Here is a 115,343-nt window from a genome sequence, read left to right as displayed (position 1 = left end):
AAATAGGTAAGTTAATACAATATGATAAAGAAAATGACAGTGATCTTGTCAAAACGCTCTTTTATTACTTGACTTCTAATGGAAGTCTAAAGGAAACAGCAAATCAATTATATATTCATCGTAACTCAGTAAAATATCGCATTGATAGAATAAAAGAAATAGCAGATATTAAATTAGATACTTTCCAAGAGAAGGTTTTATACTATTGTTGTATATTCTTTCATAACTTTAAGGGTTCCTAAAACAGAGGGGTCTATTGTACTCGGAGCACAATAGCCCCCTCTGTTTTTTGTTTTTTTAGGACATTGTGACAAAAAGACAGAAAAGTTAAAATATAAATATTCAGAAAATTTAAATTTGAGGAGTGGGGATATGATTGGTGTCATTCGTGTTTTTACAACGGAGAATAAAGCAGTCTTGGACCATCATGGCAAAATAATTACAGAATTATATGGATTGCCAACCGTAAATCACTGTATACCAGATCAAGCGTTAGGTATTTATGATAATGCTTCAGAAAAAGAAGCAATCCCAAAAATCGTAGAGTTAGGAAAAAAGATGGAAAGGGAAGGAGCAAGGATACTTGTTATTAGCTGTGCAGCAGACCCTGGGATTGAAGAACTAAGAAAAGCAGTATCTATACCAGTAATAGGAGCGGGAAGTGCTGCTGCATTAACAGCTTTTTCTTTAGGAAAACCTGTAGGGATATTAGGGATAACCCAGGATGTTCCAGAAGTTATGAAGAAGATTTTAGGGGAGCTGTTGGTAGGCTTCAAAGTTCCAGAAGGTGTAGAAAATACGACCGATTTACTGAAAGAGGAAGGGAAGGAAAAGGGGCTGAAGGCTGCTAAAGATCTGTTAGATCAAGGAGCCAAGGTAATTGTGTTTGCTTGCACAGGTTTTTCAACAATTGGACTGGCAGACCAATTGCGTAATGAATTGAAAGTTCCTGTTATTGATGCAGTCGAAGCAGAAGGACAGTTTGCAGCACAGTTATACTGACGTTGTCATATGGACAACCAACTAGTTGATAAAAATTTTTCTTTTCATCGTATGACAATCGTTTTGATTTTCTTTGTTACTAAATAAGAGTAACGAAATAATTGGACTTATTTTTAATATTCTTTATTCACTGGCTTGCAATATCAACAACATCGAATGTACCACTTATTTTAGTATGACTCCACTCTTTAATATCAAAATGCTATTTAAAAATAATTTGGAGGCTAGTCTATGAAACAAGTAGAACCAGTAAAAAAACACCCTCGTTTATTTGAACCTGTTTCCCTTATATTTACCATTATTACTGCAGTATTTGGTGCTATTATCGGGATGCAAATTATCGTCTCTTTAGGAGTAACACCCAATACATCTATTATAGGAGCGCTTCTAGCAATGTTGATTGCTAGAATTCCTATTACTATCTTCAAGAAATATAAGTCTATACATAGACAGAATTTAGTACAGACTTCTATATCAGCTGCAACTTTTGGGGCTGCAAATAGTTTGTTAATCCCAATCGGCATTCCCTTTCTAATTGGGGAACCAGATTTAATTATTCCGATGCTCATCGGAGCAGCATTGGCCATGTTTGCAGATGCTGCCATTTTATATAAACTATTTGATTCGAAGCTGTTTCCTGCATCAGGTACATGGGCACCAGGAGTAGCAACAGCACAAGCTATCGTTGCTGGTGATAAGGGAGGAAAACGGGCAGGGCTTCTTGGAATTGGAACACTTATTGGTGTTATCGGCTCGATTTTGCATATTCCGATGTCTGCCTTTGGGGTTGCTTTTATCGGTAACATATGGGCTTTAACTATGTTTGGAATTGGCTTACTATTCCGACAATATTCTATTCCTGTTTTTGGTGTAGATGTAAACGCCCTTTACATCCCACATGGCATTATGATTGGTGCAGGAATTGTGGCGTTAGTCCAAGTTACGCTATTAATCTTTGGAAAAGATAAAAGAAAGCAAAAGGGAAAAAATCAAGAGGTAGCTGCAGCTATGGAAAATGATGTAGACGACTCGAATTATACAACACCTATTTCAGTAGCAAGAAAGACTTTAGGAATTGGCTTTATTGTTTATATTGCGATTGCTTTAATTATTGCTTTAACAGGCGGACTTATTACAGATATGTCATTTGGTATGTTGATTGGATTTCTTATTTTTGCTGCATTTGCCGCATTTGTTCATGAGTTAATCGTTGGTATTGCTGCCATGCATTCAGGGTGGTTTCCAGCCTTTGCGGTTGCCTTTATTACCCTCCTTATCGGTATGATGATTGGTTTTCCGCCTTTAGCACTTGCTTTACTTGCAGGATTCAGTGCCGCGACAGGACCGGCTTTTGCAGATATGGGCTATGACTTTAAAACAGGTCATATTCTACGGGGAAAAGGCGCTGACAAAGAATATGAAATAGATGGAAGAAAACAACAATATATGACGTCATTAGTTGCCTTTGGAGTCGCATTGCTAACAGTGCTAGTCACTTATAAAGGATATTTTGCCAATAATCTTGTTCCACCAATAGATGCTGTCTATGTTTCTACGATTCAGGCAGGCACTTCTATGGAAGTCGCTCGGCAATTATTAATATGGGCTATTCCAGGGGCTATCCTACAAATACTTGGTGGTTCAAGTAGACAGCTAGGAGTAATGTTTGCAACAGGTTTGTTAATTTTAACTCCATATGCAGGCGTTGCAGTATTGGTAGGAATTGCGATTCGTTTAATGTGGGTGAAGAAAAAAGGAAAAGAAGCAGAGACGCCAATGAGTATTTTAGCTGCAGGGTTTATTGCTGGGGATGCACTGTATAGTTTCTTTAACTCTGTATTTAAATTAGGGAAATGAGGAGATGAAACGTGACAATAAAGTTAGATGAACAGATTGTAGAATTTGCTGTATATGGTGGTGCCATACTAGGAGGCGGCGGAGGAGGAAAAATAGAAGATGGACTTCAGATAGGACGCCTTGCTTTAGAGGTTGGTCAGCCTGTCTTAAAAACAGCAGAGGAAATGGCGGATGAAGACTTACTTGTAACGGTTTCGCTAGTTGGTGCTCCAGCAGCTAAAGGGCAGTATGTAAAGCCGGTTCATTATGTCAAAGCAATGGAGCTATTGGCAAGTAAGCTAGATAGACCAATTCAAGGAATTATTACCAATGAAAATGGAGCTGGTACTACAGTAAATGGCTGGTTTCAATCTGCTATGACAGGGTTACCAGTAGTAGATCTGCCTTGTAATGGAAGAGCTCATCCAACTGGCACAATGGGATCATTAAATTTAACAGAGATGCCTACTTATATTTCTCATCAAGCAGCCGTTGGCGGGAAAGGAGATAAGTATGTAGAAATGCTTATCACTGGTTCTCTTGATATAACAGCAAAAGCAGTTCGCCAATTGTCTATTGATGCTGGCGGGTTAGTAGCAGTGGCAAGAAATCCTATCACAGTGGGATACGCAAAGAAAAACGGAGCGAAGGGAGCCATTTCGCAAGCAATTACAGTAGGCAAAGCCTTGCTGTCTAATAAAGGGGAATCTGCTATCGAAGCAGTTGTGTCTGAATTAGGCGGATCTATAGTCACAGAAGGAACAGTAACGGCATGTACTTTAGAAACAATAGGAGGTTTCGATGTAGGAAAAATAACTATTGAAGACTGCTATGATATGACCTTTTGGAACGAGTATATGACAATTGAAAAAAATGGAGTGCGTTTTGGAACCTTTCCAGACCTTATTATGACATTGGATACAAAAACAGCTAGACCTATTGTAACCGCGGAAATGGCAAAAGGTCAGCAAGTAGCTGTTATAACCGTTCCCAAGGAAAAATTACGCTTAAGTAGTACGATGAGTAACCAAAAGTTAATCCAACCAATTGAAAAAATAATAAACAAAAAAATTCTAACTTATCTTTAAAAAGGAGAGATTGATAGAATGGTTTTAAAACAAACTTTAGTAGCATTAGAAACGTTAGATAATGCATTTGTAACAGGAGAAATTGTTGCTGATTTATTTAAAGAATATCCAAATGTACAAACAGATGTTGTAAAAGTAACAGGGGAAAAAGGAAGCACAGATTTTATTAAGATTACCATACCGGGAGCAAAAGGGAAATCTTCTGGTGGAACTGTTCCGACATTAGGTATTATTGGAAGATTAGGGGGCATTGGTGCACGACCAAGCAGAATTGGGTTAGTATCTGATGCTGATGGTGCCGTTGCGGCAATTGCTTCTGCTTTGAAACTAGCAGATATGCAGGTAAAGGGAGATGTACTTGCTGGAGATGTGATTGTTTCCACACATATTTGCCCAGATGCACCAACAAGACCACATGAACCTGTTGACTTTATGGATTCTCCAGTCGATATTTTAACAATGAATAAACATGAAGTAATTCCAGAAATGGACAGTATTATTTCAATTGATACTACAAAAGGAAATAGAGTGATCAATCATAAAGGAATTGCTCTTTCTCCAACAGTAAAAGAAGGCTACATTCTTCGAGTTAGTGAGGACTTACTAAGAATTATGGAAATGACGACAGGGAAATTTCCAGTCACCTTCCCTGTCACTTCACAAGATATAACACCATATGGAAATGATTTATACCATATCAATTCCATTTTGCAGCCATCTGTTGCGACAGACGCACCAGTTATTGGCTTGGCAATAACAGCTCAATCAATCGTCCCAGGGTGTGGCACGGGGGGTAGTCACGAAACAGATATTGCGGATGCCGTTCGTTTTTCTATAGAGGTTGCAAAGGAAATAGCTAATGGAACTTGCGAATTTTATGATAAAGATGAATTTAATAGAATGACAACCTTATATGGTTCCATGAAAGTCCTGCAAACAATGGGGAAAGCTGTTTCTCCTCAGTCTTAACCAAGTAAGAAAAGAGAGGGGGGCATTGCTTCCTCTCTTTCCTTATAGTAGAGGAGAGAATGACTTATAAAAAGGAGTTGTTTATATGAAAAAGCTTGGAATGATTACAATTGGTCAAGCTCCAAGAACGGATGTTGCCCCAATTGTAGAGAAGTGTGTAAACAAAGCGGAACTTATCCAAGTTGGAGTATTAGATGGGATGTCGAAAGATTATATTGAGACAAATCTATATCCTGAAGAAGGCGATTATGTTTTAACCTCCAGACTAGTAACAAATGAGTCGGTAGTTATGTCTCGCGAAAAAATAAAGCCAATTTTACAGGAGAAAATCTATTATTTAGAGAATATGGGAATAAACCAAATATTGCTGTTGTGCACTGGTGTTTTTCCAGGGCTGCAAACAAGGAAAGCTTATTTAATTGAACCTGATCATATCATTCCCCCCACCATTCACGCATTAGTAGGAAATAGAAGACTGGGTGTAATTGTTCCACTTAAGGAACAAATAAAGACGTCTCTTCCTAAATATGCCCCCTTAGGGTTAAAACCTATTTTTAGTGTGGCATCACCATATAATATGAGTATAGAAACTTTTAAGAATGCAGCTAAAGAATTAAAGAAGGAAGCAGATATAATTTTGTTGGATTGTATGGGATATACAGAGAATGCCAGAGAGATGGTAGCAGAAATAGCTAATAAACCAGTCATTCTCTCCAATGCAATCATGGCAAAATTAGTATCAGAAATGATATAGGGAGAGGATAAAAATGAACGAAAAAATGATAGAAACAAGCAAAAATGTTCTTGCTAACTGTTTAGGCATAAAAGAAGGAGAGTTATTTCTCGTTGTCACAGATGAAGCAAAGAAGGAAATAGCTGAATCCATATATGAAGCTGGTAAAGCGTTACACGCTGAAACGATGCTTATTGTTATGCAGGACAGAGAAAAGTCGGGACAAGAGCCACCAGCAACTGTTGCAGCGGCCATGAAAGCAGCAGATGTGGCTGTTTGTGTAACGGCACATTCCTTAACCCATACACAAGCTAGAAAAGAAGCAGTAGAGACAGGAACAAGGCTTGCGACCATGCCAGGAATAACAAAGGATATGTTCTTAGAAGGAGCCATTTCTGCGGATTATGAACAAGTGAGAATTCTTACGGAAGAAATAACGGAGCAGCTTACAAAGGGAAAGCAGGTCAAAATTGAAAAAGACGGTTATTGTTTAGCATTTGATATGACAGAAAGGCAGGGCATCCCAAGTACGGGAATGTACTTACACCCCGGGGAATCGGGTAATCTGCCGTCTGGAGAAGCATATATTGCACCAGTAGAAGGAACTGCAGCTGGTACCATTGTAGTGGATGGCTCTGTGGCTGGAATAGGAAAGCTAAGTACTCCGCTTAAGCTTAAGATAGAAGAAGGTCGCTTAGTGGAGGCAGAAGGAGAAGAAGGAGAGCAATTATTAAAGATATTAGGCAATGGGGAAGGCAGAATGCTCGCAGAATTTGGGATAGGAACAAATGATAAGGCAAGGATCACAGGTGTGGTATTAGAGGATGAAAAAGTATACGGGACCATTCATATAGCTTTTGGTAGCAATGACACGTTTGGTGGAACAGTTTCAGCAGGCGTTCATATAGATGGAGTTGTCACCCAACCTACCGTTTATATAGATGATGCATTATTGATGGAGAAAGGCGTACTGATAAAATAGCAAGGTGGTGACTTGAGTGAGGGAATATTCGAAACGGGAAACGAGAATTGAGTTAGAAGGCTTATCAAAAGAGGAGCATTTACTTAATGAAACGATTGAGGTACTTACTGCTCATGAGTCAGTAAGGGCTTTTCAATCAAAAGATATTCCGGCAAACATTCTTCAAACGATTATAACTGCAGCTAGAAGTGCACCAACCTCTTCAAACTTGCAGGCGTATAGCATTATTGTAATAAAGGATGAAAAAAGGAAATCACGGTTAGCTACCCTTTCTGGCGAACAGTCATTTATCCATGAGGCACCTGTGTTTCTAGTCTTCTGTGCAGATATTTACCGTTTGAAATACGTGACAGAATCACAAGGATATTCTTTTCTAGCCAATACGCTAGAAATGTTTCTTCTTTCCTCAATGGACGCCACCCTTGCTCTGCAAAATGCAGTAGTGGCTGCGGAAGCGTTAGGATTAGGTTGTGTACCTGTTGGTTCTATTCGAAACCATCCCGATGCGGTTGCAGAGGAGCTCGGCCTACCCGCAGGCGTATTTGCTGTTTCGGGATTATCGATAGGCATTGAAAAAGAAGGAACAAGACGAGGCGTAAAGCCGAGATTACCAGAAAAAGTAATGGTTCATCAGGAAAAATATTCAATAGAAAATCTTGACGAGTCATTAGAACAATACGATCATACGATGATTTCTCGTAAAACCTACGATGGCCGTAGAGTCTCCTTAGCTGGAGAACCAGAAAAGCAGGGGAAGGACTACGGATGGAAAGAACATACTGCTAGAAGATGCACAAGGCCAGAAACAATCGCTGCCTCAGCAAGCTTAAGAGAAAATTTGAAGAACGTATTAGAAAGTAGAGGCTTTTCTTTTTAAGGGAGGAATGGATATTGGATGTATTGGAGGCAATAAAAACAAGAAGAAGTTTACGCTCATTTGCAGAACGAGGCGGATTACCTATAGAAGTAGTCGATTCAATTGAACAAAGTATTTTACATAGTCCGTCAGGGAGCAATGCTCAAGAATCTCACTTCCTCATAGTCCAGAACAAAGAGCAGATAAAAAGAATAAAAAGATTTTCCCCAGGTCTATCAGGAGATCCGGCGGCTGTTATTGTGTTGTGCTCCAACCCTGCAGAAGCTCTCCATAAAGGCGGAAAAGATTCGGAAGAAGTATTGCGTTTTGTTAATTTAGGAATAGTCGCTGCCTATATTCTTTTATCTACCCATTCATTAGGTATCGGAAATTGCCCAGTTAGATCCTTTCATAAAAAAGCCATCAAGGAATTGTTGGCGCTTCCACATGAGATGGAGCCAGAGCTTCTCATCAGTTTAGGCTATTCAAAAGAATCTCCAAGAAAGAAAAAAAACAGGGCAAAAGAGGAGGTAATTTCTTTTGACAGATATGGAAACATACAAAAATGAGAAGCTAGTAGAACTTGTTAGAGATTATAGCGGCTATATTCTTACAAGTGCAAAAGGGCTGTATCGAGAGCCTGCTCATTATGGACCACTAAGAATGGTTGGCGCATTGGAACGTACCTTAGTCTTGTTAACAGAACTTGGAATAGAGGATAAGGAAATGGAAGAAGTATTATCCTTCATACGAAAAGAGGGGTGGCGTGCTTTATCAGATCCTTTGGGATATGAGAAAGCATTAGACAAATCGATTGATCAGCTAGTTGAGCTTACCGTGCAAAGTAAGGAGTAGAAGTACTTAAAAAGTGTTTTTGGAGTTTGCAGATAATAGAGACTAGGAAAACGTTATTCAACCGAAGACAAACCCAGCCAATGATACCAAAAATATTATTGGCTGGGTTTTAATTCATTTAAAAAGAAAGATTGTTGTAATTACAGAGAGCCTGAATACAATGTTTTACTTTCGATGAAGCGGTCGCTTCCTTTTCCCCCATTATAGTTTGTTTATTTCCAGCTACTTTTTTAACTCTAATATTGGAATATATTTCTATGTTTTATTTTGTGAATTCAATCACAAAATACTTGCATTAAGAAATATTCGATGTATAATAAAGATGTGAACAGAATGTGAATTCTATCACAATATATGTGATTTTTTTCACTAATCAAGTGAAGGATTTCACATTCAATCTATTACAAAAGGAGTTTTTATACATGAAAGTAGTTGTAATTGGATGTACACATGCTGGGACAGCGGCAGTAAAAACATTAGCAAATGTAAATAAAAATATAGATATAACTGTTTATGAAAAAAATAATAATGTTTCCTTTTTATCTTGTGGAATTGCTTTATATGTTGGCGGTGTTGCCAAAGATGCGAGTCAGTTATTTTATTCTTCACCAGAAGAGTTAAAAGCGCTTGGCGCAACGATGCATATGGAGCATGAAGTCCTAGAAATTGATACAGAAAACAAGCAAGTACGTGTGAAAGACTTACAAACAGGAGAAGAAAAGATTGATCCATATGATAAGTTAGTAATGACTACTGGCTCATGGCCAATAATTCCACCAATTGATGGAATTAATCTGGATAATATTTTGCTTTCTAAAAACTATAATCAAGCAAATGAAATAATTGAGCGCTCTAAGAATGTAAGAAATGTTACCGTAATTGGGGCGGGATATATTGGTGTTGAGTTAGTGGAAGCATTTGCGTTAAATGGAAAAAACGTGACGTTAATTGATAGTGAGGACAGAATTCTAAATAAATATTTAGATAAAGAGTTTACAGATGTGGTTGAGGCAGAATTTGCGGAGCGTAACATTCACTTAGCTTTACAACAAACAGTAACAAAATTTGCAGGTGATGAACGAGGAAAAGTAACAAAGGTTTATACCACAAAAGGAGAATATGAAACAGATTTAGTTATCTTATGTGTGGGCTTTAGACCAAACACAAATCTGTTAAAAGGTAAAGTAGACCTGCTTCCTAATGGTGCTATTAAAATTAATGAATATATGCAGTCAAGTAATCCAGATATTTATGCAGCAGGTGACAGCTGTGCTGTTAATTATAATCCAACTGGAGAAAAAATGTATATCCCCCTTGCAACAAATGCTGTTCGAATGGGAACACTTGTCGGCTATAATATTGCTGGACGACCATTGAAATATATGGGAACACAAGGAACTTCTGGATTGCATATTTTTGGCTTAAATATGGCATCTACCGGATTAACAGAAGTTACGGCTAAATTAAATAATATCCCTTATGAAGTAACAGAAGTAATCGATAATGATCGTCCAGAATTTATGCCGACATTTCATGAAATTCGTTTAAAAGTACTTTTCCATCAAGAGACAAGAGAAATTTTGGGGGCACAATTAATTTCAAAAGCAGATGTGACACAAATGATGAATACATTATCTGTATGTATTCAAACTAAAATGACGATTGATGAATTAGGATTTATCGATTTCTTCTTTCAACCGCATTTTAACAAACCGTGGAATACATTAAATCAAGCTGGATTAGCAGCTATAGCGAAACAAAAAGAACTTGTTAAGCAATAAGCACTAGGTGAAAAGAATCATCTCTTTTTATAAAGGGATGATTCTTTCTTTTTTGGGGGAAAGAAACGTATACTAGAAGAAATATAATAGGAGAGAGAGACGATGATTGATTATATAAACCAGTCAACAGAAGAAATAGCACAAGTACTTTTAGGAAAAAAACTTATTCATAAAACGCCGGCATATACGTATAGTGGTTATATTGTAGAGACGGAAGCCTATGTTGGGATAGAAGATATGGCTTGTCATAGCTATGCAGGAAGACGCACGCCTCGATTGGAATCGATGTATAAGTCAGGTGGAACAATCTATATTTATACGATGCATACCCACCATATGTTAAATATTGTTACAAAAGAAGAGGGAAATCCCCAGGCTGTTCTTATCCGAGCGATTGAACCTTTTGAAGGAATAGAAGGGATGGAAAAGAATCGACAAGCAAATGGAGTAAATGTATGTAATGGACCTGGGAAGCTTACAAAAGCAATGGAAATCACCAAAGCTTTAAATGGTATCTTAATAAATGAAGAATCTTTACGGATTGTAGATGGGAAAGTACCATCCCAAATAATTGAGTCTCCGAGAATTGGGATTCCAAATAAAGAGGAATGGACGCTAAAACCTTTACGATATTATGTAAAAGGGCACCCCTGCGTATCAGGAATGAAAAAAGGCGAGATGCTTTCTGCTGCAGATTATTGGCATTATGGATAATGGATAATTTGTTTAGAAACCGCTTTCTAATAAAAGGCTGATAAGATATGATGGATATAACTATCATAGAAGGGAATTGGTTAAAAGGAGTGAGTGAAATTGTTACCAATAAGACAACAAAAGATACTGCATCAGCTTATGCAGTCAAAGTCTCCGCTTTCCAGTGATTACTTAGCAAATGCCCTGGATGTAACCACGCGAACAATTAGAAGTGATATGAAGGCATTGATTGATACATTAAAAGATAATGGAGCAGAAATAGTACTGACAAGAGGGAAGGGATATGAATTAGTTATTGGAAATTATCATTATTTTAAACCATTTTTAACAAAAATAATGAATGAAAATAACGTAAGTACACCCCTTCCAACGGAACCTGAGGAAAGAGTCGACTATATTCTAAAACGTCTATTATTGGCGGAAGAATACTTAAAAATCGAACAATTTGCTGAGGAGCTTTTTGTAAGTGAATCCTCTATTAAAAATGATCTGAAAGAAGTAAGAAGATTATTAAAAGACTTTAATTTAAATCTAGATAAGAAGCCAAACTATGGTTTGAAAATCAAGGGGCAAGAAGCTAAACTGCGTTATTGTCTTGCGGCATATGTGTTTGACCAGGATCAAACAGATTGGATACTTCCGAATAAAAAACTAGAAGAAATAAGAAACATTATTATCGAACAAGCAGAAAAGGCATCTATTTTTCTATCAGATATTGGCGTAAATAATTTAGCAACGCATATTGCGATTGCCTGTATTCGCATACAAAATGATAATTATGTTTCCATGCCTTTAAAAGAAATGGAGCCTCTTAAAGAAAAAAGAGAATTTACGATTGCCAAAAAGATTGTCTTTTTTCTAGAAAAAACGTTACATGTTACTTTTCCTGAATCAGAAATAGCCTACATAACTATTCATTTATTAGGTGCGAAAATGGTAGTTTACCAGTCTGATAGCAGAGAGAATATGTTAGAAATGATAGAGGAAGACATTTTAGCATTAACAAAAGCGATGCTCCACGAAGTGGAGCAAGAATTGGATCTAGAAATAGCCTATGATGAAGAATTAATTTACGGGTTATGTCTGCACTTAAAGCCTGCTATCAATAGATATAAATACGATTTAACCATAAAGAATCCCCTTCTTGCTGAAATCAAGAAAAATTATCAAATGTCCTTTGATGCTGCTGTTATTATGGGGAAATACTTAAGTAGACATAAGGGATTGGACATTAATGAAGATGAAATAGGTTATTTAGCATTACATATTGGCGCAGCGCTTGAGCGAAAGAAAGCAAAAAACAATGTGAAAAGATGCTTGATTGTCTGTGCTACAGGGGTGGCAAGTGCTCAATTACTGTATCACAAGCTTCAGTCCACCTTTGGCAATAAACTTGAAATTGTAGGAACTGCTAATATGTTTACCATCGATAACTATGATCTAAGTACATTAGACTTCATTGTTAGTACCATTCCTATTAAAAGGGAATTAACCATACCTGTTATTGATGTACATACTATTTTAAGAGAGGAAGACATTAGTAAATTAGAGCATATGGTTGTAGATAGAGTTGAAACTACCTTGCAATATTTTTATCCTGACCTTGGATTTTTTCAACAAGAGTATCAAACGAAAGAGGAAGTATTAGCATTTTTAGCAAGAGAAATTATACAGAAGGGGATTGCGCCAGATCATTTCTTTGAGTTAATCATGGAACGAGAAGAGATTGCTCCAACAAGTTATGGAAACGCCATAGCCATTCCTCATCCTCTAAAACCAATCACCGACAGTACTTTTTTATCTATTTGCACATTAAAAAAACCAATTCAATGGGGCGAAAATAAAGTGCAGCTTATTTTCTTATTAAGTGTACAAAAAAAGTACAAGAAAGATATTCAAAAGCTATATCAGCTGCTAGTCAAAATATCAGGAAATGCCTATATGGTGAATCAGCTATTAAAGGTAAAGTCCTTTGACGAATTCAAAGAATGTATTTTAGCTATTGGACAATAGGAATTTATAGAAGGGAAGGAACTCCGGACTAGAGTTCCTTTTTTTTGAGTCAGCCATTTCCAGTTTAAGGTGGAAAATAAGTGTATGTAAATGTAAGCGCTTATCCAATAGAATGGAAAACAAGAAATGAAACATATCATTTCCATTTAAATTAGGAATGGAGGTTAATCAATGAGTTTTAAAGACAAAGCTACCGAGACCCTTGGAAATGTTGCTTACAAAATAACAAATCAGAAATATATTATGGCCATAAAAAAAGCTTTTGTGACGTTAATGCCTGTCATTATAACAGGGGCGTTTGCCGTTTTAATCGCGAATATGGTGATGGGAACAGAGAGTGGTTTAGCCCATTTTAAAGCATTTGCCTTTTTGGCTGATTACCAGCCAATTATGAAGGCGATCCAATATGCTACCTTGAACTTCCTTACAATTGGGGCCGTTTTTCTTATTGGGATAGAGCTCGGACGGATCAATGGCCATCAGTCGTTATTCCCTGGAATATTAGCATTAATGTCCTATGTTTCTGTTGTTCCAACAACGCTAGAACTGCTTGTTAATGAGAAGAGCCAATTAGTGGTTGATGTTTTAGCAAGGCAGTTTTCTGATCCAAAAAGTTTATTCCTCGGAATGATTATCGCCATTGTATCGGTTGAAATTTATTGCAAGTTATCGAAAGTAGATAAGCTGCAAATTAAGATGCCTGATAGTGTTCCGTCAAATGTTGCGACTTCGTTTTCAGCACTAATTCCTTCTATTTTAACTGTAACGATTGTTGCTACTTTTGGATTTCTTTTTTTCAAAGTTACAGGGATTTATTTATATGAAGCAGTATATAACATTGTACAAAGACCGTTAGAAAGTGTCATGCAAGGACTGCCAGGAATTCTGATTCTTATGTTTGTGGCCCAATTTTTCTGGGTGATTGGTATTCATGGAAATCAAATGGTAAAACCGATAAGAGAACCACTGCTGCTGGCATCTATTACTGTTAATATGACGGCATTCCAAGAGGGAAAGGAAATTCCTAATATTATCACGATGCCGTTTTGGGATGTGTATATGAATATTGGTGGTTCAGGGGTAACCATTGGTTTATTAATAGCAATTTTTATAGTATCTAAACGAGAAGAAATGAGAAGTATTGCAAAACTATCCGCAGGACCTGGTGTGTTCAATATAAATGAGCCAGTTATATTTGGATTACCAGTCATGTTAAATCCAGTTATGGCTATTCCCTTTATTATTACCCCGCTGATTACAGGGACAATCGGTTATATTGCTACAGTAACTGGATTTGCTGCTAAGGCTGTCGTCATGGTTCCTTGGACGACCCCGCCCATTATTAATGCATACCTATCCACGGCCGGAAGTATTGGAGCGGTTATTACCCAGATTATTTGTATTATCGTATCTGTTCTAATTTATTTGCCATTTGTATTGATTGCTAATAAGGCTCCTGCTGTTCCAGAAGACGAGTAATTTAATACGGGAAGGGAGGAAGAGATAAATTTGACAATCGGATTGTATAGGATAGACGCTGTGATTCCTCATTTCTCCTATCCGGCCAATACTTGTGAGATGGTCTATGATGGATTATTAGGAATCATGAATTTAATAGTTATTTGTGAAGAGTAAGGAGGAGAAATAATGGAACAAATGAAAGTTAGTATTCCAGATCATTTTATTTTAGGAGCAGCATCATCTGCGTGGCAAACAGAAGGATGGGCTGGAAAGAAGGACTCTCAAGACTCCTATATGGATATCTGGTATAAAAATAATAAAAATGTTTGGCACAATGGCTACGGACCAGGAATCGCTACAGATTTTTACCATCGATATAAAGAAGATATCAGCATAATGCAGGAAATAGGGTTAACGCATTACCGGACATCGATCAATTGGTCTCGTTTCTTGGTGGATTATGAAAACGCAGTGGTAGATGAGGATTATGCTGGATATGTCGATAATGTTATTAATGAGCTGATAGATAAAGGTGTAGAACCAATGATTTGCTTAGAGCATTATGAATTACCGGCTGCTCTTTTTGAGAAATATGGCGGATGGAACGACAGACATGTTGTGGACTTATTCGTCAAATATGCAGAAAAAGTATTCGAGCGTTACGGGCGTAAAGTGAAGCACTGGTTTACTTTTAATGAACCAATTGTTGTGCAGACCCGTGTATATTTAGATGCAATACGTTATCCATTTGAGCAGAATACCCAAAAGTGGATGCAGTGGAATTATCATAAAGCACTTGCCACTGCTAAGGTTGTTGCCTTGTTTAAAGAAAAGCAGCTGCATGGACAAGGGGCTAAAATTGGGGTTATTTTAAATCCAGAGGTAACATATGCGAGATCTTCGGCTCCGCATGACCAAGATGCCGCCCGTATTTATGATTTATTCTTTAACCGAGTATTTCTAGATCCATCGATTAAAGGAGAATATCCAGCAGAATTAATGGATCTTTTACACAAACACAATATTTTATTTGAACATACAGAAGAAGACTTAACGGTAATAAGAAATAATACCGTTGATTATGTGGGGATTAACTTATATTATCCTCATCGCGTAAAGGCTAGAACAACGGCATGGAACGAAAATACCCCTTTTCATCCAGCTTATTATTATGAAATGTTCGATATGCCAGGCAAAAAAATGAATCCATTCCGAGGCTGGGAAATCTATCCGCAGATTATGTTTGATATGGCAACTCGCTTGAAAGAGGATTATGGCAATATTGAGTGGTTTGTGGCCGAGAATGGAATGGGTGTGGAAAATGAGTTTAAGTATAAAGACGAAAGTGAAGTAATCCAAGATGATTATCGCATTGAGTTTATTAGTGAACATCTTAAATGGTTATTAAAAGCAGTCGAACAGGGAGCAAACTGTAAAGGATATATGCTCTGGGCATTTACGGACAATGTTTCGCCCATGAATGCTTTTAAAAATAGATATGGACTAGTTGAAATTAATTTAGAAGAAAATCGAAACCGAAAATTGAAAAAGTCAGCTTTTTGGTATAAGGAAATCATTAAAGCTCGAGAAATCACCGTAAAAAATGATGATTTTATTAAATAACAGGAGGAATGAAGGATGAAAAGAATAATATTAGCTTGTGCAGCAGGTATGTCTACTTCCATTGTAGTATCAAAAATGAAGGCAGCTATTAAGGCAAGAGGCGAAGAAATTGATGTTTATGCCATTCCAGAAGGAGCAATTGCTGATGAATTAGCAACCTCAAGCGAAGGGGTAATGGCCATTCTTCTAGGACCGCAAGTACGATTTATGAAACAGGCGGCAGAAAGTGCTGCGAAACCATATGGAATTCCAGTGGATGTCATTGATACAAGATTGTACGGTACAGCTAATGGAGAGAAAATACTAGACCATGCATTATCATTAGCTAAAAATTAACCAAGAGAATAGAGGTGGTGAAATTGAATACTTTAGAGGAAATGCAGACAGCAGCTTTTCAAATTATTTCATTTGCTGGGGAAGCAAGAAGTTGTTATGTAGAAGCTATTCAGATTGCAAGAAATGGAAAAATGGACGAAGCGAAGCAAAAAATAGAAGAAGGTGTTCAATTTTACAATCAAATTCATCAAGTCCATGCTTCTCTTATCCAAAGAGAAGCTGCTGGAGAACAACTGCCATTCTCCCTTATTCTCATGCATGCAGAAGATCAAATGCTCACAACCGAAACATTAAAGATTATGGCAAGTGAGATGATAGAAATGTGTGCCATGATTATAGAGAAAAAATCATAAAAATCAACACGAAGCAGACAACATAGATTTTTATAGGGTTAGCGAGCAGAAGAAGTCAAAACCTCAAAGGCTATGTTGCGGCGACCGAAAGTCAGCCGCTTGGAAAGTGAAATGTATTTTAGTCTGCGGGTAATACCTACAAACTATTAAAAACCCAAACGATTGATAAGGAAAATATTAGTAGTATTTTCTTATCAGTCGTTTGGGATTATCCTCTGTTAGAATACTTAGAACCACCTCTTGATTTTCAAATGAATTAAGAAATTTTCCCTTCCTTTATTTTCCCTACTACAGGCTTTTCATAGACTAATTTAATAAAGTATCCATATAAAGCTGCTAGAATTTGTTGGAATAGCATACCAATCACAACGGGAACTGCTACTGCTGGAGGGAAAAAGCTCACAGCGAGAACTGCTCCTGCACTAATATTTCTCATCCCGCCAGAATAGATCATTGCTATTGTTTCTTCTTTGCTTCGTTTTGTAACTACCCCTAATATCCAGGCAAAAAAGTATCCGGATAATGCTATTACAAAAACAGTAAGTGCTACTTGGAGAAACTTTTTATCAATATTTCGTAAGTAAGGGGCTACTACAGAACTATTAATACTAACAACTAGTGCTAACCCAATTTTAGAAAAAGGGGATAGTGTATGATTCCACTTTTTCGCCTTTTCCACTGAAAACTGATTAACCATCATGCCGAAAATAGATGGCAGAACAATCATTCCAAGCAGCCCCTTCATCATCCCCCAAACCTCAAGCTGTACCGTTTCTCCTACAAAAAGGCTCATGCTTAATGGAACAAGGAACGGAGACAGCAAGGTATCGAGCAAGATAATCGCAAGAGTAAGTGCAATGTTTCCTTTATAGAGGCTAACCCAGATAACACTTGTGATTCCAGTTGGAATAACCACAGCTAACGTAAGCCCTGTAATCGTGTAAGGGTCATTTTGGAAAAATAAGTGACCAATCCCAAATGCCCACAAAGGAGTAAGAATATGTAGAATAGCCAGTGTCAAAAGCAAAGAAAGTGGATGGGTGATTGTATATTTCACTGATTTTAAATTAGATGTCAAGCTCCCTATAAAAGTCATCATTGCAAAAATCCACGGAACTAAGAAAGAGACATGATGAAGGATATCTGATAGCAATACCCCAATTAGGACACTAATCGGGGTTAAAAGGGGCATCCACTTCCCAAGAAAAGCATTCATTTTTTCTAACATATACAGGACTCCAGTTCTTGTAAAAATATAAGTTCATTTTAACATAGAAATGCTGGTGGATAAGCTGTAGTCGTGAAAATTTTCAGAATATTGATTTCGGAATAGTCTCCTGTAAAGCCATCATTTATTCGATTGAACTTTTTTCTATAATAATTACCCATTCGCCTAATTTTACATATAGTATAGCAAGAGCAAATTTAGAAGCATGGCATATTCATTGGCAATAGGGAGTTTTAAAGGCTGTTGATCACTTTTTTCTCCATTACAAGAGACCATGTGAAGGGAACGATAAATCAGCTGATTATAACAGGAACGAGAAATTGGTCTATAAAAAATCTATTAAAAATATGAATATTTTAGAACGGAGGGCTGTAATTGTATAAATTAGAGGTTAAGGACAGTAGTAAGGTTTTTCGAAAAAATGGCAAGGAGTTTTTCGCATTAAAGGATACAAATTTGCAGATTCCAGAAGGGAAATTTGTCAGTATTATCGGCCCAAGTGGATGTGGAAAATCAACACTATTTAATATAATTGCAGGATTAATAACACCATCAACAGGTCATGTCTTGTTAGACGGAAGGGACATTGTTGGAAAGAGTGGGCATGTTGGCTATATGCTTCAAAAAGACTTGCTTCTTCCGTGGAGAAATATTCTTCATAATGTGATTTTAGGATTGGAGGTAAAGGGTGTTCCTAAAAAAGAGGCGATCCAAAGAGCATTACCTTTATTAGAGAGATATGGATTGGAAGGGTTTGAAAAGCATTTTCCGGAAGAACTTTCTGGAGGAATGAGGCAGCGTGCGGCTTTGTTGCGAACATTGCTTTATGACCAAGATGTTATTTTACTGGATGAACCTTTTGGCGCCTTAGATGCACAAACACGCTTATTTATGCAGGAATGGCTTTTGCAAATATGGGGAGATTTTAAGAAAACTATTTTGTTTATCACCCATGATATAGATGAAGCCATTTTTTTATCAGATGATATATATATTTTGACGCCAAGACCAGGCACCATTAAGGAGAAGGTATCAATCCAATTACCAAGACCAAGAAATGAACAAACACTACTAGACTCTAAATTTATTCAATTAAAAGAATATGTACTACAAGCACTAAAATCAACAGAAGAAACAAAATAGGGAGGGAGGAATGGAGAGATGGAATCAAAGGATAAAACGAAGGTTCTTTATATAGAGGATGATGAGGTCATTGCCCGAAGAAAAAGGAAATTTACTCGCATTGGGCAATGGAGCTTTGGAATTATATTTCTCCTTGCGTGGGAGCTGCTTTCCAAGTGGAAACTAATTGATTCGTATTATTGGAGCAGTCCATCAACAATATGGAAGACGGGTTATATAGCTTGGACAGAAGGATCTTTATGGAGTGATTTATTATATACCTCTGGTGCGACTATCTTTGGTTTTGGACTAGGAACCTTCTTTGGCGCCCTATTAGGACTTTCCTTTTGGTGGTCTTACTATTATGCACGTATTTCAGAACCTTATTTAATTGCCTTTAATGCAGTACCGAAGCTGGCTCTTGCACCAGTTCTTGTTATTTTATTTGGAATAGGATTTAGCTCCAAGGTAGTTCTTGCCTTTATGATGACTATTATTACAACAGCTCTTGCTGCTTACAGTGGAGTGAAGGCAGTAGATAAAGATTTAGAAAAATTAATGTATTCCCTTGGTGCAAAGAAATGGCATGTTTTCACTAAAGTTGTCATACCAACGACAATGCCGTGGATTGTAAGCAGTTTGAAAATTAACATAGCATTAGCATTGGCTGGTACAATTGTCGGGGAATTTATCAGCTCTAGACAAGGGATTGGCCGAATGATCCTATATGCTGGGCAGATTATGAATATCAATCTTGTCTGGGTGGGCGTAGCTGTGCTGTCTATTCTTTCGATTGTGATGTACTTTGCTACAGTATGGATAGAAAAGCTTCTTTTGCGAGGAAGAAATGCGGAATAAAATATTTTCCCCTTTGAAAAGAACATAAAGAGAAAAATGTTCCATATATATGAAATAGAATATGTATTTCCATTATCCGCAATATACTTCTGGTTCATCTTCATTTTCTTATCTACTACTAAATTTCCCATTCTATTCATATATGAAAAAGGGGGCTTTGCCTTGAAAAAGTGGAGGCTTTTTCTGCTTATGTGTCTTAGTTTTGTCTTAATCCTTGCAGGATGTTCTTCAAAAGAAGAAAAGGGAACGAAGGATGGATTGAGGAAGATTGTTATTTCAGAGCCAGTTCATTTGATCGGCTATCTTCCACTGTATGTTGCCATAGAAGAAGGTTATTTTAAAGAAGAGGGATTGGAAGTAGAAGTCATTACAGCAACAGGAGGTGCCCACGTTACATCCGTTGTTAGTGGTGATGCCTGGGGCGTTATGGGCGGACCAGATTCTGTGCAAATGGCCAATTTAGGAAGCTCTGATCCGATTCAGTCAGTAGTAAACGTCGTTAACCGCGCTAATGTTTATTTGATGGGAAACTCAGAGGAAACGATTGATAGTACAAACGATGAAGAGCTGGCAGCTTACTTAAAAGGAAAAGTTATTGCAGCTGGGCGCTATGGTGGTAGTCCCAATCTTTTAACTAGATGGCTGTTAATGGAGCTAGGTTTAGATCCGGAAAAAGATGTGAAGTTAGAAGAACCAGCTGATGCCAGTGCAGTAGTTTCCCTTGTAGAATCCGGAAATGCCGATATTGCTAATGGTGGAGAACCGCAAATCACAGAAGGAATGAAAAAGGGAGCATGGAAAGAGCCATTCTACAGTTTTGCCAGTTTGGGAGACTATCCTTATTCTGTTGTCAGTGTAAAAAAATCCACAATTGAGAAAGAGCCGGAAGTTGTGGAAAGCTTTGTAAAAGCTGTTTTAAAAGGACTCAAGAAAGTGGAAAAAGACCCGAAACTATCCATGAAAGTGTTAAAAGCAGAATTTCCATCTACATCAGATGAGATTTTACAAGCATCTTTGGATCGTGCTTATGCTGATGAATTATGGAGCAAGGACGGTTACATCTCAGAGGAAGCTGTTGCAAAACCAATGGATGTTGTCGAGAAAACGGGTGTCTATACGGAAGGCTATAAATACGAAGAATTAATCGATATGCAGTTTGTGGATAAATTGTCCAAGAAACAATAAGAATAATTCTTTGCGTCCTAAATGAAATAAGTTAAAATGAAGGTATAAGCATATATGGACTACTAGGGGTGCCAGTTGGTGGCTGAGAGAAAAACAAATTCGTTTTTTAACCCTAACGACCTGATCTGGATCATACCAGCGTAGGGAAGTAGCGGATTCACTCTATTTCTTTTGACTTTAGCAGTCAGGTCTATTTAGATCTGGCTTTTTTAGTTTGTGAAAAGCCGTCGTTTAATAGCCCTGTAAGCCTTTTGGGTCTAGTCAATAGAAGGTTTGCTTAGTCTCCATGCTTAAAACTATTTTGAGTGGAGGAAATAATTACGATGAAAAGAATTAAATTATTGGTGATTATGGCCATGTTTACGGCAATTGGGACATATGGCTCAACCTTAGTATGGTTTCCGGCAGGTATTGCCAAGGCATATCCTGTTCAGCATGCTTTAAATGTAATAGCGGGAGCAATACTTGGACCGGTTCCAGCAGTTATCATTGCTTTTGCTACTTCCTTGTTAAGAAACCTATTAGGAACGGGATCCTTATTAGCATTTCCGGGAAGTATGATAGGTGCACTTTTGGCAGGCTATCTATTTCATAAAACAGCTAAGCCAATCTTTGCAGCTTTAGGTGAATTTATTGGAACAGGCGTCATCGCCTCCTTAGTGGCAGTACCATATGCATCGTTTTTCTTAGGGACAAAAACGGGTGCTCTATTTTATTTGCCATCCTTTGCTGTTAGCAGTTTTGCAGGATCCATCATTGGTGTCATCTTAGTAAGTCGTTTAGTAAAAATAAAATCAATTCAAATGTTAACTCAAAATTAGCAGCATAATAGATGAAGGACCGGTTAGAACATACTTATGGGATAACCGGTCTTTTTGTGGATAAATATATTGATTTTGTGGATGGTATGTGGATAACATAGCTATTTTTTATTGTATTTGTGGAAAACTAAGTAGGAATCAGGTGGTATTTTAGTGGAAGAAAAGATGTTCTGTGGATTTATTGTGGAAAACTAAGCGAGGGAGAAGGCTGGGAAAGGGAAGTTAGAATGAAGAGAATAGAGGAAAAACAGTTGGAACAAAAAAGGATATTTGTTATTACAAATATCCTTTTGATTGCATTCTTCAATAATTCCGCTCAATAACAAAGTGTGCTCTGTCTCCTCGGAAAATAGTTTTGGAATATTCAATGGCAGTTTCATCTTCTGCATAAGCAAAGGTTTCAAGTAGAAAGCAAGGGGATCCTGCAGGAATTTCCAATTTCTTAGAAATAGTGTCATCTGCTAAAACTAATTCTAAGTGCTCTATTGTTTTGCGGATTTTTATATTATACTTCGTTTCCAGCATCTTGTATAAAGACTTTTCGCAAGCAGCGCTATCTAATCCTGGTGCCTTGTGCCAAGGCAGATAAGAGATTTCATATTGTAGTGGAGCATCATTTACATAACGCATGCGTTCTAAGCAGTTAACGGGATCCCCTATATTTTGATTGAATTGCTTGGCTAGAAAATCGGTCGCTTCAATAACCTTCAGCTGAAGCACCTTGATAGACGGGGCTTTCCCTTGCAAAGTAATTTGTTCAGAGAATTGCTCTACTGTACTAGTTAAAGATTGTTTGATTTTATTTTCGGCTACAAAGGTACCTTTCCCTTGTACTCGATAAACATAGCCCTCAACTGTTAGTTGTTGAAGGGCTGTGCGAATCGTTGTTCTGCTGACACCGAATGTGTTACAAAATTCAGCTTCGGTTGGTAATTTAGTATTTGGTTGATATTCGCCGCTTTTAATCATGTCGATAATGGACTCTTTTACAATCGAGTGTAGCGCAGCATCTTTGTTCATTTCTTCCACAATCGTTTCCCTCCATATTGTCCCTGAATATAGAATATCTTTTCTATTCATAATAAGCAAATAAATAACAAATTTGTAATAACAAATAAATTTGTATTGAAACATGTCGTATTTGTTATTACAATATAAATATAAGATGTTACTACTTTCCTAAGAAGGGTGGCTGATAAAAAGACGTACGAAAGGAAACATTTTTTAGAATAAAATATCGGAATAATCTATCAATTAAAAGGGGATGGAATAGTGAATATTTTACTATGTTGTTCAGCCGGAATGTCTACAAGTTTATTAGTTTCAAAGATGGAGCAAAGTGCCAGAAACCAAGGGATAGACTGCAAGATTTGGGCAATAGCAGCCTCAGAAGTGAACAACGAGATAGAGAAAGCTGATGTTATTTTGTTAGGTCCTCAAGTACGATTTCTATTACCACAAGTAAAAAAGGCCGGCGACCAAAGAGGAATTCCAGTTGCAACAATTAATCCACAGGACTATGGATTATGTAATGGTGAAAAAGTGTTAGAACATGCCACAGCTTTAATAAAGGGGGAATAAAGAGATGATGGGATTTATTGAAAAATATATTATGCCTTTTGCATTAAAGCTTGGTAATCAAAGACATTTGCTTGCTATCAGGGATACGTTAATTGGTATGATTGCTATTACCATTGTAGGTTCATTTGCTGTACTTTTTAATAATCTCGGTCAAATTATTCCCCCTTATGGAAAAATGATGGAAGCAATATTCGGAGCTAACTGGTCGACTTTGGGCGGGGACATATGGTTTGGAACATTTGCTTTTCTTTCTGTATTTGCAGTCTTTGGGATTTCCTATAAATTAGCTAGATCCTATGGGGATGAAGGGTTTGAAGCAATGCTTATTTCTGCTGCATGTTTCTTTTTACTTTTGCCCCAAACAGCAAGTGTCACGTTACCAATAGATGAAGCCGCTACTGAAACAGTTGCAGGAGGAGTCTGGGGGCTAGTATCTGTCAATTACTTCAATGCCACTGCCCTTTTTACTGCTATTATCGTAGCGATAATCGCTACAGAAATTTTCTTGCGCTTATCGAAAATCAAGGCTTTAATCATTAAAATGCCAGATGGAGTACCGCCGGCTGTTTCAAAATCCTTTGCTAAATTAGTACCAGGTATGGGAACTATTTTTCTAGTTGGCGTGTTTGGCGTTATCTTCAGAATGATAACAGATGGAAAAGTTCTAAATGATTGGTTAAATACGGTTATTGTCTCTCCATTAACAAATGCAGTTGATTCCCTTCCATTTGCAGTATTAATTGTTTTATTAGTGCATTTATTCTGGATGGTTGGACTTCATGGTCCAAACATATTAGGTGGGATTACGACACCATTATTTGAAAAAACAGGAGCAGAAAACATTGATTTAGCTCAATCAGGAATTCAAGCATTAGGAGAATATCATATTTTAGCTGGATCCTTCCTAGATGCATTTGTTTACTTGGGCGGATCAGGTGCTACTTTAGGATTAATTATTGCGATGATAATTGCAGGGAGAAAACGGTATAAACAAATCATTGGTCTTGGCGGGGCGCCTGGGGTATTCCAAATTAATGAACCAATCCTTTTTGGTTTGCCAATCGTCTTAAACCCTATTTGGTTTATTCCATTTGTAATTGGGCCAGTTATTACAACTGTCATTTCTTATCTTGCTGTGCAGTATGGCATCGTTCCACCGGTAACGGCTAAGATTCCATGGGTTACACCACCGATAATTGGCGGGTACTTAGCGACGGGGGGAAGCTTTTGGGGAGCTGGTTTGGCAGCATTAAATTTACTGATATCAACAGTTGTTTATTTACCATTTGTTTATGCACAAGTAAAAATTGATTCCAAAAATAAAACAGAGCTTACGAAAGATTCGGATTCAGTTAGTCTCTAAAGGAAAGAAGGGTGCAAACATGAATAAGGAAGAATTATACCAACTCTCCTTTCAGCTGATATTACATAGTGGAAATGCGAGAAGCTTTGCGATGGAAGCAATTCAAGACGCGAAAAAAAAGGATTTTGCTGAAGCCAAAAAGAAGATAACAGAGTCGGAAGCAGAACTATCGGAGGCTCATAAAATCCAGACCAAATTACTCCATCTTGAAGCCGGCGGAGATCAATTTATGATTCCAATTATTCTTATTCATGCACAGGATCACTTAATGAATGCAATGACATTGAAGGATCTTGCGGTTGAAATAATTGATTTACGGCAGGAGTGTATGCAACAGACAACGAGAAAGGGGTCGGTAGAATGAGTCGCGGTTTAAAAATTGTAACTATTGGAGGTGGCTCAAGCTATACACCGGAACTAATAGAAGGCTTTATTAAATATCATAACGAGTTACCAGTTAAAGAAATTTGGCTGGTAGATATTGAGGAAGGAAAGGAAAAGTTAGAAATTGTTGGGGAGCTTGCGCGTAGAATGGTAAAGAAAGCGGGAGTTTCTATTGATATTCTTCTTACGCTGGATCGAAAAAAGGCTCTGGAGGGAGCGGATTTTGTTACAACACAATTACGAGTCGGTCAGCTCGCTGCAAGAGCACTTGATGAAAAAATCCCTTTGAAGTATGGAGTCATCGGACAGGAAACAAATGGACCTGGGGGGTTATTTAAAGCTTTTCGAACTATTCCGGTTATTTTAGAAATAGCGAAAGAAATGGAGGAGCTTTGTCCGAATGCCTGGCTCATAAATTTTACAAATCCAGCTGGAATGGTAACAGAAGCAGTTCTTCGCCACAGTCGTATCACAAAAGTTGCTGGCTTGTGTAATGTGCCAATCGGGATGGAACGGGGGGTTGCTGATTTATTAGCAGTTGATCCTGCCAGAGTAAGAATTGATTTTGCAGGGTTAAATCATATGGTTTACGGCCTAGACGTTTATATAGATGGTAAAAGTGTAAAGGAACAGGTCATTAAGTTAATCACAGATCCGGAAAAGGCTATTACGATGCAAAATATTCACGCGATGGGCTGGGAACCCTCGTTTTTAAGAGGATTGAATTTATTTCCTTGCCCTTATCACAACTATTATTATAAAACAGGAGATGTGCTCGCCCAGGAATTAAAGGAAGCAGAAAAGGGGAAAACGCGAGCAGAGGTTGTACAGAAGTTAGAAGAGGGGTTGTTTGAATTATATAAAGACCCAGAATTAGCGATTAAACCCCCTCAGTTAGAAAAGCGCGGAGGAGCTTACTATAGTGACGCTGCTGTACGTTTAATTTGCTCCATTTATACAGATAAATGTGATATTCAAGCGGTGAATACTGCTAATCATGGTGCCATTACAGGAATTCCATATGAATCAGCGGTAGAAGTAAGCTGTATAATTACCAAGGATGGTCCCAAGCCAATAGCAGTTGGAGAACTTCCAGTAGCAGTTCAAGGATTAGTAACCCAAATCAAGTCCTTTGAAAGGGTAGCGATAGAAGCAGCTATTTCCGGTGACTATGATAAAGCATTGCTTGCTATGACCATTAATCCCCTTGTCCCAAGCGATCGAATTGCTAAACTGATCCTAGATGAGATGCTTGAAGCACATAAGGAATATTTACCACAGTTTTTCACGGAAAAGGAAAGTATTCGTATGTAAAAGCGGAGTTATGCTGAATGAAACACATGACTAGCTTTAAAGGAGACGAATCCATGACAAAAATAATCATTAATGCAGATGATTTTGGTTTTAGCCGAGGAGTCAATTATGGAATTGTTGATTCCCATCTTAAGGGAATTGTTACTTCCACAACCATGATGATGAATGCAAAAGCGACAAAGCATGCCATCACTTTAGCAAAGGATACACCTTCTTTAAAGGTTGGCGTCCATCTTGTATTAACATGGGGAAGGCCACTTTTACATGATGTTCCAACACTTGTAGATGAAGCAGGTAATTTTAAAAAGCAGACATTGGTATATGGTGATCCAGAATCTATAAGCTTAGATGATTTAGAAAGAGAATGGACAGCACAAATTGAAAAATACCTTGCTGCCAATCTTACTCCTTCTCATTTAGATAGTCATCATCATGTGCACGGAATAAAAGAATTCTATCCAGTGATAAAAAGGTTATCAGATAAGTATGAGATACCTGTGAGAAATGCAGGTTCTCATTTTACGGATATTCAAATATTAACCGATATTTTTTTTGATGATTTCTATGGTGATGGAATTACAGAGAATTATTTTGAAAAATTAGGAGAGCGTGTGGAACTTGGAAAAAGCATTGAAGTAATGACACATCCCGCTTATATAGATGAGACATTAATGCAAGAATCATCTTATAATATGCAAAGGATAAAAGAAACAAAGATATTAATGGAAACAAGCCTAATAAACGGCTAATTTAATCCTGCATGACAGACCTTTCAAAGGAGTAAATTCTTTTGAGAGGTTTTTTGTTGGGGGAAAGATAAAAGGGAAACAACCTCTAATGCTTTTTACTAGAGAGAACAAGCAAACGAGAAGTGACACTGTTTTGGCCGAAAGAATATAATCTTCTAAAGATTCTTATTGTTGAAAGCGTTATAAACGAGATAAAATAAAGATATAACAAGATTGAACGATTTTAGTAAGCGTTTTGGAGAGGAGTAGATGGATGACAGCTGAGCCGCGAAACCCGTTTAGAAGGGATATGTATGATTCCCTTGAAAGTTTTGTAGATCATGTTAGTGAATTATTAGGATGTCCGATTACGTTGGAGGATCCTCATCATCGTGTGCTAGTATACAGCAGTCATGACGAAGAAACGGATATGGTCAGAATCTCTACCATAATTAGCCGCAGGGTTCCGGAGAGAGTAATCAATCGTTTATGGAAGGATGGAGTGATTCCGCAGCTTCTTCAAAGTAAAAAGCCAATCCGAATTAAAGAGAAAAAGGAAATCGGCCTTGGAAATCGGGTGGCAGTTTCCATTTGGAGAGGGGAGGAGGTAATCGGATATATTTGGGCCATTGAAATGGGTACCCCTCTAACAGAGGAAAAGATGGGGTTTTTAGAGAACGCGGCGTCAGTAGCGCGTCATTTATTGTCACGCTTTGCTAGAAGCAAAACTCCTACTTTACAGGACAATCAAGAATTTTTTTGGAGAATGTTAACTGGGTATGTGAAAGAGACAGATATAGACGAAAAATTAAAGGAAATGGGAATGCCTGCAGCAGCTTGCTTTACGGTGATGATTTTTCCGTTTTCTAAAATGATTACAAAGGAAATAGAAAAGCATATCCTCTATCTATTGAAGGTATCCCAAGATGTAAAAATTTCTTTCTCCACTATTGAAGATAACGAATTAATTATTTTGGCAACTCCCCTTGAGGATAACGGGGATTCTATTGCTTGTTATAAAAAATTTATTAGTAGTTTTCAACAAAACCTAGAAGAAAGATTTTCTATTAAAGAAGTAAGGGGGTCCTTTGGAGGAATTTACAAACAGTATCGAGATATACCAAAGAGTTTCAGAGAAGCGAGGACTGTTTTAGAGGTACGTGAGAAATTCCCTCAGGAAGCAGGGGCATTCGTTCACTACCAAGAGTTAGGTATCTATCAGTTTTTAGATATCCTCTTAGAAAAACGAAGACAAGATGGATCGGAAAATGTTGCCATTCGAAATCTAAAAAAATATGATTCAACCCATCATACAGAATTATTAGCAACCTTAGAAGCTTACTTAGATGAAAGTGAAAATATTCAAAAGACAGCTGCACGTTTGCACATCCATCCTAATACGCTTACTTATCGTTTAAAGCGGATGGTAGAAATCATGGAAGTGGATTTGTCGGTGCCTAGTCAAAAATTTATGATCTACTTAGATTTAAAATTAATGCATTGGCAGAAAGAATAGAAATAGGATTAGAAACCTTTCCTCTTTTCCCTTTGTGTTTTTTCACAAATGAGCGATTTTTGTTTCATTAATTTTAACAAAGATAATTTTCTGAATTCGTCCTATTATAATATTAAGACAACTAACAATTAGTGTTAGTTTTTATAACAAGGGGGAATTCTCATGATTATTGGTATTCCAAAGGAAATTAAAAACAATGAAAATAGGGTCGCAATTACTCCTTCCGGTGTGTCTTATTTAAAGAATGGCGGCCACGAAATTTTAGTAGAACAAAATGCAGGAATCGGCAGTGGCTTTACAGATGTAGAATATGCGGCGGCGGGTGCGCAGATAATTGACTCAGCTGCTCAAGTATGGAATACAGCAGAAATGATTATAAAAGTAAAAGAACCGCTCGCTTCAGAATACCAATATTTCCGCAAAGGACTTATTTTATTTACGTACTTACATTTAGCGGCAGAACAGGAACTAGCAAAGGCGTTAACGGAGAATGGCGTGACTGGAATCGCTTATGAAACAATTGAAGTAAATGGTAAATTACCATTATTGACACCAATGAGTGAGGTTGCAGGAAGAATGGCTGTTCAAATTGGTGCTCAGTTCTTAGAAAAGCCTCATGGAGGAAAGGGAATCTTATTAGCTGGTGTCCCTGGTGTCAAAAAAGGGAATGTAACCATCATTGGCGGTGGAGTTGTGGGAATGAATGCAGCGAAAATCGCCATTGGCTTAGGGGCGAATGTAACGCTGTTAGACTTAAATCCAGAAAGATTAAGAGAGTTAGATAATCAATTTGGTGCAAGCCTAAGTACTGTTATTTCTAACCCAGCAAACATTGAAGAAGCTGTAGTGAATGCAGATTTGGTGATTGGTGCTGTATTAATTCCAGGTGCAAAGGCACCGAAGCTAGTAACAGAAGCGATGGTGAAGAAGATGGCTCCAGGTTCTGTTATTGTGGATGTGGCAATTGATCAAGGTGGGATTTTTGAAACAGTAGATCATATCACTACCCATGATAATCCTACCTATGTGAAGCATGGAGTTGTGCATTATGCTGTAGCAAATATGCCTGGTGCTGTTCCGAGAACATCTACGATTGCCTTAACAAATGTAACAATGCCATATGCACTTCAAATTGCTAATCTAGGCGCAGTAACAGCAATTGAAACGAATTACGCTATTAAACAAGGTGTAAATACTTTTGCTGGACAAATCACCTCTGCTCCAGTAGCGAAAGATCTTGGTTATGAGTATAAATCAGTTCAAGAACTTATTAACAATTTATCAACAACCACTGTTTAATAATTCTATAAGAATAGCCACAACCGTTCCCTCTGAATAAATCAAAGGCGAGCGGTTTTTTTATTTGTTTTTCCTAAGAGTTATAGCAAATTTGGCCTGCTCTCACTAGAAAAAACATGTAATCAGCCAGTCTGTTGTCATATTGGAGAAAAAAATTTCCAAAAAAGTTTATTTAATTGAAACTTTTTTGGAAAAAAATCGTATTAGTATACGGAAAGTGAAGGAATACATCTTGTGGGTAGAGGGAACTACTTTAGAGCAATTATATAGAAGGGAGAAAAAAATGAGCTTAAATGCATTAGAAGTCACAAATCTCACTAAGAGAATTAAAGGCAGGAACATTGTTGATAATGTTAGTTTTTCTGTGGAAAAAGGGGAGATATTTGGGTTATTAGGTCCAAACGGAGCGGGGAAAACAACGATTATCCGCATGATTGTTAATCTAATAAATAGAACGAATGGAAAAGTGGTCATAGATAGCTATAACGTGGATGAGAATTTTTCAGAAGCGATGAGCAGTTTAGGTGCGATCGTAGAAAATCCTGAGTTCTATAAATATATGAGTGGATATAAGAATTTAAAGCATTATGCAAGAATGGCTAAAGAGCCAATTTCGGAAGAACGCTTTAATGAAGTAATTAAACTAGTAGGATTAGAAAATGCCATTCATCAAAAAGTGAAGACCTATTCACTTGGTATGAGACAGCGCCTTGGGGTTGCGCAGGCGTTATTACATAAACCAGCTCTTCTTATTCTAGATGAACCTACAAATGGTTTAGACCCCCAAGGGATTCGCGAATTTCGTGATTATTTGCATTTATTGGCGAGCGAAGGGATTTCTGTTTTAGTATCTTCTCACCTTTTATCGGAAATGCAATTAATGTGTCATCGATTTGCGATTATTGAAAAGGGAAAATTAATTCATATCTCCAATATGGATGAAACGGTTTCGGAAGAAGAAGTAAGTGTAAGGGAAGTAACGTTTGAATTAGACTCGCCGGAAAAAGCGGTTGAACTCCTTCGTAATAGTGAATATGAAGTCGAAGAAAGCTCCGTAAAAGGCAGCGAGTTGATGGCGAAGCTGCCTAAAGATTCAATTCCTCTTGTTAATAAGCTGTTTGTCGAGAACGATGTTGCCGTATACGGCATTTATGTTGTAAAAGCTACATTAGAGGATCGCTTCTTAGAAATAACCAATCAGAAGAGAGAGGAGGAAACAAAATGATTGGATTAGTACAAAATGAACTTATAAAGATTTGGGAAAAGAAAAACAGCTGGATATTTCCGATCATTCTCTTATTTGCCCTTATTGGCGGAAGTTTCTTGGAAACGAAGATAACTCCCCAATATAAAGGAGATGACTGGCGTGCGAAAGTGCAAGCGGAAATAACCGAGCTGGAACAGAAGCTGCCTACAGCTAAGACAGAGGATAGTTTAATAGAAAGTGGAAAAGATTTTGATTGGGATGATACGAAAGAATCGATTGAAATGAAAATCCAAGATTATCAAAATAATTTAAAGCAGGATGTCAGTCCATATTCAACTACTTGGTCCAATATGAATGGAATGGTTATTGGCATGAAGTCTCTAGTAACTTTATTTGTGGTAATTATATGCGCGGGCAGCGTTTCCTCGGAATTCTCTGATGGAACCATTAAGCAATTGCTGATTCGACCGTATAAACGTTGGGCAATCCTTTTATCTAAATATATTGCTTTATTGATATATACTGCCATTTTAGTTGCATTTTTAATGATTGTTGGCTATTTAGTAAGTATTGTTTTCTTTGGAGTAGGAAATTTTGAAGATAAAGTGCTTGTTTTTGGGACAGTTGACCAGATTGTAGCAAGTGGTGGACCGTTCTTTTTGAAAAGCATCCTATATTATTTACCGGGATTATTGTTTGTATTAACTTTATCCTTTATGCTATCGACATTATTTAAAAATCAGGCAATTGCAGTGGGTGCTGGGGTATTTATATTGTTTGTATCCTCAACAATTGGCCAAATTATTCAATCATTAGCTGAAAAGTATGCATGGCTAAAATTGTTAGTGTTCCCACATTTAGACCAAACGATTTTCTTGTTTGAAGATAAAATAATCGAAACAGTAACCATGCCGATGTCTTTAGGTATCTTATTTGTTTACTATGCAATAATCATGATCATCACTTTTTGGTTTTTCAAAAAGAAGGATGTTAGTATTTAATGAATCATCACCCTCTGTTAGTTCCCCATTTTAATGGGTAACTAACAGAGGGTTTTTTTTTTATTATAAAAAATAGACAATCACTTGCGATTGTAGGTAAATTCTTATAAAATGATGTTAGGTTTATTAACAATTAGGTGACATGATTTGTTTCTTTGAAAATAAATGAATGATAGAATTGCTGTTTATAAACATAAAGGGGAATCCATCAATCAATTTTGATTGGGAATTCCTCTATATAACAACATGAATTGTAAAGGTTATACAGTTTGTTTAGCTATTCTGAACAATTCGAAGAAGTTCATGGGCGTGTTCACCCGCAACTTCTGCTAAGTGTTCCCAAATCTCGTCTCTCAAAAGATCAAGTTCCACAATCTTTTTAGCTAAATCGACTGCTTCTTTGGTTATCATCTAAGAAGGCTCCTCTCCATTTACAAAAAATAATACCGATTACCTATTCCTTGGCTGAAAATTAAAAAATATCGTTTATACATTTAGCATTTTAACGGAAAATATAGAAAAAATCATTGAAAATGTAAGGAAATCTTACCTATTTTTTTAATTTTGTGTTAGGAAATATAACAAAAGGTATTTTTCTTTATCTGAAAAGTATTATAATTAAGATAAATGAGAATACTACTTTACTTCATGAGGTGAGATGTAATGGATCATGAACCATCCTATAAGAAAAGAAAGGTCATTACTATTGGTGTTGTAAGTGAACTAACTGGATTAACGGAAAGACAAATTCGATATTATGAACAGCGAAAATTAATTTTTCCGGAGAGACCAGAAAGAGGAAATAGAAAATATTCATTCTCTGATGTAGAAAGACTAATTGAGATTGCTAATAAACGAGAAGAAGGCGTTCGGACACATGAAATTAGACAAGAGATTATGAAAAAAAACAAGGAAGAAGAAGAGCGGAAAGTCAAAAAGCAAATGCTCCGTGGTCAAATCAATGCGAGATTTGGCATCCAGAACGATTAATAAAAAACACTATATGTTATTTTTTTAGTCCATTTGATGTCATAATGGACTTTTTATTTTGGAAAAAATTTTTTTCACTCTTCTGTTTTGTTAATAAAAATTCCTCTATTTTATTTTCCCTTCAATTATTGATAAAATAGCCATATTTCATATAAACTGTAATTTGTTGCTTATGATAAAAATAGCTTTTTAAAATGATTAATAAAGAATGCTAAAAGTACTGATGAGATGAAGCGTCTAATGGAGGATCTTAAGAGTACCTATACTGTTTTAGTTGGAGAGATAGTATGACATATATATCAGTGGAAAAAACATATGACATTATGGAGATCTGCATATTAGCAGGAAGTATTATGCTCCAAAATGGAGCGGAGACCCATCGAGTAGAAGATACAATGACAAGAATAGCAACTGCATATGGCGTGACCGATTCTGACTGCTTTGTAACCCCAACAGGCATTATTTTATCGTTAGAAGGGGTAGAACCGACAAAGACGAAATTAAATCGGATTATTGAGCGGACGACTAATTTAGAAAAGGTAGCTCGAGTAAATGATATTTCACGTAAAATAAGCACAGGAACAGTGAGTATGAAGGAAGCGTACCATTTATTGAAAGATGTGGAAGATGAAAAATGTACGTATTCTGATTCCTTTCAAGTCATCGCAGCTGCCATTGCAAGTGGCTGTTTTTTAATTATGTTTGATGGAGTTTGGGGCGATTTTATCCCTGCATTGCTAGCTGGTGGTTTAGGCTTTTTGTGTTCCTTGTATTTTCATAAGGCTTTGCAAATAAAGTTTTTTGCAGAGCTCTCGGCAGCATTTGTTATTGGACTAGTAGCTTTTTTCTCTGTTTCCATTGGTTTTGGTCAAGAGGTAGATAAGATTATTATCGGCTCTGTAATGCCGCTTGTACCAGGTTTGCTTATTACGAACGCGGTGCGGGATCTAATAGCAGGTCATTTAGTATCTGGTATTTCAAAAGGGGCAGAGGCCTTTTTAACAGCTACAGCAATTGGTTCAGGGATTGCCGTTGCATTTTTTGTTTTTTAAGGAGAGGAATAAGTAATGAATGAATTTTTAGCACAGGCAATAACTAGCTTTGTTGCAACGTTTGGCTTTGGAATTATTTTTCATATTCCTCGGAAATTATTAATTCAATGCGGATTTGTAGGAACAATTGGATGGATGGCATATTGGACAATTGTTCATTTTCATCAAAATGAAGTAATTGCGGCCTTGTCAGGCTCCTTTCTTGTCGCCGTCATAAGTCAAGTGTTCGCCCGAATATATAAATCACCAGTTATTATATTTAGTGTCGCAGGAATCATTCCTTTAGTTCCGGGGGGAACTGCTTATAATGCGATGCGTAATTTTGTCGAGAATAATTATTATGTAGCGGTAAGCTTAGCAGCAAAGGTCTGCTTAATTTCAGGATCTATTGCAATGGGTTTAATGTTTTCGGAAGTAATTAATCAATTAATATTTCGGGCAAACGCTCGGAAAAAGTCACTTGATAAAGGGTAAAGCCCCTTTATCAAGTTTTTTTTAAGCAATAAAGCAAAGTAATTCTATTGTTCTTTTCTAAAAGGGAGGCAGAATCCTTGTGAAACAACACGTTTCTCTTTTGGAACACGTTCCATTATGTGTGAAAAAGTCCTAATTCCCAGCATCCTATTTACTCGGGTCTAGTTAGACGTTAAGGTTGTAAGTGAAGAGACATTCATTTAATCGGTAATTTTGTAAGGGATTGCAGAAATAAGTAGAAAAGGAAGGCGATCTATTATGGGAAAAGGGATTAAAATTGTTACTATCGGCGGTGGGTCAAGCTACACACCTGAATTAGTGGAAGGGTTTATTAAGAGATATGATTCATTACCTGTGCGGGAACTATGGTTAGTAGATATTCCTGAAGGAGAAGAAAAGCTTAATATTGTTGGAAATCTAGCGAAGAGAATGGTGAAGAAAGCGGGTTTACCAATTGAAATTCACTTAACTCTAGACCGAAGAGAAGCGCTTAAGGATGCAGATTTTGTTACAACTCAATTTCGAGTTGGCCTACTAGCTGCACGTGCTAAAGATGAAAGAATCCCTCTAAAGTATAATGTGATTGGGCAAGAAACGAATGGTCCAGGAGGGCTGTTTAAAGGATTAAGAACCATTCCTATCATTTTAGATATTGTAAAGGATATGGAAGAGCTGTGTCCAAACGCTTGGCTCATTAACTTTACAAACCCAGCTGGAATGGTAACAGAAGCTGTTCTTCGTCATAGTAATTGGAAGAAGATTGTCGGGCTATGTAATGTACCGATTTCTATTCAAATGGGTATCGCTAAGCTGTTAGAAGTAGAATCTAGTCGTGTGCATGTTGACTTTGCTGGCTTGAACCATATGGTATTTGGGTTAAATGTATATTTAGATGGGAAGAACATTACGCCAGACTTTTTAGAGAAAATGTCGAAGCATAAAAGTGATACGATGAGGAATATTGCTGCTATTGACTGGGAGCCAGACTTTATTAAAGCATTAGGAGTTATTCCTTGTGGATATCACCGTTATTATTATAAGCAAGCAGAAATGCTGCAAAATGAGTTGGAGGAAGCAGCAGAACAAGGTACACGTGCTGAAGTCGTTCAGCAATTAGAAAAAGAGCTGTTTGAACTTTATAAGGATGAAAACTTAGATAAAAAACCGCCGCAGCTAGAAAAAAGAGGTGGTGCTTATTATAGTGATGCAGCTTGCAGCTTAATTGATTCTATGTACAATGACAGAAGAGATATTCAGCCTGTCAATACAATAAATAATGGAGCTATTGCAAGCATTCCAAATGAATCAGCTGTAGAAATTAGCAGTATTATCACAAAAGACGGACCAAAACCGATTGCGATCGGTGATCTGCCTGTTGCAGTTCGCGGACTTGTTCAACAAATTAAGTCCTTTGAAAGAGTGGCGGCAGAAGCGGCAGTTACAGGAAGTTATCATACCGCATTATTAGCTATGACGATTAATCCGTTGTTGCCGTCAGACAAAGTGGCAAAACAAATTTTGGATGAAATGCTAGAAGCACATAAAGAGCACTTACCGCAATTTTTCAAAGAAGAAGTAATATCTTCATAAGATAAGATTAAATGGCTATGTATTCGGGAATCCCGTAATACATAGCCATTTTTTTATTCCGCTATAGCGGATAGTATTTTGGAAGAATAAGAATTGTCTCCTCGTAAAAACTAAAGAAACTGGCTTGACTAAAAGAAAGAAGGGAAAAAGATGACCAAAATTCTTGATTGCATTATTATAGGCGGTGGCATAGCGGGATTGCAGGCAGCGATTCAATTAGGAAGATATAATCATGATGTGCTGATTATTGATGCAGAGGATGGTCGATCTACGATATGTAAAAGCTACCATAATATTTTAGGATATCCTAATGGAATCAGGGGCTCAGAATTGCGGAGTTTAGGAAGGAAACAGGCAGAAAGCCTTGGGGTAGAGTTTCTTAAGAGTACCGTTACTTCTTTAAAAAAGGAAGAGGGGCATTTTACGGCAGCAACTGAAAAGGGTCTGTTTCAATCTCGGAAAATTCTCCTTGCAACAGGTGTTATGGATAATATTCCCCCATTTGCCGAATTGTACCCTTGTCTGGGAATCAGCGTATACTTATGTCCGGATTGTGATGGATATGAAGTAAAGGATAAAAAAACAATAGTGATTGGAAATGGAAATGTTGGGGCAAATATGGCCCTTACTTTGTTGTATTGGACAAGCGATATTACGTATATTAATCATGGTGGAGAGACTACTTGCGAAAAGCTGGCTAGACAATTAAGTGATAGTGGAATTTCCGTTTATACAGAGAGAATAGATCGAGTATTAGCAGATGATTCCCAAATCAAAGGGTATGTATTGGAAAATGGAAAGATGCTCGAGACAAAGCATAGTTTTATTGCATTTGGCGGGAATAAAGTAAAGTCAGATTTAGCAGTGCCTTTAGGAGTCGAGATAATGGAGAATAATCATATTATCGTGAATGCGCGTACGAAAATGACTAATATAGATGGCGTCTGGGCAGCAGGTGATGTTGTGGCTCATTCGGAACAGGTTACAATCGCAATGGGAGAAGGATCGCAAGCAGCTATATGGATTCATAAAGCTTTACTAAAGGACAGCTGAAAATAATAAAAAGAGGTTTCTCAAATGGAGGCTAATCCACTGAGAGCCTCTTTTTTTACAAACTAGCTCTATATACTCGGTAGCCGATTATATCCCCGTAAGTATAAAGAATATAGGAATGGTCCATCAATTTACCTTCTAATTGGACATTCGTTGGTACGGTTCTATCAATTGCTTCATCTTCCTTTTCCATTCCCGTCATCATATGGGAAAAAACAGAGTGTCCAAGTTTTATTTCTACTTTGGGAAAACCCGCTTCCTTCATTAAATCTATCCATTCTTTTTCTGTATAGACCTTTTCAATGCCATAAACTTCACACATATTCTGATGTTCTATTGCATGGAGACTTCTTTCCGCAGTCATTTCTAATAACAGTAGGATGCCGCCTGGCTTGAGCACTCTTTTAATTTCGGCAAGGGAATTTCTGCAATTAGTGAAAATTAGTACAGATTCTATTAAAATGATGTCAAAGCTGTTGGAAGGAAAGGGCATCTTTTCTAGGCTTCCTTGCACTAATTGAATCGACAGATTTTCTTTTTTAAATCGTTCTTTTGCTCTTTGCACCATTGTAGGATGATAGTCAATACTTGTGACAGCACAGGGGTAGTTCTTTTTTATATAAGCTGAAGTTTGGCCAGTGCCGCAGCCGCCATCAAGTAATGTTGTATGGGTCGTAATTTTTTCTTGTTCCAATAAGAACTTTGTTAATGTTAAGCCACCTGGATGTGCACCGCTCACCCCGAAATAGGCAAGGGCATCTTGATAGGTCGGTTTCATTTTATTCCTCCCAGCAAGTCGATTTCTACTTTCCATACTATATGAAGAATATGGGGCTTTGGTTCTGAAATAATTAATATTCATTTTGGGTAACGATATGATATGGTTTAATTAGAGAAAAATTACCAGTGTTAGGAAAGGAAGTGTATATAGCTATGGCTATTACCAAAACAAATGCAATGCGCATTTTGGATGCCGAAAAGATTTCCTACAGTGTACATACCTATGAAAATAAAGATGGGAAAATGGACGGTATATCCGTTGCGGGTAAGATTGGTAAAGAAATCGAAATGGTGTATAAAACACTTGTGGTGAAAGATACGGGGAATGGAATTTATGTATTTGTTATCCCTGTTGAAGCAGAGCTTGATTTAAAAAAGGCAGCAAAAGTAGTCAATGCAAAAAAGCTAGAAATGATTGCCGTAAAGGATATTCAAAAAACAACTGGTTATATTCGGGGTGGGTGTTCACCAATCGGCATGAAGAAAAAGTATGAGACAATCTTGGATGAGAGTGTGAACAAGCAATCCACGATTATTGTTAGTGGAGGGAAGATTGGTGTTCAAATTGAATTGGCAGTTAACAATTTGATCCAAGTTACAGAAGCAAGAGTAGAAGATGTAATTCATTAAATTTTTAAGAGCAGGGCAGGCCGTTCAACATGTCTTAGTAAAGAGCTATCCTCAAAGGCTCTTTTGCGAAAAGGTAACAGAGGAAGAACCGAAACAAATAAAACATTAAGGCGGCCTTCTTTAATGAAGACTCGCCTATTATCGGATTCATTCTGGATGATCTAATGCATATAATTGCTGGTAGCGGCTGCTTGTAGCTAGCAGTTCTTGATGGCTTCCTCTCAGAACGATCTCTCCTTGATCCATAAAGATAATTTCATCCATCTCTTCTACACCTACAAGATGATGGGTAATCCAGATCATTGTTTTTCCTTCCAATGTTGTAAAGATTGTTTTAAGTAATGCTTTTTCTGTTTTTGGGTCAAGACTGGCATTTGGTTCATCCATAATAACAATAGGAGTCTTTTGGAGCAATATTCTGGCTAGTGCTACTCTTTGTCTCTCTCCGCCAGAAAAACGTTGGCCTGTTTCCTCCATAAAAGTATCCAACCCATTTGGCAAGGATGAAACTAACTCCTCTAATTGAGCCGATTTAATCGCTTTTATTAGTTCTTTATCCGATGCTTCTTCTACCCCTAGTAAAATATTATTTCGTAACGTTGTTGCAAAGAGGTGAGGTGTTTGATTGAGCACAGATATAATCGAAGAAGTGTCTGCATGAAACGAAGCCGATGTCTCTCCATTATAGGTGACTCTTCCTGTTGTTGGCTGGATTACTCCTTGAATCAATTTCAGTAAGGTTGATTTACCAGCACCGCTACGACCGATGATGGCAATTTTTTTCCCTTGTGGAATATCTAAACTAACATTAGATAGGGATGAGGTTTGTTCTTTCTCATACTGATAAGTAATTTGATCAACTTGAATATCGACTATATCGGTGTCTATGATTGGACGAACTCTTTCGTTTTTCTGTTCAGGAACATTCAGTTTATTAAGTCTATCCAACGAGTCTTGGTAGGCTGGCAGCTTTTCAAATGCATCAGAAACGACTAGAAAAGCGTCCAGGATTGGCAAGGCAACTAGAATAATAGCAGCAATTAATGTAACAGGAATAGCGCCATCGATATATTGCTTACTAGACCAGAAAATGAGAGAAAGGATAATCAATGCCGCAACTGCTTGGGAAGCAAAGTTGCGCCAACGAGTAAATTGAACAAGCTTATAGTTGAGTTGCGCAACAATCGCTTCCTCTTTTTCATATTCCTCTATAAAGCCTTTCGACCGACCGCTGATAACCCAGTCGCTAATGCCTAAAATACTATCCGTTAATTTTTGATATAGCCCGTTTCTTCTTTGTTTAAATTCTCTTTGGTTTTTGCGCATGAGCACTAAAGAAAGAATAGGAAAGACGAATAATAATAGACCTAAATAAATTGCCATGAGAATGGCGAAAGGAATATCCAATATTCCAATAGCACATACCACTATAATATATAAAACAGAGGTTGCAAAGGTTGGGAAAATGGTCCGTAAATATATATTTTGCAGTTTTTCAATGTCATCAGAAAGAATCCCTAGCATATCGCCAACTTTAAATCTGCTTTTTAAAAACAAAGCTTGTGGTTCTAAAATTTGATATAGCTTCATCCGCATTTTCGATAAAATGCGCAGAACTGTATGATGACCAGCTAATTTTTCCAAATAGCTAAATACAGCCCGGCTGATACCAAAGGTTCTTACGCCAACAATTGGTACATAAACCATTAATATATTTTCGACTGGAATGGCTGATTTAGAAATAAGAAAGCCAGAAGTAAAGGTGAGCATCGCAGCTGTAAGTAAAGCTAGGACACTCAAGAAAAGAATTAAGACAATTCGGCCACTATTTGCTTTCAGAAATGGAGAAATCCATTTGTTTTCATTCATTTTTAGAGTCATCCTCCTTACTGTTGTAATAGCTTATAATAAAAGCCCTTTGCTGCGACTAGCTCTTCATGTGTGCCTGATTCTACAATAGTGCCTTGATCCATGACGATAATTGAATCCATCTCTTTCATCCAATGAAGACGATGGGTTGCAAGGAATACTAGTTTCTCATTAAATAAAGGTAGCATCGTTTCTTTTAATTCGAACTCCGTTTCAATATCTAAATGAGAGGTTGGCTCATCTAACAGCATGATTTTTCGATTGGTTAAGAATGCTCGTGCCAAAGCAATTCTTTGTTCCTGCCCGCCACTTAAGTTTCTTCCTCCATCTCCTAATAATTCATCTAGACCATTAGGAAAAGTAGTAAAAATGTCGTATAGACCAGTTGCTTTTAATGCTTGGATAATTTCCTCGTCGGCAGCATCTGGCTGGTAAAAGGAGATATTTTCTCGTAATGTCATGCTAAAGATATAAGGAGATTGCGGAATATACGTAGTCAGCTGTCTCCATTCCTCTGTCATAAGGCTAGGTAAAGACACACTATTTACAGAAATGCTCCCCGCACAATGTTGAGAAAAACCGCTTAGGAGGTCAATAAGCGTAGACTTCCCCGCGCCACTTTCACCGACAATGCCAATTTTTTTATAGCCATCAATCATAAAGGAAAGGTCCTTTAAGGTTGCTTTTTCCTCGGGATGATGCTGAAAGGTAACATGGTCAAACGTTAAGGAAGGCTTTGTACCTAAAGAAATAGACTGTCCAGTCATTTTGGCAGATTTTTGGGTTTGGATAATCGTTTGGATTGCATCCCCAGCTTCTTTTCCGTCTAATGTTGCGTGATAATCAGCTCCGACCATTCGAACAGGCAGGAAAAATTCTGGTGCCAAAATAAGAATCATCAAGGCAGGTAATAAAACTAAATCACCATTTATTAAGCGTAATCCTAAGTTTACTGCCACCACTGCAACGGAAAGAGAGGTAAAGAAGTCTAAAGAAAAGGAGGATAAGAAGGCTAATCGCAATGTTTTCATCGTTGCCCCGCGATATTGTTCACTTACCTTTTCGATATTTCCGCTATGCTGTTTGCTTCTACCTAGAAACTTCAGTGTGTCTAGTCCTCTTAAAGAATCCAAAAAGTGATTAGATAAGATTTTGTAGGTGGCAAGCTGTCGATTCATTTGGCTGCTAGCTGCCATGCCCACAAGTATTAGAAATCCGATTAAAATCGGCATTGTAACTGTTAAGATTACACCTGATAGCCAATCATTCCAAAATACATATAGAATAATCATGCCTGGAACTATTCCTGTAGCCAGCATTCTTGGTAGAAAAAGCTCTAAATATGTTCTATATTGACTAATCCCTTCAAGGACAAGTGTAGCAATGTTTCCGCTTCCTTGTTTCTTGGTGTACTTAGGACCTAATTCAAATAGTTTTTGCATTAACTGAAGACGAAGCTCTTTACTCGTTTTTTCAGCAAATGCTGCAGCGATATTTTGTTGGATAGTGTGTAAAAAATGCCTCCCTAAAAAAGCTAATAAGAACAATATGATCTTTACATATTGCTCTTGATAGTTTTCTCCGTTATATAAAGAGGCTATTATTTCTGCAAGCCATTTGGCCTGCAGAATAATAGCAGCTCCTTCCACAATGGTTAATATTCCTATAGTTGCGAGAATCGGCTTGATCCCAGTAAGTTTTAAAAGATTTTTATCCATTAGTATTCTAAATGAGACTTCTCAGTAATACGTTTCCGGAACACAATATAGCTCCAAATCTGATAGCCAAGAACAAATGGCAGAAGCGTTAGGGCTACAATTGTCATCACTTTTAAAGAATAGTGACCGGAAGCTGCATTTTGAATGGTTAAACTATATGCATCACTTATTGAGCTAACCATTACTCTAGGGAATAAGCCGATGAAAATGGAAGCAAAAGATAAGGCGATAATGGCACCAGTCATCCCGAAAGCCCATCCATCCATTTTTCGAGAGATAAAGAATCCCCCAACAACAAAGGCAATAACCCCTAATGAGAAGATAAAGGAAAGGATTAAGCCACGTTCTTGGAAAATATCTGTTTTAATATAAGTTAATTCGGAAAATAACGATAATAAGATACCTAATAAAGGCAAAAGCTTTTGTGCTAAATTTCTTGCTCTTTCTCGTAAGTCTCCAACGGTACGTAAGGTAGTAAATACTAGTCCATGCACAAGGCAAAGGACTAATACTGTAAGCCCGCCGGTTAATGTATAATAGTTTACAACATCAAAGAAGCCAGCCTTTAATTCCATATTTTTATCAATTGGCAGTCCTTGCATAAAACAAGCAAAAACAACGCCAAATAATAAAGGAGGAAGGAAGCTTCCTAAGAAAATACACAGATCCCATGCCTTTTTCCATGCAGGGTGGCTATCTTTTGCACGGAATTCAAATCCTGTTGCCCGAACGATTAACGCTAATAAAACAACTACAAGCGGTGTATAAAATCCGCTGAACATTGTAGCATACCAATGAGGGAAAGCGGCGAACATGGCGCCCCCTGCAGTAATTAACCACACTTCATTTGCATCCCAGTAAGGACCAATAGAATTAATGAGTATTCGTTTTTCCATATCATTTCTTGCTAAAAGCTTTGTTGACATTCCAACTCCAAAATCAAAACCTTCTAAAAAGAAGAATCCAATAAACAAAACAGCGACTAAGATAAACCAAAGAACATTTAACTCAAGCATGGAAACCCTCCTTCGCAAACGGGTCATTCGTTACTTTTGTATCTTCTTTTTCCATCAAATATGGCCCTTTTTTAATAACTTTTACATATAAATAAACCATGATAGCACCTAATATCGCGTAGATGGTACAAAATGCAATAATAGAGAATAATACTTGCCCAGCTGAAACACTTGGGGAAATACTATCTTCTGTTGTCATTAATCCAAAAACAGTCCATGGCTGTCTGCCAATCTCTGTCATAATCCATCCAGAGGTATTAGCGATAAATGGTAAGGAAATTCCTGCAATCATGAAACGGTAGAACCATTTATTAGGTTTAGCAACTAATTTCTTCTTCCAAGCCAGAAATACGCCATATATTCCAAGGAGAATCATTGCTACTCCTGCTGCAACCATGATGCGGAAACTCCAGAAAGTTGTTTTAACTGGAGGGATATAATTGCCATCTCCATATTTCTGCACATACTCTGCTTGCAGATCATTCATTCCTTTTACGCTGCCATCTAAAGTGTTGTAAGATAGGATGCTTAGTAGATAAGGAATTTTTACTTCTCCGCTATTTTGTTTGTTTTCTACATCAATATTGGCAAACACGGTCCATGGTGCTGGATCTTCACTTTCATCCCATAATCCTTCACTAGCAGCCATTTTCATTGGCTGTGTTTCTACTAAAAATTGTGCTTGGGCATGACCGGCAACAAGCGTTAGAAACGTAGCGCTTAATGCAACGGTAATCCCGATTTGAAAGGATTTTTTAAAGAAATCAACATCTTTTTTGCCTAACAATTTAATAGCACTAATTCCACATACTAAAAATGCGCCAGTAGCTAGTGCTCCAAACACAGTATGAGGAAACTCAACAAGAACTTGGCCGTTTGTAATAAGTGCAAAGAAATCATTCATTTCAGCGCGGCCATTATTAATTTCAAATCCCACTGGGCGCTGCATAAAGCTGTTTGCTGCTAAAATCCAGAAGGCAGAAATCGTTGTTCCAAATGCAGTCAACCAAATACATGCTAAATGTACTTTTTTTGATAAACGGTCCCAGCCGAATATCCAAAGTCCAATAAAGGTGCTTTCCATAAAGAAAGCGAGCAATGCCTCAATTGCAAGTGGTGCTCCGAATACATCACCAACAAAGCGAGAATAGTTAGACCAGTTCATACCAAACTGGAATTCTTGAAGAATTCCTGTAACAATACCAATAACAAAATTGATTAAAAATAATTTGCCCCAAAACTTTGCCATTTTTTTGTATTCTTCATTCCCTGTTTTCACATAAAAAGATTCCATGATTGCGATAATAAATACTAAACCAATAGAAATGGGAACAAATAAAAAGTGGAATATGGTCGTTGAAGCAAATTGCAAACGCGATAGAAAAATCATATCCATGAGTTTCTCCTCCTTTTTGTATTTTGAACAGATTTGTGAATCTTCCAGTTCGATAAAGCGATAAAAATCATTGCATAAGATGAAATTCAATTAGATTTAATTGAGGCAGTAGGATAAAAAAACTTGTTAAAAGTGCTTTTCCGTGATGTTCATCCTATGTAATTTAATGTTGGAAAAAGTCGATAAACATTGATATAAAAGGTTTTTAACAAAGTTGATTTTTCCGATCGTCTCCTTTTGGTAAATGATAGGTATATCATAATGAAATTTCGTCAGTTTGCGGTAAAGTTCACTCATTGTTTGAAAAATGTTCACATATCCGTTCACAGAAAAGACAAAATAGAAGATGGTTTAGAAAGAAGGCAGAGAAGGGAAAGAGGACAGCGAAGATAGTTCATTATGGGTTGGTGAAGGTATTAGATAGAAGAGTCGCAAGTAAAAGTCAAAATCCGCAAGTAAGGGCATTCCTATTTCTAACCGGTGTGCCTGCTTATAAAGCAAACAGATAAAATAATTTACAAAAAGACAAGCATCTCTTAAAGTTCTCTTCCTTTTGCTGCTTGTTCTTTCATGTTATGATGATAAAGGAATTAGAAAATTATTGATGAAGCTGAATAAATTATTGAGGGTGTTTAGATGATTAAATGCATAGCAATTGATATGGATGGGACGTTATTAACATCCACACAAGAAATCACGAAAGAAAATCGAGAAGCAATTAAAGAAGCACAAGATAAAGGAGTAGAGGTAGTAATCGCTACTGGACGTGCTTATGAAGAAGCAGGAGACCTTTTAAAAGAGGCAGGGGTTATTACACCGATGATTTGTGCAAATGGAGCAGAAATTAGGACGAATGAGCATATCATCGTCGATACAAATCCATTAAGTAAAGATCTAGCCAGACAAATGGCTGAAATTTTACATAAATATCAAGTATATTATGAAGTCTATACTAATAGAGGAACGTATACACTTGATAAAACAGTAGCACGATCACTGATTATGGATATTTTTACTGTAAGTGGCCATGCGAAGGATATGGAAGAGATTAAAAAAGCGGCCGAGGAAAGACTGAAGGAAATTCATCAATTAGATAGTTATGAAGAATTATTTCAAGATGACGACCAGGTTATTTATAAATTATTAGCATTCCATTTTGATCCGATCGTTTTAGGTAATGTTAGAGAGGAGTTGACTAAACTGGAAGGAGCAGCAATTAGTGCTTCCGGTAAGGAGAACTTAGAAATTACTTCTATTCATGCTCAAAAAGGGATTGCGCTTGAGAAATTTGTGAAGGATCGCAACATTTCTCTTTCTGACACGATGGCAATTGGAGATAATTATAATGATGTTTCCATGTTTCAAATGGCTGGCAGAGCAGTTGCGATGGGGAATGCGGTGGAAGATATTCAACGTCAATGCCACTTTGTGACAGGAACAAATGAAGAAAGTGGAGTGGCTCAAGCAATTAGAAAAGCATTAGAGGAATAAGATGGTCAAAAAAGGTAGATGAACGCGAATAAGTTCATCTACCTTTTTTATTATTATTCCCGAGGTTTTAATCCATAAAGAATAAACTGGATGGTTCGTTCAATTTCTTCATCATCATCCCACTTTATATCAGGAAGAAGGAGGTAACGAGCGATAAAATAACCAAAAATTGATGATACTGTTAGGCGAACGGAGCTAAAAGGAGGAATAGAAATAATCTCTCCTTTTTCTTTATAATTTCCCATAATTTCTTGAAGGCGTTTAAAAATGTTCATAGAGATTTGATTTTTAAATGTCTCTCGTAGATCATCATGAAAAGGGATTTCTTGTATTAAAATTTTAAATAACGCAATATTGTGTTGTAAAAACTCCATTCTGTTTTTTACTACAGCTCGAAGGAAATCTTCAAAGCTATCATGAGAAGCATTTAATACTTTATCAAAATCCTTTATGACTCGTGGTGCAATCAACGTACTTAACAACGGAGAGAGAAGGGTTAATAGTAAATCCTTTTTGGTTTTGTAGTGTCGAAAGATAGTACCTTCTGCAACGCCTGCCATTCTAGCAATTTCACTAGTAGAGGTTGCGGCATAGCCCTTTTCGGAAAATGCTTCAATGGCTGCCATCAGTATTTTTTTCTGTTTATCTGTTATTGACTGTTCTTCTTTTAAAATTAACTCTAATATATTGTCACTATTGTTCATTTATAGGAAACTCCTTATCCATCCAATCTAATTTAATTATAAAGGATTATGGAGAAAAATATAATATCTTAGATACTGCGATATTTTTTCAATACAAAGATATTAATAATCATAAAGATGATGGAATAGCCTAAAAGGATACTAAGAGGTTCTATTATATCCTTGAAACCGTGACCACGAATCATTACCTCACATAAGGCATCTGCTGCGTAATATAACGGAGTCAAGTAAGAAATCCAGCTAATTACCGGAGAAATTGTATCTAAGTTAAAAAGCCCAGAGAAGAAAACTTGTGGGACAATGACAATTGGGATAAATTGAAACATTTGCAATTCATTATGGGCAAAAGAAGATAAGAGTATGCCTAATGTAAGGGCTACTAATGCTAATAATAGCGTAATGAATAATACATATAAAATAGAACCATAATTTTCCATTTTGAGAACATAGACAGAATAAACGACAATAATGACCGATTGCACCATTGTAAATAATCCAAAACCGATAATATAAGCAAGAACTAGCTCCCATCTTCTAATAGGACTAGAAAGTAATCGCTCCAACGTTCCTGAAGTTCTTTCCCTTAAAAAAGATACGCCAGCTACTAGAAAAACAAAAAAGAAGGCAAAAATTCCAAGTAAACTAGGCCCAAATGAATCAAATTGTTTCATATCAATAGAACCGTAAAGTAAATCTACATCCAGTACTGCTTTATGAGAAGAAAGATTTTGTATGGCACCTTGTGCTTTTGTAATCGTTGCTTTGGTAATAGAAGGGTCACTTCCTTCTAACATTAATTTTGTTTGGTTGTTTTCACCAAGAAAATAAGCATCAATTTTTCTATCTTTTAATGCAGCTTTTGCCGCAGCCTCGCTATTGTAGATAGATGTTTTCAATTCTTCTTTTTCAAAGGCCGTGCCTATGGAGTCAGGTGTGTCAATTAATCCTATTTTTATTTCATAGTCATCGCCATTAAAAACTAGATGGACTAATGTTTAAATGAGAATAGGAGCTAATATCATTAGCGCTAGTGTTCTTTTATCACGATAAAATTGTTTTAATATGCGTAATACTAAGGCGTTAATTCTCATTTGCTAAACCTCCATAATATAAGAATGCTTCCTCCATTGTTTGGGCATTGCAGCGGTTCATCAAGTTTTTCGGTGTATCAAGAGCAATAAGTTGACCGTTTCTTATCATTCCAAGACGATCACATTTTTCTGCTTCATCCATTACATGAGTAGTTACAATGATGGATGTTCCATTATCTTTAAGCTGGTTAAAAGTCTGCCAAATTGCTTTTCGGAGAATAGGATCAATCCCAACTGTAGGTTCATCTAAAATTAGCAGCTTTGGAGTGTTTAAAAGAGCAATACAGATAGATAGCCTTCTCTTCATTCCTCCAGAATACTGGGATACTGGCTTGGAAAGATGATCTGATAATTCTACTAAATTAGCAACACTATCTATTCTAGATTTTTTCTCTGTTCCTTTTAATCCATACAAGCTAGCGAAAAAATCGAGATTTTCCTTAGCTGTTAAATCTTGATATAATGCATCTGCCTGTGCCATGTAACCGATTTTCCCCATTATAGTTAGATTTGGCATTTCCACATCTAATACAGAAATAGAACCACTATCAGGTAAATCTAATCCAATAATTTCTTTCACAAGTGATGTCTTTCCAGCTCCGGACGGACCAAGTAATCCTAAGATTTCTCCGGGATAAACACTTAAGTCAATTTGGGTTAAAATTTGTTTCTCTCCAAATGCTTTGGAAATATTCTTAACAGAAACAATGGATGGTGTCCCCATATTAAAAACCACCTTTCGAATAAATGAGTGATTACTCACTTTTATCTTATGAAAAAAGTTACACTTTGTAAAGTGAGTAATCACTCATTTTTATAGTTCGCTAGAAATCAATTATTCAATTTGCTATTTATTCGCTATAATAGAAATGAAAAACCTAAAAAGATAGATTCTATTGAGGTGGAAAAATGGCAGATTTTAATGCGAGTGTTATTATTTGTGAGCCCATTGAAGAAGTTTTTGCTTATTTTGCGGACATGGCAAATGCTTCAGAATATATGAATAAAGTGGTATCAACAGAAAAGTTGACAAATGAGCCGATTGGAGTTGGCACAAAATATAAAGAGATAAGAAATGTTCGTGGAAATACAGTACCTGCAGAAATAGAATATCTCACTTTTGATAAAAATATAGGATTTTTGCGTAGAAGTAGTTCAAATGGATTAATAGTTGATTATGCTTATCGCTTTTCGGAGATTCCTGAAGGCACCCAAGTAGAGTTTGAAGGCACTGTACATGTTAAGGGACTAAAAATGCTGCTTATGCGAAAGTTTCTTGTCAAAATGGTGAAATCTGAAGATAATGATCATGTGCAGAATGCGAAAGAAGTATTAGAAGAAAGAGTAGAAAATTTATAAAATATATCTTTTTGATGAAATGCTGAGGAAAAAGACTTTTCCTCAGCATTTTTAATAAAAAATAAATTGACTTTGAATGGGAAAGTTGGTATTGTAAAATTAAATTGTGCGAAATTTAATTTACGAGCAGCAGATAAAACTAACTACTTGTACTCCTTATGTAAAGGAACAGAAAACATAGGAGTAAAAAATTTTAATTCAATAAGTTGTGCGCAATTAAATTTTAAGAAATCAAAAGGGGTAATTTGCTATGAATAACAAAAATCACATTGTATTAGAAGAAGCGGCTAAAAAATTTACAGAAGACACAGCTAATCCACCATATTTATTTGATTTGGAGCCAGCAGAAGGTAGAGTAGCAGTAGATGAAGTACAATCTAGTGAGATAGATAAATTACCAGTGGAGGAAAATGAATTTTTTATTAAAGGTGGACCGGCCAATCAAGTATCAATTAAAATTGTTCGTCCAGAGAACAGCTCTACAACTAAATTGCCAGTGATTTTATATACACATGGTGCAGGATGGGTATTCGGTAATGCACATACACATGATCGCTTAATTCGTGAATTAGCAGTAGGTTCCAACGCTGCCGTTGTATTCACCAATTATAGCCTTTCTCCAGAAGCAAGATATCCGGTTGCGATTGAAGAAATATATACGGTGCTAGAATGGATTGCAGCAAAAGGAGAAGAGTATGCCTTTGATATTAATAAAATTTCTGTAGCAGGTGACAGTGTGGGCGGAAATATGTCCGCAGCGATCACATTAATGGCGAAAGAACGCAAAGGCCCTGCTATTCAAAAACAGCTACTATTTTACCCTGTTACAGACGCATCCTTTGAAACAGATTCTTATAACCAATTTGCAGAAGGGTACTTTTTAAGAAGAGATGGCATGAAATGGTTCTGGGATCAATATACTATTGATCCAAAAGAAAGAGCAGAAATTACAGCATCTCCTTTAAGAGCAACAAAAGATCAATTAGTTGGGCTGCCAGAAGCTTTAATCATTACGGCTGAGGCAGATGTGCTAAGAGATGAAGGAGAAGCTTATGCGAATAAACTTCGTGAAGCGGGAGTAAAGGTAACCTCTGCTCGTTTTGGTGGAATCATTCATGATTTTGTTATGCTAAATGCATTGGCGCATACTGAGGCAGCAAAAGGAGCGCTTTTACTTGCAAATGCTTGGCTGAAAGCTTAATTTAGGCGATTATTCTTTAATAAAAACATACAGGGACAAAACAAAATAGATAATGGGAATAGATGAACAATTTCTAATATAGCGATTTAATAACGATTGCTTTCACCATTTTGGGTATTTATGTAAATAAAAGCCCGAGAGGCGAAAGCAATTTGTTCTATTACTCTACAGACAAACAAGGTACTGGGGAAAAAGAAGAGGGCTATGGCATCTCTATTTCTCGCATAAACAGGTGTTTACCACAAACCTTTTTATAATCGCAAGACGTATGTCTCAATCTTTTTCCCTGTTTTTTCCAAAATTAAAATTTATATGTCCAGTATTTTTCCGTATACAATCGAGCTAAAACTTCTGGGTCCTGATTCTTTATTCCTTCTTGCAGGACTGCTACATATTGTTGTGTTTGAGAAAGGTGGGCTGCGATTGTTTTGATTTTCTGTTCTGCAAAATTTTCCACATCAATTTCAATATCGGGCTGTCCAAGGTCTTCCTCTGTGTTCTTGGAAAATGCTACACAGTAAAGTTTTGGTCGTTTAGAAGCTTCTCTCTTTTCGATGGCCTTTACAACAGCAGCTCCTGTAGCATCGTGGTCCGGATGCACAGAATAACCTGGATAAAAAGTAATCACTAAAGAAGGATTTAATTCATCTAGTAATGCTGTAAACTCATCGACTAATACTTCCTCTTTTAGGAATTCGATTGTTTTATCACGATAGCCGAGCATACGGAGATCTTCTAGACCCATTGCTCTAGCTGCTTCCTTTAATTCATTTCTGCGAATTTCTGGTAAGGATTCTCTTGTTGCAAATGGTGGATTTCCTAAGTTTCTTCCCATTTGTCCAAGGGTTAAGCAAGCGTAAGTAACTGGAACCCCTTCGTGTAAAAATTTTGAAATGGTTCCAGATACACCAAATGCCTCATCATCGGGATGAGGAAAAATAACTAATACTTGTTTTTCTGTTTCCATCTGAGTTCCTCCTTTCATGTAATGAAAAAAGCATGTTCCATTAATTGTTTATTCAAATGGTGTTTCGCTTATTTCTAAGGCTACTGCTAATTTTCCGGTAAAGTCTAAGCCTGCCAATAACAATCTATTTTTATCGTCAATTTCATAGTGGGTGATACCTTCAGCATAAATCCAGCCTATTGCTGTTTTTAAGCCAATTCGATAGGGGCCGTTTCCCGTAATTTTGCCATATTCATAGGCTAGCTGGGCATTGCGGATATAGGCGCCTGAATTGAAGAAGGTTTCATCATTATGGTTGGCATAAGCGCCATTTGTTGTTTCTAAGTGAATATAGATTTTCTTTCCACTAAAACGATCGATTTCGTTTTGCACTTTTTCCATTTGTACAAATTCCACAGAATATCCCTCCTTGCTAATAGTTTATTTAAATAATAAAAAATGGTAAGGGCATACTCTCCTTTTATAATGGCATGGTAAAAGGAGAATATATTGAACTGCTGTTTTTATTTCGCACTAAGCTTTTCTTTTTCGTTACGATATGCTCCATGCATAGTTGGTCCTACATACTCGTTTAATTTAAATCCATTGCTGATAGCTGCTGTAATAAAATCTTTTGCTGTTTGAACAGCTTCTTCTACGGTAGCACCTTTAGCTAGTTCAGCTGTAATAGCAGCAGAGTTTGTGCAGCCTGCCCCATGAGTATACGTTGTATCTATTAGTTCGCTCTCAAAGATAGTAAATTCTTTTCCATCGTATAGAAGATCAATTGCTTTTTCATGTCCTAACTTACTGCCGCCTTTGATGAGAACATATTTAGGTCCAAGTTCGTGAATTTTTGCGGCCGCTTCTTTTAAATCTTCTACTGTTTTAATTGGTTTATCAGTTTGGGCAAGCTGCCAAGCTTCAAAAAGGTTTGGTGTTACCACAGTTGCTCTTGGAACAAGCAATTCACGTAGGGCATCAGCTGTTTCTGGATGAAGAACTTCATCTTCGCCCTTACAAATCATGACAGGATCAATCACAACATTTTTGATATTATTTTCATCAATTAGCTTTGCCGCTGCTTCAATGATTTCGACAGATCCAAGCATTCCTGTTTTCATAGCATCAATTCCCACAGATAACACGGTTTCTAATTGCGCGTTAACTGTATTAATATCCTGGGGAAATACGTTATGGTGCCAATGATTTTTAGGGTCCATTGTTACAATCGTTGTTAAAGCAGTCATACCATAAACACCTAATTCTTGGAATGTCTTTAAATCTGCTTGAATACCTGCACCGCCGCTTGTGTCAGAGCCTGCTAAAGTTAATACTTTCTTCATTTGTTATGCCTCCTATGTAATGGCTATTATTTCAGCGAAAAGTAATTTTGTTTGATTGAATAATTGTAGACCATTTTAATTAATCATACAACTTTTCCGCACCCTTTGCTTAGTCTGCTTTACAAGATGATTTTGCATACCAACGATAAAAAATATGGAAAAGAGCGAAGAGTAGTAAGAGAATTCTGTCTTTGTTTATGGTAACCTTTAAATATAATCTTTACGTTTGAAAGAAAAATGAAAAATCGATATGGAAAAAAGATGAGAGTAGATCGAGAAAGGAATTTATATGAAATTTGAAATAACGGACCGTCCAATTAATTTGCAAGAAGTTATTGATAAGGTTGTAAGAAGAAACGCGGGTGCGATTACTACTTTTATTGGTACGGTAAGGGAAATGACTGCCGGAAAAAAAACATTGTTTTTAACATATGAGGCATATGTGCCAATGGCTGCGAAAAAACTTGCGCAAATAGGGGAAGAGGTAAAGGAGAAGTGGGGAGACATTGATATTGCGATTACCCATCGAATCGGCAAGCTGGAAATCAGTGATGTAGCAGTAGTGATAGCAGTTTCGACTCCACATCGAAAGGATGCCTATACGGCAAATCAATATGCGATAGAAAGAATAAAAGAAATCGTGCCAATTTGGAAGAGGGAACATTGGGAATCTGGTGAAGAGTGGATTGGGAACCAGAATGGTACGAAAAGGTATGAAGATGGCAGACCAAGTGAGGAGGAATTAAATTGATCCAATTACTATTCTTTGCTGGAGTAAAAGAAACGATAGGAAAAGAGGCAATGGAATTGGAATGGCAAGGGCAGACGATTGCACAGGTTAAGGAATATTTATTAAGTGCCTTCCCTTCGCTGTCTCTTCAAGGAGTAATGGTTGCGGTAAACGAGGAATTTGCAATGGATGAAGATACAGTGGAAGAAAACGATACAATTGCCTTTATTCCACCTGTTAGCGGGGGATGAGGAAGGAGTAGGTACAAATGGATCAAAGCAGATATTCACGCCAAGTTTTGTTTTCCCCCATTGGAGCAGAAGGGCAGAGAATAATTGGCAGGAAGCATGTGTTAATTATTGGTGCAGGTGCATTAGGGTCTTCTGTTGCAGAGATGTTATGCAGAAGCGGTATCGGAAGCTTAACCATTATAGATAGAGATTATGTCGAAAAAAGCAACCTTCAGCGGCAGCAGCTATATACAGAAAAGGATGCTGACGAGAAAATACCAAAAGCATTTGCGGCCGAAAATAGACTAAAGGAAATTAATCGAGGCTGCACAGTGAAAGGGATAATTGGTGAGGCAACCGCAGCGTTATTAGATCAGTTAGTTGAGAATATCGACTTAATAATAGATGCTGCGGATAATATGGAAATAAGAATGATAGTAAATGATATGGCTGTTAAGCATGGAATTCCCTGGATTTACGGGGCCTGTGTCGGGAGTTCCGGGATGAGCTACACGATAATACCAGGTGAGACACCCTGTCTTCATTGCTTATTGAAAACGATGCCCATGACTGGTTTAACTTGTGATACAGTAGGAATTATTGCACCAGCTGTACAGGTGGTCGTTTCTCATCAAGTAACAGAGGCGTTGAAGCTTTTAAGGGGAGATAAAGCTGCATTGCGTGGATCCTTTTTAACGTTTGATTTATGGAATAATGAATATCACAATGTGAAAGTGAGCCGTGCAAAGAGAAGTGATTGTCCTACATGTGGAGAAAAACGGTCATATCCTTTTCTTGAAAGGGAGAATCAGACAAAGGTAGCTGTTTTATGTGGAAGAGAAACGGTTCAAATTCGTCCATCTAGTCCAAAAAATATTCCTTTTCAACGATTAACAGAAAGCTTGCAAAAGAAAGGATATAAAGTGCGACAAAATCCGTTTCTCCTATCTGTTCAGCTAGAAAGAAACAGAGTAGTCTTTTTTAAAGATGGAAGAGCATTAATCCATGAAACAAATGATGTTGTCTATGCAAAGAAGCTATATGACCAATTATTAGGATAAAAAAATCCCGCATAAAAGAAGGCGGGATTTCTCTTTATTCTTGTGACCCAACAATTACTAATTTACCTGTATCTAATACTTCCTCGTATTTAGCTGCTTCTGCATCTGTTAAGCCTACTGATTGTAATTTAGAACGCAATTCGTCGCCTCTTTTTCGGAAAACGTTGCTGATAGAATCAAGTAAACCTTGCTCCTTCATTGATACATTTCCAGTTTCCGTTGCATTTGTTAAATCCTCAGAACGGTCTTTATCGTGAGCAAAAATGTAAATATTCTCTTTTTTGTAGCCTTGGTTTTCTAATGCATTAATAATATTGGTTGCTTGTACACCGTTTTCTACTACTTCTACTTTATACATAATGATAGCCTCCTATAATAGTGGAATTTATCTATGTTTTTTATATAGCCTCTTAAAATAGTAATCAAACAATTTTTTAGTTGGTAATTTTTTCATCGCCTGCCATTTGGGAAATACTACATAGACAAATATCCCCACAATCGACAAATTTCCCTATATAATAGAAGGAGACAATAATAGGATCAGGAGGAGTTAAATGGTAAGTAAAAAAGAAAAAGAACGAATCAGCCGGGAGTTAGATGCGGGGAAAAGGGAACAGGCAAGTACAGCATTGGAGTTAAATAGCAGAAGGGGAATTCGCTTTCCTTCTTTTGGTTTATATAGACTAATGAATCGGTTAAATAAAAAAATCATGCTTTTTTTTAGTGTGTTAATCGTGATTTTGATAGTCGGAATAGTAGGGTTATGGAAAGTTGCCTTTCCGCAAGAGTCCGTTCTAAAAACAACGGCTTATTTAGAACAGATGAAAGATTTATCCACTTTAGCTACCTCTCAAGCTTTTATAAAAACAATTCTAGAAAAAGAGGATAATGAAATTTTTGGTAAGGAAATTGAGACGGATTTTCCTGGCACAAAAAGAAAAATATTGTTAGTTGTACCAGGGACACTAACAGCTGGAGTAGACTTATCGATAGTTACGGACGAACAATTACAAGTAGATGAGGATGAGAAAAGCATCCATATTGAGTTACCAAAGGCAGATTTTCTTCAGGATCCTTCCATTGATTTTGAAAAAGTAGAAACATATTCTGTTTCAGGCATTTTTAGAGGAGATGTAAAGTGGGAAGAAGCTTATAGTTTAATGGATGAAGCGAAGGAAACGATGAAGAAAGAGGCTGTAAATCAGGGGATTTTAGTGAAAGCAGAGGAAAATGCTCAAAAAACATTGAAGGAATTCTATGGAAGATTAGGCTATACACTTGAAGTAAGCTTTGCCGAAGAATAAAGGAGGAGATAGTATGGCTGCATCATGGGAGCAATTATTGGAACAGGAGCGTCAGAAGGAGTATTTTATCCAATTGGAAGCCTTCTTAGAAACAGAATACAGAGAATCTACTATTTATCCTAAAAGAGAAGATATTTTTAATAGTTTAACATATACTCCTTATGATAGAGTAAAGGTTGTTATTTTGGGACAGGACCCTTATCATGGTCCGAATCAAGCTCATGGCTTAAGCTTTTCCGTTATGCCAGGAGTAAAAGTTCCACCATCCTTAAAAAACATTTATAAAGAGCTTCATGCTGATCTTGGCTGTCCTATTCCGAACCATGGCTATTTAAAAAACTGGGCAGACCAAGGGGTGCTTCTATTAAATACAGTTTTAACAGTGAGAGCTGGACAAGCGAATTCTCATCGTGGGAAAGGATGGGAAGTATTTACAGACAAAGTAATAAAGATGTTGAATGACAGAGAAGAACCAGTTATTTTTGTGCTATGGGGAAATCCAGCCCAAAAAAAACTTGCTTTTATTGATCAAGACAAGCATGGCACCATTTTATCAACACATCCAAGTCCACTTTCCGCTCACCGCGGCTTTCTAGGAAGCAGACCATTTTCTACTATAAATAGGATGCTTGAAAATAATGGGCAGTCCCCGATCAATTGGTGTATAGATGATTTTTTGTGAAAAGAAGAATATAATAAAGGAAATACGTATGAGGGGTCATTTCTATTAGATAATAGAAGTATCTACTCATTATGTATTTCCTTCTAAGGGATTAGAAAGGGTAGGGAATGGAAAAGAATAAGGTTAATTGTTATAAATGCAAATTCTACTATGTTACATGGGATAGTCAGTTTCCTAAAGGGTGTAAGGCATTCCAATTTAAAGGCAGAACGATGCCATCTGTTGAAGTAAAAAGAGCTTCTGGACAAGAATGCCTGCGATTCCAGGCAAAAGGAGGGATGAAGTGAATATATCAATCCAGCAATTATTAGCTAAAATAGAGGATCAGCTGACAGAAGCAAAAACAAGCAATTCTGACGCGAGAATAAGAGAAAGAGTTTATGCAATTAAATCCTTATGTGAATTGGTTTTAGAACAGGAAAGAAAAGAAGGCGTTACTTATCAGCAGCCTGTTCAGCAACCATCCTTCCAAGCTGTTCAAGCACCAATAAGCATTCCACAACAACCCATACAGACACAAACAAATAAAATTAAAATGGACGAAGGAAATGGTGATTCCTTATTTGATTTTTAAGTACATTTGTTTTACGCACATGAATAGCAACTAAGGAAAAGGATTAAGGAATATCATAACTTTTTACATAGATTAGTTAGCAAAAAGCCTTAAAAAAGGAGATAAAAATGAAAGTTTTCATTATTATTGGAGCAATTAATGCATTGCTATCCGTTGCTTTAGGAGCATTTGGCGCACATGGCTTAGAAGGGAAAATTACAAATAAATACCTTGAAATATGGAAAACAGGTGTTACCTATCAAATGTTTCATAGTACTGGTTTAATTCTAATCGGTTTACTCTTAGGTAAGTTTCCAGAAAGCAGTTTGTTAAACTGGGCAGGCTGGCTGATGCTAATTGGGATTATCCTATTCGCAGGAAGCCTATACATATTGGCTGTTACCCAAATAAAAGTATTAGGAGCTATTACACCACTTGGCGGAGTAGCGTTTATAGCAGCATGGCTCTTAGTGATTATTGCTGCGTGGAAATGGATGTAATAAGAGTATATTAAAAAAGGATAGGTGAGCAGATTATAAAATGTTCAACCTATTCTTTTTTGTTTTCATAAAAAGAGAAACATTATCAATCTTAATAAAGAACAAAAAAAGTACACCACTAAATGAGTGATGCACGGGAAGGCTTTTTGGTTATCTAGGCGGGGATGTTGCTAACCCTGGCATGCCAGCGGCAAAAGGATATTCATACTCTATTTCTTCATCAAATGTAACATAATCGATATAGAGCATTAGAATTAAATAGCGAGTTCCAGATTGTGGGTCACTTAAGATAACATGATCTCGCCCTGCTGCTTCAATAATTCCCTTAAAGATTTTGGCGTTCCATTCTCTGTTGTTTTCGAATGTTGCATAGACAGTAGCAATTTTCCCTTTGTTAAGGCGTAAAATATTCTCGATATAAGATGCTTCTATTGGCAATTGTCCTGGTAATGTAGTAGGTGTTGCAGGTGGCGTAGGTGCAGGTGTGGGCATTCCTTGTTGTATTGGTACTTGTTGTTGAAACCCTTGCTGATTTCCATAGGTAGGAATTTGCCCAGGAAAACTCCTATATCCTTGTGGATAACCATAGTTCCCATAATTTGACTGACTCATTTTCATCCCTCCATTATCTTCTATCCAATCTTCACTACATACTTCCACCATTCGAAGTTGACCACAATTTTAGAAATAAGAAGTAGACGGTGAATGTTGTTTCATTCATAGGTCATCGCTCACTATTTCATCCTATGAGAAAAAGGAATAAGTTATGACAAGGAGAGTTGAATTTATATTTAAATTAATGAGAAAAATTAATAAAAAAATGGAGAAGTTCCCAATCATCTATCATCTAGATTCATTAGGAAATTTTCTCCATCTTTATGTTAGTTTACATGTAAATATTCGGTGATTGCTTCTTGTTTTAGAAGGGTTCCTACAAAGAAAGAACCAAATTCGCCATAACGAGCGCTTACTTCATCAAAACGCATTTCATATACTAACTTTTTGAATTGAAGAACATCATCAGAGAATAAGGTTACTCCCCATTCATAGTCATCGAAACCAACAGATCCTGTTATAATTTGTTTTACTTTCCCTGCATATTGGCGGCCAATCATGCCATGGCTGTGCATTAGGCTTCTACGATCTTCCATAGGAAGCATATACCAGTTATCTTCTCCTTGACGACGTTTATCCATCGGATAGAAGCACACATAGCTGGATTCCGGCAGGATCGGGTATAGTCTAGACTTTACATATGGATTTTCATAAGGATCTTTATCGGAATCGGAAGGCAGGTAATTACTTAATTCTACAACAGAAACATAGGAATGAGCTGGGATCGTAAACTCAGCTAATTTAGTTTTATTAAACTCTGTTTCTAATTTCTGTAATTCTTCCATAGTTGGACGGAGAATCATCATCATGAAGTCTGCTTTTTGCCCAACAATTGTATATAACGCATGGCTGCCGCTATTATTTTCTTGAACAGTATTCCATTTTTCCAATAGACCTAGGAATTCAGTGATGGCTTCTTGTCTTTCCTCGCTAGGTAACATTTTCCATGTAGTCCAATCTACTGTTCGGAAATCATGAAGGCAATACCAGCCATCTAATGTTTTTGCTGCTTCACTCATTTATATGTTCACTCCTTATTAATAACGTTAATACGATTTTAACTATATCATAGTTTCTCCAGATTTTAGTGGAATAACCCTTAGGATAATTGTGAACTTATTGTGACTTCCGGAAAAAGGAAGTTTCAGTTTGGGCAAAAGAGTATAAGGAAGATAAATATAGGGAAATATCAGATTGTATAAATAGAACTATAACTAATGTTTTTTGTCTTCATCTTCTTTTGATTGGTAGATGAGTGAATCTTGCTTTATATGGGATGAAAATAGAAGAAAGTAAGGAAAATTTCTTGAAATTTTATGATGGTAGAGTATCCTATTAAGTGTACATAAAAAGGAGGAAGAAAATTAATGAGTGATTTATTTACAGGTTTAAAGGAAAAAGTAACGGGCCAAAACGTAAAAATCGTTTTCCCAGAAGCTTTAGATGAGCGAATTTTAAAAGCTGCTGGTCGTTTAGCGGAAGATAAAGTGTTAATTCCTGTTTTAATTGGTGACATAGAAGAAATTCAAGCAAAAGCAGACAATCTTGGTGTTTCATTAGAAAATGCAGAAATTTATGATCCAAAGAAGTATGCTCAATTTGATGCACTAGTTGCTTCTTTTGTGGAAAGACGTAAAGGAAAAGTAACGGAAGAAGATGCTCGTAAAATTCTTTTAGATGAAAACTATTTTGGAACAATGCTTGTATATGCTAACGAAGCAAATGGTCTAGTAAGTGGTGCGATTCACTCAACAGCAGATACTGTTCGTCCAGCTTTACAAATCATTAAAACAAAACAAGGTGTGAAAAAGACATCTGGTGTATTTATCATGGTTCGTGAAGAGGAGAAATATGTATTTGCAGACTGTGCAATCAATATTACTCCAGACAGCCAAGATCTTGCAGAAATCGCTGTGGAAAGTGCGAAAACAGCAAGAATGTTTGACATTGATCCACGTGTTGCAATGTTAAGCTTCTCTACAAAAGGCTCTGCAAAATCACCAGAAACGGAAAAAGTAGAAGGTGCATTAGCAGAAGCTAAATTAAGAGATCCGTTATTAGTAATCGACGGTGAATTCCAATTTGATGCTGCATTTGTTCCATCTGTAGCAAAACAAAAAGCTCCAGATTCTCCTATTCAAGGTGATGCAAACGTATTTGTATTCCCTAGCCTAGAAGCTGGTAACATTGGCTATAAAATTGCACAAAGACTAGGGAACTTTGAAGCAGTGGGACCAATCCTTCAAGGATTAAATGCTCCTGTAAACGATCTTTCTCGTGGATGTAACGAAGAAGATGTTTATAAATTAGCTTTAATTACAGCTGGTCAAAGCTTAACAAAATAAATTTAAAAGCAGGCGTCTCCTTAGAATGGGAGGCGTCTTTTTTGTTTATGTTATCTATCTTCATCTTACTCCCACATGTACAAGAAGCTTAATGAAAATTCTAAGTTATACAAAGTATGGATAGTCGCTGTCACTGATTAAGTGGTTTTTCTATTTAGGAGATTGGAGCGAATGAACAAAGCAGATTTAAGTTTATCCCTAAGTAAGGATACGAAAAATATATCAAAAAAGAGAAGATTGCTTTTGAAATAGCTCTAAATTCGCTATAATAAATCATTGTGATGAATAAAGAGGGCTAAATCTTTTTAAAATAGAATAGATGGTTGGTAAAACAGAAGGAGCTAAGTGATGGTTGGCAGTACTAGTTTATTAAAACAAGAAAAATGGAGAATTATTGATCAGTCCACAACAGGTTTACATGTATCCGCGCTCACATCTTTTGGTATGGATGATACCTTATGTTCTTCCGTGGGAAGCGGGATGGCACCAGCCACGGCCAGAACATGGGTCCATGATCGGACAATTGTATTAGGAATTCAAGATACGAGATTACCACATTTGAAAGAGGCATTAACTTTTTTAAAGGAGCAGGGATACCACTATATTGTTCGTAATTCAGGTGGTCTAGCTGTTGTATTAGATAAGGATGTGTTAAATATATCGCTTATTCTCCCAGAGCAGGAGAAACGAATTGATATTAACAGTGGCTATGATACTATGTTCGAATTGATTAAATATATGTTCCGTGATTATGGAAAAACAATTGAAGCAAAAGAGATTGTTGGTTCGTATTGTCCGGGCAGCTATGACTTAAGTATTGATGGAAAAAAATTCGCTGGAATTTCCCAGAGACGCTTAAGAAGCGGAGTTGCTGTGCAAATTTATCTTTGCGTAAATGGAAGTGGACAGGATAGAGCAGGGATTATCAAACAATTTTATTCTTATGGTCTACAAGGAGAGACGACAAAGTTTGAGTATCCTGAAATAAACCCTGAAGTAATGGCATCCTTAGCAGAATTGTTAGGAGTTTCTTTAACGGTTGATCAAGTTATGACCAAATTGTTACTCGCTTTAAAGGATCATGCAGAATTTTTATTTGCAGATCAATTACAAGGAGAAGAACTTTCGCTATTTGAATCTTATTATGATCGGGTCGTGGAAAGAAACGATAAAATCATGCAGCCATTTCGCTAAAACCAAAAAGAGGATAAGGAAGGGGACTTCAAGTAGAGAAAATCCCTTTTCTTATCCTCTATTTATAATCGAGAAATGTGCTGCCAACTATTAATACTCTCTCTTTTTAATAAATGTGGACCGCTGTAGTAGCTTTGGGTGATGGGCTAGCCTTTCCCTACGATAAGTCAACATCAGATCGCTGTCGCTCACTGTGTTTCCTATATCTCAGGAAATGCTGCTCCACCCCACACGCCGCTAAACAGTCCCTTTCCGCTTTAACATAATCCAGCTCCAGCGCCTATCAGCTAGCAAACTTCAGTCTTCTCCCTACGATAAGTCAACATCGACTCACTAGCGTTCGCCGTGTATCCTTTATCTCAGTCGAAGCCCTTCGACGTATAGGATGTACTAGTGTCGACGTCGCCACAGGACGTGGCGATCTTAGTCGACCAGTTTGTACGCTGATAAGCAAGGCGCCTCCGCTTTTTAGTTACTCTGCGACTTTTTCGAGGTTTCCGTTTCGGTCCATTTTAAATTTGGTTGGGCGCTCGTCTTCTTCTAGTAGGACGAGTTTTCGGGCTCTGTTCATAATTTTCATCAGTGTCTCGTAATCTTCTTGCATTGTTTCTGAGTTGTTTTCGATTTGATGGAGCTTGTCTTCTAATTCCTTGTTTCGACTTTTAATGGAAGACATTTCTCTTTTTAATCTTTCATTCTCGCTTTTTAGGATTTCCAACTGGATGGTAGCATTTCGGAAATTTTGTAAGTAGGAAAGAACCATGTCGAAATTTAGTGTGCCAGCTTGGCTATGCTTTACAGATGAATAGGCAGGTGCTTGTTTCGCTTCATATGCTGGTAATGGCTGTGCGTCTTCTTCTGATTGATAGTTTGCAAGCTCTTCTTCTTGTGGACTAGTAACATTTGTTTCTAATGTTTCAGTTGTAATGAATGTTTCCAACGCATCCAAATCCATAGAACCGATTTCTAAATTAGTGGATACGGTAAGTGCTTCAAAATCATCCACTGTTGGCACTGGTGGTGAATATAATAGTTTTTTCTTGCCGCCTTGATCCTTTCCTAACATCCGTTGTCGTTGCTTTCGTTGTTTTTTTGCAAGCTGAAGTGCTTTTTCATATTGATGGCGAACGACTGCGTTCCAGCGGAATCCACAGGCTGCCGAAGTTCTGTTTAGTTTATCCCCAACTTCTTCAAAGGCATTTAACTGTGTGCTCCCTTCTCGCACATGTCTTAAAACTGTTTCTGCTAATAATAGGTCATTTTCTTCTGACCATGCGTCTTGTCTAACTTTCATTGATAACTCAACTCCCAACTTAATCACGATAAATAAATATTTCTAGTCACATCTTTTCCAGAAACTTGGATGTTTATACAAAAGAAATACAAGGATAGTAGATTTTTTTATAGAATAGAAAAAAGGGAAATTAGCGGATAAAGAGGATGAAAAAAACAGCCGGCGATAAACCGACTGTTTTTAAGATAGATAAGGTGGGAAATCTCTATACGTTTTTTTCGCTTAAAGTTCCTTCGTTTCGAATGAAGAATGCTGAAAGAAAAGCAAATATGCTAACAATAAATCCAAATAGGAAGAGATGGTGAATGCCATCCATAAAGGTTGCGCCACTATTTAGCAAAGATCCCATAATCGTTACGCCAATAGCTGTTCCCATGTTTCGGCAAAACATAAAGAAAGAGGTGGATATACCCTTTTCATGGTTTCCAACTAGTGCCTGGGCACCAATCACACCTACTGTACTTAGTAAGCCGAATGCAAGGCCTTGTACGACCATAAGAATAAATACGTACCAGAAGCCATTTGATTCATTTAATAATACTAATAATATTCCTGAAAGCAGCAATAGTGCATTTCCAATAATTAATAGAATGCGATAGCCATATTTTAATATCCATTTCCCTGCAGGAACAGACATGGCCATCCATCCAACCGATAGGCCAAGGAGAGAAACGCCACTCCATAATACAGACAGCCCTGCCTGATTTTGTAGGAATAATGGAATATAGCTCGATGTTCCAAATAAGGCCAATGTTCCAACAAATCCATTAATAAACATCCAAGTGATCGTCTTATTTTTGAAAATGGATAACGGAACAATAGGAGATGCTTGTCTTTTCTCAAAGAAATAAAAGCTAATTAACAGAAGGACACCTACTATAGCATAAAGATAAAGGTAGTTTTCAAGCACTGTAACTAGTAATAAACAAGTTATTCCGATTCCAAATAGCATTGCTCCGATGTAATCCACCTGTGCCTTTTTCGCCTGATAGACTTCTTTATATGGAATTAAAGTTAGTAGTGCAATAATGCATACTGGTAAATTGATATAAAAAATCCATCTCCAACTCATAAATTCTACAAAGAGAGAACCAAGAGTAGGGGCTAATATGGCGGATAGAGCCCACATGCCAGTAAACAATGCTTGGATTTTCCCTCGCTTTTCAATAGAAAAAAGATCCCCGGCAATGATAGCAGGAAATGGCATCATGAATCCGGCTCCCATCCCTTGCAATGCTCTAAAAATAACTAATTGAGTCATAGTGGATGAGATTCCGCATAGCAGAGAACCAATTAAAAAGACAATAATTCCAAAAGCAAACAGTTTTTTTCGTCCGAATAGATCGGAAAGTCTTCCAGCAATTGGTGATAGAATTGTGCTTGCTATCATATAAGCAGCAAAAGACCAAGCGTACAATTCCGTACCGCCAAGTTCTTCTGCAATAATTGGCATAGTTGTATTCATAATAGTCGTATCAATAGAGGCAATAAGCATTGCAAGAACAATGCTGCACATTACTAATATTCTACTTTTGTTCATTGTATAACCTCCCTATATTCAAGAGAAAATTATAACGCATATTGATTAATTAATATAGAGAAGCAAGCTAGTTTACAAAAAATATAATGATAGTAGTAAGGGAATGATACTGTAGGGCCAGTGGATTTTCTCCACAAATTCGTCACTATTTTACAATCTTTTGCATCTTGCATTGCTAGTGGAGAAGGGGTAAAATACCATATAGTAATAAGTGAGAATGTTGTCGAATGAATTTTCGATAACGTTATTGGAGAGCAAGTATAGAAAGGGTTGTCCAAATGGCAAACGAATTTCGTGTTTGCGACGATTGTCAGGCAGTGAATTTAAAAACGTTAATACCTCGTTTAAAGCAAATTGATCCAGATGCTAAAATTGATATAGGCTGTCAATCCTATTGTGGGCCTGGTCGTAAAAAAACATTTGCTTTTGTCAATAATCGTCCACTAGCCGCATTAACAGAAGAAGAGTTAATGGATAAAGTCAATGCGAAGCTGAAAAAGTAATGGAAAGCTGTCAATACTTTAATTTTTTGTGTAAAACAACAATGAAAAAGAACAGAGCCTTAGTAAAACAGAGGAGTTTCCACTGGATAGTTATTTTATGGAGAAAGCCATGATTTTTCCCTTTTAAAATGCCTACAACGGAACCCTCTTTTTCTATCTTTAGAATATGGAATAACTCTAATTACTAGAATGAATAAAAAATAGCCAATGAACGAAAGAGAGTGAGAAAGATGCCATATTCGACGGATAAGCTAAATGAAGAGAAAGTATTTAAAGATCCTGTCCATCGCTACATTCATGTTCGCGACAGAGTGATATGGGACTTGATTGGAACAAAAGAATTTCAGCGACTGAGAAGAATTAAACAGCTGGGCACGACCTATCTTACCTTTCATGGTGCAGAACATAGCAGGTTTAATCACTCTCTAGGAGTATATGAAATTGTTAGAAGAATCATTGATGATGTTTTTGAAGGCCGAGAAGAATGGAACAATGACCAAAGGTTGCTTTCTTTATGTGCCGCTCTACTACATGATTTAGGTCATGGCCCTTTTTCTCATTCTTTTGAAAAAGTGTTTGATCTTGATCATGAAGAATTTACACGCAGAATTATCTTAGGAAAAACAGAAGTCAATAAGGTTTTGACAAAAGTAGAGAAGGACTTTCCTAAAAAGGTTGCAGAAATAATTGCTAAAACCTCCAAGGAAAAACTAGTAGTTAGTTTAATTTCCAGTCAGATAGATGCAGACCGAATGGATTATCTGCTAAGAGATGCATATTTTACAGGGGTTAGCTACGGGAATTTCGATATGGAACGAATTTTGCGTGTAATGCGCCCGCGTGAAGATCAGGCTGTTATTAAAAAAAGCGGAATGCACGCGGTGGAAGACTATATTATGAGCCGTTATCAAATGTACTGGCAGGTCTATTTCCATCCAGTGACAAGAAGTGCGGAAGTAATTCTTACGAAAATTCTACATAGAGCGAAATATTTACACGAGCAATTCTACTCTTTTAAATATCACCCTATTCATTTTTACTCAATTTTTGAAGACGAAACATCGTTAGAAGACTACTTAAAATTGGATGAGGCTATTATTCTCTATTATTTTCAGATGTGGCAAGAAGAAGATGATGCCGTTTTGAAGGATCTCTGCCGCAGGTTTATGAACCGAAATCTTTTTAAATACGTGGAGTTTGATCCAGCTAAAGAGTATAAAAAGCTTCAAGAATTATCTGGTTTATTCCATAAAGTAGGGTTGGATCCGGAGTATTATTTAGTTGTCGATTCTTCGTCAGATCTTCCCTATGATTTTTATCGACCTGGAGAAGAGGAAGAGCGATTACCGATTCATCTATTGATGAAAAACGGAGAAATTAGAGAGCTTTCCAGAGAATCAGAAATTGTTGATAGTATTTCTGGAAAAAGAAGAACCGATCACAAGTTATATTTTCCTAAGGATATTTTAAAGGATGACAGTTCCAAAGGGGAAATAAAAAAACAAATTCGTCAATTGTTGGATATTCAATAGATGTATGTCTTAGGATTAAATGGAGTAGGAGATGACCCAATTTGTTAAAAGATCATGCCAAAGTAATGAAAGCAATTGCTGCTTCGGGCGAAATTATTGGAAGAAAAAAGCTGCAAAAAATGATATATATCGCAAAAAAGCTCGATTTTCCATTTCATGAAAAATATCAGTTTCATTTTTTCGGTCCCTATTCAGAAGAATTAACCTTGCGAATAGAAGAATTATGCAATATGGGTTTTTTGAATGAAGTAAAAGAGAAAAAGGGAGGATATTTCCAATATCGATATACTTTAACCGATAATGGAAAGGAATTTTTGGATCTTAATGAGGTGGAAATGCCTGATTTGTCTCCTTGTCTAGAAGATATGAATGGCCAGAATTCTCGCTTCCTCGAGCTTGTGTCAACCGTTCTTTTCTTTGATAGCCTTCCAAAGGAAGAAGTGAAGGAAAAAGTATTCACATTAAAGGCCAAGCAAAAATATACGGAAGAAGAAATAGAGATTGCATATGCGTATATTGAAAGCCTAAGAGAGAAAAGAAATCATTAAAAAAAGGTCCTGCCATGCAACGATTTGAATTGCTGGACGGGACCTTTTTGAACTCTTTTTACTGATCGCTTAGGCGTTTGCCTGCAACAGCATAATGGTTTGTAGGCATTTCTTCAATAAAGACCACTACTTTTTCCTTTGGTGCGCCTGTTGTCTCCACAACTGCTTCTGTTACTTTCTCTACTAAATTTCTCTTTTGATCCTCAGTTCTACCTTCTAACATTTTTACAGTTACATATGGCATTTGTTCAAATCCTCCTTAGTTTTGATTGTAGTTTTTCATATTTCTTGGAAAAGTGCAAGTTTCTAATCAGCGTATATGCATTTAAATAGAGTCTTATGAAGAGGCAACAAAAGAAAATTTTCCTTTCCAATTTAATATCATGTATAATTTTAAAAGGAAACATTACTAGATAGAGAATATTCATTTTCCATAGAAACTGTGTATAGAGGGGAGCTAATCATTTGTTATTTTCGCAAAATTTGGCGGATTTGCCTTATATTATTATTTCCATTGTAGTAGGTTTTACCTTTCATGAATTCGCACATGCATTTGTAGCCTATAAATTTGGAGATCCCACGGCGCAAAAGCAAGGAAGATTAACGCTAAATCCAATCGCTCATATTGATCTCATAGGGGCAATTTTTATCTTAATCGCAGGATTCGGATGGGCGAAGCCAGTACCGGTTAATCGTCATTATTTTAAACGACCAAAATTAGCTGGAGTATTAGTCACTTTAGCAGGTCCTGTCAGTAACTTAATACTAGCTTTTCTTGGCTTTATCATTATTGCAATATTAATAAAGTTACAAGTACCAGCGGGAAGTAATTTTGATTTATATCCGTTTTTTGAAATTTTTGTTTATATGAACTTATTACTTTTTGCTTTTAATTTGCTTCCTTTGCCCCCTTTAGATGGTTATCGAATTATTGAAGATCTCGTTTCCTCGCGGGTAAGAGCAGCGATGTCCAAGTATGAGGTTTATGGATCTATTTTATTTATTGTATTAATTGTTACAGGTTTATCAAGCTATACGATATTCCCTTGGATTGAAGTGATACGATACTTTTTTCTATCGCTGTTTAATCAATTGTTCTTTTGATTTTGCAGAGGATAAAAGTCGGCTTTATATACACGACAAATAAAAAATCGTCAAGCTATACCAATCCGCGATCATTTATAATAAATCGCAAAAGGAGTATGAACATGGAAGAAAAAAAGAAGAAAACAATAGGCTTTAATATTATTAAAAATGACCCAACCGATGGGCATAAAGGCTTTGGAATTGGCAGTCTTAGTTTAGAAAATGTATCTCCTGTTATTATTGATGTAGAAGAGGGAGAAGCCATCGTTGATATCGGCGCCATGCATGCAAGAAGTGCAGTGGAACGTGGCATCAAATTTTTGAAAACAAAAGAAGAGGTTCCTAATGGTAAGCCTTACTGGTTAGTCTGGGTGACAATTGACCGTAAGCCTGAAGGTCCTTATTATGCTGGTGTAACAGCATGTGAAATGACTGTGGATCGTTCTATTCGCAGGGGTTATAAGTCTCTTCCAGAGCATGTGAATAAGATGGATAAAAGTATGAAAAGACATATTATGGTCGATCATATGGATGAGAAGTCTAAAAAGGTGCTGGCAGATTTTTTGAAAAAACATGATCAGCGACTATGGGATAACTCTGTAGAACAGCTGAAACAAGACTTATCCCCTTCTTAACTATTGAGAAATGAAATTTTCTCTTTAGTAAATTAATTTTTTGAAAATGTTGACAAAAGAAAAGAAAAATCGATAAACTAAAAGGGAATAAAAAATAAAAAGCCCTTTTAAAGGAGATTGTTTTATGAGTGTGAATGTTCTTAACTAACCGTTAATTATATACGGCCTTGAATTTTGTTAAAAAACTGGGGATATACCGGTTTATTTAGCATGGGTATTTCAAGGAAGGTTAAGAATAAGCCTCATAGCAAGCAATAGATGATAAAAAGCTATGGCATATTTGTCATAGTTTTTATTTCTTTATTGCAAAGGATCTCCTAATCCGGCACTTTAAAGCGGATAGGTCTACCCCAAAAAGCTAGTGTGAGCGTTTGTTCACGCTGGCTTTTTCTATTTTTAAGGGCTATTTGAAGAAAAATAGGAGGAATTAAAATGAATCAACAGGCATTTGAAGTATTAGGTTTTTATAAAATTTTAGAAGAGATAGAATCCTATGCCAAAACAAATTTAGCGAAAAAGACAATACGAAAACTGCGGCCGCTGCAGGATAAAGGAAGAATGAAGCAGTCAATCAAGGAAATAGAAGAGGCTATGAAAATCATAGAAATATCTAGTAGTGTGCCGATTCATACACTTGATGAAATGTCTATTTATTTAAGCCAAGCAAAAAAAGGGATTTATATTCGAGCAGATCAATTTCCGTTTGTTATTTCCTTTTTGGAACATTGTACCAAGCTTAAACAATTTATGAAGGATAAGGAATATGCGGCACCAAATGTCTCGCTTTATGTTCAATCCATTCCTGATGTTAGAGAGCTTACAGAGGAAATAGCAAGATGTATTAGACATAGTAATGTGGATGATTATGCTTCTAGTGATCTAGCCTATTTAAGAAGACAGCTGTCCATCCTGACAGATCGAGTAAAAGAAAAAGCGAGTCAATTAGTGAAATCGAAAAAATATACGGGCTATCTTCAGGACAAAATTGTTTCAGAGCGTAACGGTCATTTGACCCTCTCTGTAAAAAGAGAATATCGAACGAAAATCCAAGGTAGTGTACTGGATACATCCGCATCTGGAGCGACGGTATTTATTGAGCCAATTGAACTTGCTGACATGCAAGCAGAAATCGAAACCATGAAGCTAGCAGAAGAATCTGAAGTAGAAAGAATTCTATATGAATTAACGGAGAAGCTCTTGGCTGAGGAAGAGGCCATTAATTTAGCAATAGAAACGATGCACTATTATGATGTTTTATTTGCGAAAGCAAAATATAGCCGAGTAATTGCTGCAAAGCCGCCTTTCTTATCAGAAGATCATACGATTTATTTAAAAGAGGCTCGTCATCCAATGCTTGGAGACAAAGCAGTTCCTTTAACTATTTCATTTGGAGAAGAGCATCGTGCCCTTGTTATTACAGGACCAAATACAGGTGGGAAAACAGTCACATTAAAAACAATTGGTTTATTAACAATGATGGCTCAATCTGGCTTATTAATTCCAGCGAAAGCAGGGAGTAAAATCGCCATTTTTCAACATATATTTGTGGATATAGGCGACGGACAAAGTATTGAACAAAATTTAAGTACATTTAGCTCCAGATTAGTAAATATAATTGATATCTTAAGAACAACCAATGACCGATCCCTTGTATTGCTTGATGAGCTAGGATCAGGGACCGATCCCGGAGAAGGTATGGCTCTTGCTATTGTCATTTTAGAACAACTTTATCAAAAAGGAGCAACCTTATTTGCGACCACTCACTATAGCGAGATGAAAGAATTTGCAGATCAAACAGAAGGCTTTTTAAATGGAACAATGGAATTTGATATCAATACATTGCGACCAACATATAAACTATTACTGGGACAAAGCGGAAGAAGCCAGGCATTTGAAATTGCAAGTAAATTAGGCTTGCACCCTAAGCTCATTGAAAAGGCGCACCAGATAACGTATAAAACATTTCGGAATTTCCATCATGAACAGAATTTAAAGGAGCTGGATTTTCAGCAGCAAATTGTAATCAATAAATACGCGCGAAAGGCAGTAGAGAAAAAAACGACTAATACCCTTCCATCCCGGGAGCCTATTTTTGAGAGAGGAGATAATGTGATTCTTACAGAGACGGATGAAATGGGAATTGTTTATCAAGGTCCTGATGTACAAGGAAGATATATAGTGCAGGTTCGACAGGAAAAAAGAACCGTGAACCAAAAACGATTAAAGCTCTATATAAAAGGAACAGAGCTATATCCGCAAGATTATGATTTCGATATTATTTTTAAATCGAAAGAATATCGGAAAATAAACAAGCAGCAAAAAAGAAAGCATATAGAAGATGTATGGCTTGAGGAGGAATAGGTGATAGAACCGTTGTCTGAGTCCTTTGGGGAGAGGAAGTAAGGGGAAAGGGAGTAGAGGGGAGCTTTACCCTGTTGCACCTAAACAAAAAAGCATACTACACTCAAAAGAGCTGGTAGTATGCTTTATCAAGTTCCTTCTACCACGGTAAAATTCGTTTATACCATGGTACTTTTTCTTTTGCTTTGTCCTTATTTGCTGGTTTTTCCTTAGAGTCTTCTTTTGGTAAATCAGCACAAAATTCTGTTGGTACAGTATCTTTAGTAAAGTACATCATTCTTTTTGTATCACATGCAGCTGATGCGAGTTTGCCGCTCTTAGGATCGATATAAACGCCAACAGTACCTTTAGTTGGTGTAAATCCTTTGATCGGCTCTTTTTTTAAACTATGTTCCATAAACTGAACCCAAACTTTCTTTGCATATGTTTTATCGGCTGCTAACGTTATAGGCTCTCCCTGATCATAGCCTGTCCAAACAGCGGATACTAGCTGTGGAGTATAACCAATCATCCAACTGTCTGATTCAGTGGAGCCAGATTTTCCTGCATAAATTCTTGTGATGTCGTCTTTAATAGTACTTCCTGTTACAGAGGCATAGCCATTAAGAGTAGGGTCAAACATGCCTGTCATCATTTGATTCATCACAAACGTTAAATCCGTATCTAAAATCTTTTCTGGTTTTGTCTTATGTTCATAGAGAATCTGCCCATCATTTGTCTCAATTTTTGTAATGAAAACAGGAGATACCCTATTTCCTCCGTTGGCAAATATACTATAGGCATTTGCCATATCAATCACACGAACATTAGACGTTCCAAGAGCGAGAGATGGAACCTCTTGTAAATCGGTTGTAATGCCGAATTTCTTGCCTGTTTTTACCAATGTATCTTGCCCTAAAAAAAGATGGGTTTTAACCGCATAAACATTATCAGAGACAGCTAGTGCCTGTGCCATGGTAATATTTCCATCGGCATATTGATTGTTAAAATTATGCGGGGTATATGGATCTCTCCCATCATCAAAGCGAAAGGTTGTTTGTTCGCTGCTCATCATCGTAGCCGGTGTAAATCCATGTTCAAGAGCTGCATAATACAATAAAGGCTTGATCGTCGAACCAGGTTGCCGAGTTGCTTGAATTGCTCTGTTAAATGGACTTTCTTCATAATCTTTTCCACCTACCATTGCCTTAACGTGGCCTGTAGCTGGATCCATGGCAACGAAGCCAATTTGTATATTACTATCCTTATTTATCGTCTGGTTAATCGTTTCCTCTGCTATTTTTTGCTGCTCTGTATTCAAGGTTGTATACACTCTTAATCCACCTAATTGAATCGTTTTATCATCTAAATGAAGCTGGTTTTTTAGAATGCTTTTTACAGTATCTTGAAAATAAGGAGCTGTTTCGACACTAGCATTTGGAAATTTTCCTACTAACGACAGTTTTTCCGTTAAAGCTAACTGCTTATCCTCTTCTGTTATATATCCATTTTCAATTAAGGAATTTAGGATGATGCCCTGTCTTTTTTTCGCATTCTCCATCGATGAAAAAGGAGAATATATACTAGGTCCCTTCGGAATACCAGCAAGCATGGTTGCCTCTCCTAATGTTAGTTCGGAGGCCTTTTTTCCAAAGTAGTATTGGCTTGCAGCCTCTGCTCCATATGCTCCATGACCATAATAAATGGTATTGATATAGCCTTCTAGAATTTCATCCTTTGTATAGAATATTTCTAATCGAAGTGTATAAAATGCCTCTGCAATTTTTCGCTTCCACGTCTTTTCATGCTCTAAAAATAAGTTTCGAGCATATTGCTGGGTTATTGTGCTCGCGCCTTGAACTTTTGCCATTGCTCTTATGTCGGCTAAAATAGCACCGCCAATTCGTTTATAGTCAAAGCCGTGATGAGAATAAAAGTTTTTATCTTCAATAGAAACAGTAGAGTCTACTAAATAGGGACTAACATCATCAATGGATACCCAATACCTTTTCTGTCCATTGCTGCTTTCGCCAATAATGCTGCCATCATCTGAATAGTAGATTGTTGACTGAGAAACAGCTAGCGGTGGAGGACCTAGTGTACGAGCATATACATATATACCGATAAAAATCATGCTTGCGGTTATCATGAAAAGAAGTCCTAATATAATCAATAGACGTAAATATTTCCCAGAGTTTTTAAGTTTATTTACAATGACTTCCAAAACATGACACCTCCTAAGTAGAACCTTCTTTGTTCTTTTATCGCATTAATGAAAGATAAATAGATAAAACTAGTATGTGGTAAAGATTGGCGTTTTAAACATTTTTATCATGGAATATAAAAAAAATCTTTGCTTTTCTACGAATATCCACTATACTTTTTTCGTGTTTGTTATTTGTTTGATTGGGAAGTATAAAAAGAAGATTGTACTCACAAGAAATGAAGAAACTAGGAATGTTTAGCATATAAGAAACTTTATACCAATCAAATGAATGGAGGATATGTCAATGGGAATTTGGTTTACAGAGAAGCAGACCGACGATTTTGGAATCACTATGAAAATCAAGCGTACATTACATACAGAACAAACACCGTTTCAAAAGTTAGATATGGTAGAAACAGAAGAATGGGGAAATATGCTATTATTGGACGATATGGTGATGACTTCTGTTAGAGATGAGTTTGTTTACCACGAAATGGTAGCACATATTCCACTGTTTACACATCCCAATCCTGAGTATGTTCTAGTTGTTGGCGGTGGGGACGGCGGGGTTATTCGAGAAGTTTTAAAGCATCCTAGTGTCAAAAAAGCGACGCTTGTTGATATTGATGGTAAAGTAATTGAATATAGTAAGAAGTTTCTACCAGAGATAGCAGGTAAGCTGGATGATCCAAGAGTAGATGTACAAGTAGGCGATGGGTTTATGCATATTGCCAAAAGCGAGAAGAAATACGATGTTATTATGGTTGATTCCACAGAACCAGTGGGTCCAGCTGTTAATCTGTTTACAAAGGGCTTTTATGCAGGAATAGCGAAAGCATTAAAGGACGATGGACTTTTTGTTGCTCAAAGTGACAATCCTTGGTTTAAAGGAGAGCTCATTCGTTCCGTGCAAAGAGATGTAAAGGAAATATTCCCGATAACCAGATTATATATCGCCAATATTCCGACGTATCCAAGTGGCATGTGGGCATTTACAATTGGATCTAAACAGTATGATCCATTAAATGTTCCAGAAAGTCGCTTCCATTCGATAGAGACAAAGTATTATACGAAAGAGTTACACAAAGCAGCCTTCATCTTACCAAAGTTTGTTCAAGATCTCTGTGACGGGGATAACAGCAAATCAAGGGAATGATTGGACTGTCTTTGAATAAAAAGGAGAGATGACTAATGCGTTTTGACGAATCGTATTCAGGAAATGTATTTATTAAAAGTTTTCCAAATTATGAAGAAAGCCAAGTAGTATTGTATGGTATGCCAATGGACTGGACCGTTAGCTTCCGTCCTGGCTCCCGTTTTGGCCCAGCAAGAATTCGAGAGGTTTCTGTTGGGTTAGAAGAATACAGCCCTTATTTGGATAGAGAGCTTGAGGAAGTAAAATATTTTGACGCAGGGGATATTCCTTTACCATTTGGAAATCCACAACGCAGCTTAGATATGATTGAAGAATTTGTGGACAAAGTATTAGGTGATAATAAATTTCCGCTTGGAATGGGAGGAGAGCATTTAGTATCGTGGGGCGTGTTCCAAGCAATGTATAAAAAATATCCGGATTTAGCTATCATACATATGGATGCCCATACAGATCTTCGCGATGAATATGAAGGAGAGCCATTGTCTCATTCCACGCCGATCAAAAAAGTAGCCAATTTAATTGGTCCCAAAAATGTATATTCATTTGGGATTCGTTCTGGAATGAAAGAAGAGTTCCAGTGGGCGAAAGAAGTAGGGATGCATATTTCTAAGTTTGAGGTGCTAGAGCCATTAAAAGAAATCTTGCCAACACTTGCAGGCAGACCTGTATATGTAACCATAGATATTGATGTCTTAGATCCAGCGCATGCCCCTGGAACAGGTACGGTGGATGCAGGAGGAATTACTTCAAAAGAATTATTAGCATCCATTCATGAAATAGCGCGCTCTAATGTTCAGGTAGTTGGAGCGGATTTAGTTGAAGTAGCGCCAATTTACGATCCATCTGAGCAAACAGCGAATACAGCAAGTAAATTAATCCGTGAAATGATTTTAGGGTTTGTAAAATAATATAATTTTAATAAGCTGGGACATAGTTTCCAGCTAGAAATAAAGTCAAACAATTGTACGAAAGATTTCATATGGTTGTTTGGCTTTATTATTAGAAATTTTAAATTCAACCATTAACTTTAGAAAATGACTAGGAAAATATTGTAGCTTTGTAATGTGGTTATTAAGAAACTGAAATAGTGTTCTGCTAGACTATATATGGAGCATTTGGCGTATGCTTGTCCATGAAAAGGAGGGCATCATATTACATAGGGAGAAGGATGAAAATGGGTAAAAGGATTTTTGTTCTACTAGTAGGGGTAATGGTTTTATTTGCGGGCTTTCATTCAGTAAATACGGTACAAGCTGCTAGTAAAAAAACGAAATATGTGACAGCAAGCACTCTTAATATAAGAAGTGGTCCAGGTACTTCTTATAAAGTAGTGATAACCGTTAAGAAAAATCAGGCTGTAACAGTAACCCAAACAAAAGGGTCTTGGGATAAAGTGACAGTTGGAAAGAAAACAGGCTGGGCTTCTAACAAATATTTAACGACAAAAAAGCCAGCAGCAAAGGCAACGACATCTACAAAAACGATGTATGTTACAGCAAGTACGTTAAATGTGAGAAGTGGTACAGGAACCAACTATAAAGTAGTTGCGACAGTCAAAAAAAATCAATCTTTAAAAGTATCACAAACAAAGGGATCTTGGAGCAAGGTAACGGTGGGCAGCAAAACAGGCTGGGCATCAAGTAAATACCTAACAACCAAAAAACCCGCAGAACCAAAAAAATTAGCAGCTGGCCTAAAAACAGTAGGAAAGAATAAACAATTGATTCTTGTTACTTCAAATGGCTATAATATATCCTCTGCTGAGATTCGCACTTTTGAAAAAAATAAAAAGGGTGAATGGATTCCGGTTTTAACGACAACTGGACATATTGGGAAATATGGCTTTACTTCAAATATGAGTGAAGGCGGAAAAAAATCACCCATTGGGAAGTTTACGATCGGAACAGCGTTTGGTACACAAAAAAATCCTGGGACAAAATTACCTTATCGAAAGATAACCAATGATGATGTCTGGGTAGATGATCCGAAATCTAAGCTATATAACACATGGCAGTCGAAAAAGAAAACAAAAGGTCAATGGAAAAGTGCCGAAAATTTGAATGTGCCGGCATACAAATATGGATTTGTTATTGACTATAATACAAAGCGAGTTCCTAATAAAGGAAGCGCAATTTTCTTCCATATTGCAAATAGTTATACGCTAGGCTGTACAGCAACTTCAGAAGCAAACGTTGTGAAGGTTTTAAAATGGCTTGATCCATCTAAAAATCCTGTGATTATCCAAACACCAATCAAGGAACTAAGCAACTATTAAAGCGAAAACCTGCAGATTGTACTGTAGGTTTTTTACATATAGGGTTATGTCAAGAGAGAATATCTTCGTTCTTTTGCGAACCATCTTGCACTTCCCCTTTAAAAAATTTATACTTATAAAGTTACACAGTAAATGAAAAGGAAGTGTTGTCGTTGTCTCAACCATCAGGGCAACAAGTGCCTGTAAAATTACACGTTACAACACATATATATAACGGGAAAAATAAAGAAAGTATTGAGTGGATTGGGTTTGGTCAATACTTAGAAAAAGATACTAGTAAATATATAAAATATGAAGAAATCATAGAAGAAGGTACCATCAAAACAATTATTAAAATCACAGAAAAGGAAGGATTAATCCTTCGAAGTGGAGCAGTCAAAATGCGCCTTCCTTTTCTTATTAATAAACAAAAGGTCGGCAGCTACGAAAGTCCTTACGGCGTATTTCAGCTAGTTACCGATACAAAGAGACTGGCGCTAGAAGTGGAACAGCAAGCAACCACAGGTTCATTAGATATTTTATATGATTTAAAGATGCAAGGAAGCAATAATGGAACCTATCATATGACTATTTCATTTAAGGAGGAGACAGAGTAAAAATGAATATTGTAGATCAAATAAAGGACAAGCTAAAGGAAGAAATTAAACAAAGTGTCATAAAAGCTGGATTAGCAGCAGAAGAACAAATTCCCGAAGTAATATTGGAGTTGCCAAAGGATAAAGCCCATGGTGATTATTCTACAAATATGGCGATGCAATTAGCGAGAGTTGCCAAAAAAGCGCCAAGAATGATTGCAGAGGCGATTATTGAGAATTTCGATCAAACGAAAGCTTCTATTAAAAAAGTTGAAATAGCAGGTCCTGGTTTTATTAATTTTTATATGGATAACAGCTATCTAACGGATTTAATTCCAACTATCCTTAAAGCAGGAGAGCAATATGGACAAACTACAGTTGGAAATAATGAAAAAGTACAAGTGGAGTTTGTTTCAGCTAACCCAACTGGCGACCTTCACTTAGGTCATGCGCGTGGGGCGGCTGTAGGAGATTCTCTTTGCAATATCTTAGATAAAGCTGGCTATGATGTTTCAAGAGAATACTATATTAATGATGCTGGTAACCAAATTAATAACTTAGCATTATCGGTAGAAGCGCGTTATTTCCAAGCATTAGGGATGGAAAAAGAAATGCCGCAAGATGGCTATCATGGAGAAGACATTATCGGAATCGGGAAAAAGCTAGCAGATGAATATGGGGATAAGTATGTCCATGTTTCAGAACAGGAACGTTTTGACTTCTTCCGTGAATACGGTCTGAAGTATGAAATGGCTAAATTAAAACAAGATTTAGAAGATTTCCGTGTGAAATTTGATGTGTGGTTCTCCGAAACATCTCTTTATCAAAATGGAAAGATTGATATAGCGTTAAACAAATTAAAGGAAAATGGCTATATTTTTGAACAGGATGGAGCGACATGGTTACGTTCTACTGATTTTGAAGATGATAAAGACCGTGTGCTTATTAAAAATGACGGCTCTTTTACGTACTTATTGCCAGACATCGCATATCATAAGGATAAATTAGATAGAGGCTTTGAAAAGCTTATTAATATTTGGGGTGCAGACCATCATGGTTACATTCCTCGTATGAAAGCTGCAATCCAAGCATTAGGATATAACAAAGAAGCATTAGAAGTGGAAATTATTCAGCTTGTTCACTTATATAAAAATGGCGAAAAAATGAAGATGAGTAAGCGTACAGGGAAAGCTGTAACAATGAGAGACTTAGTAGAAGAAGTAGGGCTAGATGCAACTCGTTATTTCTTCGCCATGAGAAGTGCGGATACGCATTTAGATTTTGACTTAGATCTCGCTGTATCCCAATCGAATGAAAACCCAGTATATTATGCACAATATGCCCATGCTCGTATTTCAAGTATCTTGAGACAAGGAAAGGAACAAGGAATAGAGCTGACCGATGAGCTGAATGCTGCACTAATTACGGCGGAAAAGGAATTTGACTTATTAAAGAAATTAGGAGAGTTCCCGCAGGCAGTAGGAGAAGCAGCATTAAAGAGAATGCCGCACCGTATTACGAATTATATTTACGATTTGGCATCAACTTTCCATAGCTTCTATAACGCTGAAAAAGTTTTAGATGCAGATAACTTAGAAAGAACAAAAGCACGTTTAGCATTAATCCAAGCAACGCAAATCACATTAAGAAATGCCTTGGCGCTTATTGGCGTATCTGCACCAGAAAAAATGTAATAAATCAAAAGGAGGAAAGCGAAAATAGATGCTTTCCTCCTTTTAATAGTTATTTCTTCAACATTTGCAAGGTATTCGATTTTTTTCTTTTGGTATTAAAAAAGGTAAGGAGAAGAGATTTAACATTTTCCTATTCCTATAATACTCTTCAGTATTTGTAAGATCATATAAGAAATAAATAAAGAGATGATGAAATTGAGTATTATATTAGCATTGCTGGCAGCTTCGATCATCATCAGCATTTTTATTTGGCTTTATACCGCGCGAAGCATTACAACCCACGTCCAGATAGGGCGTGGGGTTAATGATTTCTATATAAGGGTATTTTCACTCGCACTTCTCCGCCGCCCTCTATCGTGTTTCCAAGAGTCAGTTCTCCATTATGGAGATTCACAGCATTTTTTGCGAAGGTCAACCCCATTCCATAATGACCTTTAGACTGACGGGCCTTGTCATCCATGTAAAAAAGTTCTGTTGCTTTTTTTAGCCCGCTTTCCGAAAATCCATTTCCTGTGTCTTTTACCAAAAAGTAAAGAGTATCAGAATCGCATTCCGCATGCACCGAGACAGTCCCATCTTCTGGTGTATAATCAACCGCGTTTGTTAAAATATTCAATAACGCTCTATGTAACAGCTGCCAGTCAATTTCCGCCTCTTTCTTGAGATTTTCTTTTTTAAATGAAATAGTTATTTTCTTATTCCCTTTATAGGCGGATATATCTTTCTGCAGAGTTTCTGTCAGCTTATCTATAAAGGCTTTCTCCAAATGAATAGTTAAGGAATCCTCCGTTCTTGAAAGATAAATAAGCTGAGAAATATATTGTTCAATTTGATTTCCTGCTCCAAGAATATACTTTGTATACTCAGCTTGTTCTTCGTTTTGAATAGATAAGCTGAGTAATTCAGCATTTCCTTTAATAATGGTAATCGGGATTTTGATATCATGTGCCAAAGCACCAATTTGCTCTTTCTTATTTTTTTCTAACCGCCACTGGGCCTCGAGTGATGACCGAAGAGCATCTCTCATTTCAATTAAGGAGTCAATTACATCATCAAATTCCTTAATATGTGTAAATTCGGGGGTGAACTGCAAATTTTGCTCTTTTATATATCGAGTAATTACATTCAGTGTTTCAAAATGTTTTCTTAATCTATTAGCAAAGTACGTTGTTATAATAGAAATGTCTATAATGAGCAAGATTATCAAAATACTGATACTCGTTAATTCATAATTAGGAAGGTATTTTCTTAATAAAGGTGAGCTGAAATCTGCCCGTAATGAATATTGCAAAATACAATACTCATTTTTTCTTTCTATAATCAAATATCCTTTTTGTTTATAATTGACATACGGTTTTTTTTCAAGCTTCTTTTTTACCAGGTTCAGATCTGTTTCTTTAATAGTTCCAGCTGTTTTTTGTTTTGTTTCTTTATCTAGGAGGGCAAATGACATCGTATCAGGAATCACATCAGCAGTTACTTTATCTACATGTTCCAGCTTCGGCGCAAGTTTCTCTGCTTCTTGTTCATTATAATTTGCTGGATGTGAGAAGCCCATATTCATAGCGATGGTATTCATAAATAAATAGAGCAGAGCAAGTACAATCAAACTAATACATAACGCAGCTATATACTTTATCAGTTCTCTAAGAAGTGTTTTTTGGCCATTAAAATTTATTCCCATTTGTACCCGAATCCCCATACCGTTTTGATAGGGTCTGCATTATGCTCTTTACATTTTCTGCGAATCGTTCTGATAAACTCAGTAATTGTTGAATACAAGGCATTCCCCTCAAGTCCATATATCTCCTCGTAAATTTGTTCTCTTGAAAAAGTTCTCCCTTTATGTTGAGCTAAAAATTCAAATATTTTATATTCATTTTTTGTTAAGTTAAGTTTTTGATTATTGATAAATACTTCTTTACTATCAAAATGAAATAAAAAACCAGAGATGACTCTTTTCGATTGATGTTTGTCTCTCCGTTCCCTTCTTAAGTGAGCATTAACTCTAGCACTAAGCTCTCTAACGCCGAACGGCTTTGTAATATAATCATCTCCGCCAGTAATGAGGCCTTTGATTATCGCTTCCTCTTCAGTTTTAGCCGTGAGGAATAATATGGGACAATCCACCAAAGGCCGTATCTGTTTACATAGCTCAAAACCGTCAATGTCCGGCATCATAACATCAAGCAAAATTAAATCATATCCTTGAAATAAATCAGGCGGCTGGCCTTTAACACGATCTAAAGTGTCGACTTTATGCTGATCACGGCGCAAAATATTTTGTATCAGTGCAAGAATATCTTTTTCATCATCGACAGCAAGGATTTTTGCCATTTTCCATCCCCCTCATGCTATTCAAACGTTTTTCTGCCTTCCCATCTGCTAAACCATATTAGACTGGCAATAATTATACATACTGTACCAAAAACAACAATAAATACCGCTGAATTTATTTCATGCATTAATAAAGAATAATTCCCTTTTTCTATAAAATGGAGAACCCCATTTAAACCTGATAATCTAATACTCCAAGCCCAAGGGTTATATTTCCATATCGCATCTCCTAATCCAGTATTCATGAGAGCTGTCAAAAGCAGGCCCGCTCCGCCTATCAGAACAGAAGCACCCATTCCAAACATACAGCTGATAAAAAAATAAATAACATATAGAACGACACTGCCCGCAACCAGCCAGGCAGCACCTGTTATAAAAATATCATAAGGCAAATCCGGCACATTTAAAATAAATGTTAATCCCATTATATAAAGGAAAATCGCTATGCCAATTGAGCAAAGTTCCATGAGAAGAAGCATTAACATTTTACTGGCATAAGCAATAATTTTCGGAGATGTGCCTCCCAGCAACACTTGGAATTTTCCAGCCTGTTCTTCTAAAGATGCGGTCATGCCGCATAAAACCCCTATGAGCAGCGGTAATGCAATAGCAATAGCTTCCATAAAAGATTTATACAAATGAAATTGGCTTTGGTCTCTTCCATAAAAATACAGGATTAACACACCTGAACAAACTATAGGGATAATGAAATGCAGCCACATAAAGGAGGTGTGCCTGTTTTTTTGAAAATCAGCTTGTAAACACCTCAAAAGCAGTCCCACTTTACATCGCCCCCTGCTTTTTTCTTCTGTAATCAATGGAAGGAGCAAATGAACGGCTGGTTAAAAACGCTATTAACAAAAATAATAGTACAGAAATCAATATAGCGGGAGGGACGACCATCCAACTCAACAAAGGATTATTTTTTTCAAGCAACAGACCGTTAGGGTGAATACCTATTGTTGGACACATCATTCGGATTGGCCAGCTCCACGGAATAAACCACCAAAAAGAGCGAGATGCCGGCATTATTCCCAAAACAAATGTTCCTATGAGATTTAACATTACTGCTATTGTAAGACCCCACTTTTTGGCAACAAATAAACAAAGTGGAATTTGCCAAAGGCTTGTTACCCAAAGCAATAAACTTGCGGCAACTGTAGAAAGCGTAACAATGGCAAAATCAGCTAAAACGAATCCCATAAGTAACATAAACACTAAAAATACAATTTGAGATAATAACGAATAAACCATAATAATGACAATCTTAGAATACCATAATCTCCCCAAATCAATAGGCAATGAATATGTGCCATTATAATTAGAGGCTTTTTTTTCTTTTTGATGAGATAACGAGCAAAGTAAAGCAATCATCACTGGCATAAAAATAATAGACCACCAGTTAAAAGTACCGGAAACAAAAAATTGAATGTTCATTAAAAAAGAAAAACCTATATTAAGGAGCGGTACAAAGATAATCATTTTTCTAGAAAAAGTCCGTTTAAACTTCAGGTTTTCGGCCTTCATATAATTTATCATCTTTTTACACCCTCTTTTTCACGGCTTGCCTTTACAACTTCCATAAACAAATGCTCTAAATCATCAGTCTTATTTATTTCGCCCTGGTATCCAAGGTGACCGCCGATGATAATCCCAATATGATCTGCTATTTGCTCTACTTCTGAAAGGATATGACTAGATAAAATCACGGTTATTCCTTCTTGAGGAAAAGAGCGGATAAGGTCTCGGAGCTCCTGAATACCGATTGGATCTAGCCCGTTCGTAGGCTCATCAAGAATTAATAATTTAGGATGATTTAATAAAGCAATAGCAATCCCCAGCCGCTGCCTCATCCCCATAGAAAACTGGCCTGCTCTTTTCTCACCAGTATGCTGCATATCTACAGTCTTTAGCACACTGTGTATACGCTCTTCAGATAGGCCCAGCAGCGTGGCATGTACTTTTACATTTTCAAATGCTGTTAAATTATCGTAAATGGGCGGAGCTTCTATTAAAGATCCAATATTTTGCAAATCAGAACGATCCCATTTATGTCCGTCGAAGAAAACCTCACCAGAAGTCTTCCGTAAAATTCCTGTCAATATTTTAAGTGTTGTCGATTTCCCAGCTCCATTTGGTCCAAGCAGACCATAAATGCTGTTTTTTTGAACAGTTAGTGAAACATCTGAAACAGCTGTTTCCTTGCCAAACTTTTTTGTAAGACTTTTGGTTTCTAATAGGACTGCACTCATTTCACACTCTCCCTTATTCCTTTTCATTCTTAATCAAAACCGCCCGATAATACTCGTGATTAAACTCAACGATGATTTCATCTTTGGCATCGACGTCTTCGTTTGCACTGTAAACCTTCCCATATCGTAAAGGTTTTTTCTCTCTGATATCATCAGGGTCAAGAGAGATATACGGTTCTTTCAGTTCTTCTTCCGACCATCTCTTTCCGTCGCTATCTACAAAGAAAGTTTTGCCTATTGCCCCTATGACTTTTCCTTTTGTGTCTTCATCAACTTTATCTTTCAGCTGATAAAGTTTTTCGTTGTAGACCACTTGAGCGAATTTTCCCTTAGCAATCAAACTCTCCATTGTTTCAGCTGTTTCGTTTTCGTTACCCTCAGTAAAATGCATTGTTTTTTTTGTTTCTTCAATGGTTTTATCTTTAAACTTTGTTAATGATTGACATGCAGATAACATAAGTAAAACAATAAAACAGCATGAAATGTTTATACATCTTCTTAAAAACATATACACCACCTCAATCTTATGACTTTTCCCCCTGTGCGTGTCTATGTGGGATGTTGATTATTCTAGAATACTTTTATCAAAATTTAATCAAGATACATTTCTAACTGGAAACTCAAAACATTTGGGCTACTGGCAATACGATCGACTTGTCCAAATAAAAAGGGGGATAGATGAGATTCAAATATATTTTCTTTCTCAAAATTTTTGTGTCTTGATCAATAAAGGTTTTTTAATATCCCAATACTTGTTCAATAAATAATCTTTAAGGTTATACAATTTTAATTCTTTAAAAGAAAAATTATGTGGAGTATATAAATGATATCCAAGATTTTCTTTCTGCACTGCCTGTTTCCAAAGTATAAAAAATTCCTGCTGTCCAATTTTCAAGAAATAAAATAGAGAAATGACTGGAATCACCAATAAGGATAGTTTAGACTTTGGATTCCATGACATAAAAAACGTAATTAAAAGTATAGAAAATAGATTATTCAAGAACGGAAGGGGAGGAAAGTGCCGGTAGAAAGAAATAGATTAGACGTGATTACGTCTTGCAGTATTATGGTCAAAAACGATTATTTCCTTAATCAGCTTGCGCTGGAAATCGGAGTCTTACCCGCCGCATTGAGCCGCTTGCTAAATGGAGAAAGTGAAGTGTATTCAGGCTGCGGCTGATCACCACAGACCCTTTTTCTTAAAAATTAATTAAACCCCGAACAATTATACGAATATTTTTTTTAGTGTGTACGTATAATTATTCGGGGTTATATTTGATTGAAATACTTATTATGCTTAATTAATAACCCACTTATCCTTTAAAAATAGCATTCTGCCAATCAGAAAGGAAATAACGATAAAGACTAAATTTGATCCTAGGGTAAGAAGCAAATGCTGATAAATTATTTCCCCGAATATTAACTCTTTTAGAGTGCTAAATACATTAACAAAAGGAATAATAAAATGGTTAGTAGTTAATTCATTTATTCCAGTAGTTGATAAAAGCATCATTGGAAAAATAGTCAGAAGCAGTATCGGCGTGCTATAGCTTTGAGCCTCTTTAATCGTCTTACCAATAATACTAGTAATCATAAGCAATGAAGCAATTAACATAGAGTAAATAATCGTCATAACCAAAGCGAATAAGATAATTAATGCAAAATTATCATGCACAGGAACAGCATTTTTTAAATTTTCCGTAAAAAAGGCAATTTCAAGCACAACTACCAGCAAAGTGATCAAACCAGTTAAAACCCCAATGGTGGTGATAGTTAACCATTTAGAAATAACTAAAGTTGAACGCTTTACGGGAGTCATTAATAATGCTTCCATTGTTTTCTTTTCTTTTTCTCCTGCAAACAGATCCGCAGCGGCAGGAGAAGCTCCGACTCCTAAAGCTAATGATAGGATTAATGGAATAAGCATAGCGACTAAATTAATGGTTGGGTCCTCTGCAGAAATTTCTTGTTGTTTAATAGAGAAAGGCTGTACAATCGAACTTTTGACACCTGCTTCATTTAATCGTTCTGTTACCACCATCTTTTCGTATTCATTTAATGCATTCATAACAATCGAAAGTAACGTAGAAGATTTTTCACTAAAGGAATCTCCAATGAGAACGATATTGGTATTTTCTCCTTGGCTGAGTTTTTCGCTAAAACCATTCTCTATCAGTATGGCAGCCTGTGCATCTCCATCTTTTACCATTTTTTCGGGATTATCAGAATCTATTAATTCAATGTTTGTATAAGCAGCTAAATTAGCTTTCATCTCTTCGTTTATATTTGTTGGAATGGCTAATTGGTAGGTGTCTCCTTCATCACTAGATACTAACTTTTCATAAAAGAGGGTTAAGCCTGTCATCATAATAATCGGTAAGAAAACGGAAAGTAGTAATGTGCGTCTATCGCGAAATGAATCCTTTAATTCTTTTAAAAATAATTTAAATAGCATATGTGTTTCCTCCTCTAACTAATTTACTCATAAAGATGTAGTTTAGGTCCTGGCTGCCTTCCGCTTTGTATAAATCTTCAAGCTTTCCATGATAGACAAGCTCTCCTTTGTGTATCATAGCAACGCTATCACAAAGCAACGCTACTTCTTCCATAATGTGGCTGGAAAATAATATGGTTTTTCCTTCTCTTTTTAATTGATGAACAAGCTGGCGGAATACATTTGAAGCAGTAATATCCAAGCCTGTTGTAGGTTCATCAAAAAGAATAATTTCGGGGTCATGAATAATCGCTCGTGCAATCGCCACTTTTTGTCTCATCCCTTTAGAAAAGCCGCCAACCTTGCGATTTAAATAATCTCTCATTCCAAACATCCTAGAAAGCTCATCGATTCTTACCTTTGTTTCATGTTTTCCTAATCCGTATAGATTAGCAAAGTACTCCAAATTCTCTCTTGCAGTTAATCGCTCATAAAGACCAGTTTCTCCACCGAATAGAACACCAATTTTTTGTTTAATTTCATTTGGGTTTTTCTTTGTATCATATTGATCAACCGTTATAGTTCCTTCTGTTGGTTGAATAAGGGTGGCAATGGAACGTAGAAGCGTCGTCTTGCCTGCTCCATTCTCTCCAAGTAAAGCAATTGTTTCTCCTTTTTTTATGGAAAATGACACGTGTTTCAGGGCTGTTACAGAAGTTTTTTTATCTTGGAATTTTTTAGTTACCGTTTGAATTGTTATCATACTCTTTCACCTCGTATTGGTTTCGTTACATTTATCATAATCGGAGAGCCTCTTTTTTTCTGCCATTATGTCACGAAAATGGCTTTTCATGTCGTGAAAAGGGAAGATACCGCATATAGGAATACTTGTGGGGATGGAAAATGCGGTGAAACCCATCCGAACGTAGAGAAATCATGGTAAAATAAAAAGGGTAATTTCTGTCAGTATTTGTGGGGATGAAGGGAGAAAGAAAAGTTGAGAGTTGGTTTAGTTGATGACCGTATGATTGATCTAGATAAATTAATAGGCATTGTTTCCGGTATTCCTGATGTTGAGATTATCTTCTCAACACTTTCTGCGGAAGAGGCTTATACGGAAATAAAAAAAGAAAGCATTGATTTGTTAATTGCGGATATTGAAATGCCAGGTTTATCGGGATATGAATTAGCGGACATTATTCATTCTCATGCTTTGAATATTTTGGTCATTTTTGTAACAGGTACTAGTGGCTATGCTGTTCATGCCTTTGAACTGAACGTCCATGACTATATTATGAAGCCTTATAATAAGGAGCGGCTTACCCAATCGGTACACCGAGCATTAGAAATGACAAAGTCTACAGAGATTGCTGGAAGACTTTATATTAAGCAAAAGAGTGAAATTCACATTATCCAAAAGAAGGATATTGTTTTTATTGAACGATCTGGAAGGTCAACAACCATTTATACAAAAGCAGAAGCGATCAAAACATATCAAACGTTAAATGAATTAGAGGGAGAACTGAGAGAAAGAGATTTTATTCGCTCCCATCGATCCTTTATTATAAACATTCATTATGTTAAAAATTTTTCTCTTTATGCAAAGAACTCTTATGCTGTAGCATTCGAAGGATTAGAGGAAAAGGCATTGATTACAAAGGAAAAGGTAGATTTTCTTCAGGAAAATTATTTTTAAAGAGGTATATATGATTAATAATAACCATTTTTATTGGCTGCTTATTGCTGTCTATAGCACCATACATAGCAAAATAGTAATCGACCACGTAAGTTTTTCAGTGCAAGCATATTGGATCTTTGCATTCTTTGTGGGAATATGCTTTGTTTTTTCGAAATATTTACATCAAGATAAAGCTGTTATTACTTCCAGCTTAGAAGTTCTCTTCTGGCTTGTACAATCATTGGTTTTGCTTTTGCATATTCAGGTTACTTTCACATACTGGAATATATTATTCCTGCTGTTGTTTGTACTAATAGAAATAGTGCGGTTTATGATTGGAGGAAAAATCTTTTCACTACAACAGGCAAAAGAGTCCTACGAGAAGGAGATAAGCCAATATAATGAACTTTTTCAAGTAGTGCGCAGCGAAAGACATGATTTTTTAAAGCATATTTCAGCTGTGCATTTTATGCTGGAAAAAGAGGGTTCCTCCCATGCTAAGTGTTATTTAGACGAACTGGTAGAAGGATATGAAGAAACAAATCTATCTATAAAAGGGGAAAGTGGATCTGTAGCCTCTGTCTTGCATAGAGTTTATAAGCAGGCGGTTCAGGAAAATATCGCGCTAAAATATGATTTTGATATACCTTTATCGACGTTGCCGATGAAAGAAAAGGATATCGTCGGTTTAGTAGGAAATTTATTGTCTAATAGCTTAGAAGCAAGTCGAGAATGGCAGCAAGAGTATCAACGAGAGGCCCATATTACTATTGGGCTATCCAAAAGAAGTGGGCTTTATTTACTGTCATGCAAAAATGACTGCTTGCCTATTCCAGTTTCCATCTTAGACTCTTTATATAAGAAATTTGGTAAGTCGACGAAGATGGGGAAAGAACGAGGATATGGAACAAGAATCATCCTTGATATCGTGAAGAAGCATTGTGGCTATCTTGATTACACCTATAAGGAAGAATCATTTTTTGTCAAAATAAAAATACCAGTCATAAAAAACAGTAACGATGTTTATGATTGATTGGATATTGGTTGCAAATCCGAAGCAGCTTAGGGGTAGCCCATGGAAAGTGAATGGTATTCCGTCTGCGGAAAATAACTACAAAATAATTCTTTTTTAAAAATAAAGACCCAAACAGTCACAAGAAGTTTTATTTACTTCTTGTGATTGTTTGGGGTTATGTTTAGCTGGAATACTTATATTCCGGGCATGTCTTTACAAAACGTCTAAGGATAGTTCCGTAATGTGTTTATAGAAATGGAGCGAAAAGGCGGGCTATCCATTCTTTTAGCTTACTTCTCATTGTAATGGTATCTAAACCTTCAAGAGATAACTCCTTTGCCTGCTGTAAATCCTCTGTTGTAATCTTGTTCATTCTTTCTATAAAGCCTTGGTCGTAGATACAACAATTTAACTCATGATTTAAAAAGATACTGCGTCTATCAAAATTGGCTGAACCAATAATGATAATTTCATTATCAATATTAATTAATTTACCATGAAAAAAACCATTCATATACTGATAAACACTTGCTCCATGTGCAAGCAATGTACGTAAATAAGGAAAAGAAGCCTCCTTGACCAATAAATGATCAGCCTTATCTGGAATAAGGATAGTAATGGAAATATTTCTATGTAATGCTCTTAGTAACTCGCTTGTTATTTGTTTACTAGGTATAAAATAAGGAGTGGTAATTAAAAGAGAACTTTTGCAGTTTTTTATGACATGACAGACTATTTCTTCTAAGTAAACCCCTTGTGTAGGAATTATTTGATGCCTAGATGCTCCCTTTTTTTGCACAGGAAAATATATTCGATTTTGCAGTAGATTTATCTTTGAAGCTTTTAACCAATCCATTAAAAATTCTCGCTGTAAGTCATCGACCCCTTCGCCAATCAATTTAAGATGATAGTCACGCCACGGGCTCAATTTAATATTGGCATGAATATAATCCTTGCCAATATTAAAGCCGCCCATAAAACCAACTTTACCATCAATAATAGCAATTTTTCTATGGTTTCTAACCTGCAAGGAATAAAATAGATAAGGGAAAGATGGAAGCTGGCAAAAAGCAAACTGAATACCAGCCTTTTTTAATTCTTCCCTAACTTTTCTTCTTATTTTATAACTTCCTAACCAATCTAAAATAAGACGCACTTCCACTCCTTCATGTGCTTTTGATTTTAAAAGATTGAGAAACTCTTTGGAAATACTGTCTGTTTTAATAGTATAAAAAAGAATATGGACATGATCAGTAGCCTCTTCAATTGCTTGAAAGAGGGCTGGAAAAAGCTCCGTTCCGTCCGAGTAAATGTGAAAGTCACTATATCTAAAAGGATGATTTTTTCGATTGATTTTTTGGTGCTGAGCTCTCTTACCTAATTGAAAGTCCAGGTAAAGAAGGAAAATGAGTATGGCAATAATGCTTAGGATAATCAAGAATGTCTTCATTCATAATGCCCTCCTTAGAAGGATAGTATTGCCGATATTCCCTTCCTTTCATACCTTGCTTGGTAATGTCCGTAGAGATTGCTATTCATCAAAATTACAATAAATGATGGGAGAGAAAAGAAAAAATAGAGTATAGACTTGCGCACCCCTTGATAGAATCGTTATCCTAGAAGTAAGAATATTCTACATTTAGTTGGGATGGATTAGCAGTGCGGAAATTATGGATATGGATGGGAATACCTGTATATATGGTGGTGTTTACTTTCCTTTATAAGCATCACTTAGGTTCCATTGGCTTCTTTCTTTTATCCCTTCTGTTTTTTAAACTAGCTAAGAACAAACATTCAAAAATAATGGGAAAAGAGAAGGAAAACTTTTATTTTGAAGAAAAGTTAAATAAACCTTAACTAGAACTAGCATATTCACCTAAAATTTGTTTATAATGGAGAATATGTATTTTTACTATTTTAGTTAAAGCTCTTTTCAAAAGGCATTAAAATAGGTTATAGGATTTATTGCAGAATGATCAACAAAAGCATAGAAAAATAATAAACTCCCGAAAAGTGAAACTTCCACCTGAATTTCAGTCCGAGCTTTCAGGAAAGGGATAAGAGTAGATAAGAAAGGAAGTGCAAAAGAATGAGTGTTGATAAATACACACAAGAAGAACTAAAAGAAATGTCGCTAATTGATGTAGCACATGAAATTATGAATGGTGGTAAAACACCTTATGCGTTTAATGAACTAATGGATGAAGTAGCAAAATTAGTTGGGTTAAGTGAAGAAGAGGTTAATGAAAAAATAGCACAATTATATACAGATGTTAATATTGATGGTCGCTTCTTATCATTAGGAGACAATCGTTGGGGGCTTCGTTTATGGTATCCTGTAGATAAGTCAGAAGAAGATGTCGTAACAGTCACAAAACCGAAGAAGAAGAAAGCGAAAAAAGCTGTCGATGATGACTTCGATGATTTTGATAGCCTAGATGAAGATGACGATTTTGATGACTTTGATGCTGATCTAGATGACGAAGAGCTTCTAGATGAGGATGAGGATTTAGATGAAGAAGATGATGATCTACTAGATGACGATTTGTCAGAAGATGATGATGACTTCGATGAAGATTATGAAATCGATGACGATGACCTTGATGAGGATGACGAGGAAGACGACGACGAATTTGATGACGAGGATGAGGATAAATAATCTCCTAGTCTTGACATTTAGAGTCGTTGCTAGTAAAATCTTTTTTGGGCTCCTTAAAAAGAGGAACGAACTAAAATTCGCTAAATATAGCGCTCCCTTACTTTTAGAAAGTAAGTGGAGCGCTTTTTATTTTTTAGTAAAGAAAGTAAATAGCAATCGTTTCATACCCCTCTAAAAAAATTAGTTAATTCGTCTTAAATAAAGAGGAATTGGAGCAAACTTAAATCAAGGGGGATTATATAATGACAAAATATATTTTTGTAACAGGTGGAGTAGTATCTTCACTAGGAAAAGGTATTACAGCAGCATCACTAGGACGCTTGCTCAAAAATCGTGGTGTAAGTGTAACGATTCAAAAGTTTGACCCGTATATCAATGTGGATCCTGGTACAATGAGTCCATATCAGCATGGAGAAGTGTTTGTAACAGATGATGGTGCAGAAACGGACTTAGACTTAGGACACTATGAGCGTTTTATTGATATCAATTTAACGAAATATAATAATGTGACAACAGGAAAAATCTATTCTACTGTATTAAGAAAAGAACGTAGAGGAGATTATCTTGGCGGTACAGTGCAAGTAATTCCACACATTACCAATGAGATCAAAGAACGAGTATTTAGAGCTGGTCGTGAAACGAATGCAGATGTAGTAATTACAGAAATCGGCGGAACGGTTGGAGACATCGAATCCTTACCATTCTTAGAAGCTATTCGTCAAATTAAAAGTGATATTGGTCGTGACAATGTTATGTATATTCATTGTACATTGGTACCATACATCAAAGCTGCAGGGGAAATGAAAACTAAACCAACACAACATAGTGTAAAAGAGCTGCGCAGCTTAGGAATTCAGCCAAATGTGATTGTAGTAAGAACAGAAAAACCTATTTCTGAAGATATGAAGGATAAAATTGCTTTATTCTGTGATATAGACAATAAATCTGTTATTGAGTGTCGTGATGCAGATACACTTTATACTATTCCATTAGCTCTTCAAGAGCAAAATCTTGATCAAATTGTATGTGATCATTTAAAGCTTAAATGTCAAGAAGCAGATATGACAGAATGGATTGAACTAGTAGATCGCGTTCGTCATCTTTCTAAAACAACAAAAATTGCCCTTGTTGGTAAATATGTTGAATTACAAGATGCTTATATTTCTGTAGTAGAAGCTTTAAAACATGCTGGATATGCATATGATGCTGACATTGAGATCGATTGGATCAATGCAGAGCAGGTAACGAAAGAAAATGTCCAAGAATTATTACAAGATGCAGATGGAATTCTTGTACCAGGAGGATTCGGAGACCGTGGCGTGGAAGGGAAAATCCTTGCAACGCAATATGCACGTGAACAGAAGGTTCCTTTCTTTGGAATTTGCTTAGGTATGCAGGTAGCATCTATCGAATTTGCTCGTAATGTTTTAGGTTGGAATGATGCTCATTCTTCTGAAATTAACGAAGCAACAACGCATCCAGTTATTGACCTTCTGCCAGAACAGAAGGATGTGGAAGATTTAGGTGGAACACTTCGTTTAGGTTTATATCCATGTAAATTAAAAGAAGATACTAGAGCATATGAAGCATATCAAGACGAGGTAATTTATGAGAGACATCGTCATCGTTATGAGTTCAATAATCAATATCGTCAAGAGATGGAAAATGCAGGATTTGTATTCTCAGGAACTAGCCCAGATGGCCGTTTAGTGGAAATTGTTGAATTAAAAGATCATCCTTGGTTTGTTGCTTCTCAATTCCACCCAGAATTTATCTCGAGACCAACTCGCCCGCAACCTCTTTTCCGTGAGTTTGTTGGTGCATCTATCCGCTTAGCAGAAAAATAAAGTTTAGGGCAAACTTAAAAAAGAGGCTATTCCACTTATTTGGAAAAGTCTCTTTTTTGTAATGTTTTCTAACATTTAATGTAATAGTCATTCTTCTTTATAAATCATATTCTTTCAGAATTTCATCGGTTGTAAATTTAATGCCATGATAAATAAAAAGAGCAGCAATTAACGATGGATAGCCATATCGCTTTCCTTCATCGTCAGGCAATAAGCCTTTAGAAAGTCTTAAGTCGATAGAAACATCTGCGAAGTCAATCAGTGATTCGATATCAGGATTGGTAATGGAACAGATGGAAATAAAGGGAACTTGAGCATCGTATAGCTGTTTAGCAAATGTGTTTATTTCTTCCTCTTCATTTGTTCGAGCAAAAAGAATAAACCGATCGTTTGAGGTAATAGATTCAAGCGGTGTATTTGCCCATTCTTCTGTATTTGGCATTGGCTCCATCCCAGTTGTTGCTTCTGCTATTACTCCAGCCATTTCATTTGTGGCATAGAAATAAATCTTCCCGTCACTGACAATGGCTTGTGCTAATAGTCTTGAACTGTCTTCGATTGCTTCCTCTTCTTTCTCATGCAATCTTTTAAATAGCCCACTTAGTTGAGTGGAAAACATTTTAAGCAAGTTTGAAAACCTCCATTTTATTAAATTAAAACAGTAATTTGCTTCATATAGTAGATAATTATAATTAAATTGAAGGAAAAGGTAAAATTTAAGGGGATTAGCAGGAAAAAACGACTAAATAGTAGAAAAAGATAAAGTATGATAAAAACGAGAGAATACATACATATAACTTGACTTAGAAGGGAAGGTTCCTTATGAAAGGGAAAATATTAATTGTTGATGATCAATTCGGCATTAGAATCCTTTTGAATGAAGTTTTTCAAAAGGAAGGCTATAAGACGTTCCAAGCTGCAAATGGGAATCAGGCGTTAGAAATTGTGACAAGAGAATCACCTGATTTAGTGCTGCTTGATATGAAAATTCCAGGAATGGATGGAATTGAAATTTTAAAACGAATGAAAAAGCTTAATCAAGATATTCGTGTGATTATCATGACAGCTTATGGAGAACTTGATATGATTCAAGAAGCGAAGGACCTTGGTGCCTTAACGCATTTTGCTAAACCGTTTGATATTGATGATTTGAGAGAGGCTGTTAAGAAGTACATTAATCATTAATCGCCATATTTTATACATATTTATTAGCCAGATAGTCCTTATATGTTTTCCCTTATCTCTAAAAATGTAGTTTCTGTTTAGAAGCTATTGTTTTTTTGAAATCTAAATCTGTGATGTTTCTTACTAAGCCATTATAGGTCATATTTCCAATGCTTTTTCTATAGTTTATAAGTGGATTTAGAATTAAAGTGCTTTCATTCGTCAAAAAGTATATTAATTTGTGACAAAATAGAAAAAAAAGCTTGAACGATAGCATTTCTTGTTTTATTTTGGTATGATTACAATTGAGTTTTTAAATGGAATGATTCGTTTTATTTTACTTGAGGTATTATATACATATTCAACTTTCCTTTGGGAATTTTAATAAAGATTCTCTTGTAAAAAAGAACAATCATTAAATAAGGAGGAAGAAATATGCCTTTAGTTTCAATGAAAGACATGTTAAACAAAGCAAAAGCAGAAGGCTATGCTGTTGGTCAATTTAACTTAAATAATCTTGAGTTTACTCAAGCAATTCTTCAAGCTGCAGAAGAAGAAAAATCTCCAGTTATTCTTGGGGTTTCTGAAGGTGCTGGCCGTTATATGGGTGGCTTCAAAACTGTTGTTAAAATGGTAGAAGGTTTAATGGAAGACTATAACATCACAGTTCCTGTTGCTATTCATTTAGATCACGGTTCAAGTTTCGAAAAATGTAAAGAAGCTATCGATGCTGGCTTTACATCTGTAATGATCGATGCTTCTCACCATCCATTTGATGAGAACGTTGAGATTACTTCTAAAGTAGTAGAATATGCACATGCTAAAGGTGTTTCTGTAGAAGCAGAACTTGGTACTGTTGGTGGACAAGAAGATGACGTTGTAGCTGAAGGTGTAATTTATGCTGATGCTAACGAATGTGTTGAACTTGTTAAACGTACTGGCATTGACACTTTAGCTCCTGCTTTAGGATCTGTTCACGGTCCTTACAAAGGTGAGCCTAACTTAGGTTTTAAAGAAATGGAAGAAATCGGCAACTTAACTGGTTTACCATTAGTATTACACGGTGGTACTGGTATCCCAACAAAAGATATCACAAAAGCTATTTCTTTAGGAACAGCTAAAATCAACGTTAACACTGAAAACCAAATTGCTTCTGCTAAAGCTGTTCGCGAAACATTAGCTGCTAAACCAGAAGAATATGATCCACGTAAATACTTAGGACCTGCTCGTGATGCGATTAAAGCAACTGTAATCGGCAAAATCAAAGAATTTGGTTCTTCTAATAAAGCATAATTTTATCTAAAGGAAAGAGAGGATATCTTTTAGGGGAAGGCCCTTAAAGGATATCCTCTTTTTTATGGAATATTTCTAAAAAGATGTTTTTGTTAGAGGTAAAAGGAGATACTTGTAAAGAATGGAACAAATAAATACCTCGAAAAATAACTTCCATATTTATATTTCAAAAGGGATACTAGCAAGCAGCTTTCAGTTGATTAGCGAATTACCAAAGATTATCATGACTGGTTTATGGAAAAAGCGTATATGAAAGTTGAAGATTCATAGTACCAGATAAATGCCAATAAATTGGTTCGAGTATCATGATGCCTTATATAGGTAATACTAAAAATGTTTGTACTTTGTTAACACAATAGAATGTAAAGTTCATACATATATACTTTTCCATTGAGTCTTAATATTTGGTATAATAAGTAACAGTAATTCAAACAAGATTCTACATCCAAGCCTCATCTTGATTAACTTATAGCAGAATTCGTACTTTTGCATTGGCTTAGAAGGGAGCTAGAAATGGAAAAACTTATGATTGCAGGTGGATCACCTTTAAAAGGAACGGTTAGAGTTAGTGGTGCAAAAAATAGTGCAGTGGCACTTATACCAGCAACCATTTTAGCTGAATCTCCCGTTACTATTGAGGGACTGCCTGACATTTCAGATGTTCAGATATTAAAAGAGATTATGGAAGAGTTAGGTGGAACGGTATCTATATCAGAGTCTGATATAACAATTGATCCCTCTTCTATGATTTCTATGCCTATGCCGAATGGGAAGGTAAAAAAATTGCGTGCTTCTTATTATTTAATGGGAGCCATGCTAGGACGATTTAAAAAGGCGGTAATTGGCTTACCTGGTGGCTGTCATCTAGGACCAAGACCGATAGATCAGCATATTAAAGGATTTGAAGCACTTGGTGCACAGGTTACAAATGAACAAGGAGCCATTTATCTTCGAGCAGATGAGTTAAGGGGAGCAAGAATTTACTTAGATGTAGTAAGCGTCGGGGCAACAATCAATATTATGCTTGCAGCAGTACGAGCAAAGGGGAAAACCATCATCGAAAATGCTGCTAAAGAACCGGAAATTATTGATGTGGCAACACTTTTAACCAATATGGGAGCGAAAATAAAAGGTGCAGGAACTGATGTAATTCGGATTGAAGGGGTAGATCATCTTCATGGTTGCCGTCACACTATTATTCCGGATCGAATCGAGGCTGGTACTTATATTATAATTGGAGCAGCAGTTGGAGATGGTGTGCTTGTGGATAATGTGATCCCTCAACATTTAGAGTCTCTAATTGCGAAATTAAGAGAGATGGGAGTCTCGATTGAATCAAGTGATGAACAAGTGTTTATCAGCTCCAATAACTCTTTGAAACCAGTAGATATAAAAACACTTGTATATCCTGGGTTTCCAACAGATCTTCAGCAGCCATTCACGTCCCTTTTAACAAAGACAAATGGTACAAGTATGGTTACAGATACAATTTACGGTGCAAGATTTAAACATATTGATGAGCTGCGTCGAATGAATGCCGCAATAAAAGTTGAGGGACGATCTGCCATTATTAATGGCCCTGTTCATTTGCAAGGTGCCAAAGTAAAAGCAAGTGATTTACGTGCTGGTGCATCCTTAGTAATAGCAGGGCTTATGGCAGATGGAGTGACAGAAATTACGGGTCTTGAGCATATTGATAGAGGGTACAGCCATATAGTGGAAAAACTTACTGGTTTAGGCGCGACAATATGGCGAGAAAAGATGACCGAAGAGGAATATGAACAAATAAATAATGGCTAAGCTATAATGAACTAGTAAAGCGCCGTGTTATTCATTAAGAATCATGTGTAGAACCTTTTTCTATTTATTAGCCAATATAGGAGAACAGAGGGAGGAAGTTCCCTCTGTTCTAGATTCATTAAAAACTTTTTGGAAAAAGAATTTGAACGGAAATAAGTCTAATAAACCATTCATACGTAAGATTTTCGCTATAAAAGGGGTGTAGGGACCATCCTTTTAAATTTGCTTTGTGAAAAAATAAATGTCCTCCAAAACGGGAATATTCATTAAGCTTCCTCCATACCTTCCTTTTCGAACGACCCTAAAAAAAGAAGGATGAAAACGAAACTTCATCCATATTCCGCTTCCATTATGGAGTGGACAAGTGTTGGTAAAAAAATTCTTGTTGCACATTTTTCGTAGATGGAGGTAAAATAGAGATTGCTTTTAATTGATTCTCGTTGAAGCTAATAGAAACCTGAAGGATAAAATAAAAACTCCTCTTAAGATAAATTTATATTCAAATCAAGGCTCCTTCCGCTTTATTGAAAGAAAGCCATTCTTATGAAAAAAGTTATAAGAAAATGAAAGTATACGATTTATCGATAGCTGGAGAAGAAGCAGGATTCTTCTTTTCCATCCTTCACTTTAATTATTTCTCGCATCAAAATTTCTCTTCACAAAAAGCGTTCGCCTCAAACAGAAGAAAAACCTTCCCACATTTCGAAATAAATGGTAGGGATAACTGAAAATATAAAAGAGTGGTGTAAAAATGGGATTAAATATATCTAGTTTAGAAAATATGAAATTAAAAGAGCTGTATGAATTAGCTCGCGAATATAAAGTTGCCTATTACAGTAAGTTAACAAAAAAAGAACTGATTTTTTCCATCTTAAAGGCAAGAGCAGAGCAAGAAGGCTATTTCTTCATGGAAGGTGTTCTAGAGATTATTCAGTCAGAAGGATTTGGCTTCTTAAGACCGATTAATTACTCTCCAAGTTCACAGGATATTTATATTTCAGCATCTCAGATTAGAAGATTCGATTTGAGAAATGGAGATAAAGTTTCAGGGAAAGTTCGCCCACCTAAAGAAAACGAAAGGTATTTTGGCTTACTTCAAGTAGAAGCTGTTAATGGAGACGATCCAGAGACAGCAAAAGAAAGAGTTCATTTTCCAGCCTTAACGCCTCTATACCCGAATCGTCAAATACATTTAGAAACAACACAGAGAAATGTATCTACTAGAATAATGGATGTGTTAGCTCCTGTTGGCTTTGGACAACGCGGTCTCATTGTAGCTCCTCCTAAAGCAGGTAAGACAATGCTGATCAAGGAAATAGCAAATAGTATTACAACAAATCATCCAGAGGCAGAGTTGATTGTTTTACTCATTGATGAAAGACCTGAAGAAGTAACAGATATTGAAAGATCTGTAAGTGGAGACGTTGTTAGCTCTACATTTGATGAAGTTCCCGAAAACCATATTAAAGTTGCTGAATTAGTACTAGAAAGAGCAATGCGTCTTGTAGAACATAAACGTGATGTTATTATCTTGATGGATAGTATCACAAGATTAGCTCGTGCCTATAACCTAGTCATTCCTCCAAGTGGAAGAACTTTATCGGGAGGAATTGATCCAGGAGCATTCCATAGACCAAAACGATTCTTTGGTGCTGCACGTAATATCGAAGAAGGCGGTTCTTTAACTATATTGGCTACAGCACTAGTTGATACTGGTTCACGTATGGACGATGTTATTTATGAAGAATTTAAAGGAACAGGTAATATGGAGCTTCATTTAGATCGTGCATTAGCAGAAAGAAGAATATTCCCTGCTATTGATATTAGACGCTCTGGAACACGAAAAGAAGAATTATTGATTCCTAAAGAACATTTAGACAAGCTATGGGCTATTCGTAAGTCAATGTCTGATTCACCAGACTTTGCTGAAAAGTTCTTAAGAAAATTAAGACAAACGAAAAGCAATGAGGATTTCTTTGCCATCCTAGGTGAACAAATGAAAGCAGGAACTGCGAAGCGTTCCTAATCACAGATAAAAGCGATATAAGTGATTTTTAAATTATTTATTTCTATGATTGAAGACTTTCAGTTTTTTTCAATATTTGGTAATTAATGCATGGTTAATAGTGTTGCAAAACAAGAATGTACTTGTTATAATATAATCAATGTGTTTTACAATTACAGTGTCTAAGCACTGTTTTAGAACTCTGTTTCGAAAGTTGCAGGGCGGAAGGAGATGAAAAGGAATGAAAACAGGAATTCATCCAACTTATAACGAAATTACGGTGAAATGTGCTTGTGGTAACGAGTTCAAAACTGGTTCTGTTAAAAAAGAAATCAAAGTTGAAACTTGTTCTGAGTGCCATCCGTTCTATACTGGACGTCAAAAATTTGCTGAAGCTGGCGGACGTGTTGATCGCTTCAACAAAAAATACGGTCTTAAGTAATATGGAATATCAAGAACAGGCAAGAAGTTACTTCTCCTTGCCTGTTTTTTATTTGGACTGATAGTAGGATTTTTAAGAATGAAAGTCATGATATAACTTTTATTCTTAAGTATCTTATGTTATTTTTTTGTCTATTTTTCATGCGAGATGCTAGTAAAAATGATATTTGAAGTGAATCTATTATTTCCATTAGCATGGATAGCTGTTAAAGTATGTAAGAGAGAATATGGATAGTGATTTTCATATCTTGACTATTAATTAGGAAAATATAAATAGAGTAATGGAAGAGACAAGTTGTTTTATCTAGGAAGGAGCGGTTTCATGTATGTAATGAAACATCATGGATGGGTAGAAGTTATTTGTGGAAGTATGTTTTCAGGAAAATCAGAAGAACTCATCCGTCGTGTAAGAAGAGCGCAATTTGCTAAGCAGAAGTTTATAGTGTTTAAACCAAGTATCGATAATCGCTATAGTGAGAAATCTGTCGTTTCTCATAATGGAACTGCAACCAATGCGATTCCTATTAGTAAATCAGCAGACATTTTTGAATATGTTACTTCCGATATAGAGATAGTTGCAATAGATGAAGTGCAGTTTTTTGATGATGAAATTATTGGAGTTATTCAACATTTGGCAAATAGTGGCCATCGAGTGATTTGTGCTGGTCTAGATCAAGACTTTAGAGGCGAGCCATTCGGAAAAATGCCAGAATTAATGGCGATCGCAGAATTAGTGACGAAGCTTCAGGCAGTTTGTGCCGTTTGCGGTTCTCCAGCAAGTAGAACACAAAGATTGATTAATGGTGCCCCAGCTAACTATGAAGATCCTGTAATTTTAGTAGGTGCTTCTGAATCTTATGAACCAAGATGTCGCCATCATCATGAAGTACCTAGAAGTACAGAGAAAGCAAATAAAGATAATACCTCAACAGCTTTATAAGAAAAAGCTCTTGTTAGGAATGGTTGATCCTTCTTAACGGGAGCTTTTTTATTGTTTATAGAGAATATCGAAAACAAGTACAAAACCGTAGAATTGATAAAATCCTGGAATTCGTCTGCTATTCTTAGGTAAAATTCATTATCAACATGAACGATAAACCGTAACGTAATACTGTACGGATTTTGTTTTGCATGTTACTATATAATTAACTTATAAACAGAAAGGGGTTTTTTCATTGGGAAGGCGTTATTGCGTATTGGCCAAGTGGCGAAATTAAGCGGATTATCTACAAGAACGATTGATTACTATACAAGTAATAAATTGCTTCCGGTGACGCGATCTGATTCCAATTATCGCCTGTATTCCGAAGATGTTCTCTATACATTGGAACGAATAAAACTTTTGAAAAAACAACGTATGTCGATTGAAGAAATACGAAAAGTCATTCATTCAATGGAAGACCAAGAAATCGAACCAATGATGGATGAGGTACAGGACGAAATTGCCTGTTTGCATAAAAAACTGGCCTCCTTGGAAGAACGATTGAAAGATGCGCCGCAGGAAGAGAAAAAGAAAGTGTATCGTACACTTGAAACAAAATTATTAGACGTAATGAAATTACTGTCTTTAATGTAACTATTCCTGGAGGTGAATCCCTCGAAACGAGGGAAATAATTGGACATAATAACGATAATCAATTTATTTTTACTAGTGCTATTAATAGCGCTAACAGCTTTCTTTGTTGGTGCAGAATTTGCTGTTGTTAAAATTCGTATGTCAAGAATTGATCAGTTAATAGCAGAAGGAAATAAGAAGGCCATTATGGCGAAGAAAGTAGCAAGTGAGTTAGATTACTATCTTTCTGCCTGTCAATTAGGTATTACCGTAACCGCACTTGGTCTTGGTGCCCTAGGAAAACCGGCAATTGAGCAACTATTGTATCCAGTATTTAATTTACTGAATGCTTCTCCATCTGTTGCCTCAGTTGCTTCCTATGCTATTGCTTTTGCATTGGTAACTTTCTTGCATGTGGTGGTAGGAGAAATGGCCCCGAAAACACTTGCTATTCAATTCGCTGAAAAATTAACCTTATTGCTGGCGCCGCCATTATATTGGTTTGGTAAGGTGATGAAACCTTTTATATGGGCATTGAATGGTTCTGCACAAGTAGTACTTCGTTTAATGGGGATCAAACCTGTTAAGCACGAACAGGCCTATTCTGAAGAAGAATTGAAAATAGTAATGACACAGAGTTATCAAGGTGGAGAAATTGATCAAACAGAGCTTGAATATATGGAAAATGTATTTTCCTTTGATGAAAGAGTAGCGAAGGATATTATGGTTCCTAGAACAGAGTTAGTAACACTAAATAAAGATATGTCCTATGAAGAGATTGTAAAGGTCTTGGATGAGCATAATTATACGCGCTATCCTGTAACAGAGGATGGAGATAAAGATCATATTATTGGTGTAGTGAATGTAAAGAAAATGCTCACACAAATGGCTTGGGGAAGAAATCGTCAATTAGAAGAGTTCGTTCGTGACCTTCCGGTTGTGTTAGAAGTAACAAGATTGCAGGATGCTCTTTTAAAAATGCAGCAGGAGAGAGTGCATATGTTATTGGTTATTGATGAGTATGGTGGTACTTCTGGTATCCTGGCAATGGAAGATATACTAGAGGAACTTGTTGGAGAAATCCGTGATGAGTTTGATGCAGATGAAGTGGCGGACATCCGAGAGTCGGGGAAGGATAAATATTTCATTAATGGCCGTGTATTGCTAGATGAATTAGAAGAACGTTTTGGAATCCCGTTTGAAGAAAGGGAAGAACTTGATACTATTGCAGGCTGGATACAATATCAGCTATTAGATACAGCAAAAATTGGGGATCAAGTAGAACAAGGGGACCGATTATGGACTGTGACCGATATGGATAACTACCAGATCAAAGAGGTTAGCCTTACACAAAACGCTTTTAAAACTATCTAGATGTCAAAACTGCTTTATCGATAACTCATGGAGGTGAATCCCTTTAAAAGAGGGAAATAATTGGACAGTATAATACTATTGAATTTGTTTTTAGTAGCAGTATTTATTATGTTAACAGCGTTTTTCGTTGGGGCGGAATTTGCTATTTTAAAAGTAAGAATGTCACGGCTGGATCAGCTTATTGCCGAGGGAAATAAAAAGGCAATTATTGCAAAAAAAGTAGCGCATGACTTAGATTACTATTTATCTGCCTGTCAGCTTGGGATTACCATTACGGCATTCGTTTTAGGAGCTTTAGGGGAACCAACAGTAGAAAAAATCCTTCATCCTTTGTTTGAGAGGTTCGATGTGCCTAATGCTTTATCAACTGTACTCTCCTATGCAATTGCTTTGTCAGTTGTTTCTTTTTTACATGTTGTAGTCGGAGAATTGGCTCCAAAGACATTGGCTATTCAATATGCTGAAAAAATGACGCTGATGTTTGCTCCTGGCTTATATTGGTTTGGGCAGGTTACAAAGCCGATTATCCATGCTCTAAATGGCTCATCTAGAGCGATCCTCGGATGGTTTGGTATAAAACCGACTGGACATGAAATAGCCCATTCGGAAGAGGAATTAAAGTTGATTGTGACTCAAAGTTATGAGAGTGGCGAAATCAATCAAACAGAATTAGCCTATTTAAAGAATATTTTTGCTTTTGATAATCGAATTCTAAAAGAAATTATGATTCCAAGAGAACAAATTGTGAATGTAGAAATAGAAATGTCATTGGAAGAAATGTTGACTGTCTTGGATACACATGAATATACTCGTTACCCTGTTACAAAGGATGGAACAAAGCTAGTAGGGTATGTAAATACAAAAGAAATGCTGCCAAATGTGGTAGCAGGAAGAGAAACGAAAATGGAAGAATTTATTCATGAGATGCCTATTTTTTTTCAAACGTCACCAATCAAAAATGTTCTTCTTAAAATGCAGCAAGAAAGAGTGCACATGGCTTTAGTGAAAAATGAAAGAGGCGTAATTGTAGGACTCGTTACAATGGAGGACATTCTAGAAGAGATTGTTGGCGAGATACGTGATGAATTTGTAGGAGAAGAAATTCTGAATAAAGGATTCTAATTTTACTAGTTTAATAGAAAAAAGATTAATAACTCTGCTAAATCATTTATTGCTATGCAGGAAATCCATTTCCGATAGTAGTATAAACAATTTAGCAGAGTTTTTTTATGGTTTATGCTTTGCGAAAGGCATAGTACTAATGCTAGAGGCTGCGACATCTAAAGACTTTTCCTGTAAAGATAGCGCTTGTTTTAGCGTACTGAATGTGGAAACTTTCCCCAATTTAATTCCCAAGGCAGCAATCATTTGTGCTGTATCAGGACTAAGTCCAGAAATAGTAGACTCAATACCAATGAAAGAAAGTATTTTTGTTAGTTTCATTAACTCATGCAAAACCATTGTATCAATGGAAGAAATACCTGATAAATCAATGAACAGATGCTCAATGCCTTCCTCTTTGCAGCGTACAGGAACGGTTTCTAATATTAGTTTTGCACGTAAGCTATCAATGTCACCGATTAGGGGAAGAACACCAATCGAATCAGTAATTGGAATAACAGGAACGCTTAATTGCTGGATAAGCTCCTCTTGGGAATGGATTTTTTCTTTGGTAAAAGTATGATACATACTGGTAAATTGATTTGTCAATTGATCAAAAGTAGAGTGATATTTAGTGCTCCATTGTAAAACTAAGGCTGTTGAAACTTCTTTATGCTCAAGGATAAATTGTTCAATTGTATCCCATATTGCCTTTCTTGTAATACTTAATGCCTCTAATACTTCATGAACAGGCGTTGCTAATTCTACCCTGCTTTTAGCAACTTCATTTGCCCATACTTCTAGATTATCAGCAAAGATGCTTTCATCTTCTAGAAATGCACTGATAACAGTCTGAATGGTAAAAGCATGCTGCTTTTTAAGCATTTCTTCAACTGCAGGGGAGGTGTTTTTTGAGTAAATAGACCCTGGTTCTCCATCTTTAATAGCAAACCATGTTTTCGTAATAGAGGGCGCCTTGTCCATCACATATTCGTAAATGGAATGGTTCGTTAGGGACATATTTGTCATTTCCTCTCTTTTTAGTGTTATATCTATTATAATAGATAATGAAAAAATTGGCTCTACATTCTTATGCTTATTTAATTAAGGCGCTATTTTTTAAGTGGAAGAATTTTTTTGAAAAAGAAAAGAAGCGATAAAATGCTATTTTTCATAAGAATTGGTTTTGACGAGAAAAATAGCCTATAATATAATGAATACGTTATGGATAAAAACGAGGTGAATAGTGTGTTTGATCGTCTTCAAGCTGTCGAGGATCGTTATGACAAGCTTAATGAATTATTAAGTGATCCTGAAATTGTGAATGATACAAAAAAACTGCGTGACTATTCGAAGGAACAATCGGATATTCAAGAAACAGTAGAAGTTTATCGTGAATATAAAGAAGTAAAAGAACAGCATGTAGAAGCTAAAGCAATGCTGGAAGAAAAGCTAGATCCAGAAATGCGCGAGATGGTAAAAGAGGAATTAGATGAAACAGCAGCACGTATTGAAGAGTTAGAAGCACGTTTGAAAATATTGTTAATCCCTAAAGATCCTAATGACGATAAAAACGTTATTATGGAAATAAGAGGTGCTGCCGGAGGAGATGAAGCTGCATTATTTGCAGGGGATCTTTTCCGTATGTATAGCCGCTTTGCGGAGGCGCAAGGATGGAAGATGGAAGTCATCGATGCGAGCTCAACAGGTGTTGGCGGCTATAAAGAAATCATCTTTATGATTAACGGAAAAGGGGCATACAGCAAATTAAAGTTTGAAAATGGGGCCCATCGTGTACAGCGGGTGCCGGAAACGGAATCTGGTGGTCGTATCCATACGTCTACTGCAACAGTTGCTTGTTTGCCTGAAGCAGAAGAAGTAGAGATTGAAATCCATGAAAAAGATATTCGTGTAGATACATTTGCTTCTAGTGGTCCTGGAGGGCAAAGTGTTAATACAACGATGTCTGCTGTCCGTTTAACGCATCTTCCAACAGGTACAGTCGTTTCCTGTCAGGATGAAAAATCACAGATAAAAAATAAAGAAAAAGCAATGAAAGTATTACGTGCGCGTGTTTATGATAAATTCCAGCAAGAAGCACAAGCAGAATATGATCAACAACGTAAATCTGCGGTTGGAACAGGGGACCGCTCTGAGCGTATTCGTACGTATAATTTCCCGCAAAACCGTGTGACTGACCATCGTATCGGATTAACTATTCAAAAGTTAGACCAAATTCTTCAAGGAAAAATGGATGATATTATCGATGCCCTCATTTTTGAAGAACAATCTAGTCGTTTGGAAAGTGCTTCCGATGTGTAAGGTATTTGAAGCCCTAAAATGGGCTTCTTCTTTTTTAAAGGAGCATAATAGAGAAGAATATGCAGCGGAGTTATTATTAAGGCATTCTTTACAAGTGAGTAGATCTGAAATGCTTATGAAATTTCGTGAAGACATAGGTGATGAACAATTCAAGGATTTCCAAAAGCTAGTCTACTTGCATGCCAAAGGACAACCAGTCCAATATATTATTGGTCAAGAAGACTTTTATGGCAGAGCTTTTAAGGTGAATAAGGAAGTGCTCATTCCTCGACCAGAAACGGAGGAGCTTGTACAATCTGCGCTTGCACGGATAGATAGACTGTTTGGAAAAGATGCAGCGTTAAAGCTAATAGATGTGGGGACAGGAAGCGGGGCAATTGCTGTGACTATGAAGCTAGAATGTCCATCCTTGCAGGTGGTAGCTAGTGATCTTTATGAAGTTTCATTAGCTGTTGCAAAGCAGAATGCTGGGAATTTAGGGGCAGATCCAATAGAATTTGTACAAGGAGATTTATTGCAGCCATTTATTGCCCAAGGGAAAAGCTTTGACGTTGTACTCTCCAATCCTCCCTATATACCAGAAGGGGATGTCATGACGATGTCTGACGTGGTAACCGAGCACGAGCCGCATAGAGCACTGTTTGCCGGAGAAGATGGGCTCCTTTTGTATAAAAGGCTATGTGAAGAACTACCTCAGGTCGTCAAGGAAAAAGCTATTATTGGCTTTGAAGTAGGTGCGGGCCAGAGCAATGCTGTTGCACAGCTTTTAGAAGCCGCTTTCCCTCAGGCAAAAGTAGAAGTTCAATATGATATCAATGGCAAAGATCGCATGGTATTTGCCGAAGTAGGCTTTTGATTAGTAGGAGAAAAGGCATATGCTATACCCGGTTATACGGTGTAATAGCATATGCTTTTTTTATTTGGGAAGAGTCGTTTTATAAGTTGGAGAGGAGGAGCCGCAAGTGTAAGGTGGGAGAACTGCAAGAAAAAGCAGCAAACGGCAAAATAAATGAAGACAAATTCCCATTCTACAAAAAATTACTCCAAAAAAATGAAATTTACTAGTTTAAGATTCTATTAATCTGCCCACACTGTGTTAGTGAAGGGGCGGTGCTAAAGATGAAAAATAAACCGATGGCAACTATTTATTTATTTGTACTTATTTTATCTACAATGATGAGTTTATATATTCCAAAAAATGAAGTGACAGCAAATAATGAAGTAATTATTCCTAATGATGCGATTCGTCTAAGAATTTTAGCAAATAGTGATAAGGAAAATGATCAGGAGTTAAAAAGAAAAGTAAGAGATGCTGTAAATGAGGAAATTACAAACTGGGTTTCCGAATTAACTTCTAAAGAAGCAGCAAAAGACTTATTGAAGAAAAAATTACCAGAGATTAAACTGATTGCGGAAAGAGTAGTAGAAGAAGAAAAAGCCAATCAAGCTGTAAATGTTACGTTTGATAAAGTGGATTTTCCAACTAAGCTTTATGGTGAGTTCTTATATCCAGCTGGACAATATGATGCCATTTTAATTACTTTAGGAGAAGGTGAAGGGGCAAATTGGTGGTGTGTTCTTTTCCCGCCATTATGCTTCTTGGATTTCTCTAACGGAGTTGCGGTAAGTGATGGATTTGAGGAAGAGAAGAAAGAAGAAAAAGAAGATAAAGCAGTAAAGGAAGAAAAGAAAGAAAAGAAAGAAAAGAAAGAAAAGAAAGAAAAGAAAGAAAAGAAAGAAAAGAAAGAAAAGAAAGAAAAGAAAGAAAAGAAAGAACAAAAAGAACAAACTAAAGCGGAAGAGAAACAAGATCCTGTATTTGTAGAAGGAGAAAAAGAAGAAGAAGTAGAAGTGAAATTCTTTCTTGTGGAGTTATGGGAGAAGATATTTGGATAACAAAATAGTTTTTAAGAGAGATGCTGTTAATAAAGGCATCTTTTTTTATTGAATGTTAGCAAAGTTACTTAAAAAATTTTCCCTAATCACGATTAAATCATTGACATTTTTCGAATAGTTAAGTATTTTGTATATAAACATAAAAGTTTCCTTAGGGAAACAAATTGTCCAAATGGTATGTTTGTTGCGATAAAGAAAAGGGGGCAGGAATAATGTGGAAATTGGTACTAACAGGATTGCTAATGTCGTTTGTTTTTCTAACAGGATGTTCAGCTGAATCAACGGAATCAAAAGAAGATGGTAAGCTTACGATTGTTACTACAATTGCGCAAATTGCAGAGCCTATGTCGGTTATTGGCGGCGATAAAGTAGAAGTGCAAAGCTTGATGGGACCTGGAGTGGATCCTCATTTGTATACAGCGACACAAGGGGATATCCAGAAAATGGATGGGGCGGATATTGTCTTTTATAGCGGGCTGCATCTAGAGGCAAACATGGTAAAGGTTTTTGCAGAAATCGGCAAAACAAAACCAGTTCTTGCGATTGGGGATGGTATCGCAGAAGAGAAGCTTTTGAAGGATGAGGAAGGCGCAATTGATCCCCATATTTGGTTTGATGTTGATTTGTGGAAAGAGGCACTTGATGCTGCAACGACCGAGTTAAAGAAAGCGTCACCTGATGATAGTGACTATTTTGAAAAAAATAAACAGGAATATTTTGCGAAATTAGATTCATTAAAAGAAGAAGCAAGAACACAAATGGAATCATTACCTGAAGATAAGCGGGTATTGGTTACAGCACATGATGCATTTGGCTATTTTGGAAGAATGCTAGATATAGAGGTTGTTGGTTTACAAGGTTTAAGTACGGAAGCTGAAATTGGGTTAACGGATATAGAGGATACTATTGCATTACTAGTAGAGCATCAAGTTCCAGCAGTTTTTGTTGAAAGCAGCATTAACCCAGCCTCCATCAATGCCGTTCTGGAAGGAGCAAAAAAACAAGGGCTTGATATAGAACTTGGAGGAGAATTATTCTCTGATGCTATGGGCGATGCGAAATCGAATGAAGGAACATATATCGGGATGTATGAACATAATGTTTCAACCATCTATCAAGCATTGAGCAGAGGAGTGGAATAAAGATGGAGACAGTACTTACAGTGGAAAATGTGTCCGCTGCTTATCGTAAAAATGAAGTACTATCTGATGTTAGTTTTCAAGTGGAGAAGGGAACTCTGACGAGTATCGTCGGACCAAATGGGGCCGGGAAATCTACTTTGTTAAAAGTAATATTAGAGCTTCACCATGCTATTAGTGGAGAGGTGAACTTTTTTGGTGAAACCTATCAAACAGCCAAATCGAGAATTGGGTATGTACCCCAGCGTGGTTCGGTAGACTGGGACTTTCCAACAAATGCTCTTGATGTAGTAACAATGGGTTTATATGGGCAAATAGGGTGGCTCAAGTGGCCGAAGAAAGAGCATAAACAAAAGGCAATGGCAGCCTTAAAAGAAATGAAGATGGAAGACTATGCAGATCGTCAGATTAGTCAGTTATCAGGTGGACAGCAGCAGCGTGTGTTTCTTGCACGCGCGCTGGCGCAAGAGGCTGATCTTTACTTCTTAGATGAACCGCTTGCTGGAGTAGACGCAACAACGGAAAAGGCGATTATGGAAACCTTAAAGATGTTGAAAGAGCGCGGTAAAACTGTTATGGTCGTCCACCATGATTTGCAGACTGTTGAAGAATATTTTGATCATGTTCTCCTGTTAAATAAAACAGTCATTGCCCATGGTCCTACAAGTGAGACTTTCACAAAAGAAAACATTAGGAAAGCATATGGTGGTACCTTGCACTGGATGGGAGAGAAGAGATAATGTTTAGTTTTCTTTCTTATAATGCGCAATCTGTATTATTCAGTACGTTCTTATTAGGAATGGCAGCAGGTGTTATTGGAAGCTTCGCTTATTGGAAGAGACAAAGCTTAATGAGTGATGCCCTTTCTCATGCTGCGTTACCAGGAGTTGTATTAGGGTTTATAGTACTGGGAGAAAAAAATCTATTTGTCATGATAATTGGAGCAGCGATTACCGCTTTATTAGGTGCATTTCTTATTCAGTGGATCAGAAGCTCAAGTCGTGTGAAAGAAGATGCAGCCATGGGAATTGTATTATCAGTTTTCTTCGGCTTAGGGATTATGCTGTTGTCATTTGCTAATCGAATGCCTGGCGGTAATCAAAGTGGACTGGATAGTTTTATTTTTGGGCAAGCGGCATCTATGGTATCAAGAGATGTCTGGACCATGATGATGGTGGCTATTATTGTACTTTTCTTAACAGTAATTCTTTTTAAAGAGTGGAAAATTTTTTTGTTCGATCCAAGCTTTGCGAAAGGATTAGGTATATCCATAACGGGGATGAATGCACTCTATATGGCAATTCTTGTTTTAGTTATTGTGGTTGGCATTCAAGCGGTCGGCGTCATATTAATGGCAGCCTTATTAATAATTCCAAGTGTAAGTGCTAGATATTGGACAGAATCCTTTAAAGTGATGGTGATTCTTTCCGCCTTGTTTGGAGGAGCCTCCGGAATGATTGGAACATTTTTAAGCACAATTGGAAAAGGATGGCCAACTGGTCCGTTTATCGTAGTAACCGCAGCTGCTATTTTCTTTATCTCCTTATTTTTAGGAGGTAAAAAAGGATTGGCTGTTGTCTATTTTCAACAGAAACGACAAAGGAAGAGCATGGAGTTAGTAAAAATGACGAGGGAGGTAGAACAATAATGAGCTATACAGGTTGGATATTGTTGACTGCCTCATTAGTAGGACTAAGTTGTGGTTTAATTGGCGTTTTGTTGATTTTAAGAAGAATGGCTATGATGGCTGATGCTATTAGCCATACCGTGTTATTGGGGATAGTGTGTGCTTATTTAATAACACGAGAATTAACAGGAATTCATATGTTGATTGGCGCGGTTATTGCTGGCCTTATTACTGCGTTTTTCATTCAGTGGCTGCATTCACGCGGAGTTCAACAAGAAGCTTCGATTGGAATCGTCTTTACTACACTATTTGCGATAGGGGTCATTTTAATTGCAACCAAAGTAGGCAATGCCCATTTAGATGTGAAACATACTTTAATGGGAGAAATTACTTTCATCCCATGGGAAAGAGTAGAAGTCCCCATTCTAGGAAGTGTTCCAGAGGCAGTAGTATTACTTAGCGGCGTGTTATTTGTAATTCTATTGGTCATTATTACATTCTATAAAGAGTGGAAAATTACTTCATTTGATCCTGCACTTGCTGCAAGCCTTGGTATTCCGGTTATCTTTATGCATTATTTATTTATGTCTTTGGTTTCCTTAACAACAGTGGCAGCTTTTGATGCTGTTGGCGCAATTATGGTAGTAGCAATGCTTATTACTCCTGCGGCGGCAGCTTATTTATGGACAGATCGATTATCCTTTCTTTTTCTGTTAAGCAGTGGGTTTGGGATTTTATCGGCGTTTATTGGCTATTATATGGCGGTATGGTTAGATACCTCTATTTCAGGGGCGATGGCTTTTTCTACAGGTATCATTTTTATGATAAGCTTCCTTTGCTCTCCGAGATATGGAGTATTAGCAAAAAGAATGACTAGAAGAAAACACAACCAGAGAACATACAAAATTAGTTAAGAGATTGTCTGTGAAGTACTCTTTTAAAAGAGGGGTTAGAATCTTTTTTAAAGAGAGTACTAGTCGGACAATCTTTTTTTATGTGATTGGCAGCCTCAATCATTAATCATTTCGGATACTCTTCTCTCAAAATTTTAAGCAGCTATCAAAAGAAATAAATTATGCGCTTCCAGTATTTTAATAATAAAAATTAATCAGAAAATTATAGATTTCAAAGCTGGTATTATTGTATAATCGAAGTAAGAATTAAACACAAATGTACAGTGTTAAGATTTTAAACAAAAGTGTTCAAAAAGGGGAGCTTGATGATGGAAGTTGCATTGAGAAATATGTTTCAGTCATTAGCTAAGAATAAGTCCGCCAATAAATTAGCTCGCAAATACGGTTTACGCTTTGGAGCAAAACGATTCGTTTCTGGTGAAACGATAGCAGAGGCAATTTCAAAAGTCAGTGAATTAAACAAATCAGGTAGAGTGGTTACGCTTGATCATTTAGGAGAGTTTGTCTATACGAAAGAAGAAGCAGATGAATCAACGAGAATGTCTTTAAAAACACTAGATGAGATTCATGCATCTAGCGTTCACTCTCATTTATCAGTCAAAATGACATCACTGGGGTTGGATATTGATAAGGAATTATGCTTGAACAACATGCGGAAAATTGTTTCTAGAGCCAACCAATACGGAAACTTTGTCCGTATCGATATGGAAGACTACGCTCATTGTCAAGTAACCATTGATATTTATGAAGAGCTCCGCAAGGAATATGATAATGTTGGTTTGGTCATTCAAGCCTATTTGTATCGAACAGAAGAAGATATGAAACATTTGAATGAATTAAGCGCAAATCTGCGTTTGGTAAAGGGGGCTTATAAAGAGTCACCGGATGTTGCCTTTCCAGAGAAAAAGGACGTAGACGAAAATTATAAAAAAATTATTGAAATGCATATGCTGAATGGAAACTACACAGCTGTTGCCAGCCATGATGAAAAAATAATCCAATTCACTAAAGAGCTTGCCGCAAATCATGGGATTGATAAAGACAAGTTTGAATTTCAAATGCTGTATGGAATATGTGAGGATTTGCAAAATAAGCTAGTGAAAGAAGGGTACAAAGTAAGAGTGTATGTGCCATACGGAAAAGATTGGTTCGGCTATTTTATGAGAAGATTGGCAGAAAGACCAGCAAACGTTTGGTTTATTTTGAAAAACTTATTTAAGTAAGTCGGTAGAATCGAGCTCCCCTTTTTATATATTAAGTTTGCTAGATATCAGGATGAAAAAATATAAACAAAAAAGGAGAAATAAAAGATGACGAATATGACAAGTATCCCACCGTATAAAAATGAACCGTTTACCGATTTTACAAAAATCGAGAACCAGCATGCAATGGAAGCCGCTATTCAAAAAGTAAAAGAGGAATTAGGAAAAACCTTCCCCCTTGTAATTGGCAAAGCCAAAATTATGACAAAAGAAAAAACGGTATCGATTAATCCGGCGAATGTAGATGAAGTCATCGGAGAAGTAAGTAAAGGGAATAAAGAGTATGCAGAAAAGGCCATGCAGGAAGCCTTGCAATCGTTTGAGACATGGAAGAAAGTAAAACCAGCTGAGCGTGCTGAATATTTGTTTAAAGCTGCACAATTAATGAGGGAAAGAAAACATGAGTTTTCCGCATATTTAATCTTAGAGTCAGGGAAGAACTGGGTAGAAGCAGATGCAGATACTGCGGAAGCAATTGACTTCCTTGAGTTTTACGGGAGAGAAATGATTCGTTTAAGTGAGACATCGATCCACCAACCGCTATACCCGACAGCTGGTGAAGTAGATAATAAGATTACCTATATTCCGCTTGGGGTAGGGGTTGTTATTTCTCCATTTAACTTCCCGCTTGCTATTATGGCAGGGACAACAGTTGCTGGAGTCGTATCGGGGAATACCGTTATCTTAAAGCCGTCCGATAATACACCAGTTATTGCTGCTAAGTTTGTAGAATTAATGGAAGAAGTGGGTTTGCCGTCGGGTGTTATTAATTATCTTCCTGGCGATAGTTTGGAAGTAGGAGAATATTTAGTGGAGCATCCTAAAACAAGATTCATTTCCTTCACTGGATCTCGTGCTGTAGGCTGCCGTATCTATGAGCGTGCATCTGTTGTACAGCCTGGCCAAATGTGGTTAAAGCGAATTGTAGCCGAAATGGGTGGGAAAGATGGCATTGTAGTCGATGAAACAGCAGATCTTGATGCAGCAGCAGAAGCGATTGTGGCAGCGGCGTTTGGTTTTCAAGGTCAAAAATGTTCTGCTGGATCTAGAGCAATTATTGTGGAATCTGTGTATGATAAAGTCGTAGAAAAGGTAGTAGCACGAACAAAAAATTTAGCTATTGGCCTACCAGAGACGAATGCAGCAGTAGGGCCAGTGATTGATGAAAAAGCATTAAACAAAATACTAGGCTATATTGAAATTGGCAAAAACGAAGGGAACCTCGCAATAGGTGGGTCTCGTGCAGAAGGAAATGGCTACTATATTGAACCAACTATTTTTATAGATGTTCCCGCAGATGCTCGCATTATGAAAGAGGAAATTTTTGGTCCAATTCTCGCAATCTGTAAGGTGCCTGATTGGAAAACAGGTATTGAAGTATATAACGATACCGAATATGGCTTGACCGGCTCCTTTTTTTCTACTCAAGATGATCGAATCGAGTATGCATTAGAAAATCAGCATTGCGGCAATTTATATATTAATAAGAAATGTACAGGTGCATTAGTAGGAGTGCACCCATTCGGAGGCTTTAACATGTCTGGAACGGACTCCAAAGCAGGAGGATTCGACTATCTGTTACTTTTCACACAAGCTAAACTAAGCACGAAAAAAGTACTGTAATCAGTGTAATTGCTAGCTGTCTTTTGGGGAAATGATGGTAGGCAGAGTAAATCCATAGTCAAAAATAAACCAACTTAATCAAGCTGACTCTA

The 115,343-nt window shown here is 36.7% G+C and carries 115 protein-coding genes, 2 pseudogenes and 1 riboswitch (1 of these 118 running past the window's edge); of the genes and pseudogenes, 85 read left to right on the top strand and 32 right to left on the bottom strand.

What is annotated here, in order from left to right:
• From BCI01S_RS04890 to BCI01S_RS04810, 18 genes are all read left to right on the top strand, one after another.
• On the top strand, positions 1 to 242 hold the final stretch of the coding sequence (locus BCI01S_RS04890; RefSeq protein ID WP_061796949.1) for a PucR family transcriptional regulator. 1,282 nt of this gene lie to the left of the window's left edge; 242 of the gene's 1,524 nt are visible here — the last part of the coding sequence; its start codon lies beyond the left edge, outside the window; its stop codon occupies positions 240 to 242.
• A 130-nt stretch (positions 243 to 372) separates the two neighbouring features.
• Complete coding sequence (locus BCI01S_RS04885; protein WP_061796948.1) at positions 373 to 1,002, top strand: aspartate/glutamate racemase family protein; 630 nt, start codon at positions 373 to 375, stop codon at positions 1,000 to 1,002.
• Between the two features lie 231 nt (positions 1,003 to 1,233).
• On the top strand, positions 1,234 to 2,859 hold the full coding sequence (locus tag BCI01S_RS04880) for an OPT/YSL family transporter (RefSeq protein WP_047940847.1): 1,626 nt from the start codon (positions 1,234 to 1,236) through the stop codon (positions 2,857 to 2,859).
• Between the two features lie 11 nt (positions 2,860 to 2,870).
• On the top strand, positions 2,871 to 3,926 hold the full coding sequence (locus BCI01S_RS04875) for an S-methyl thiohydantoin desulfurase family protein (RefSeq protein ID WP_047940846.1): 1,056 nt from the start codon (positions 2,871 to 2,873) through the stop codon (positions 3,924 to 3,926).
• Between the two features lie 18 nt (positions 3,927 to 3,944).
• Positions 3,945 to 4,895, top strand: coding sequence for a DUF1177 domain-containing protein (locus BCI01S_RS04870; RefSeq protein WP_061796945.1), 951 nt, complete (start codon positions 3,945 to 3,947; stop codon positions 4,893 to 4,895).
• Positions 4,896 to 4,980: 85 nt separating this feature from the next.
• A complete protein-coding gene (locus BCI01S_RS04865) occupies positions 4,981 to 5,649 on the top strand; it encodes an AroM family protein (RefSeq protein ID WP_047940844.1) in 669 nt (222 codons plus the stop codon).
• Between the two features lie 13 nt (positions 5,650 to 5,662).
• Positions 5,663 to 6,610 (top strand): aminopeptidase, encoded by a 948-nt coding sequence (locus BCI01S_RS04860; protein WP_047940843.1) that lies wholly within the window; start codon positions 5,663 to 5,665, stop codon positions 6,608 to 6,610.
• A 16-nt stretch (positions 6,611 to 6,626) separates the two neighbouring features.
• Complete coding sequence (locus BCI01S_RS04855; protein WP_053215588.1) at positions 6,627 to 7,487, top strand: NADPH-dependent oxidoreductase; 861 nt, start codon at positions 6,627 to 6,629, stop codon at positions 7,485 to 7,487.
• 14 nt (positions 7,488 to 7,501) lie between these two features.
• Positions 7,502 to 8,035: a nitroreductase family protein gene (locus BCI01S_RS04850; RefSeq protein ID WP_061796943.1), complete on the top strand. Its 534-nt coding sequence runs from the start codon at positions 7,502 to 7,504 to the stop codon at positions 8,033 to 8,035.
• Positions 8,016 to 8,321 carry a DUF6092 family protein gene (locus BCI01S_RS04845; RefSeq protein WP_144544840.1) on the top strand — a complete coding sequence of 102 codons (306 nt, stop codon included), beginning with the start codon at positions 8,016 to 8,018 and terminating at the stop codon, positions 8,319 to 8,321. The genes BCI01S_RS04850 and BCI01S_RS04845 overlap by 20 nt, the downstream gene beginning before the upstream one ends.
• Before the next feature lie 422 nt (positions 8,322 to 8,743).
• Positions 8,744 to 10,102: an FAD-dependent oxidoreductase gene (locus BCI01S_RS04840; RefSeq protein ID WP_047940840.1), complete on the top strand. Its 1,359-nt coding sequence runs from the start codon at positions 8,744 to 8,746 to the stop codon at positions 10,100 to 10,102.
• Positions 10,103 to 10,207: 105 nt separating this feature from the next.
• Positions 10,208 to 10,816: a DNA-3-methyladenine glycosylase gene (locus tag BCI01S_RS04835; RefSeq protein WP_061797278.1), complete on the top strand. Its 609-nt coding sequence runs from the start codon at positions 10,208 to 10,210 to the stop codon at positions 10,814 to 10,816.
• A gap of 99 nt (positions 10,817 to 10,915) precedes the next feature.
• Positions 10,916 to 12,829 carry a BglG family transcription antiterminator gene (locus BCI01S_RS04830; RefSeq protein WP_053215587.1) on the top strand — a complete coding sequence of 638 codons (1,914 nt, stop codon included), beginning with the start codon at positions 10,916 to 10,918 and terminating at the stop codon, positions 12,827 to 12,829.
• Between the two features lie 171 nt (positions 12,830 to 13,000).
• Positions 13,001 to 14,308 carry a PTS sugar transporter subunit IIC gene (locus tag BCI01S_RS04825; RefSeq protein WP_061796941.1) on the top strand — a complete coding sequence of 436 codons (1,308 nt, stop codon included), beginning with the start codon at positions 13,001 to 13,003 and terminating at the stop codon, positions 14,306 to 14,308.
• Positions 14,309 to 14,338: 30 nt separating this feature from the next.
• Positions 14,339 to 14,464, top strand: a complete 126-nt coding sequence (locus BCI01S_RS26150) for a hypothetical protein (RefSeq protein WP_268874795.1) — start codon at positions 14,339 to 14,341, stop codon at positions 14,462 to 14,464.
• 12 nt (positions 14,465 to 14,476) lie between these two features.
• Complete coding sequence (locus BCI01S_RS04820) at positions 14,477 to 15,913, top strand: glycoside hydrolase family 1 protein (protein WP_047940838.1); 1,437 nt, start codon at positions 14,477 to 14,479, stop codon at positions 15,911 to 15,913.
• Positions 15,914 to 15,928: 15 nt separating this feature from the next.
• Positions 15,929 to 16,249, top strand: coding sequence for a PTS sugar transporter subunit IIB (locus BCI01S_RS04815; protein ID WP_047940837.1), 321 nt, complete (start codon positions 15,929 to 15,931; stop codon positions 16,247 to 16,249).
• Positions 16,250 to 16,266: 17 nt separating this feature from the next.
• Positions 16,267 to 16,602, top strand: coding sequence for a PTS sugar transporter subunit IIA (locus BCI01S_RS04810; RefSeq protein WP_235844446.1), 336 nt, complete (start codon positions 16,267 to 16,269; stop codon positions 16,600 to 16,602).
• A 256-nt stretch (positions 16,603 to 16,858) separates the two neighbouring features.
• Here the strand turns inward: BCI01S_RS04810 and BCI01S_RS04805 are convergent, their stop codons facing one another.
• Positions 16,859 to 17,830: a bile acid:sodium symporter family protein gene (locus tag BCI01S_RS04805; RefSeq protein WP_061796940.1), complete on the bottom strand. Its 972-nt coding sequence runs from the start codon at positions 17,828 to 17,830 to the stop codon at positions 16,859 to 16,861.
• 375 nt (positions 17,831 to 18,205) lie between these two features.
• Here BCI01S_RS04805 and BCI01S_RS04800 point away from each other — a divergent pair, with 375 nt between their 5' ends.
• The 4 genes from BCI01S_RS04800 (at position 18,206) to thiW (ending at position 21,816) form a co-directional block, all read left to right on the top strand.
• Positions 18,206 to 18,973, top strand: coding sequence for an ABC transporter ATP-binding protein (locus BCI01S_RS04800; protein WP_047940835.1), 768 nt, complete (start codon positions 18,206 to 18,208; stop codon positions 18,971 to 18,973).
• 18 nt (positions 18,974 to 18,991) lie between these two features.
• A complete protein-coding gene (locus tag BCI01S_RS04795) occupies positions 18,992 to 19,810 on the top strand; it encodes an ABC transporter permease (protein ID WP_061796938.1) in 819 nt (272 codons plus the stop codon).
• Between the two features lie 162 nt (positions 19,811 to 19,972).
• The gene (locus BCI01S_RS04790; RefSeq protein WP_156485387.1) at positions 19,973 to 20,995 is read left to right on the top strand and encodes an ABC transporter substrate-binding protein; all 1,023 of its coding nucleotides are present in this window, start codon (positions 19,973 to 19,975) and stop codon (positions 20,993 to 20,995) included.
• Between the two features lie 54 nt (positions 20,996 to 21,049).
• Positions 21,050 to 21,159: riboswitch (TPP riboswitch) on the top strand.
• Between the two features lie 159 nt (positions 21,160 to 21,318).
• A complete protein-coding gene (thiW, locus tag BCI01S_RS04785; protein ID WP_047940833.1) occupies positions 21,319 to 21,816 on the top strand; it encodes an energy coupling factor transporter S component ThiW in 498 nt (165 codons plus the stop codon).
• 303 nt (positions 21,817 to 22,119) lie between these two features.
• Here the strand turns inward: thiW and BCI01S_RS04780 are convergent, their stop codons facing one another.
• Positions 22,120 to 22,836, bottom strand: coding sequence for a GntR family transcriptional regulator (locus BCI01S_RS04780; protein WP_047941033.1), 717 nt, complete (start codon positions 22,834 to 22,836; stop codon positions 22,120 to 22,122).
• A gap of 252 nt (positions 22,837 to 23,088) precedes the next feature.
• On the opposite strand from BCI01S_RS04780, the gene BCI01S_RS04775 reads away from it, so the two are divergent.
• The 9 genes from BCI01S_RS04775 (at position 23,089) to BCI01S_RS04735 (ending at position 32,209) form a co-directional block, all read left to right on the top strand.
• Complete coding sequence (locus tag BCI01S_RS04775) at positions 23,089 to 23,397, top strand: PTS sugar transporter subunit IIB (RefSeq protein WP_047940831.1); 309 nt, start codon at positions 23,089 to 23,091, stop codon at positions 23,395 to 23,397.
• Between the two features lie 4 nt (positions 23,398 to 23,401).
• Entirely contained in the window at positions 23,402 to 24,760 is a 1,359-nt protein-coding gene (locus BCI01S_RS04770) for a PTS sugar transporter subunit IIC (RefSeq protein ID WP_061796936.1), read from the top strand.
• Between the two features lie 19 nt (positions 24,761 to 24,779).
• Positions 24,780 to 25,124, top strand: a complete 345-nt coding sequence (locus BCI01S_RS04765) for a PTS sugar transporter subunit IIA (protein WP_047940829.1) — start codon at positions 24,780 to 24,782, stop codon at positions 25,122 to 25,124.
• Positions 25,121 to 26,458 (top strand): 6-phospho-beta-glucosidase, encoded by a 1,338-nt coding sequence (locus BCI01S_RS04760; RefSeq protein WP_061796934.1) that lies wholly within the window; start codon positions 25,121 to 25,123, stop codon positions 26,456 to 26,458. The genes BCI01S_RS04765 and BCI01S_RS04760 overlap by 4 nt, the downstream gene beginning before the upstream one ends.
• 53 nt (positions 26,459 to 26,511) lie before the next feature.
• Entirely contained in the window at positions 26,512 to 27,207 is a 696-nt protein-coding gene (gene chbG, locus BCI01S_RS04755) for a chitin disaccharide deacetylase (RefSeq protein WP_047940827.1), read from the top strand.
• Between the two features lie 253 nt (positions 27,208 to 27,460).
• A complete protein-coding gene (locus BCI01S_RS04750) occupies positions 27,461 to 28,702 on the top strand; it encodes a PucR family transcriptional regulator (protein WP_047940826.1) in 1,242 nt (413 codons plus the stop codon).
• A 162-nt stretch (positions 28,703 to 28,864) separates the two neighbouring features.
• Complete coding sequence (gene ald / locus BCI01S_RS04745; RefSeq protein ID WP_061796932.1) at positions 28,865 to 30,001, top strand: alanine dehydrogenase; 1,137 nt, start codon at positions 28,865 to 28,867, stop codon at positions 29,999 to 30,001.
• 283 nt (positions 30,002 to 30,284) lie between these two features.
• Entirely contained in the window at positions 30,285 to 31,226 is a 942-nt protein-coding gene (locus BCI01S_RS04740; protein ID WP_061797274.1) for an ABC transporter ATP-binding protein, read from the top strand.
• Positions 31,223 to 32,209, top strand: coding sequence for an ABC transporter permease (locus BCI01S_RS04735; RefSeq protein ID WP_061796930.1), 987 nt, complete (start codon positions 31,223 to 31,225; stop codon positions 32,207 to 32,209). Before BCI01S_RS04740 ends, BCI01S_RS04735 begins: the two co-directional genes overlap by 4 nt.
• A gap of 273 nt (positions 32,210 to 32,482) precedes the next feature.
• Here the strand turns inward: BCI01S_RS04735 and ykzB are convergent, their stop codons facing one another.
• Entirely contained in the window at positions 32,483 to 32,620 is a 138-nt protein-coding gene (gene ykzB / locus BCI01S_RS25605) for a protein YkzB (protein WP_162837571.1), read from the bottom strand.
• Between the two features lie 252 nt (positions 32,621 to 32,872).
• Between ykzB and BCI01S_RS04730 the strand changes: the two genes are divergently transcribed.
• From BCI01S_RS04730 to BCI01S_RS04710, 5 genes are all read left to right on the top strand, one after another.
• On the top strand, positions 32,873 to 33,199 hold the full coding sequence (locus BCI01S_RS04730) for a MerR family transcriptional regulator (protein ID WP_047940823.1): 327 nt from the start codon (positions 32,873 to 32,875) through the stop codon (positions 33,197 to 33,199).
• A gap of 287 nt (positions 33,200 to 33,486) precedes the next feature.
• Positions 33,487 to 34,251: a threonine/serine exporter family protein gene (locus BCI01S_RS04725; protein WP_047940822.1), complete on the top strand. Its 765-nt coding sequence runs from the start codon at positions 33,487 to 33,489 to the stop codon at positions 34,249 to 34,251.
• A 15-nt stretch (positions 34,252 to 34,266) separates the two neighbouring features.
• A complete protein-coding gene (locus BCI01S_RS04720) occupies positions 34,267 to 34,725 on the top strand; it encodes a threonine/serine exporter family protein (RefSeq protein ID WP_047940821.1) in 459 nt (152 codons plus the stop codon).
• A 258-nt stretch (positions 34,726 to 34,983) separates the two neighbouring features.
• A complete protein-coding gene (locus BCI01S_RS04715; RefSeq protein ID WP_061796928.1) occupies positions 34,984 to 36,315 on the top strand; it encodes a 6-phospho-beta-glucosidase in 1,332 nt (443 codons plus the stop codon).
• Between the two features lie 150 nt (positions 36,316 to 36,465).
• Positions 36,466 to 37,368, top strand: coding sequence for an NAD(P)/FAD-dependent oxidoreductase (locus BCI01S_RS04710; protein ID WP_061796926.1), 903 nt, complete (start codon positions 36,466 to 36,468; stop codon positions 37,366 to 37,368).
• Between the two features lie 55 nt (positions 37,369 to 37,423).
• Here BCI01S_RS04710 and BCI01S_RS04705 read toward each other — a convergent pair whose 3' ends face one another.
• Positions 37,424 to 38,146 (bottom strand): class I SAM-dependent methyltransferase, encoded by a 723-nt coding sequence (locus BCI01S_RS04705; protein WP_061796924.1) that lies wholly within the window; start codon positions 38,144 to 38,146, stop codon positions 37,424 to 37,426.
• A gap of 155 nt (positions 38,147 to 38,301) precedes the next feature.
• Between BCI01S_RS04705 and ybaK the strand changes: the two genes are divergently transcribed.
• Positions 38,302 to 38,778 (top strand): Cys-tRNA(Pro) deacylase, encoded by a 477-nt coding sequence (gene ybaK, locus BCI01S_RS04700; protein ID WP_047940817.1) that lies wholly within the window; start codon positions 38,302 to 38,304, stop codon positions 38,776 to 38,778.
• Between the two features lie 147 nt (positions 38,779 to 38,925).
• On the opposite strand, the gene cydC is transcribed toward ybaK, so the two are convergent.
• Genes cydC through BCI01S_RS04680 form a run of 4 tightly spaced genes read right to left on the bottom strand, consistent with a single transcriptional unit; the run spans position 38,926 to position 44,777 of the window.
• Entirely contained in the window at positions 38,926 to 40,647 is a 1,722-nt protein-coding gene (cydC, locus tag BCI01S_RS04695) for a thiol reductant ABC exporter subunit CydC (protein ID WP_061796922.1), read from the bottom strand.
• A gap of 17 nt (positions 40,648 to 40,664) precedes the next feature.
• Positions 40,665 to 42,365: a thiol reductant ABC exporter subunit CydD gene (gene cydD, locus BCI01S_RS04690; RefSeq protein WP_061796920.1), complete on the bottom strand. Its 1,701-nt coding sequence runs from the start codon at positions 42,363 to 42,365 to the stop codon at positions 40,665 to 40,667.
• Positions 42,365 to 43,381: a cytochrome d ubiquinol oxidase subunit II gene (gene cydB, locus BCI01S_RS04685; RefSeq protein WP_061796919.1), complete on the bottom strand. Its 1,017-nt coding sequence runs from the start codon at positions 43,379 to 43,381 to the stop codon at positions 42,365 to 42,367. Before cydB ends, cydD begins: the two co-directional genes overlap by 1 nt.
• Positions 43,374 to 44,777 (bottom strand): cytochrome ubiquinol oxidase subunit I, encoded by a 1,404-nt coding sequence (locus tag BCI01S_RS04680; RefSeq protein ID WP_047940813.1) that lies wholly within the window; start codon positions 44,775 to 44,777, stop codon positions 43,374 to 43,376. Before BCI01S_RS04680 ends, cydB begins: the two co-directional genes overlap by 8 nt.
• A 636-nt stretch (positions 44,778 to 45,413) precedes the next feature.
• Between BCI01S_RS04680 and BCI01S_RS04675 the strand changes: the two genes are divergently transcribed.
• Positions 45,414 to 46,268, top strand: coding sequence for a Cof-type HAD-IIB family hydrolase (locus BCI01S_RS04675; protein WP_061796917.1), 855 nt, complete (start codon positions 45,414 to 45,416; stop codon positions 46,266 to 46,268).
• Positions 46,269 to 46,321: 53 nt separating this feature from the next.
• Here BCI01S_RS04675 and BCI01S_RS04670 read toward each other — a convergent pair whose 3' ends face one another.
• The 3 genes and pseudogenes from BCI01S_RS04670 to BCI01S_RS04660 all read right to left on the bottom strand — a co-directional run bounded on the left by BCI01S_RS04670 (position 46,322) and on the right by BCI01S_RS04660 (position 48,787).
• Complete coding sequence (locus BCI01S_RS04670) at positions 46,322 to 46,972, bottom strand: TetR/AcrR family transcriptional regulator (protein WP_047940811.1); 651 nt, start codon at positions 46,970 to 46,972, stop codon at positions 46,322 to 46,324.
• A gap of 68 nt (positions 46,973 to 47,040) precedes the next feature.
• A pseudogene (locus BCI01S_RS04665) lies at positions 47,041 to 48,063 on the bottom strand (ABC transporter permease).
• Complete coding sequence (locus BCI01S_RS04660; RefSeq protein ID WP_061796915.1) at positions 48,053 to 48,787, bottom strand: ABC transporter ATP-binding protein; 735 nt, start codon at positions 48,785 to 48,787, stop codon at positions 48,053 to 48,055. The pseudogene BCI01S_RS04665 and the gene BCI01S_RS04660 overlap by 11 nt, the downstream one beginning before the upstream one ends.
• 185 nt (positions 48,788 to 48,972) lie before the next feature.
• On the opposite strand from BCI01S_RS04660, the gene BCI01S_RS04655 reads away from it, so the two are divergent.
• Complete coding sequence (locus BCI01S_RS04655) at positions 48,973 to 49,422, top strand: SRPBCC family protein (protein WP_061796913.1); 450 nt, start codon at positions 48,973 to 48,975, stop codon at positions 49,420 to 49,422.
• A 250-nt stretch (positions 49,423 to 49,672) separates the two neighbouring features.
• Positions 49,673 to 50,623, top strand: coding sequence for an alpha/beta hydrolase (locus BCI01S_RS04650; RefSeq protein WP_061796911.1), 951 nt, complete (start codon positions 49,673 to 49,675; stop codon positions 50,621 to 50,623).
• A gap of 301 nt (positions 50,624 to 50,924) precedes the next feature.
• Here BCI01S_RS04650 and bshB2 read toward each other — a convergent pair whose 3' ends face one another.
• From bshB2 to pdxK, 3 genes are all read right to left on the bottom strand, one after another.
• Complete coding sequence (gene bshB2, locus BCI01S_RS04645; protein WP_047940805.1) at positions 50,925 to 51,590, bottom strand: bacillithiol biosynthesis deacetylase BshB2; 666 nt, start codon at positions 51,588 to 51,590, stop codon at positions 50,925 to 50,927.
• A 48-nt stretch (positions 51,591 to 51,638) separates the two neighbouring features.
• On the bottom strand, positions 51,639 to 51,986 hold the full coding sequence (locus tag BCI01S_RS04640) for a YojF family protein (RefSeq protein ID WP_047940804.1): 348 nt from the start codon (positions 51,984 to 51,986) through the stop codon (positions 51,639 to 51,641).
• Positions 51,987 to 52,093: 107 nt separating this feature from the next.
• Positions 52,094 to 52,915: a pyridoxine/pyridoxal/pyridoxamine kinase gene (pdxK, locus tag BCI01S_RS04635; RefSeq protein ID WP_047940803.1), complete on the bottom strand. Its 822-nt coding sequence runs from the start codon at positions 52,913 to 52,915 to the stop codon at positions 52,094 to 52,096.
• 289 nt (positions 52,916 to 53,204) lie between these two features.
• On the opposite strand from pdxK, the gene BCI01S_RS04630 reads away from it, so the two are divergent.
• From BCI01S_RS04630 to BCI01S_RS04620, 3 genes are read left to right on the top strand one after another with little or no spacing between them, the layout of a single operon-like run.
• Positions 53,205 to 53,666 (top strand): molybdenum cofactor biosynthesis protein MoaE, encoded by a 462-nt coding sequence (locus tag BCI01S_RS04630; RefSeq protein ID WP_061796909.1) that lies wholly within the window; start codon positions 53,205 to 53,207, stop codon positions 53,664 to 53,666.
• A complete protein-coding gene (moaD, locus tag BCI01S_RS04625; protein ID WP_047940801.1) occupies positions 53,663 to 53,896 on the top strand; it encodes a molybdopterin converting factor subunit 1 in 234 nt (77 codons plus the stop codon). Before BCI01S_RS04630 ends, moaD begins: the two co-directional genes overlap by 4 nt.
• A gap of 17 nt (positions 53,897 to 53,913) precedes the next feature.
• Entirely contained in the window at positions 53,914 to 54,936 is a 1,023-nt protein-coding gene (locus BCI01S_RS04620; protein ID WP_061796908.1) for a MoeB/ThiF family adenylyltransferase, read from the top strand.
• A gap of 34 nt (positions 54,937 to 54,970) precedes the next feature.
• Here BCI01S_RS04620 and BCI01S_RS04615 read toward each other — a convergent pair whose 3' ends face one another.
• The gene (locus BCI01S_RS04615) at positions 54,971 to 55,294 is read right to left on the bottom strand and encodes a YflT domain-containing protein (RefSeq protein WP_047940799.1); all 324 of its coding nucleotides are present in this window, start codon (positions 55,292 to 55,294) and stop codon (positions 54,971 to 54,973) included.
• A 196-nt stretch (positions 55,295 to 55,490) separates the two neighbouring features.
• On the opposite strand from BCI01S_RS04615, the gene BCI01S_RS04610 reads away from it, so the two are divergent.
• From BCI01S_RS04610 to BCI01S_RS04590, 5 genes are all read left to right on the top strand, one after another.
• Positions 55,491 to 56,240, top strand: a complete 750-nt coding sequence (locus BCI01S_RS04610) for a DUF4230 domain-containing protein (protein WP_061796906.1) — start codon at positions 55,491 to 55,493, stop codon at positions 56,238 to 56,240.
• A 13-nt stretch (positions 56,241 to 56,253) separates the two neighbouring features.
• Positions 56,254 to 56,922, top strand: coding sequence for a uracil-DNA glycosylase (locus tag BCI01S_RS04605; RefSeq protein ID WP_061796904.1), 669 nt, complete (start codon positions 56,254 to 56,256; stop codon positions 56,920 to 56,922).
• 107 nt (positions 56,923 to 57,029) lie between these two features.
• Positions 57,030 to 57,209 (top strand): hypothetical protein, encoded by a 180-nt coding sequence (locus BCI01S_RS04600; RefSeq protein WP_031540148.1) that lies wholly within the window; start codon positions 57,030 to 57,032, stop codon positions 57,207 to 57,209.
• Positions 57,206 to 57,496: a YwdI family protein gene (locus BCI01S_RS04595; protein WP_047940796.1), complete on the top strand. Its 291-nt coding sequence runs from the start codon at positions 57,206 to 57,208 to the stop codon at positions 57,494 to 57,496. The genes BCI01S_RS04600 and BCI01S_RS04595 overlap by 4 nt, the downstream gene beginning before the upstream one ends.
• 107 nt (positions 57,497 to 57,603) lie before the next feature.
• Entirely contained in the window at positions 57,604 to 57,975 is a 372-nt protein-coding gene (locus tag BCI01S_RS04590) for a DUF423 domain-containing protein (RefSeq protein ID WP_047940795.1), read from the top strand.
• 150 nt (positions 57,976 to 58,125) lie between these two features.
• Here the strand turns inward: BCI01S_RS04590 and gerQ are convergent, their stop codons facing one another.
• A complete protein-coding gene (gene gerQ / locus BCI01S_RS04585; protein ID WP_082138241.1) occupies positions 58,126 to 58,587 on the bottom strand; it encodes a spore coat protein GerQ in 462 nt (153 codons plus the stop codon).
• 269 nt (positions 58,588 to 58,856) lie between these two features.
• Entirely contained in the window at positions 58,857 to 59,609 is a 753-nt protein-coding gene (gene hemQ, locus BCI01S_RS04580; protein WP_047940794.1) for a hydrogen peroxide-dependent heme synthase, read from the bottom strand.
• Positions 59,610 to 59,957: 348 nt separating this feature from the next.
• Here hemQ and pta point away from each other — a divergent pair, with 348 nt between their 5' ends.
• Both pta and lipL read left to right on the top strand, forming a co-directional pair.
• On the top strand, positions 59,958 to 60,935 hold the full coding sequence (pta, locus tag BCI01S_RS04575) for a phosphate acetyltransferase (protein ID WP_047940793.1): 978 nt from the start codon (positions 59,958 to 59,960) through the stop codon (positions 60,933 to 60,935).
• A gap of 348 nt (positions 60,936 to 61,283) precedes the next feature.
• On the top strand, positions 61,284 to 62,129 hold the full coding sequence (gene lipL, locus BCI01S_RS04570) for an octanoyl-[GcvH]:protein N-octanoyltransferase (RefSeq protein ID WP_061796902.1): 846 nt from the start codon (positions 61,284 to 61,286) through the stop codon (positions 62,127 to 62,129).
• A gap of 472 nt (positions 62,130 to 62,601) precedes the next feature.
• Here the strand turns inward: lipL and BCI01S_RS04565 are convergent, their stop codons facing one another.
• Positions 62,602 to 63,423, bottom strand: a complete 822-nt coding sequence (locus BCI01S_RS04565) for an RsfA family transcriptional regulator (protein WP_061796900.1) — start codon at positions 63,421 to 63,423, stop codon at positions 62,602 to 62,604.
• A 205-nt stretch (positions 63,424 to 63,628) separates the two neighbouring features.
• Positions 63,629 to 64,963, bottom strand: coding sequence for an MFS transporter (locus BCI01S_RS04560; RefSeq protein WP_061796898.1), 1,335 nt, complete (start codon positions 64,961 to 64,963; stop codon positions 63,629 to 63,631).
• Between the two features lie 278 nt (positions 64,964 to 65,241).
• On the opposite strand from BCI01S_RS04560, the gene BCI01S_RS04555 reads away from it, so the two are divergent.
• From BCI01S_RS04555 to BCI01S_RS04545, 3 genes are all read left to right on the top strand, one after another.
• A complete protein-coding gene (locus tag BCI01S_RS04555) occupies positions 65,242 to 65,466 on the top strand; it encodes a YuzB family protein (RefSeq protein ID WP_047940789.1) in 225 nt (74 codons plus the stop codon).
• A gap of 230 nt (positions 65,467 to 65,696) precedes the next feature.
• The gene (locus tag BCI01S_RS04550) at positions 65,697 to 66,998 is read left to right on the top strand and encodes an HD domain-containing protein (protein WP_047940788.1); all 1,302 of its coding nucleotides are present in this window, start codon (positions 65,697 to 65,699) and stop codon (positions 66,996 to 66,998) included.
• 41 nt (positions 66,999 to 67,039) lie between these two features.
• On the top strand, positions 67,040 to 67,546 hold the full coding sequence (locus BCI01S_RS04545) for a YwgA family protein (RefSeq protein ID WP_047940787.1): 507 nt from the start codon (positions 67,040 to 67,042) through the stop codon (positions 67,544 to 67,546).
• Between the two features lie 58 nt (positions 67,547 to 67,604).
• Here BCI01S_RS04545 and thmT read toward each other — a convergent pair whose 3' ends face one another.
• Entirely contained in the window at positions 67,605 to 67,790 is a 186-nt protein-coding gene (gene thmT / locus BCI01S_RS04540; RefSeq protein ID WP_061796896.1) for a 2-hydroxymuconate tautomerase, read from the bottom strand.
• A gap of 221 nt (positions 67,791 to 68,011) precedes the next feature.
• Between thmT and BCI01S_RS04535 the strand changes: the two genes are divergently transcribed.
• From BCI01S_RS04535 to BCI01S_RS04525, 3 genes are all read left to right on the top strand, one after another.
• Positions 68,012 to 68,650: a site-2 protease family protein gene (locus BCI01S_RS04535; RefSeq protein WP_047940786.1), complete on the top strand. Its 639-nt coding sequence runs from the start codon at positions 68,012 to 68,014 to the stop codon at positions 68,648 to 68,650.
• Positions 68,651 to 68,754: 104 nt separating this feature from the next.
• On the top strand, positions 68,755 to 69,267 hold the full coding sequence (locus tag BCI01S_RS04530) for a YwhD family protein (RefSeq protein ID WP_047940785.1): 513 nt from the start codon (positions 68,755 to 68,757) through the stop codon (positions 69,265 to 69,267).
• A 432-nt stretch (positions 69,268 to 69,699) separates the two neighbouring features.
• Positions 69,700 to 71,628: an endonuclease MutS2 gene (locus tag BCI01S_RS04525; RefSeq protein ID WP_061796894.1), complete on the top strand. Its 1,929-nt coding sequence runs from the start codon at positions 69,700 to 69,702 to the stop codon at positions 71,626 to 71,628.
• 139 nt (positions 71,629 to 71,767) lie between these two features.
• Here the strand turns inward: BCI01S_RS04525 and BCI01S_RS04520 are convergent, their stop codons facing one another.
• Entirely contained in the window at positions 71,768 to 73,831 is a 2,064-nt protein-coding gene (locus BCI01S_RS04520; protein ID WP_047940783.1) for a transglycosylase domain-containing protein, read from the bottom strand.
• A gap of 286 nt (positions 73,832 to 74,117) precedes the next feature.
• Between BCI01S_RS04520 and speE the strand changes: the two genes are divergently transcribed.
• The 5 genes from speE (at position 74,118) to argS (ending at position 79,513) form a co-directional block, all read left to right on the top strand.
• Entirely contained in the window at positions 74,118 to 74,969 is an 852-nt protein-coding gene (speE, locus tag BCI01S_RS04515; RefSeq protein ID WP_047940782.1) for a spermidine synthase, read from the top strand.
• 35 nt (positions 74,970 to 75,004) lie between these two features.
• A complete protein-coding gene (gene speB, locus BCI01S_RS04510; RefSeq protein ID WP_047940781.1) occupies positions 75,005 to 75,877 on the top strand; it encodes an agmatinase in 873 nt (290 codons plus the stop codon).
• Between the two features lie 266 nt (positions 75,878 to 76,143).
• A complete protein-coding gene (locus tag BCI01S_RS04505; RefSeq protein WP_061797273.1) occupies positions 76,144 to 77,244 on the top strand; it encodes an SH3 domain-containing protein in 1,101 nt (366 codons plus the stop codon).
• Between the two features lie 152 nt (positions 77,245 to 77,396).
• Positions 77,397 to 77,840, top strand: coding sequence for a YwiB family protein (locus tag BCI01S_RS04500; protein ID WP_047940779.1), 444 nt, complete (start codon positions 77,397 to 77,399; stop codon positions 77,838 to 77,840).
• A 2-nt stretch (positions 77,841 to 77,842) separates the two neighbouring features.
• Positions 77,843 to 79,513 carry an arginine--tRNA ligase gene (gene argS / locus BCI01S_RS04495; protein WP_061796893.1) on the top strand — a complete coding sequence of 557 codons (1,671 nt, stop codon included), beginning with the start codon at positions 77,843 to 77,845 and terminating at the stop codon, positions 79,511 to 79,513.
• 301 nt (positions 79,514 to 79,814) lie between these two features.
• Here the strand turns inward: argS and BCI01S_RS04490 are convergent, their stop codons facing one another.
• Genes BCI01S_RS04490 through BCI01S_RS04465 form a run of 6 tightly spaced genes read right to left on the bottom strand, consistent with a single transcriptional unit; the run spans position 79,815 to position 84,610 of the window.
• Positions 79,815 to 81,197 (bottom strand): HAMP domain-containing histidine kinase, encoded by a 1,383-nt coding sequence (locus BCI01S_RS04490; protein ID WP_047940777.1) that lies wholly within the window; start codon positions 81,195 to 81,197, stop codon positions 79,815 to 79,817.
• Positions 81,188 to 81,850 carry a response regulator transcription factor gene (locus BCI01S_RS04485; protein ID WP_047940776.1) on the bottom strand — a complete coding sequence of 221 codons (663 nt, stop codon included), beginning with the start codon at positions 81,848 to 81,850 and terminating at the stop codon, positions 81,188 to 81,190. Before BCI01S_RS04485 ends, BCI01S_RS04490 begins: the two co-directional genes overlap by 10 nt.
• Before the next feature lie 17 nt (positions 81,851 to 81,867).
• Positions 81,868 to 82,620, bottom strand: a complete 753-nt coding sequence (locus tag BCI01S_RS04480) for a lantibiotic immunity ABC transporter MutG family permease subunit (protein WP_235844441.1) — start codon at positions 82,618 to 82,620, stop codon at positions 81,868 to 81,870.
• A 13-nt stretch (positions 82,621 to 82,633) separates the two neighbouring features.
• Positions 82,634 to 83,389: a lantibiotic immunity ABC transporter MutE/EpiE family permease subunit gene (locus BCI01S_RS04475; protein ID WP_047940774.1), complete on the bottom strand. Its 756-nt coding sequence runs from the start codon at positions 83,387 to 83,389 to the stop codon at positions 82,634 to 82,636.
• On the bottom strand, positions 83,386 to 84,102 hold the full coding sequence (locus BCI01S_RS04470) for a lantibiotic protection ABC transporter ATP-binding protein (RefSeq protein ID WP_047940773.1): 717 nt from the start codon (positions 84,100 to 84,102) through the stop codon (positions 83,386 to 83,388). Before BCI01S_RS04470 ends, BCI01S_RS04475 begins: the two co-directional genes overlap by 4 nt.
• A 13-nt stretch (positions 84,103 to 84,115) precedes the next feature.
• Positions 84,116 to 84,610 (bottom strand): NisI/SpaI family lantibiotic immunity lipoprotein, encoded by a 495-nt coding sequence (locus BCI01S_RS04465; protein ID WP_047940772.1) that lies wholly within the window; start codon positions 84,608 to 84,610, stop codon positions 84,116 to 84,118.
• Between the two features lie 530 nt (positions 84,611 to 85,140).
• Here BCI01S_RS04465 and BCI01S_RS24615 point away from each other — a divergent pair.
• Positions 85,141 to 85,255 (top strand): annotated as a pseudogene (locus BCI01S_RS24615) (transcriptional regulator); the annotation flags it as partial.
• 144 nt (positions 85,256 to 85,399) lie between these two features.
• Here BCI01S_RS24615 and BCI01S_RS04455 read toward each other — a convergent pair.
• Complete coding sequence (locus BCI01S_RS04455) at positions 85,400 to 86,557, bottom strand: ABC transporter permease (protein ID WP_061796889.1); 1,158 nt, start codon at positions 86,555 to 86,557, stop codon at positions 85,400 to 85,402.
• The gene (locus BCI01S_RS04450) at positions 86,547 to 87,299 is read right to left on the bottom strand and encodes an ATP-binding cassette domain-containing protein (protein WP_047940769.1); all 753 of its coding nucleotides are present in this window, start codon (positions 87,297 to 87,299) and stop codon (positions 86,547 to 86,549) included. The genes BCI01S_RS04455 and BCI01S_RS04450 overlap by 11 nt, the downstream gene beginning before the upstream one ends.
• Positions 87,300 to 87,533: 234 nt before the next feature.
• Between BCI01S_RS04450 and BCI01S_RS04445 the strand changes: the two genes are divergently transcribed.
• Entirely contained in the window at positions 87,534 to 88,232 is a 699-nt protein-coding gene (locus BCI01S_RS04445; RefSeq protein ID WP_268874794.1) for a LytR/AlgR family response regulator transcription factor, read from the top strand.
• A 10-nt stretch (positions 88,233 to 88,242) separates the two neighbouring features.
• Positions 88,243 to 89,247, top strand: a complete 1,005-nt coding sequence (locus BCI01S_RS04440; protein WP_061796886.1) for a sensor histidine kinase — start codon at positions 88,243 to 88,245, stop codon at positions 89,245 to 89,247.
• Between the two features lie 229 nt (positions 89,248 to 89,476).
• Here BCI01S_RS04440 and cls read toward each other — a convergent pair whose 3' ends face one another.
• Positions 89,477 to 90,679, bottom strand: coding sequence for a cardiolipin synthase (gene cls, locus BCI01S_RS04435; RefSeq protein ID WP_047940768.1), 1,203 nt, complete (start codon positions 90,677 to 90,679; stop codon positions 89,477 to 89,479).
• 639 nt (positions 90,680 to 91,318) lie between these two features.
• On the opposite strand from cls, the gene rpoE reads away from it, so the two are divergent.
• Entirely contained in the window at positions 91,319 to 91,888 is a 570-nt protein-coding gene (gene rpoE, locus BCI01S_RS04425) for a DNA-directed RNA polymerase subunit delta (protein WP_047940766.1), read from the top strand.
• Between the two features lie 242 nt (positions 91,889 to 92,130).
• Positions 92,131 to 93,735: a CTP synthase gene (gene pyrG, locus BCI01S_RS04415; protein WP_047940764.1), complete on the top strand. Its 1,605-nt coding sequence runs from the start codon at positions 92,131 to 92,133 to the stop codon at positions 93,733 to 93,735.
• A 97-nt stretch (positions 93,736 to 93,832) separates the two neighbouring features.
• Here pyrG and BCI01S_RS04410 read toward each other — a convergent pair whose 3' ends face one another.
• Positions 93,833 to 94,363 (bottom strand): DUF2529 domain-containing protein, encoded by a 531-nt coding sequence (locus tag BCI01S_RS04410; RefSeq protein WP_047940763.1) that lies wholly within the window; start codon positions 94,361 to 94,363, stop codon positions 93,833 to 93,835.
• 194 nt (positions 94,364 to 94,557) lie between these two features.
• Between BCI01S_RS04410 and BCI01S_RS04405 the strand changes: the two genes are divergently transcribed.
• From BCI01S_RS04405 to BCI01S_RS04365, 10 genes are all read left to right on the top strand, one after another.
• Complete coding sequence (locus tag BCI01S_RS04405) at positions 94,558 to 94,920, top strand: response regulator (protein ID WP_047940762.1); 363 nt, start codon at positions 94,558 to 94,560, stop codon at positions 94,918 to 94,920.
• A 414-nt stretch (positions 94,921 to 95,334) separates the two neighbouring features.
• Complete coding sequence (locus tag BCI01S_RS04400; RefSeq protein ID WP_047940761.1) at positions 95,335 to 96,192, top strand: class II fructose-bisphosphate aldolase; 858 nt, start codon at positions 95,335 to 95,337, stop codon at positions 96,190 to 96,192.
• Between the two features lie 121 nt (positions 96,193 to 96,313).
• Positions 96,314 to 96,445 carry a hypothetical protein gene (locus BCI01S_RS26145; RefSeq protein WP_268874793.1) on the top strand — a complete coding sequence of 44 codons (132 nt, stop codon included), beginning with the start codon at positions 96,314 to 96,316 and terminating at the stop codon, positions 96,443 to 96,445.
• Positions 96,446 to 96,705: 260 nt separating this feature from the next.
• Entirely contained in the window at positions 96,706 to 97,992 is a 1,287-nt protein-coding gene (gene murA / locus BCI01S_RS04395) for a UDP-N-acetylglucosamine 1-carboxyvinyltransferase (RefSeq protein ID WP_047940760.1), read from the top strand.
• Between the two features lie 751 nt (positions 97,993 to 98,743).
• Positions 98,744 to 100,018 carry a transcription termination factor Rho gene (gene rho, locus BCI01S_RS04390; RefSeq protein ID WP_016202506.1) on the top strand — a complete coding sequence of 425 codons (1,275 nt, stop codon included), beginning with the start codon at positions 98,744 to 98,746 and terminating at the stop codon, positions 100,016 to 100,018.
• A 220-nt stretch (positions 100,019 to 100,238) separates the two neighbouring features.
• Positions 100,239 to 100,439, top strand: coding sequence for a 50S ribosomal protein L31 (gene rpmE / locus BCI01S_RS04385; RefSeq protein WP_047940758.1), 201 nt, complete (start codon positions 100,239 to 100,241; stop codon positions 100,437 to 100,439).
• A 321-nt stretch (positions 100,440 to 100,760) separates the two neighbouring features.
• A complete protein-coding gene (locus tag BCI01S_RS04380; RefSeq protein ID WP_047940757.1) occupies positions 100,761 to 101,378 on the top strand; it encodes a thymidine kinase in 618 nt (205 codons plus the stop codon).
• Positions 101,379 to 101,627: 249 nt separating this feature from the next.
• A complete protein-coding gene (locus tag BCI01S_RS04375) occupies positions 101,628 to 102,014 on the top strand; it encodes a MerR family transcriptional regulator (protein WP_047940756.1) in 387 nt (128 codons plus the stop codon).
• A gap of 39 nt (positions 102,015 to 102,053) precedes the next feature.
• A complete protein-coding gene (locus tag BCI01S_RS04370) occupies positions 102,054 to 103,367 on the top strand; it encodes a hemolysin family protein (protein ID WP_047940755.1) in 1,314 nt (437 codons plus the stop codon).
• A gap of 60 nt (positions 103,368 to 103,427) precedes the next feature.
• A complete protein-coding gene (locus tag BCI01S_RS04365; RefSeq protein ID WP_061796884.1) occupies positions 103,428 to 104,489 on the top strand; it encodes a hemolysin family protein in 1,062 nt (353 codons plus the stop codon).
• A 105-nt stretch (positions 104,490 to 104,594) separates the two neighbouring features.
• On the opposite strand, the gene BCI01S_RS04360 is transcribed toward BCI01S_RS04365, so the two are convergent.
• Complete coding sequence (locus BCI01S_RS04360) at positions 104,595 to 105,497, bottom strand: STAS domain-containing protein (protein WP_082809998.1); 903 nt, start codon at positions 105,495 to 105,497, stop codon at positions 104,595 to 104,597.
• A gap of 219 nt (positions 105,498 to 105,716) precedes the next feature.
• On the opposite strand from BCI01S_RS04360, the gene prfA reads away from it, so the two are divergent.
• The 9 genes from prfA (at position 105,717) to pruA (ending at position 115,251) form a co-directional block, all read left to right on the top strand.
• Positions 105,717 to 106,790 (top strand): peptide chain release factor 1, encoded by a 1,074-nt coding sequence (prfA, locus tag BCI01S_RS04355; RefSeq protein ID WP_047940752.1) that lies wholly within the window; start codon positions 105,717 to 105,719, stop codon positions 106,788 to 106,790.
• Positions 106,783 to 107,646: a peptide chain release factor N(5)-glutamine methyltransferase gene (gene prmC, locus BCI01S_RS04350; protein WP_061796880.1), complete on the top strand. Its 864-nt coding sequence runs from the start codon at positions 106,783 to 106,785 to the stop codon at positions 107,644 to 107,646. The genes prfA and prmC overlap by 8 nt, the downstream gene beginning before the upstream one ends.
• Positions 107,647 to 107,909: 263 nt before the next feature.
• Positions 107,910 to 108,686 (top strand): stage II sporulation protein R, encoded by a 777-nt coding sequence (gene spoIIR, locus BCI01S_RS04345; protein WP_061796879.1) that lies wholly within the window; start codon positions 107,910 to 107,912, stop codon positions 108,684 to 108,686.
• A 212-nt stretch (positions 108,687 to 108,898) separates the two neighbouring features.
• Positions 108,899 to 109,828, top strand: coding sequence for a metal ABC transporter solute-binding protein, Zn/Mn family (locus tag BCI01S_RS04340; protein ID WP_061796877.1), 930 nt, complete (start codon positions 108,899 to 108,901; stop codon positions 109,826 to 109,828).
• Between the two features lie 2 nt (positions 109,829 to 109,830).
• On the top strand, positions 109,831 to 110,565 hold the full coding sequence (locus tag BCI01S_RS04335; RefSeq protein ID WP_061796876.1) for a metal ABC transporter ATP-binding protein: 735 nt from the start codon (positions 109,831 to 109,833) through the stop codon (positions 110,563 to 110,565).
• Positions 110,565 to 111,473, top strand: a complete 909-nt coding sequence (locus BCI01S_RS04330) for a metal ABC transporter permease (protein ID WP_061796874.1) — start codon at positions 110,565 to 110,567, stop codon at positions 111,471 to 111,473. The genes BCI01S_RS04335 and BCI01S_RS04330 overlap by 1 nt, the downstream gene beginning before the upstream one ends.
• The gene (locus BCI01S_RS04325) at positions 111,473 to 112,366 is read left to right on the top strand and encodes a metal ABC transporter permease (protein WP_061796873.1); all 894 of its coding nucleotides are present in this window, start codon (positions 111,473 to 111,475) and stop codon (positions 112,364 to 112,366) included. The genes BCI01S_RS04330 and BCI01S_RS04325 overlap by 1 nt, the downstream gene beginning before the upstream one ends.
• Before the next feature lie 308 nt (positions 112,367 to 112,674).
• Entirely contained in the window at positions 112,675 to 113,589 is a 915-nt protein-coding gene (locus BCI01S_RS04320) for a proline dehydrogenase family protein (RefSeq protein WP_061796870.1), read from the top strand.
• 87 nt (positions 113,590 to 113,676) lie between these two features.
• Positions 113,677 to 115,251: an L-glutamate gamma-semialdehyde dehydrogenase gene (pruA, locus tag BCI01S_RS04315; RefSeq protein ID WP_061796866.1), complete on the top strand. Its 1,575-nt coding sequence runs from the start codon at positions 113,677 to 113,679 to the stop codon at positions 115,249 to 115,251.
• Positions 115,252 to 115,343: the final 92 nt, after the last annotated feature.

The sequence above is a fragment of the Niallia circulans NBRC 13626 genome (genome assembly GCF_001591585.1).
In the GTDB taxonomy this organism is placed as follows: Bacteria; Bacillota; Bacilli; order Bacillales; family Cytobacillaceae; genus Niallia; species Niallia circulans.
The sequence above is the reverse complement of the archived record's forward strand: the minus strand, read 5'-3'. Positions and strand labels throughout refer to the sequence as shown.

What these genes read in the sequence shown, in the direction of transcription:
- gerQ (WP_082138241.1), bottom strand. Translation starts at nt 58,587, where the DNA reads ATGAGTCAGTCAAATTATGGGAACTATGGTTATCCACAAGGATATAGG.
- BCI01S_RS04815 (WP_047940837.1), top strand. Translation starts at nt 15,929, where the DNA reads ATGAAAAGAATAATATTAGCTTGTGCAGCAGGTATGTCTACTTCCATT.
- BCI01S_RS04660 (WP_061796915.1), bottom strand. Translation starts at nt 48,787, where the DNA reads ATGGGGACACCATCCATTGTTTCTGTTAAGAATATTTCCAAAGCATTT.
- pta (WP_047940793.1), top strand. Translation starts at nt 59,958, where the DNA reads ATGAGTGATTTATTTACAGGTTTAAAGGAAAAAGTAACGGGCCAAAAC.
- BCI01S_RS04880 (WP_047940847.1), top strand. Translation starts at nt 1,234, where the DNA reads ATGAAACAAGTAGAACCAGTAAAAAAACACCCTCGTTTATTTGAACCT.
- BCI01S_RS04805 (WP_061796940.1), bottom strand. Translation starts at nt 17,830, where the DNA reads ATGTTAGAAAAAATGAATGCTTTTCTTGGGAAGTGGATGCCCCTTTTA.
- BCI01S_RS04710 (WP_061796926.1), top strand. Translation starts at nt 36,466, where the DNA reads ATGACCAAAATTCTTGATTGCATTATTATAGGCGGTGGCATAGCGGGA.
- BCI01S_RS04335 (WP_061796876.1), top strand. Translation starts at nt 109,831, where the DNA reads ATGGAGACAGTACTTACAGTGGAAAATGTGTCCGCTGCTTATCGTAAA.
- thmT (WP_061796896.1), bottom strand. Translation starts at nt 67,790, where the DNA reads ATGCCATATGTAACTGTAAAAATGTTAGAAGGTAGAACTGAGGATCAA.
- BCI01S_RS04840 (WP_047940840.1), top strand. Translation starts at nt 8,744, where the DNA reads ATGAAAGTAGTTGTAATTGGATGTACACATGCTGGGACAGCGGCAGTA.
- BCI01S_RS04405 (WP_047940762.1), top strand. Translation starts at nt 94,558, where the DNA reads ATGAAAGGGAAAATATTAATTGTTGATGATCAATTCGGCATTAGAATC.
- BCI01S_RS04340 (WP_061796877.1), top strand. Translation starts at nt 108,899, where the DNA reads ATGTGGAAATTGGTACTAACAGGATTGCTAATGTCGTTTGTTTTTCTA.
- BCI01S_RS04870 (WP_061796945.1), top strand. Translation starts at nt 3,945, where the DNA reads ATGGTTTTAAAACAAACTTTAGTAGCATTAGAAACGTTAGATAATGCA.
- BCI01S_RS04885 (WP_061796948.1), top strand. Translation starts at nt 373, where the DNA reads ATGATTGGTGTCATTCGTGTTTTTACAACGGAGAATAAAGCAGTCTTG.
- BCI01S_RS04735 (WP_061796930.1), top strand. Translation starts at nt 31,223, where the DNA reads ATGATTGGATTAGTACAAAATGAACTTATAAAGATTTGGGAAAAGAAA.
- pruA (WP_061796866.1), top strand. Translation starts at nt 113,677, where the DNA reads ATGACGAATATGACAAGTATCCCACCGTATAAAAATGAACCGTTTACC.
- BCI01S_RS04680 (WP_047940813.1), bottom strand. Translation starts at nt 44,777, where the DNA reads ATGGATATGATTTTTCTATCGCGTTTGCAATTTGCTTCAACGACCATA.
- BCI01S_RS04615 (WP_047940799.1), bottom strand. Translation starts at nt 55,294, where the DNA reads ATGTATAAAGTAGAAGTAGTAGAAAACGGTGTACAAGCAACCAATATT.
- BCI01S_RS04475 (WP_047940774.1), bottom strand. Translation starts at nt 83,389, where the DNA reads ATGATAAATTATATGAAGGCCGAAAACCTGAAGTTTAAACGGACTTTT.
- BCI01S_RS04590 (WP_047940795.1), top strand. Translation starts at nt 57,604, where the DNA reads ATGAAAGTTTTCATTATTATTGGAGCAATTAATGCATTGCTATCCGTT.
- BCI01S_RS04720 (WP_047940821.1), top strand. Translation starts at nt 34,267, where the DNA reads ATGAATGAATTTTTAGCACAGGCAATAACTAGCTTTGTTGCAACGTTT.
- BCI01S_RS04505 (WP_061797273.1), top strand. Translation starts at nt 76,144, where the DNA reads ATGGGTAAAAGGATTTTTGTTCTACTAGTAGGGGTAATGGTTTTATTT.
- BCI01S_RS04630 (WP_061796909.1), top strand. Translation starts at nt 53,205, where the DNA reads ATGAAATTTGAAATAACGGACCGTCCAATTAATTTGCAAGAAGTTATT.
- rho (WP_016202506.1), top strand. Translation starts at nt 98,744, where the DNA reads ATGGGATTAAATATATCTAGTTTAGAAAATATGAAATTAAAAGAGCTG.
- BCI01S_RS04760 (WP_061796934.1), top strand. Translation starts at nt 25,121, where the DNA reads ATGAGTCGCGGTTTAAAAATTGTAACTATTGGAGGTGGCTCAAGCTAT.
- BCI01S_RS04400 (WP_047940761.1), top strand. Translation starts at nt 95,335, where the DNA reads ATGCCTTTAGTTTCAATGAAAGACATGTTAAACAAAGCAAAAGCAGAA.
- murA (WP_047940760.1), top strand. Translation starts at nt 96,706, where the DNA reads ATGGAAAAACTTATGATTGCAGGTGGATCACCTTTAAAAGGAACGGTT.
- chbG (WP_047940827.1), top strand. Translation starts at nt 26,512, where the DNA reads ATGACAAAAATAATCATTAATGCAGATGATTTTGGTTTTAGCCGAGGA.
- BCI01S_RS04750 (WP_047940826.1), top strand. Translation starts at nt 27,461, where the DNA reads ATGACAGCTGAGCCGCGAAACCCGTTTAGAAGGGATATGTATGATTCC.
- BCI01S_RS04450 (WP_047940769.1), bottom strand. Translation starts at nt 87,299, where the DNA reads ATGATAACAATTCAAACGGTAACTAAAAAATTCCAAGATAAAAAAACT.
- BCI01S_RS04715 (WP_061796928.1), top strand. Translation starts at nt 34,984, where the DNA reads ATGGGAAAAGGGATTAAAATTGTTACTATCGGCGGTGGGTCAAGCTAC.
- BCI01S_RS04620 (WP_061796908.1), top strand. Translation starts at nt 53,914, where the DNA reads ATGGATCAAAGCAGATATTCACGCCAAGTTTTGTTTTCCCCCATTGGA.
- ykzB (WP_162837571.1), bottom strand. Translation starts at nt 32,620, where the DNA reads ATGATAACCAAAGAAGCAGTCGATTTAGCTAAAAAGATTGTGGAACTT.
- BCI01S_RS04825 (WP_061796941.1), top strand. Translation starts at nt 13,001, where the DNA reads ATGAGTTTTAAAGACAAAGCTACCGAGACCCTTGGAAATGTTGCTTAC.
- BCI01S_RS04860 (WP_047940843.1), top strand. Translation starts at nt 5,663, where the DNA reads ATGAACGAAAAAATGATAGAAACAAGCAAAAATGTTCTTGCTAACTGT.
- BCI01S_RS04470 (WP_047940773.1), bottom strand. Translation starts at nt 84,102, where the DNA reads ATGAGTGCAGTCCTATTAGAAACCAAAAGTCTTACAAAAAAGTTTGGC.
- cydB (WP_061796919.1), bottom strand. Translation starts at nt 43,381, where the DNA reads ATGCTTGAGTTAAATGTTCTTTGGTTTATCTTAGTCGCTGTTTTGTTT.
- BCI01S_RS04550 (WP_047940788.1), top strand. Translation starts at nt 65,697, where the DNA reads ATGCCATATTCGACGGATAAGCTAAATGAAGAGAAAGTATTTAAAGAT.
- thiW (WP_047940833.1), top strand. Translation starts at nt 21,319, where the DNA reads ATGAAAAGAATTAAATTATTGGTGATTATGGCCATGTTTACGGCAATT.
- BCI01S_RS04360 (WP_082809998.1), bottom strand. Translation starts at nt 105,497, where the DNA reads ATGACAAATATGTCCCTAACGAACCATTCCATTTACGAATATGTGATG.
- BCI01S_RS04725 (WP_047940822.1), top strand. Translation starts at nt 33,487, where the DNA reads ATGACATATATATCAGTGGAAAAAACATATGACATTATGGAGATCTGC.
- BCI01S_RS04490 (WP_047940777.1), bottom strand. Translation starts at nt 81,197, where the DNA reads ATGGGAATAAATTTTAATGGCCAAAAAACACTTCTTAGAGAACTGATA.
- pdxK (WP_047940803.1), bottom strand. Translation starts at nt 52,915, where the DNA reads ATGAAGAAAGTATTAACTTTAGCAGGCTCTGACACAAGCGGCGGTGCA.
- BCI01S_RS04740 (WP_061797274.1), top strand. Translation starts at nt 30,285, where the DNA reads ATGAGCTTAAATGCATTAGAAGTCACAAATCTCACTAAGAGAATTAAA.
- BCI01S_RS04610 (WP_061796906.1), top strand. Translation starts at nt 55,491, where the DNA reads ATGGTAAGTAAAAAAGAAAAAGAACGAATCAGCCGGGAGTTAGATGCG.
- BCI01S_RS04485 (WP_047940776.1), bottom strand. Translation starts at nt 81,850, where the DNA reads ATGGCAAAAATCCTTGCTGTCGATGATGAAAAAGATATTCTTGCACTG.
- BCI01S_RS04795 (WP_061796938.1), top strand. Translation starts at nt 18,992, where the DNA reads ATGGAATCAAAGGATAAAACGAAGGTTCTTTATATAGAGGATGATGAG.
- argS (WP_061796893.1), top strand. Translation starts at nt 77,843, where the DNA reads ATGAATATTGTAGATCAAATAAAGGACAAGCTAAAGGAAGAAATTAAA.
- hemQ (WP_047940794.1), bottom strand. Translation starts at nt 59,609, where the DNA reads ATGAGTGAAGCAGCAAAAACATTAGATGGCTGGTATTGCCTTCATGAT.
- BCI01S_RS04320 (WP_061796870.1), top strand. Translation starts at nt 112,675, where the DNA reads ATGGAAGTTGCATTGAGAAATATGTTTCAGTCATTAGCTAAGAATAAG.
- BCI01S_RS04330 (WP_061796874.1), top strand. Translation starts at nt 110,565, where the DNA reads ATGTTTAGTTTTCTTTCTTATAATGCGCAATCTGTATTATTCAGTACG.
- BCI01S_RS04820 (WP_047940838.1), top strand. Translation starts at nt 14,477, where the DNA reads ATGGAACAAATGAAAGTTAGTATTCCAGATCATTTTATTTTAGGAGCA.
- BCI01S_RS04845 (WP_144544840.1), top strand. Translation starts at nt 8,016, where the DNA reads ATGGAAACATACAAAAATGAGAAGCTAGTAGAACTTGTTAGAGATTAT.
- spoIIR (WP_061796879.1), top strand. Translation starts at nt 107,910, where the DNA reads ATGAAAAATAAACCGATGGCAACTATTTATTTATTTGTACTTATTTTA.
- BCI01S_RS26145 (WP_268874793.1), top strand. Translation starts at nt 96,314, where the DNA reads ATGGAACAAATAAATACCTCGAAAAATAACTTCCATATTTATATTTCA.
- prmC (WP_061796880.1), top strand. Translation starts at nt 106,783, where the DNA reads ATGTGTAAGGTATTTGAAGCCCTAAAATGGGCTTCTTCTTTTTTAAAG.
- rpmE (WP_047940758.1), top strand. Translation starts at nt 100,239, where the DNA reads ATGAAAACAGGAATTCATCCAACTTATAACGAAATTACGGTGAAATGT.
- rpoE (WP_047940766.1), top strand. Translation starts at nt 91,319, where the DNA reads ATGAGTGTTGATAAATACACACAAGAAGAACTAAAAGAAATGTCGCTA.
- ybaK (WP_047940817.1), top strand. Translation starts at nt 38,302, where the DNA reads ATGGCTATTACCAAAACAAATGCAATGCGCATTTTGGATGCCGAAAAG.
- BCI01S_RS04325 (WP_061796873.1), top strand. Translation starts at nt 111,473, where the DNA reads ATGAGCTATACAGGTTGGATATTGTTGACTGCCTCATTAGTAGGACTA.
- BCI01S_RS04770 (WP_061796936.1), top strand. Translation starts at nt 23,402, where the DNA reads ATGATGGGATTTATTGAAAAATATATTATGCCTTTTGCATTAAAGCTT.
- ald (WP_061796932.1), top strand. Translation starts at nt 28,865, where the DNA reads ATGATTATTGGTATTCCAAAGGAAATTAAAAACAATGAAAATAGGGTC.
- BCI01S_RS04525 (WP_061796894.1), top strand. Translation starts at nt 69,700, where the DNA reads ATGAATCAACAGGCATTTGAAGTATTAGGTTTTTATAAAATTTTAGAA.
- BCI01S_RS04560 (WP_061796898.1), bottom strand. Translation starts at nt 64,963, where the DNA reads ATGAACAAAAGTAGAATATTAGTAATGTGCAGCATTGTTCTTGCAATG.
- cydD (WP_061796920.1), bottom strand. Translation starts at nt 42,365, where the DNA reads ATGGATAAAAATCTTTTAAAACTTACTGGGATCAAGCCGATTCTCGCA.
- bshB2 (WP_047940805.1), bottom strand. Translation starts at nt 51,590, where the DNA reads ATGGAAACAGAAAAACAAGTATTAGTTATTTTTCCTCATCCCGATGAT.
- BCI01S_RS04865 (WP_047940844.1), top strand. Translation starts at nt 4,981, where the DNA reads ATGAAAAAGCTTGGAATGATTACAATTGGTCAAGCTCCAAGAACGGAT.
- BCI01S_RS04670 (WP_047940811.1), bottom strand. Translation starts at nt 46,972, where the DNA reads ATGAACAATAGTGACAATATATTAGAGTTAATTTTAAAAGAAGAACAG.
- BCI01S_RS04605 (WP_061796904.1), top strand. Translation starts at nt 56,254, where the DNA reads ATGGCTGCATCATGGGAGCAATTATTGGAACAGGAGCGTCAGAAGGAG.
- cydC (WP_061796922.1), bottom strand. Translation starts at nt 40,647, where the DNA reads ATGAATGAAAACAAATGGATTTCTCCATTTCTGAAAGCAAATAGTGGC.
- BCI01S_RS04530 (WP_047940785.1), top strand. Translation starts at nt 68,755, where the DNA reads ATGGAAGAAAAAAAGAAGAAAACAATAGGCTTTAATATTATTAAAAAT.
- BCI01S_RS04730 (WP_047940823.1), top strand. Translation starts at nt 32,873, where the DNA reads ATGGATCATGAACCATCCTATAAGAAAAGAAAGGTCATTACTATTGGT.
- BCI01S_RS04465 (WP_047940772.1), bottom strand. Translation starts at nt 84,610, where the DNA reads ATGTTTTTAAGAAGATGTATAAACATTTCATGCTGTTTTATTGTTTTA.
- BCI01S_RS04675 (WP_061796917.1), top strand. Translation starts at nt 45,414, where the DNA reads ATGATTAAATGCATAGCAATTGATATGGATGGGACGTTATTAACATCC.
- speE (WP_047940782.1), top strand. Translation starts at nt 74,118, where the DNA reads ATGGGAATTTGGTTTACAGAGAAGCAGACCGACGATTTTGGAATCACT.
- BCI01S_RS04380 (WP_047940757.1), top strand. Translation starts at nt 100,761, where the DNA reads ATGTATGTAATGAAACATCATGGATGGGTAGAAGTTATTTGTGGAAGT.
- lipL (WP_061796902.1), top strand. Translation starts at nt 61,284, where the DNA reads ATGGTTGGCAGTACTAGTTTATTAAAACAAGAAAAATGGAGAATTATT.
- BCI01S_RS04565 (WP_061796900.1), bottom strand. Translation starts at nt 63,423, where the DNA reads ATGAAAGTTAGACAAGACGCATGGTCAGAAGAAAATGACCTATTATTA.
- BCI01S_RS04600 (WP_031540148.1), top strand. Translation starts at nt 57,030, where the DNA reads ATGGAAAAGAATAAGGTTAATTGTTATAAATGCAAATTCTACTATGTT.
- pyrG (WP_047940764.1), top strand. Translation starts at nt 92,131, where the DNA reads ATGACAAAATATATTTTTGTAACAGGTGGAGTAGTATCTTCACTAGGA.
- BCI01S_RS04705 (WP_061796924.1), bottom strand. Translation starts at nt 38,146, where the DNA reads ATGAAACCGACCTATCAAGATGCCCTTGCCTATTTCGGGGTGAGCGGT.
- BCI01S_RS04440 (WP_061796886.1), top strand. Translation starts at nt 88,243, where the DNA reads ATGATTAATAATAACCATTTTTATTGGCTGCTTATTGCTGTCTATAGC.
- BCI01S_RS04780 (WP_047941033.1), bottom strand. Translation starts at nt 22,836, where the DNA reads ATGAACAAAGATGCTGCGCTACACTCGATTGTAAAAGAGTCCATTATC.
- BCI01S_RS04655 (WP_061796913.1), top strand. Translation starts at nt 48,973, where the DNA reads ATGGCAGATTTTAATGCGAGTGTTATTATTTGTGAGCCCATTGAAGAA.
- speB (WP_047940781.1), top strand. Translation starts at nt 75,005, where the DNA reads ATGCGTTTTGACGAATCGTATTCAGGAAATGTATTTATTAAAAGTTTT.
- BCI01S_RS04555 (WP_047940789.1), top strand. Translation starts at nt 65,242, where the DNA reads ATGGCAAACGAATTTCGTGTTTGCGACGATTGTCAGGCAGTGAATTTA.
- BCI01S_RS04650 (WP_061796911.1), top strand. Translation starts at nt 49,673, where the DNA reads ATGAATAACAAAAATCACATTGTATTAGAAGAAGCGGCTAAAAAATTT.
- BCI01S_RS04455 (WP_061796889.1), bottom strand. Translation starts at nt 86,557, where the DNA reads ATGCTATTTAAATTATTTTTAAAAGAATTAAAGGATTCATTTCGCGAT.
- BCI01S_RS04765 (WP_047940829.1), top strand. Translation starts at nt 24,780, where the DNA reads ATGAATAAGGAAGAATTATACCAACTCTCCTTTCAGCTGATATTACAT.
- cls (WP_047940768.1), bottom strand. Translation starts at nt 90,679, where the DNA reads ATGAAGACATTCTTGATTATCCTAAGCATTATTGCCATACTCATTTTC.